Here is a 114,060-nt window from a genome sequence, read left to right as displayed (position 1 = left end):
CGAAAAGTTGATTATGAAAAGAATAATACCACTATCTGTGGATTTTTTCATTTTAGTTAACGAAAAGTTTACTTTTGATATTGACATCCACGTTACGTTGTTTTATTCTGGTTATACAAATCAACTTAACGTTAACTAAATCGTTATTATTTACAAATAATGCATAAAAAATACACAAATAGTTGATTTTTATGTTGACGTACACGAATAGTTGATTTATAATAAAATTAACCACGAAAAGTTGATTAAGGAAGGAGAAAATATATGAAACAGTTTTTAACTGCTAAGGATATTCAAGATATTCTAGGAGTTAAACAAGCAAAATCATATGAAATTATTCGTCAACTGAATGCTGAAATGTTAAGAGAAGGTTATAAAGTCATTAGGGGAAGAGTTAATAAACAGATATTTGAGAAACGTTACTTTTATGAAAGTAAAACGGGTTGATAATATGAGTTTAAGGCAAACAAATTCATTCATGAAGGATGCTGTACCGTTGGCTAGGCAGATGGAAGGTCATTGGTCGGTGAGAATGAAGCTGGCGCTTAATCAAGTTATTATAAAGCATCTTTTGAATAAGCCGCTTTCATCGAACAATATTCAGGTGCTGCTTAAAAAGGGCGTTTCATATCGCCGGATTTGTAAAAATTACGGTATCGGCAGAAAAGACCTTTCTGCACTTCAACAAAAACGTATAGTGTGAAGTCATATACCACTATCGGTATTGTTAGAAAAACTGAAAGGGGGAATGCGATGAAAGTAAAGGTGAATGCAACGATTGTTATGGATATTGAAGCCTTAGAAGCTGACAAGAATTTTGAACATTTTGCTGATTATGCAATTTCTGAATCTTATGTAGTGGAAGCACCAACTTATGATTTAGCCAATGTGGAAGTATCAAAACAGCTTAAAGGGTGGCATTGGTGGTGCATATGGTCGGTTGAACCAACAGGCAAGAAAGATAACCGAGTGTTCGTCTTGTACAATGATGAATTGTACGAAAAATGCCATTAGAAAGGATTGTGTTCTTTGAGAATTACATACAGACAAAGAAAGCGCCTTGATGATTACCATCAAGAACGCCCGTAATAAAACCTCAACAATTTTATTATAGGGCATTTTTGATAAAAAGTCATGCGTGAGTATTTGAGTGATGAACAGCAATCACTTTAAATGCTGTAGCAGGCTAGAATAAGCGTGCGGCATGGCTGTAATCAGCCTGATGGCTATAAATAGCCTACTAGGTCGCCATGAGGGGGATTTTCCGTTAGCGACTGACAAGCGCCACGATGGAGACAGTACCGGAGCGAATCTTTGAATATAAAATTGAAATTTAAATAACCGAATAAAAATAACGGAATGGAGATGTAAAAAAATGAACTTTAACTTTATTGTACCTGACGAAAAAATGACTTTTGGTGAGCTGAAATTCTTGGGGCTGAACCGTGAGCGTTATGCCTATGTGGATGGGAAAAGAACGGATACCCTTGAGTCACGTATTTATAATTTAGGTTCAAGTGTTCAAGGTGGGCAAATTGAGGTAACTGTACCGTCTTACGTTGAATTAAAGGAATATGACTTCTTCCAAGATGTTGAATTGAAAAATCCTAAAATTTCAGCCGGAGCAAGAGCGAATGGAAATTTCGCAAACGTAAACTGGACAGTTGAGGTTGAGGATATTCTTATAAAAGGCGGCTCTTCTGTAAAACCTGCGGCGGCAACTAGCGGCAATGACAAAAAGTAAAATACTCTCTGTAAACCATATATCGGGTGATGTGTATGAATGATTTCCTACAGAAAAGGATTTGGAAGTATAGAGGAAAACGAATTCGTCCGTATATGAGGAATAATTTAATAATAGCAGGTGCAATTATATTTGTACCTGTTTTTTTGTTATCTATGTTCCTCTTTTGGAAAGATCATTTTTTTCACTTCGATGTATTTCAAGTGATTGACCACTTTGAATGGAATGTACCTTTGATCGTTAAAAGCTTGGTTTGCTCGTTGTCAGTTGGTATTGGATGTGTGTATGTTGCCCGTTTAACTTTTAATGGACTTTTTAAAAGGTTAAAGCACAGGCAGATGCTTGCAAGAATGATTTTCTCAAACAAGTTTTATGAAAAAGATCATGTGAAGGTTAAAAAGCTATTCTCAAGTGATACAGGGACGAAGGAAAAAATCACGTACTTTCCTAGGATGTATTACCAAATTAAAAACAATCACATTTATATTCGTATTGCTATGGATATGAGCCGTTTTCAGAATCGCTTCCTAGACTTAGGAAAGGATTTAGAAAACGGCTTGTTTTGTGACTTGGTTGATAAGCAAATGGAAGAGGGCTTTGTCTGTTTCAAGTTACTGTATGACGTAAGTAAGAATCGTATATCTATAGATGAAGCTGTTGCTAAAGACGGTGTTCTGCCATTAATGAAACACGTCTCATGGAAATTTGATAAATTACCTCATATGCTCATTTCCGGTAGCACAGGCGGAGGGAAAACCTATTTTATGTTGACTGTCATAAAAGCGTGTGTAGGACTTGGGGCAGATGTGAAAATCTTAGACCCGAAAAATGCTGATTTAGCCGACTTGGAAGAGGTGCTCCCGAAAAGAGTCTATTCGCAGAAAAATGGCATCCTTATGTGTCTAAGAAAGTCGGTTGATGGCATGATGGAACGAATGGATGAAATGAAGAAAATGCCCAATTACAAGACTGGTGAAAATTATGCCTATTTAGGACTGAAACCTGTCTTTATCTTCTTTGATGAATATGTGGCATTTATGGATTTGCTGGATATGAAAGAAAGGAATGAAGCCTTATCCTACATGAAACAATTGGTTTTGTTGGGGCGTCAAGCTGGTTATTTTCTTGTTTTAGGGGCACAGCGACCAGACGCAAAATATCTAGCTGATGGGATACGAGATCAATTTAGCTTTCGTGTTGCTCTTGGCAATATGTCTGATACTGGCTATGGGATGATGTTCGGCGACGTTGATAAAACGTTTATGGAAAAAGACGTGAAAGGTCGAGGATATGCCTATGTAGGCACAGGTTCAATATTAGAGTTTTACAGTCCGATTGTACCGAAGGGGTATGATTTCATGTCATCTATTAAGGAATCGCTGGTTGGAGTCGAGGGAGCGCAGGCGACGGCAGTCGCCAGCGGCAGCGTAAGCGACCAGACGGCCAGCGGTGAGCGAAGGAGCGAAGCGAGTGAGTGAACTACAAAAACCCCCCCACGCTAACAGGGGGGTAGTAATGTTAAAAGAAGAAAAAGAGAAGGTCGAAAATCCTTTAGTATCAATGGTTGATTACATTCGTGTGACTTTCAAAACTCATGATGTTGACCACATTATCGAGAACATTCTTCACTTGAACAAAGATTTCATGACAGAAAAGCCCAACGGCTTTTACGGATATGTCGGAACGTTTGAACTGGACTTCATCAAGGTTTTTTACTCTTCGCCCGGAGATAATAGAGGTATTCTGGTCGAGTTATCGGGTCAAGGCTGTCGACAATTTGAGTCGTTCTTAGATTGGCGGAAGAAAACATGGTTTGATTTCTTTCAAGACTGTATACAGCATGGTGGTTCATTTACTCGCCTTGATCTGGCAATTGACGATAAAAAAACATACTTTTCAATCCCGGTATTGTTGAAAAAAGCCCAAAAGGGCGAATGTATTTCACGATTTAGAAAATCAGATTATAACGGTTCTTTTGATCTCTCGGATGGTCAAATGGGTGGAACAACAATATACTTTGGTTCAAAAAAATCAGAAGCTTATCTATGTTTCTATGAAAAAAATCATGAACAGGCTGAAAAATACAATATTCCGTTAGAGGATTTAGGCGACTGGAATCGCTATGAAATTCGTTTGAAGAACGAACGAGCACAAGTAGCCATTAAAGAACTGATTAAACGACAGGATTTGACATATATCGCATTGCAGATTATTAACAACTATGTGAAATTCGTTGATCCGAACGAAAGAGAACGCCGATATTGGGAAACAAGTGATTTTTGGCAAGCTTTTATAGGTGATGTAGGGAAACTGCAACTGTACATGAAGCCGCAAAGAGACTTTTACCAAAAAACAAGGAACTGGCTGAAAAACTCATGTTCCCCCACCATGAAAATGGTGCTGGAAGCTGACCAACACTTGGGACGCAATGATCTTTCGGACATGATTATGGAAGCTGAGCTGTCAGACAAACAAGAAAAGATGCTTGATGTGTTTCTTGCTGAGGTGAAGGACATGGTCGTTTAGATGTTTTAGATAGACTGCTATCGCTCTTAAACACAGGTGATGCGATTAAACGTATGTGTCAACGGTACCGGAACGGAGTGAGGATAAGGAGTTGACATATTCAGCGCAACCAAAACCCTCTTGGCATTGAACAAACAACCGTTTGTTCCTGCCTACCGGCGAGGGAGTCCCCCGATGATTCGGGGGAATAGGGGGATAGATTATTAGCGATCCAACGGGCTTCCGTTGGTGGGTTTGGGTGGAACCCAAGAACTTAATTCAATATAAGGATGGTGAATATGTTACTTGCGATATTTTTTGTAATCGTGAGTTTACTTGGCGGCGGTCTTTTATTCCTTTTGATATATCCTAAGCTTCAAAGTTTGGCTGACCGTTATAGTTGGACAGAAAATACGATTTTTATTATGGCTGTATCTGTGACAGTGGTAGCTTCAATCTTCGGTCTAATTTCTGAGAGTGTTAATTCTGATGTCATTGCAAAGGTATTTTATTTTACCTTTGTTTTTTTATGGGGTTTTTCATTATGCGTAGGCGCTTTTCTAAGAGAACGTTAAGGGAGGAATAAATATGAATGGCGTTAATCTCCTTAATCCGGCTTTGCTGGAAAGGGAATTAGAGTCAATTGGCCATTTAAATTTGTTTGATGAAATAGTTGAACAGATGAAAGAAGTCGCTTCTCATGAAGAATCATTTATTGTTCAGGTGACTGCTGAGGTGAATGGTTTTTACCAAAAGGTATATGCAGTGTTTTCAATTGTCGAAGAAGATGAATTAGAAGAGCAGCACGAAAAAGATGTTCATTTTGAAGCTATTGGCTATTCAAAACCAGTTGCGCAGTAAAGTGAAGGGGTGTGTTCTTTCGTGATCGTTCATCATCTAAAGATACTTCCGGAAGAGTTTGAAGCTATTTCTAAAGGTGCTACAGAGGTTACAGTCAGTGAAAATATTTATAAGGCCAATGATGTTTTGTGCCTTCATGAATGGAGGGGCGAGTGTACGAAGCGAGTCATAGAAGTGCTTGTTTTGAATAGGCGTCAATCATTGACTCCGGGTCTTATAGTGTTAAGGGTCGAAAAAATGAAGGAAGGAGAAAATAACAGCGATCTATTTAAATAATTCATGCATGAGGGAGGAATAAAGGTGAATAATGTCAATCTTCTCAATCGGGCGGCTTTGGAAAGTGCATTGGAGGCACTTGGATGTGTGCATGATACTGAAAATATAGTGGAGAAAATGCAGGACTACGTCATTTATTACACAAGAGAAGCTGAAAGATTTTTAGTTGAAATCTTAACCGTTGTGGAAAATTACACAAGGAAGCTTTTTGTAATGTTTAACATTTTAGAGGATGAAGATGGTGAAACAGAAGAAAAAAATGTGGAATTTGAAAGTGCTCACTTGGATAAGGGGTGAGCAGTGTGTCTGCTGTTGACGATCAATTCAGGAGCTTGGGGTTTAACGTAGGTATCCCGTCGTTGGTTTTTGTAAGGAGTCTAAGCAGAGATTGTATGTTGGTTGTGGAAGGTCAAAGGGTCAAAGGTTTTTCTGAGTACAGATACACCTTTTATAAAACGAGGTATCTGCCGGATGGACGAATGACAAGTGTAAAAGTGTATATAGAGAATCAAGCTATAAAAAGGGTGTTACTGCGTGTAGCATCCTTTTTATCATTCTTGGAAAGTACAAAGCAAATTGAAAAAGGTACTGCTTAAAGGGGTGAAAAGATGCTTCAAAAGGAAAATGAAAACGAGAAAAAAGAAGAATCATTTTTTAAGGCTGCTTTCCAAAAAGTAAAACAAGTCCGTCGGCCTGAGAAAGCAAATATAAAAGTGCCGCGAGATCGTACCCGATTGGTCGCAGGGACGTTGTGGACGTGTGTAGGAGCGTTACTTCTCTTTTGTTTCCTGTCTGTTTTGTTGTCTGTTAACACTCGATCTGCTGTAAATGATTTAAAGAATCAATCCAGTAAGCCTGCTGAAAGTGAAAAACAGAAAATGTCTACAACGGCGGCTGAAAATTTCCTGTCAGGTTTCATCAATGAATATATCAACGTGAAAAATAATCAAGACGCCATCGACGAACGCAAAAAAAATCTTGAGAGTTACATGGTGAAGCAGACACAAACGAGCTTTGAGGAAGGCGATCGCTTCGATATGGATGGTTTTAAGGGTGATCGTCAGTTAAATGATTACAGTTTGTATAACGTGAAAGAAGGTGATAAAGGGAAGCTTTTTCAGTACAAAGTGACGTATACGAATCTCTTTCCGGTAGAAAAAGAAGTTGAGAAAAAAGTAAAGGATGGGAAAAAGGAGAAGAAAGTGAAAGAGAAAGTCACAGAAAATGAAAAAGCTGAAAAACAAGTGCTGCTCAATATTCCTGTAGTCAATAAAGGTGATGCCTTCGCTGTCTCTGCTGTCCCCTACTTCACTGAGATATACGACTTAAAGGGCAATGTATCATCTTCGGAGAAGGAAGAAACGCGGGACGAATACGCAGGAGATAAAAAAGAAGCGATTGAGTCATTTCTTACTTCTTTCTTTGAAAAATATGCTTCTGAAAAAGAAGAGGAAATGGTGTATATGATGAAAAAGCCGGAAGCGCTTCGAGGTAGTCTTGCATTCGGCGAAGTGAAAAGCGCTAAAATCTTCGGGACGAAAAAAGGTTTCGAGGTTATTTGTGCTGTCCAATTTAAAGAAAAAGAAAATGAGATACCTGTTAATGAAAGCTTTACGCTCGAATTAACAGAAAAAAGCGGTCAATTTTATGTGAATGAATTAAAACACAATTAGAAAGGGGAAAACAAAATGGATTTATTCAACCATTTGGTTATGGGAGCGGGCCTTCCTACTCTTGGAGGGGTTAAAAGCTGGGTGTTGGATATTGTCACACAGTTTATTGTGATTGTTGTCGTGGGTTTGGCTGCTAAACACTTTGTGAAATTGAAAATAGGCGGAATTGTGGCGGTTTGTGTTGTCGGAAGTGCTGTTACATGGATTATTCGTCACTGGTCGCAGTTCTCCGGCTGGGTTGACGCGCTCATGAACAAATTGTAAGGAGTGGTATTGTGGGGCGTCTAGTTTTTAATTATCGGAAGGCAATGCGGGAGCCGAAAAAAATTCAGCAGCTTACCGAGAATTTTTCATTGCCATTTGCTATTGAGTTGATACCTGCACTCAACTACTTTATTTTTGTGGCTCTATGCTTCGGTTTTTGGTATGGCGTGAGGATGATTTTTCCTCACGCTTTTGAAAATACATTCTTTATCGTGATTTTTGGTACCCCGGTATTGTTAACCATGCTTGTAACGAAAATTAAACCGGAAGGAAAAAACATCTATCTATATTTCTTTGACTTTGCAAAATACTATTTTCTGATTAAGCTTCCTGAAAAGAAGTTTTGTAATGACCGCAAGGTGGATTTAAGTAATGAAAAGCAAATTGAGTTCCGAAAATTAGTAGAGGTGGTGGGAAAATCGAATGAAATTAAGAACACCGATGAAAGCCATATACAACAACCTGTTGTTGACAAGAACGGGAGACGTTTGGGCGTATTACCGCATAAAAAGCAGTTCCATCCCAATGCAGAATAAAGAAAAAGTCGAGAATTACAAGCAAAAATGGAAACACTTATTCGAAGAAATTACATCATATGATGACTTTCATTTAATGATGTATCCAAGTGAATATGAGTTGGAAAAACGATTTGAGGATTTAGAATCTGATCTTGCCGAAGATGCTTTGGATGTGGCTCGTTATTACAATGAGGAAACGGTAAGACTTTTGGAACAACGTTTAGGGCGGCTTACCAAGTATGATTTTATCTTCGGCATTAAATTGAAAAACAGCCTTGTTAACATCAGCGTTGAAATGAAAGACAATGTATTGTCATTGTTCAATACGGCGACTGATACAGTCGTCAAAATGTTGGGGTGGGAACAAAATGTTCCGACCTCCTTTTTTTATAAGTATGAAGAGGTTGAAGAGACATTAGCCAATGTAATGGCATCCATTCGCGGCGAACGGTTGACGAAGCAGGAAATGACGTATATGAATCGTTATCACTTTGTGCGTGGCTTAAAGCATCGAATCGAAGAGGAAAGCGAGATTAGAAACGTCAGATCAATCACGAATACACTTATTGACCCTACAAATCCTTCTGTATTACATCTCCATAGTGATCAAGATGAAGGCTTCACTTCTTTTGTTGTCGTTGATGAATTTTTGCACAACATGTCTGAGAGTGATTTGTTTTATGAAGCGCAGGCTCTTCCGTTTCCAGTAGAAGTACAGATCAAGGCACAGACAGAATCGAAGTCTATTACTAAACCAGCCTTAAATATTAAGAAACAACAATTGAAAGAGGAACAGCGTGAACAGCATAGCACAGGTGACCGCAGTGACGTTTCAACTGTGACCAGTGCGACGATGGTTCGGCATCTGCAAGATGAAATTAAGAAAGAAGAAGTGTACTTGATGAACTGGCTGGCCGTCATCGTGGTTCATGGCAAAGACAAAAAGGACTGTACCCAAAAGGCTACGATTGTTAGGCGTCATTTAAAAGGAGCAGGCATCACATGCAGGCTTCCTGTGGCGGATCAATTGAAACTGTTTTATAAGATGCTGCCCGGCGAAAAGTTAGATATGACGGATAAAAACTGGATTCAAAAAACAACACAAGATGGGCTGGCAGAAGGTTTGTTTGCTGTTAACTCTGATATTGGTTCAAAAATAGGATTCTTTCTTGCTTGGGTAGATCGCTTTATAGAGCATACCGATTTGGAAAGCGCCATTTTATCAAGTCGTGATTTTGTCTTGTTTCACCCATTTCTAGCAAACCAACAGTTAAAAGGGTCGAAGACACGTTCACCCCATTGTCTGATTACAGGAGACACAGGGAACGGAAAATCATACCTCGCAAAGTTGATTTTTAACTATATCAGCATGTTGAACATTAAGGCGCTTTATATTGACCCGAAAAAAGAAATGAGGAAATGGATACGCCGGGTTTTAAACGATCAAGAGATCAGAGAAAAGTTCCCTCTGTATATCGCTCATTTAGAAAAATACAACTATATCACGTTAGATCATGAGGATAAAAGAAACTGGGGCGCATTAGACCCGATATCATTTCTCCCGGCTATGAAAGCGAAAGACCTCGTTCAAGTCATCTTTGAGCAAGTGTATGACTTTAAAGGAAAAGACGATGTGAATACGGCGTTTCTACGTGCGACATCAAATGTCATTGAGATGAAGCAAAAAGGGGAACAAGTCGGCTCCCTCCATATTGTGAAAGAAATGCAGAATCATCCGGAAGAAGCCGTGAGAAAAGCAGGCGATTATTTAAATGAAGTTGTGGCGGACTCCATCCTGAAATTATGTATTCATGATGGATCAAACCCGGCTCTATCACTTGAAGAAAGAATCACGATTTTAGAAGTTGAAAATATGGATTTGCCGGAGCACTCTGAACGATTAGAGAACTATACAACCTCACAATTAAAATCAAGTGCGGTCATGTTTGCGCTCGGTAAATTCTGTGAGCTGTTCGGAATGAATCAGGATGAACAGACAGTTGAGTTTATAGATGAAGCATGGATATTTACCACTTCTCAGCAAGGGAAAAAAGTCGAACGTCAAATGCGGCGCATAGGTCGCTCTTATAATAACGCTGAGTATTTTATCTCACAGTCTACAAAAGACGCATTGAAAGAAGAGGACAACGGTAACTTTGGTGTTGCTTTTGCTTTTGATGAACCGAACGAACGTGAAGACGTGTTGAAATGGATGAACATGGAGGTCACAAAAGAGAATCTAAAAATGATGGAATCCATGTTTCAGGGGCAATGTCTCTTTAAAGATTATTATGGCCGCACTGCCAAAATATCAATTGAATGCCTGTTTGAAGAATGGGAAGGCGCATTGAAAACAGTTGAGAAAAAAGCTGTCGCATACGCCGAGGAAAAATATTTATAAAGGGGATGGAGAAATGGAGGTTGCGCTCTTAAATTCTTTGGTATTGACCAACTCTGGCTTTTATAAGGCAGACGAAATCACGATACAGGAAGTGTATGGAGTGTTAGAACGTTGCAGTTGGCGCTATAAAAGCTTTATTGGGCACAGGTCAACGGCTCTATTTATGCAAGCGCTGCTAGGAATCAGGGTGGAGCATAATCGCAAAATGTTCAGGCACATGAGATATCAAAAAGCAATTTGTTTTAAATTGTATGATCGTTTTCCTGAATGGAAGGTGCTGACCGAAAGGGATTTAGCGAACGCAAAATATCAGTTCTATTTACTGACAAGGCTAGATTAGGAGGAACGACATGAAAAAGAAAAAAATTCTTATAGTGTCAGCTGTCATCCTGCTGTTCATCACCATTATTACAGCAGTATCCACCATTGCGGCGGATGGAGACACAACCACACAGCCCAAAATTGAAAAGTCGGGAGGCGTTGAATTAGAGTCGAAACGATTTCCGATTTCCCGGTATCAGGCGAATAATGAAGCATCTGATAAATTTCTTGAAGGACCATTTGTGGGGATGACAAATGTGACATTCTCTTTTGCCGCAAATATCGTTCGTGTGGTCGATGCGGGTATGGATGTCATGTATAACCTTAAGCCGATAGATAAATTTGCGGACAGCATCACGAATGTATCAAAAACGGTATATAAATCGCTGAAAAAGAATTTTGGGGAAGCGCTTTTTATCTTTGTAGGCGGTTATGTTGTGTATCTATTTTTTGTAAGAGGAAGTGTGAAGGATGCTATGAGACGTAGCATTCTTTTTATCGTTGTGCTGGTCATTGGGGGTTTATGGGTATCAAACGCTGGTTATTACATGAAGGGATTGAATGCCCTTTCTGTTGAGATACAAGGGAAGCTGTTAAAAGCAGGAAACGGGCTGATTGGAATAGTAGAAAATGAGGGTGTTTATGCTGATGCTTCAAAAATAGAGAAAGGTAAGGAAATGGAAGGTACGGTCGCTGTAATGCGTAATGTGTACTTTGAGATTGCTTTGAAAAAGCCCTATCTCATTGTGAATTATGACCAAACAAGTGCGGCTAAAATTAATGAGAAAGGAGACAGCAAAGAAGAGTTAAGTCGTATTGATAAGCTGTTGTCCTATAAATTGTCTGATGAAGGACAGAAAGAAAAAATGGAATATATAAAGAAATATGAATCAGACAAATATAAAAATGACGCAATGACAACAGGAAATGTGTTTAATCAATTGGGGGAATCATTTATAGCTGTTGGTGCGGCAATAGCAATTGGAATCCCTTTTCTTGGTTTGGCGTTTCTCAGTTTCTTATTACAGATTATCGCCTTAGCGATTGTATTTTTTATTCCGTTTGCGTTTATTATTGCCTATGTCCCGCAACTTGCTATGTCGGGCTTTGTTGCTTTAGGACGTTTGGGAAGCGTTTATCTCTTAAAAGCAATGTTGGGCATTTTAATACTTTTTGTATACGTCCTCTGTTTCATGGTTGATACACTCATCCCTCCTAACGGTTTTGGAATGTATCTGTTAAATACTGTTGTTTTGGCGGCTATAATGTGGATTGCAATTAAGAAAAGAGATTCGATTGTTCAATTTGTGACTGCCGGAAAAGTTGTATCTGTTGATAATAACATGGTAGACAACATGAGAAAGGAATATGTACAGCCTTCTTGGGAAGCCGCAAAAAAAGGTGCAGGCAGACTATCTGGGGCAATTGGACAAATTGGAAAGGTGTTTGGCAACAGAAAAGGAAAAGGCGGATTCGAAGATCAAGAATCGCCATCTTCTGAGGGAACGAGTGCAGGCGGAAGCAGTCCGGGGATGGTGACTGGATTCAACAAGGGAGCTATTTCGAGGACGCCGCAACAAAATGAAAAAGCATCTGTAGCCCCGCCATCTGATCAAGAGAGAAAGGCACTTGAAAGAAAGTCGCAAAACATGAGAAAAGAACAGCCTAGATTAACGCCGAGTGAATTACAGAAAAAACAACAACTTAACTCTTCTACAAGAGACTGGCGGCGAGAAGGTGTTAAAGCTCCTATGATGGATGATGTTTTAAAAGAAGAGCAGGAAGGCGCTTATAAGCGTGCGCCAATGCTTCAAGAGAAGATGGATGAAAAAGACCGGTCTGACCAAAGGCAATTTGTTGAGAATTACGATGCTGCTTCTCATGAGACGGACGGAAATCTTCATCAGCAGGAAGAAGATAAAATAAAAAGAGCACCTTTACATCAAGAAACGATGGCGGAAGAAGAACGAGCAGATCAACAACAATTTAGTGAAAGAGAGCACCGGGCAAAGGGTTATGACCATCAGGTAGCACAAGTGCAACGGGAAAATGTTTCTCCGGCTTATCAAGAGGTTCAGAAGGAAACACAACATACTCCGTATTCAAGTGTTAAGACAGAACACAAACAACCGAATCAATCAGTTATAAGACCATCTGAGACACCTTCAAAAGTCCGAACAGATGGTTTTTCTATGGAGAAAAAACAGTCTGTTTCTTCCAACAGTGAAAATCGATTCGTAAATCGTGAAGTTCCGAAAAAGGTCACTGAAAAGCCTGTGACGCTGAAACGTAACAGTCCAAAAGTGATGAATAAGGTGGAGACCCTTCCCCTGCATGATATTGTCGGTCGCTCATCAGCAAAAGGCATAGATAGACTAAGAGAGGATGAAAGGACATGACAGTTTTAAGTAAGCCGAAACCAAAAACAAAGCTTTGGATACTCATATGTTCAACTCCTGTTATCCTCTTCTTTCTATTGGGGGTGGCTGCTGTCATGTTGATTTCGAGAGAACATGACATGGGAAACGATGAAATCGGGGGTGGAGATGGAGAGTTTGAAACGATCGGCATTGCCCCGGAAGTTGAACGTTTCCGATTTGCGTTTGAAAGATACGCTCGTCAAGAGGGCGTATATGATCAAGTAAATGTGATTATGGCGCTCACCATGCAGGAAAGTGGTGGGCGTTCTTTAGATATTATGCAAAGTTCAGAAAGCATAGGATTGCCGCCAAATACCATCACAGATCCGGAATATTCTATTGAAGTCGGTATCAAACATTTTAAAAAAGTGTTTAAAGAAGCTGGAGGAGATGTCCGGCTGGCTTTACAATCGTATAACTTTGGCTCTGGCTTTATCGGATATGTAAAGAAGCACGGCGGCAAATACACAAAAAAACTGGCTTTAGATTTCAGTCGTATTCAAGCTATTAAGATGGGCTGGAAAAGCTACGGTGATCCGAGTTATGTAGATCATGTGATGCGTTATCTCAAAGGCTCTAATAAGGATGTGAAGCCTGTTGATGGTGCAATAGATGGCTATGAAAACATTATGAAAGAAGCTCTGAAATATGAAGGACAGCCGTATGTGTGGGGCGGCTCAAACCCAAAAAGCGGCTTCGACTGTTCAGGACTTGTTCAATGGTCATATGCGAAGGCTGGCATCACTCTTCCAAGAACAGCACAGGAACAGCATGGAGCAACGAAAAAGATCAGTGAAAAACAGGCCGTACCGGGTGACCTCGTGTTCTTTGGCGGCACATATGAAGGAAAGGCAATTACTCATGTCGGCATTTATGTTGGTGAAGGTCGGATGTTTAATTCGAATGACAGCGGTATTCAGTATTCTGATCTAAAATCCGGCTACTGGCGCAGTCATCTAGTTTCCTTTGGGAGAATAAAATTTTAAGGAGTGGAAGCATGAAAACACATATTTCATGGATTTGTGTTTGTTTCTTTGTAGGTTTGGTGACAGCATATTGGTTTCACGGGGCACAGAGTTCTAAGATCGACCAACTCAATAAGAAAAATGATGTGTTAATAGAAAAAAACAAAGAATTGAGTCAGATTCAGGATGAAGGCAGCGCAAAAAAGAACAAGGCATTTTTTGAAGCGTTTCTGAATTACAGTGATATTGATAAGCGATACGATTCGGTAAAAAAATACACCACGGAAAAAGGCTTTGATTATGCCTTCCCTTCCCGATCTGACAAAAAGCATTCTATTAGCGTACAAAGCAAGTTACGCTCACTGGAAAGCTATTCAAAGCCGATTGATGATTCGACTGAATTGTTTTTGAACGTTGTAGAGGTATCAACTACTGCAAACTCTGTAACCAGTCATCAAGTGCTGATTGTCCAAACAAAGATGAAGAAGGAAAAGAACAAGTGGCTGGTAGATGACGTACAGGTAAAAGGAAATGGATAAAAAGTGGAAAAACAACTATATTTTGAGTATAATCAATATTGAAAAAATAGGGGGTGCATATTTTGAAGAACCTTTTTATTTTCCTTAATATAATCGCTTTGCTTCTGCTGACTGCGTGTGGCGGTAGTAAATATGATAATGCAATTAATGAAGTAATTAAGCAGGAGAAGAAAACTAGAAAAGAAATGAGAGCTGATTCGGATGAGTACAAGAGAGAGAACGCCGTAATTCGTGTATATGAGGATGGGAAGTATATTCAACTTGCGTTTTACCAACCAGAAGAAAGTTCTCGCAAGCTTACTACTTATTCTTATTATGAGAAGCTTGGAGATTCTTATGAGGAAATGGCACATATGCCGGGTGATGGTGATGGCGACCGACTTGGTCTGTATAAGAAAACACCTGATTATGAAGAAGTTAAAGGGAAGGAAACTAAGGAGTAGACTTTATGTCTGCTCTTTTTCTCTTTGAAATCCTGTCAACTAAGTGAACATGTTTAATTAATGATACATTTATGTATTTTGAATCGAGGAAAGGAACATGGGGATGGCAATTTACACTACTGATTAGAATATCTAATCGTAAATTGTAATACGTTTGCCAATTATATGTGATATTTACTTTAATGATATCTGGTTATTTCTTGGATTGAAGAAAGACAAAAGTCATAGAGAAACATTTTTTATCAACTTTTGTCATATTTGAAAAAATGTTATAATCAAGAAAATTAATGACCAGAAGGAGAAGATGTCTTGATAAAGCCTCTTGTCAAGAAAAAATTTCTTGATCATTTTTATCATGAAGTTAAGGACCATGTACTTGAAGACGATAGATCACGATTAAACTTACATATAATCAGAATTTTAAATAATCAATTTGCTATAAAGCCTTTAATGCAGGAATTACTCAATCATATGATATCGTTTTGTTTATCAAAAAAGGAATATAAAAACCTTATAGAAGAAGAACGTTTTGGTGAACTTGCAGAATTAGCCCAAGAGCGATTTAGAGATTATGAATCAAACGAGGGAGAGTTTGGAGAGTTACTACTTTATTGTTTTTTAGAATCTCATTTAGAGGCTCCTAAGTTGTTAACAAAAATGAACTTGAAAACTTCCCATAATGATTATGTGAAGGGGGCGGATGGGGTTCATCTATTAAAACTAAGTGAAAACAACTATCAAATTGTTTTTGGTGAATCCAAAATGTATAAAACTTTTAAAGAAGGATTAAGAAAAGCGTTTTCATCAATAAATAGTTTTATTAATCACAAAAAAAACAATATACATTTTGAAATAAACTTAGTTAACACCCATTTTGACCAAGAAATAGAAGATGAACAAACCTATGAAGAAATTAAAAAAATAATTTTTCCGAGTGCGCAAGAAGATGAAATAAATACAGATAATGCTTTTGGAATTTTTGTGGGATTTAACTTGGAACTAGATTCTCAAATAAAAAGGCTATCTAATTCTGATTTTCAAAATACTGTGCGTGGTATGGTTAAGGATGTAGTTAAAAAGGAATACAAATACATTGAGTCCCAAATCGATAAGTATGAATTATACGGGTATACATTCTACATTTATTGCATTCCTTTTGTGGATATTGAGAAAGTAAGAAAAGAAGCAATAAAGAAATTAAAAGGTGAAGGCTAATGAAAATATTAGAAAGACTAGCTATGGATGTAGCTAAGGATTCTTATTTTAACCAGCTTTTTAATGAGATCAGTGAAATGTTTTTTAAAAATGTATTTCAGGAAAAACAAGATCTTATTACTAAGAAGAAATTAACGGATATAATGAGGTTTTGTGATATCTTATCAAACTCAACAAGTACTGAACATCGAAATTTATCATATAAAATAATCACCCTTTTATATCCATTTTTCCAAGAGGATTATTCATTCAAATTAGTGGCTAATGCAGTTTTATCAAAACTAGGGAATTTCCCGGCTCTACAGCTATTAAATTATAATGTCAGCTTACCTTTTGATAGAAGGTTAGAGACAAAAGTAAAAAGGATCGTACAACGTACGAATACTTTTGATAATATTTATTTAACTGATACCCAATTTGCATTGTACCAAAAATTGATTAATTCCAACGTGTTTAGCTTTTCCGGTCCTACTTCAATGGGAAAGTCATTTATGATTAAATTAAAAATAGCTGAATTGATGAATGAAGAGAGAAGACCAAACATTGCAGTAATAGTACCTACTAGAGCATTAATTCATCAGTTTGCATCCGAGATTAAAATAGATTTAAAAAAACAGGTTAATGAAAAAAATTATACAGTTCTAACTCATGGGAATCTAGAAGGACTTGACATTGAGAATACAAAATTAATATTGGTTCTAACTCCAGAAAGGTTACTCTCTTATTTATCTGAATTCACTTATCCTAGAATAAATTGCTTGTTTATTGATGAAGCTCATAAATTGGCTAGTGAGCAAGATAAAAGGAGTGTTACTTTATATACTGCTATTGAAAGGGCAATGTTTAGCAACAAGCATATTCAGTTGTTTTTTGCCTCACCAAATGTTTCGAACCCGGAAATATTCTTAAAGCTATTTAATAAAGAAGCGAATTATGTCTACCAATCTAGTGAATCCCCAGTTGCTCAACAACTTTTTTATATAGATTTAATTGAAAGATGTGTGATTCATTATACAGAATTAAAAGATATAATGTATAAACCCAATATTTTAAAAGAACAAACAGACTGTTTAAAAATTATTAATTATTTGTCTAAAGACTATGCTAATCTGGTTTATTGTCCTTCAAGAAGGGAAGCAGTTACTAAAGCTCAAGAGTATAGTGAAAGATTTCCAACAAAAGATATGAGTATAGAAACAAAAAAAAGAATTCAGGAAGCAATTCGAATTATTGAGTCTGTTGTCCATCCTGACTATTATCTTATTGATTGCTTAAAAAAAGGAGTTGCTTATCACTTTAGCAATCTACCCCAGGTTGTGCGTAATAATATAGAAAAACTATTTAAAGATGGTATTATAAAATTTCTATTTTGTACCTCTACTCTGTTAGAAGGAGTTAATTTACCAGCAAAAAACGTTTTTATTCTTAAAAATAAAAATGGGACTAGAAATTTTAAAAAAGTGGACTTTTGGAATTTGGCCGGTAGAGCTGGGCGCTTAAAATATGAATTGTCTGGTAATATTTTTTGCATTAGAAATGAAGATAGAGATTGGAAAAACTCAGATGATTTCCTAAAAGGTAAAGAAAGTATAACTCTGAACCCCACAGTATCTAAGAATTTAAATAACAATATTTCAGAAATAGAGAATGCCATAAACAACAAAGAATTAACTAAGTTAAAGGCAACTGAAAAAGATATAGTTAAATATCTAGCTAATATCATAAGTATTAATACATTAGATCTTGCAGAAGGCTATCAATCGCCAATTATTGAAAAATTAATTGAGATAGATCAGTCATCACTAATAGAGAAAGCAAAAGAAAAAGTAGATTTAATTAAAATTCCCAAGAAAATCTTGAAGATAAATCAATTTATACCTATTGAACAACAAGAATCTGCATACCAATATGTTCTCGAAAATAAATTAAAGGGAAAAGATGTGACTTTTCCTTCTACAATTGACTATGAACACTGTTTAAACATTCTACGATTGTTTTATAAAATATATCAATGGAATGATTATGAACAAAAGAAAAGCCTTGGAAATCTAAATAGTCTAAATTACTATGCTGTTATTATGAATCAATGGATTAACGGAATGAGTCTTAATGAATCTATTAATAGAAGTATATTTTTTCATCAAGACAAAAAGAGAAAAATATATGTCTATAGAAATAAAAAAAATCAGCCAGAGTATTTTGATAGCAAAAATAGAAGTCATATTAACATATTGATTAACAATTTAGTGGAAGATATAGAAAATATACTTCGTTTTTCAATTCAGACCTATGTAAGTCATTATTATTTGATACTCCAAGATATTTATGGTGAAGATAAAGCAGGTGTTAATTGGAGTAACTTTTTAGAATATGGTACTAGGAATCCGATCGGGATTGCACTCCAAAATATGGGGTTATCAAGATATGTATCAAATTATTTAATTAAGAATTATAAATCATTATTTGATATTGAATATGGGATACTAAAAGTGGATAAAGAAACTCTTTTAGATAAATTGGAGTTCGGAAGTATAGAGCAGCAAGAAGTACAAATGTTTTTATAATATTCAGTTAAATATTCAATGAAAAGAGAGGCTCTTGGGTCTTTCTTTTTTATTCACAAAGTTAGACGCCTTGTCTGCGCTGCTAGAAACCCTTGTCAAGAAACAAAAGACTTACAATAACCGCAATAAAGACGAAAAGAATAATTTCTTCAATAGACTATTCGTACCTTTTTGCATTTTAACTTTGTAAAGAAATGTCCGATCTGCCATAATACAATTAATGTAAATATTCCAACAATTTAGTGGAGATGGGGGAGCTTTCTTGCAGCAGGGTTTTTTAAAGAGAAGCAAAATTCCATATGATTTGGTGACAAAAAAACTAAATGCTTGGTACATGGCGATAAAAAGTGATTTGGTTGAAGAAGCAGAACGAATTAAAGTGGAAGCTGAAGCTGAACTAGCTAATATGGAAGAAAATCAAGATGCTCTATTATATTATCAGCTGCTAGAATTCAGACATGAAATCATGTTGAGCTATATGAAGTCAAAGAATATGGATAGCTTGGAAAATGCATATGAGACGCTAAGGGAAATTGAATCCCAAGGTCAATTAACCGGTATGTTGGAGTATTATTTTTATTTCTTTATGGGAATGTATGAATTTAGAAGGAAAGAACTGACTACAGCAATAAGTGCTTATCGAATCGCGGAGAAAAAGTTGTTTGAGGTGGAAGATGAAATTGAAAGGGCGGAGTTCTTCTTCAAAGTCGCCCATGTGTATTACTATATGAAACAAACTTATTTCTCTTTAAATTATGCCAATCGAGCGCTTAAAATTTTTAAACAGTACGATGCGTATGCAGTTCAAACCATAAGATGTCAAAATATAATTGCTGGTAATTTAATTGACTCTTTGGATTATGAAAGAGCACTAGATGTGTTTAGAGACACATTGCGTTTAGCTGAATTAGTTGGAGCGGATTACTTGATTGGTATGTCTCAAATGAATATTGGTATTTGTTATGATTATATAGGTGAATATGATAAAGCAGCTAAGTATTTACAAACGTCATTAGAATTTTTCGAAAAGACTGAACACGTCTTTTTGACAAAAACATTGTTCAATATTGTAAATGTTAAAACGAAACAGAAAGCTCTGGCTGAAGCCTTACTTTATTTAAAAAAGGGGCGATCTATCGCAAAGAAATACGGAGATTCAGAATATGAAGCAAAGTTTAAGATTATAGAAGGACTTTATTTTAGTGATGATGAATATTCTTTAATTGAAGAGGCCTTTTCGTATCTGAATGAAAAAAGAATGTTCGGAGACATTGAAAATTTTGCTATCAGAGTAGCGGATTATTTTTATGAAGAAGGGGATTTATCACGTTCCAATGAGTATTATCGACTGAGTATTGAAGCAAGACGAAAAATAAAAAAAGGGGAGATTATTAATGAAAATCAGCCGGACTTTGTTTACAGTCATTTTATTGGGTAGCATTGCAGGAGTGGTTTTAACAAATGATGTCCCTGTTATCAAAGCTCCTTTTCACGTTGCTGATGACAGAGTAGGTGCTTAATGATTTGGACAAAATATACGCTAAAAAGCTCTAACTAGACCCTTTGTGGACTAGTTAGAGCTTTTTTATTTGACCATGTTACCCAGTGTACTCCTCCATGGTGTGATTTAATACGGTATGATTTAAAAATCCGAAATTACTCGTGAAGCACTAAAATTTCTCCTAAGCGCATTCCAGTCAGATAATCGGTCGTATAAAATAATCATTGTGTTGTTTATTGTTTTATTTTCAAGTCCTTTATCTTTTGAATTTGAAAGTGAGTGAGTGTCCATTTTGTGCCCAAAATTAATATAAAACGGTGTAAATGAATGTAATGAATAGCTTCAAATGCTTGAAATGACGGGGTTTTGTAACTAGTGATAAGCTATCACTTTATTGAGGGCCTAGTGGGTGAATAACCCGTGGAGGTTCAAGTCCTCTCGGCCGCATCCCAATGATACCAAGGGTTTAGATACCCTTGGTATTTTTTGTTTATAGACATTTATCTGTTACTGTCCACTTATTTATAGTAGGTCGTATGATTTGTCAGCTATCTCTTTTTGAAGAACCTTTTTATTTTCCTTAATATATTCGCTTTGCTTCTGCTGACTGCGTGCGGCGGTAGTAAATATGATAATGCAATTAATGAAGTAATTAAGCAGAAGAAGAAAGCCAGAAAAGAAATGAGAGCTGCTTCTGATGAGTACAAGAGAGATAACGCCATAATTCGTGTATATGATGACGGGAAGTATATTCAACTTGCGTTTTATCAGCCAGAAGAAAGTTCTCGCAAGCTTACTACCTATTCTTATTATGAGAAGCTTGGAGATTCTTTTGAGGAAATGGCACATATGCCGGGTGATGGGGATGGCGACCGACTTGATCTGTATAAGAAAACACCTGATTATGAAGAAGTTAAAGGAAAAGAAACAAAGTTGGAAGAGTAGATTTATATGTCTGCTCGAGGCTTTTTTTGTATGATAAATAAGAAGGGAGAAATGGAGATGATCATTTGGATAAACGGGGCTTTCGGTTCTGGAAAAACACAAACCGCCTTCGAACTGCACAGAAGGCTGAAAGCATCTTATGTGTATGATCCTGAGAAGATGGGTTTTGCGCTGCGCTCCATGATACCGCCGGAGATCGCGGAAGACGATTTTCAAAGCTATCCCTTATGGCGGACGTTCAATAACCGCCTGTTAGCCTCTCTGACCGATACATACCGTGGCATCATCATTGTGCCTATGACGATTGTACATCCTGAATACTTTTATGAGATCATCGGCAGACTTAGACATGACGGTCAGACGGTTCACCACTTTACACTAATGGCTTCAAAGGAAGCCTTGTTAAAACGGCTGCGCACAAGAGCAGAAGGAAAAAATTCATGGGCCGCCAAACAAATCGGCCGTTGCATTGAAGGATTGTCATCACCAGTTTTTGCGGATCACCTCCAAACAGACAACATGTCGATTCAGGAGGTGGCAGAAACCATAGCCGCAAGAGCCAATCTTCCATTAGACCCTGATACGAGGGGCAGCCTCCGAAGGTTCACCGACAGATTGATGGTAAAGCTAAATCATATCCGCATTAAATAAAGATTCCGCACAGAAAGCCCGAGTAGACTTTAGTCTGCTCCTTTTTTATGCTTCAATATTTCTTTCCCTATTTTTTGGAGGTTTGAGGGCTATTTGTCTGACTCTAGTGAAAATGATTTAGCCTCTATAGTTTTTTTCATCAGTAAAGCATCTATACTATAGGGTATTTTTTAAATTAATTAATATGAATGCACCTGCAGATGCAGACAGAATAGTCAAGAGGAAGTCTTAAAACCTGTTCCTACTGTTAAACCTAGAGCGAAAATAATCAACATAGCACCACTCATACAGCAGTTATTCTTGTTTTGAAACCAATGATCAAAAGTATTCCTAAGATGGTTTCAAAAATAGTTGCTATCCATCCTGCTATCGGTACAAGAGCATCTGGTATAAAAGGAGTTAAGGCAGCAACATCATCCGTGTAATTTTCAATATTTCCCTATACGACATTAGGCTTGCCAGGTGTCCCCCCATATTCCGAATCGATCGGCAGCAGAAGTTAAAAAGCTAATTCCTCAAGCGAGCCTAAGATACAGTGTCATTCATGCTTTCATTTTACATTTCTCCTTCCTTTTTTGAAATTAGTCCGTTAAATAAGAAGATTGTTATTCTTGTTTAAAGGCATCTTTAAGCACAAAAAAGCTCTGACTCATTAATTTAGTCAGAGCTTTTTTTTATGAAGTATTCCCGAGTATCTATCCTAGTTTTTTTAGGCAATACTACGTCCAATTCTTTATTTAACCATGCGAGCGTTTTATTACGAAGATACTTACGCATGTGTTCTTCTGCTTCAAGCATTACCAAGTTAATTGTACAAGAGGAATTGCTGGATTCACAGGAGTTGCATTTGTCTCGATATAGCAGACCATTGCTTACAATATTTTTACATTGAAAAATGGGTTTTGGCCCTTCCACAGCCTCTATTACATCCCAAAAGGAAATATCTTCTGGGGTTTTTGCTAACCTATATCCTCCCTTTACACCAGGGACAGAATTTACAATACCAGCTTTAGATAATTTACCGAAAACTTTTGAAAGAAATGTTTCTGAAAGTCCTTGGAACTCTGCAAGGTCCCGAATCCCGACACTTTCCTTGGAGGGAACATCTATTAAATAAACCAGGCAATGTAAAGCATATTCAACCCCAACACTATACTGCATATAAACTCACCTGCTTTTGATTTTAAGGGTTATCACATTGTATCTTAGGAGTATTTTTGGTGATAGTCAATCATAAAACCCTTCTTTAGGTATATTATTTGTTCCGTTTGACAAAAAAAAATACAGGGTTTATATTAGAGACCGATTCAATCGTCGATTAACTTAATCTTTAATATGAATTAAAAGGAGAGTTTCAAATGAGCAAAACACTTATCATTAACGCACATCCAAAAGTAGATGATACATCGTCATACAGTTTAGGGGTAATGAACCACTTTTTAGAGGCTTACAAAGAATTAATTCCAGAGAGTGAAGAGCTTGAGCAAATTAACTTATATAGTGATGAAGTGCCTATGATTGATAAAACAGTTTTAAGCGCATGGGAAAAGGCAGGCAAGGGCGAAGAACTGACAAGCAAGGAACAAAAAGTAACAGAACGCATGACAGAAGTATTGGAACAATTCAAAAGTGCAAAAACATATGTCATCGTTTTACCTTTGCATAATTTCAATATTCCATCAAAATTAAAAGACTATATGGACAATATCATGATCGCACGTGAAACATTTAAATATACTGACACTGGCTCAGTGGGTCTGCTTAAAGACGGACGAAGAATGCTTGTCATCCAAGCAAGTGGAGGAATCTATACAAATAATGATTGGTATACAGAAGTTGAATACTCTCATAAATACCTGAAATCAATGTTCAATTTCTTAGGTATTGAGGATTATCAAACTATCCGAGTGCAAGGAACAGATGTACTAAATCCGGAGGGTGTATTACAAAAAGCAAATAAAGAAGTTGAAGAAGCTGCTTCAAGATTAGCAGGTAAATAAGAAATAGTATGAAGATCATTGTTGCTGGGGGACTGGAGTAATTGGTCGAGCCCTCCTTCCTAAATTAATACAAAAAGGAAATTTAATGCTCTCTAATGAATATTATCGTATGAGTATTGAAGCAAGACGAAAAATTAAACAAGGGGAGATTATTAATGAAAATCAGGCGGATTCTTTTGACAGCGGAGATTTTAAGTAGTGTATTTTCAATAACTTATTTGCAAGATGATCAATGTACAGAAGTCAAAGTGGCTGCTGATAGGGTAGGCGCACGAGGGTACTAAAAAGGCTTAATCTTTTTAAAAGGGTAGGCCTTTTTTTGACTATAATTGCTGCCCAATTAGTTGCCCTGAATTTATGAAAAGGGATAAAATAGGTGTAATAAAGTTGCTATTTTAAAATTAGAATCAATTCATTATCGCAAAAGCAATAATAACTAATCGGCGAAGAAAGGATAATCAGTCAAATGAAAACATTGGTTATCGTTATACACCCTAATTTGGAAACGTCCGCTGTCAACAAAACCTGGATGAATCGTTTAAAGCAAGAGAATGACATTACGGTTCATGACCTGTACGGTGAATACCCTAATTTTATCATTGATGTAGAAAAAGAGCAGCAGCTCCTGTTAGATCATGAGCGTATCGTTTTTCAGTTCCCAATGTATTGGTACAGCAGTCCCGCGTTACTCAAACAATGGGAAGATGATGTGTTAACACATGGCTGGGCTTATGGAACTGGAGGAACTAAATTGCATGGAAAAGAACTGCTCTTAGCTATCTCCTTAGGCGCACCGGAATCTGATTATCAAGCAGGCGGAGAATATAATATCACGATCAGCGAGCTTATCAGACCGTTTCAAGTCACTGCTAACTATATAGGAATGCGTTTTCTTCCTGCTTTTACACAATATGGGACACTTCACCTTTCAAAAGAAGATGTTAAGAACAGTGCGGAGAAATTGGTTGACTATCTTAAAGCTGAGCATTGATCCGGTATTCGCGAGGGAAGCTGAAATAAATGATGTGAAACTAATTACAACAGGGCAATGAGTACATATTTCTTGATGAAATGTAGAGTTCCTTGGTCTCTAATCGGTGCCCAATTTGTGCTCAGAATTCATGAAAAATGATGAAAATAAGTATAAATAAAATAAACAGATGCTTTGAATAAAAGTTTTTGTAACTCATGATAGGTTTTTACTAGGTTGAGGGCCCAGCGGGTGAATAACCCGTGAAGGTTCAAGTCCTCTCGGCCGCATCAATGATACCTAGGGTAATAGAGAGATCCTTGGTATTTTTTTGTGCTTATTTTTAAATGATCTACTGCTCACAAACTGCCCACTTAATTAAAGTTCAAAGTGATCAAAATATTCAACGTATCTGGCCAATACTTTGCTTGGTTCTTATTTGTCGATAGTCGCCGTAACGAAAGCGCTAAACAACACATTACAGATTCTTTTGATATGACGGACACATATGACAGTTTGCGATTGTCAAAATTCAATGTTTAATCCTTGTTCAACTTACCAAGTTCAGTTAAAAGTTTGTTAAAATTGTGATAAATATATGAAAAGATTAAATGTTCATAACGAAACATTAGGATTACAGGGAAGGGGAAACAAATACATGTCGATTTACCATAAAGTAATTGGAGAGGGATATCCGATCGTTATGTTGCATGGTTGGACACTTGACCATCAGGTGATGTTACATGCAATGGAACCGTTATTCGAGAAACGAAGCGGTTGGAAGAGAATATACATAGACTTACCGGGTATGGGACATTCTAAGCCACAACCGTCTATTCGGAACTCTGATGATATTTTAGAAGCGATATTGCGTCTTTTGGACGAAATTATTCCTGATCAACAGTTTATTGTTTGTGGTAATTCATATGGAGGGTACATTGCCAGAGGTATCGTTCGTTCACGTCAGGAAACAGTTCGTGGATTACTGCTGATGGCACCATTAACTATACCCGAATTCGATGAAAGGGTAGTACCGCAGAAGACTGTTTTAAAAAGAGACAGCGACTTGATATCACATTTGTCTTCAGAGGAGGCGGATGAATTTTGCTCTATGGGGATTGTGCAAGGTAAAACTGAATGGGAGAGGTTTCGAAATGAAATTTTACTTCCTTCTAAACAAACAAATTATGAATTCATAAACAACATTCGTCAAAATGGATATGGGTTTACCTTCGATATTTCATCTAAACTTGAGTATCCCACGCTAATTATCACAGGGCGTCAGGACAATGTAGTCGGATACCACGATGCATGGCGACTACTCGAAGATTACCCAAGGGCAACTTTTGCAGTACTTGATATGGCTGGTCACAACCTGCAAATCGAACAAACCGATGTATTTAATTCATTGGTTCATAACTGGTTAAACAGACTTGAATTGGAAAATTTTCGGTTGTTATAACTTTTCATAAACATGAGTTTACTGTTACAATTACCAGTTAGTTAAACAATAATTGAGATAATGAATATTGGGGTTTGCTAAAATTTTAGTAATTATTAGTCTTTATTGTCATTGGGGATAATTTAATCATTGAATTTCATGATGGAGAAGTAAAATTAAATGAAGGTGAAATGTTTGTCATACCGAAAAATGTTGAACATAAACCTTATGCAGAATCAGAGTGTGAAATTTTGCTTGCAGAACCTAAAGGTGTTGTGAATACCGGGCAAGAAATAACTGATCAAACAGCTGAAAATGATATCTGGATTTAGCTGTAAGAAATAGCCGATCAAAAATAAAACCATTACCTAAGAAATGTTTCTTTATTTCCAGCTGGATTTAAAAAATAATTTTGTTAGGTGTCATGCAATAAATTCAATTGTCGGTGATTGGCCTGTTTAAATGCATCCATTATTTCATACCCGGTGCTACTTATTTCTGTTGTAGTCTGCATACTGATTAATAGGTAAAGAAAGTCGAAAAGGTATACGAAATTCTTCATACAAATTAAAGTTTTGAATGAAAGAGCAGGATTACTCCTGCTCTTTTTCTTTCTAATTGGGCAAGATTAAACACAGACGGTTATTCCTTGGGAAAAACAAAAAAATTTCTTCTATCCAATGACTAGCTGGGCTTTAGCCGGGTTTCTATCACCCTGTTGGGCTTGTCAGATTTTAAAAAGGTATGCTACGTTTATAGTGTTTTGTTTCACCTGATTGTGGGGTAATAAAGATAGAATCAGTAAATAATTCTTAGGAACGACCTCAATCTTATAATAAACATATTGGAAGCCGTAATGGAAGAACTAATATTAAAGGTTTAGGATACTTTGGAGAAATAAAAGTTTGTTTTCGAATGTGATAATATTCACAATAGAGCTGTATGAAGGGGAATCATTTCTCCAAATAGTCTGCAGAAAATACCAACCACAGCCCAAGGATATATCACTAACCGCTTTGGCTGGTATGATCTGTTGGATGTTTCTCTTTTTGATTAAAAAGCTCATCAAAAGTTCCATTATTCCAACGTGAATATATTTGCGATAAGTGATTAAATCAATATACGATCCACTCAATTATTTGAGTGGATCTGTTTGTTTTTTATTTTTTTTGCAGCGGCCTCTATGTGACGAAACAATGTGAATTAAAACCCTTTACGCAACCAGGCTGTGGCAAGATCAATTGCTCCGCGCGCAGCTTCAGTTTTAGCTAAGGCGTTGAGCATCACGAAATCGTGAATGATACCTTGGAAACGTACGGCAGTGACCGGAACACCAGCTTCACGAAGTTTATTGGCATATGCTTCTCCCTCGTCACGAAGTACATCAGCTTCAGCTGTGATAATCAATGCAGGCGGAAGTCCTTGAAGCTGCTCAGTAGTTGCACGTAGAGGTGATGCTGTAATTTCAGCACGCTCATTCGAATTGGTTGTGTACTGATCCCAAAACCACATCATCGCGTCCTTGCGTAAAAAGTATCCTGTAGCAAACTGGTGATAGGATTCCGTATCGAAAGAAGCGTCTGTTACCGGATAGAAAAGTAATTGTTGTCGGATATTCAAGTCACCTCGTGCTTTGGCCATTAGCGTGACAGCAGCAGTCATATTGCCTCCAACACTATCACCTGCAATTGTTAGACTCTCGGGAATCATGCCGTTCTCACGGCCATTTTCAGCTGCCCACTTCACTACTGCATAGATTTCTTCAATGGCTGTCGGATATTTTGCTTCTGGAGATAAGGTGTAATTTGGAAAGACAATAGCAGCTTGTGCTCCAACTGCCAGCTCACGGATGAGCCGATCATGTGTATGCTCATTACCAAATACCCAGCCGGCCCCATGAATGTACACGATGACAGGAAGGTGCGCAGGCGCATTCTGTGGGCGCATTATTCTTACTGATACCTGTCCGCTCGGTCCTCCTGAAATCATAATATCTTCAATATCAACTGGGAGTTTATCAATTGGGTCAGATTGGACCTCATCTACAGCTTCTCGTCCTTTCTCAGGTCCAAGGTCGAATAGATAGGGTGGGTTCGCGGTTGCTTCTGCAAATTCTTGAGCTGCTTTTTCTAATTGTACTTTCTTTAACATAAATCTCACTCCTTATTTGAAGGTTGGTCACCTATATGTTTTAATCATTATTTTTTATTCCATCTTGGCATCTTTTGTCTTACATTGCTGTTGTAATGATTTGTACATCAATATTTCCGCGAGTAGCTTTAGAATATGGACATACTTGATGAGCTGCATGTGTTAATTCTTCTGCTTGCTCTTGAGATACCCCTTGAATTTCCACCTCCAAAACAACTCCGAGTTTATAACCATTATCACTTTCATCTTTTAATAAACTTACTTTACCAGTAACTGCTGATTCGATTTTTAATCGTTTTCTTTGGGCTGCTAAATGAAGAGCACTGTCATAACAAGCTGAATAGCCTGCCGCAAATAATTGTTCTGGATTTGTCGCCGTGGATACTTGATTTGGTTTTGGCATAGCTAAATCCAAATCAATCATAAGATCATTAGATTTTACATGACCTTCTCTTCCGCCTTTTGTTGTAGCTTCTGCTGTAAAATATACTGTCATCATCAAACACTCCTATAAATTAAATTTAACACAATTGAATTTTAATCAATCTAACTAGCGTTGTCAATTAAATTTTTAAAAATTTAATTGTTCTCAATTTAAATTCGTAATTAAATGGCAGTTTAAAGTTAGTGTACATAATAACCATATTGAGAAAATAGGAGATCATAGTATAAGTTATGATTAATTAAATTGTTAGTCATTCAATTTTACTTAATGTAATTCTTGTGCTATTATGTGTAATAATGAATATAAATATTGTGAGGGATTTAACATGAAGAAGGATGATAAATTACTGTTAAGTAATCATCTGTGTTTTGCGATTTATGCAGCTTCCCGTGAAATGATAAAGTTATACCATCCTCTCTTAAAAGAATTAGGAATTACTTATCCGCAGTATTTGGTTCTTCTTGTTTTATGGGAGAAGGAAAAAATATCTGTTAAAGGTTTAGGCGAAGAATTATATCTAGACTCCGGAACATTAACTCCAGTTTTAAAACGACTTGAGGAGCGAGGTCTTATTATAAGAGAGCGTTCAAAAGAGGATGAACGAAGTGTAATTATTACGTTAACAACTGAAGGGAATGAGTTTAAAGAAAAAGTCACATTGATTCCTAATGCAGTATTTGATAAAACCGGTTGTAATGAAGAAGAAATTAAAAGTTATAACAAGGAAATTCGTAATTTACTTAACATGCTGACAACTGAGCAATAGTTTTATGAATATAGATGGTGGGCCTAGCGGGTGAATAACCCGCGGAGATTCAAGTCCTCTCGGCCGCATCAATGATACCAAGGGTTTTGATACCCTTGGTATTTTTTGTTTATAAAAATTTATCTGTTACTGTCCACTTACTTATAGTAGGTCGTATGATTTGTCAGTCACCTTCATCCTTCTGCTGACTGCGTGCGGCGGTAGTAAATATGATAATGATTAATGAAGTGATGAAGCAGGAGAAGAAAGTCAGAAAAGAAATGCGAGCAGATTCAGATGAGCACAAAAGAGATAACGCCATAATTCGTGTATATGATGACGGGAAATATATTCAACTTGCGTTTTATCAGCCAGAAGAAAGTTCTCGTAGGCTGACTGCTTATTCTTATTATGAGAAGCTTGGAGATTCTTATGAGGAAATGGCACATATGCTGGGTGATGGTGATGGCGACCGCCTTGGTCTTTATAAGAAAACACCTGATTATAAAGAGGTTAAAGGCAAGGAAACAAAAACAATGTGCTTGTTCATTCCTGATAGGGGAACAATTGTTTTACCGTTAAGTTGTTGTGTGAGAGCCAGTATGTTAAAATGCTACGTAGATTTAATAATAAAGTTTAGATTCTAGGAGATTTATTTATGAAGTTGGATGAATTCACCATCGGGCAGGTTTTTCAAACTAAATCTTTTGAATTAACAAAAGAGAATATAATGAATTTTGCAGAAGTGTATGACCCACAATACATGCATTTAAATGAAGAAAAAGCAAAAATGGGCAGATTTAATGGAATTATTGCTTCTGGAATACAAACGTTATCTATTACTTTTAAGCTTTGGATTGAAGAAGGGTGTCATGAAGACGATATTATTGCTGGGACAGGAATGAATAATATAAAATTCCTAGTACCCGTTTACCCTAATGATAAACTGAACACTATTGTTAAGGTTATTGATAAAAAACCAAATAAAAGCCAGACGGGGATACTTACTGTATTGTTATCTACCTATAATCAGAAAGAGGAAAAAGTGTTTGAAGGTGAGTTATCAGTATTAATTAAACGCTAAATGACCTTTGTGGTGGCATATCATCGTCACCTTTCATTTTTTATAGGTGTCTGGATGAATTGAGCAATCATCTTAATTAATTGAGTGGACTCTGAGTCTGCTCTTTTTTTGTTCATGAAAAGCCATTTTTTTAATCAAAAAATCAATATCAATACGGGGCTGGATTCAATATGATCCAGTCCCTTTTTGTTTTATTGATTTTCTTATCCCCAGTCTGATAAAAGATTTTCCAGGAGTTATTTAACAATTATTGGTCAATTTCTCCTTTTCAATAATATCCTTTACCACATCCTCAATTGTTATATGTCCAAGAGCTTTTTCCAAGGCAGATTGGGCGATTTCAAATATTGGACCAATTGTACTTTGAATGTTCCGGCCTACAGGACATTGAGGATTGGGATTTTCATGTATACTAAACAATTCTTTATCTTGAACAACGTTAACTGCTCTATAAACATCAAGTAAGGTGATTTCAGTTAAATCCTTCGCTAATTCGGCTCCTGCAATACCTGGCCGTACATTTACTAAACCTGCTTTTTTCAGCATTCCCATAATTTTTCTTATTAAGGCGGGATTTGTATTTACACTTCCAGCTAAAAATTCAGAAGTGCTAATTCCGTCTGCATTTATTTCAATAAGAGCCAATATATGAATTCCTACAGCAAAACGGCTGCTAATAGACATGATTTCTTCACCATCCTCATTACTTTACACTCTTTATAGTACACTTGTAACCGAATGTATTACAAGTTTATTTTACTCTAATATGCTTCAAGATGATAAAAGTATTGACAAATAAATAAGTTGTAACTAAAATTATTACATGTAATCAATATGATTACATTTTAAATTTCGAATTATTAGGAGGACTGGAAATTGAAAATTGGAATCATTGGTGCAACCGGAAAAGCTGGAAGTCTTATCTTGAAAGAAGCGGTAAGCAGGGGACATGAAGTAACTGCAATTGTAAGAGATGCTGCAAAACTTAAAGAGGAAAAGATCGCAATCATTGAAAAAAATATAATTGATCTTACATCGGATGATCTAAAAAAGTTAGATGTAGCAGTTAATGCCTTCGGTGCTCCATTAGGAGAAGAACAGGCACATGTAGATGCTGGCCGGGCATTAATTAGGGCATTAAAAGGAATGGATACAAGAGCCGTAATTGTAGGCGGAGCAGGGAGTCTTTATGTAGACGAAAATAAAACTGTCAGTGTAATGGATACACCTGATTTCCCGGAGATTTTTATTCCAACAGCTAAAGGGCAAGGTCGTAACTTGCAAGAGCTAAAGGAAACTTCTGATATTAACTGGACATTTATCAGTCCTTCAGCGGTATTTGACCCAGACGGGAAAAGAACTGGATTTTATCAGTCAGGAAAAGATCATCTTCTTGTGAATTCGAAAGGCGAAAGTTATATCAGCTATGCAGACTATGCAATTGCAGTATTGGATGAAATCGAAAATCCAAAACATATAAATGAACGCTTTACAGTTGTTGGAGAAGCTGAATAAGTTATTGAGCAGAAACAAAGACTCTCAGCCGCATCTCAATGATACCAAGGGTTTTGACACCCTTGGTATTTTTTGTTGTAAGTGCATTTGGCATTAAAAAAGTGCTGATCTCTGCACAAAATCTTTGCGCGAGTCTGCACTTTTATTCTGCAAGATACATTGCCCATTATCATCGATTATGGGAGTGTTTTTAATCCGTTCCTAGCCGAGCTGATATATGGCTTTTAGAAGTTTTTTTAAAGTGGTTAAAACCAACAAATTTTTTGCCTTCTCCATCCCATAGGCGGAACTTTAACGACTTAATACTTGTTGCCAGTGTTGTTGCCTTTGAAGTCCCAGCAGTCATACTCCATGTATAATAAGTATCTTTCCTCATCCTATGTAAAATGATTGAAGGTCAGAAAACTGATCTCCATCCCGATTAAATCTTTAGCTGGGATACAAAAAGCGTATGAAGATTATACCCAGCTCTTTATCGGGCCAAACTCTCTCCATGCTCCCCTATGGGGATCGGTTTATTTAGACCGTAAACATTCATTGTTTAAAGAACAAACATTACAGTATACCTGAGTGATCGTTTGGAAACATCTTCAGAAACCAAAGCTATACCAGTGAACAGCCCTGCTTTTAAAAGAATATCTTGCTTGAACAAGAAACAGCTGAGCTTTTTTGAAGACATGGTGATCCATTTTCACGGTGTTTTCAAACCATCGTTGTTAATAGGCATCTTATTTTGCACTGGTATCGACACGTTTAACAAAATGAAACATGATATTAATTTGCAGTTATTTCCGTTTCGTGTTATGATAAAGGAGAATTATTTTTGTTCGTGTAAAGGATAGTATGAATATCGACTTTTCGTCTTGATGATACTTTGGGCAAGGATAGTAATACAATGTGTAACACACTAGGAGGCAACAAAAATGGAACAAGGTACAGTTAAATGGTTTAATGCAGAAAAAGGTTTTGGATTTATCGAACGTGAAAATGGAGACGATGTATTCGTACACTTTTCTGCAATCCAAAGTGACGGATTCAAATCTTTAGACGAAGGTCAAAAAGTAACGTTTGACGTTGAGCAAGGTGCTCGTGGAGCCCAAGCTGCTAACGTTCAAAAAACTGCTTAATCTTCAATCGTTTATACAAACAGGCTCTTTTATAGGGCCTGTTTTTTTATGTTCTCTGTATCATACTGAATAAAAAACCCTACTCAACGTTCGAGTAGGGACAGATGCTACAAGGTAAAAAAAAGGTTTAAAACCTCAAAGGATTGTTTACAGTATAACATACCGGATTGACGATATGTGGAATATATATAAATGATTTGTTTTTATGTTCTCAATATAACTGTATGTTATTCTTTGTTACAATTCGCATATCTCTTTTATGAAAAGAAGATAAACAATTGCTATTCACTGTGGAAGCAGTTGTAAGAAATTCTTAAAGATAAAGAGGAGAGGGGTTGTTTTTTCTTCTGGAAATAATCACTTAGACCTAAAACAATGAAAACCCTTCCTCTCTTCCATCCTTACGGCTCCTTGTCCGTGCCAGTGTGAATCAGGATTACAAAAATCAAGTGACTATTCCATCGAGTTTTTGATAAAAATTCAAATGTTCGTTGAAGAAATTTAAAAATAAAACAGATTAGATTGCAGGAGTAATAAAAGAGGTTAATGTTCTAAAAGTAAGTTGAAGAAGTTAAACGTTTAATCGTAATTTTCTGAAAACTTAAGGGTGTTTTGGAATGCAAAACACATTAGCCTTAACAGAAACTTTTTATTTGATTTTCAGTGATTCCTTTAATGACTTCCAGTTCACTAATCAAAAATTCATATGCATTATCCAACATTTTTTTTTCGCTGGCATTAAGTGCTTTTTCTTTCTTCATACGCATTAAATCACGTACAACTTCAGCACCTTCTTGTATTTTACCCGTTTTTATTTTGTCTGTGTTTACTTTATATCTTTGTTTCCACGGCAGTAACTTATCTGATTCTCCATGCTGAAAAATGTGCATAATGTGTTTTAATGCAAGTATATCAGTAACTGGTCGTATATTTAAACTCAATATTTTACGCGTTGGAATCATAACTGTCATATGACTGATTGACATTTTTATGACATAATAATGTTCTTTTTCCTCTAAGAATTCTTTTTCTTCTATGGCTTCAATTATACCTGCTCCGTGCATTGGATAAACGATGTTATCGCCAATTTGAAACATATCATCCACCTCCATATATGGTAACTCAACTTAAGGTTACCATATATGGAGTGAGATATCAAATTTATAATAATAACATGATATTTTTTTGGTGTCAATAACTTTTTTGAAAAAAACAACACCAAAACAAAAGGGAACCATTGGGTTTCCAAAAAAAAAAGGGAAGGTCGATTGGTCCGTGTATATCTTAGAATCTCGACTAATTATCAGAGTTCAGTTTTTCATTGAAAATGAGTTATTAAATATCCATTAGGAGTTCATGACTTGACATTAATGACATGTTTGCAATCTACATGGGCACAATAGAGAGTGTAATGAAAACAAGCTTTCATAACCAGTGATATGGATTTACTATGTTGAGGGCCTAGTGGGTGAATAACCCGCGGAGGTTCATGTCCTCTCGGCCGCATCTCAATGATACCAAGGGTTGTAGACCCCAGGTATTTTTTTATGCTAATCACTTTTATTAGCGAAAAGAGTACGAGCTGTTTGGATAAAGACATCTGTTGCTTTAGAGATATCTTTCATATCTGGAACAGCTATACCGATTTCTCTAAACGTGTTTGGCTTTAATTCACGAAAAACGACATTTTCCGGTAGTGATAGAATATTTTTTTTCGTTGTGATTGTAATTCCTAATCCTTCTTGTACCATACATAATGCTGTGTCTATATAATCAATGACAAACCGTACATTAGGTTTCAATTTAAAATCTTTGAATAAAGAGTGAATTTGTACCTCATAACCGCCTCTTCCAAGTAATATATCCTCATCTTGTAAGTCGGGAATACCTATTGTTTCTTTCTGATATAAAGGATGACTCGAGTGCATAATGACAATCAATTGATCTTTCATTAAGGGCACGATATCGAAATCTTCTACAGGAGGAATAATCATTCCTACATCAACACATTTAGAACGTAACCATTCTTTGACTTGATCTACACTTCCTTCCGAAATCTTAACTTCAAGACCAGGATACTTATCTTCCATTGTCCGTATAATTTTTGGGATAAACCTTTTGCACGCAGTTGGGTAAGCTCCAATATGAACCTTGCCTATTTCTAATCCTTGTTCAGCTGCAATTAATTCATCTACTTTCTGTAATTCACCCAGGATATTTCTAAATTTAATTAAGACACGCTCTCCTACATCCGTAAAAAACAATCCGTTCTTCTTATTTCTCTTAATTAACTTCGTCCCTAATTCCGATTCAATCGTTGCTACGGCACGACTTACCGCAGGTTGTGTCATGTGTAGTTCTTCACCAGCTTTTGTAAAACTTCCTGTTTCCGATATCTTAACAATCAGTTGAATTTGTGATCTATTCATATCGTTCTTGTTATCTCCCATATGATTAATATGCATTTTATTTATGATGAAATCTAATGTACCATAAAAGAGAATGAAACTTCAAGATAATAACAATAACCGTAGACAAGCGGAAGACATTCAACAAGAGCTGGATAAGAATCACAAGGAATTCTAGAATATGTGATCCTTATTTGAGATGTTCGACCGAAAAGGTTCCTAGTTTTTTGTTATCACTAATCAACTCAACCTTAAAAAGGAGAGAAGTATGATGAATACTAGTGAAAAAAGAAGATCGGGGTTTTGTTCGCAATGCGTTTCAAAATGCGGGGTTATTTCCATTACGGAAAATGATCGGTTAAAAAAGGTGATTCCCGATAAAAGTCATCCGAATGGGGGAATCTGTCCAAAAGGAGCGTCAGCCCCTCAGATAATCAATCATCCTGATCGTATTCTTTTCCCTTTAAAAAGAACGAATCCAAAAGGGGAAGAACCGAAATGGAAAAGAATAAAATGGGAAGAAGCCATACAAACCATTACTGATAAGTTGAAACAGATCAGTTCTGAAACAGGGGCAGAATCGGTATCATACACTTTTCCAACTGTTGGTGCGAGCGGAAGTTTTAACTGGGGGCCATACCTGCATCGCTTGATGAATCTTTACGGCACTCCCAACTATATTTCCCATACAAATGTCTGCCAATGGGCGAGGGATGAGGGATCAAAATACACGTACGGTGTTGGATTGCCTCAACCCGACTTTGAACATGCTAATTTAATATTGATATGGGGACACAATCCAGCTGATACGAATCTTCAGACATGGAAAAGGCTCATGGGAGCGAAAAAAAGAGGGAGCAAACTAGTAGTAATTGACCCGCGCCGAACAACGACAGCTGCAGCGGCAGATTTATGGATTGCTCCGAATCATGGAACTGATAGTGCCTTAATATTAGGCTGTATTCGCTTTTTAATTGAGAATCATTCATTTGATCATAAATTTCTGCTTAATTGGACCAATGCCCCCTTCTTAGTGGATAAGCAAACGGGGAAATTCCTTCGGCCGGAAAATCATCATCCATATGAATTTTTAGCTCTTGATAAGAATGAGAAGCCATATAAAATTGATACCCGGGAAGATCCTCAAACATGGTCAGAAAATATTTTGCTTACAGGTGAATATACAAATGAAAGCGTTTCTTCAGAAACTGTTTTTTCTCAATTAATGAAAAGAGTCTCTTCTTTCACGATAGAAAAGGTGGAAAAAATAACGGGTGTTCCATATGAAAAATTAGTGGAACTTGGGGAATTATTAAGCGATGGAGATCCGATATCTTATTATTCATGGAATGGCTTAGAACAGCATGTAAATAGTTCATCAACCAATCGAGCATTATGTATCCTTTATAGCCTGACCGGTTATTTTGATAAGCAGGGGGGAAATATTATCCTCCCGTCTTTACCAGTTAATCCAATTAAAGATCAAAATTTGATTCCACGTTCACAACAACAGAAGCGTTTAGGAAGAGAGAAGAGGCCCCTAGGTGCTCCGAAAATTTCCGCTACCGGGTATGATTTTGCCGATGCTGTATTGAACGAAACGCCTTATCCTATGAGAGCGTTATTAAGTTTTGGGAGTAATATGGTCACACAAAACCCGGAAAGCGGAAACATGATGGAGGCCTTAAAAAAACTAGAATATCATGTCCATGTCGATATGTTTCATAACCCTATGACAAGGTTTGCAGATATTGTATTACCTGCGGCGCATGCCTGGGAGTCGCCAAGTCTGTTGGCTGGTTTTGATGGGAGTTTACAAACGGCTCAACATATTCAATATAACCCTGCAATGTCAAAGGCTTCTGGGGAAACTCGTCCTGACCTGCAAATTATAATGGATCTGGCATTGGAAATGGGCTATGAAGAAGAGTTTTGGAATGGGGATATTGAAGCGGCGTTTAATTACTATCTGGAACCGTTGAATTTAACATTAGATCAACTTCGTTCTCAGCCTGCAGGGATATCAATCCCCTTACAAGTAAACTATTGTAAATATAGTGAAAAAAAGAATGGAGGAGTCAGTGGCTTTTCCACCCCAACGCGGAAGTTGGAGATTTATTCCGAGTTTTTGTTACAGCATGGATATGATCCGTTGCCCCAATTTGAAAAACCATTAACTGTTCCGTATTATCAGGATAAATCATATAATTTTCCGTTAGTTCTTTCTTCAAATAAATTAAAATCTTTTTGTCATAGTCAGCATCGAAATATTGCTAAACTAAGGAAAATGCATCCTGATCCTTTTATTGAGATTCACCCACAAACAGCTCATATGTATAAATTAAATGATGGTGATTGGATTCAATTGGTATCTCCTCATGGCAGAATGAAGGCAGTCACTCGAATGACACAAAGTATACCCGTGGGTACGGTATATACTCAATCGGGATGGTGGGATAAGTGTGATGAACTAGAGTTATTAGGATTTGATCCATTTTCAGCTGAAGGTGCAAACGTGAATCAATTGATAGGTATAGAGCAGCTGGACCCCATGTCAGGTTCCGAACCCTTAAAATCATATCGTTGCCAGATTTATAAGATGTCATAGATTCATTCTTTGCAAATTAAGTATTAATGATAAGGGATAGAATACATGTAAAGACATAACAATGAAGCTGATGGCTCCTTAGCGTTGGAGAAATCAGCTTTTGTTTTTTCAATAAACGTATTACCTCAGACTTGTGACTTTTTTAAAATCAGCCGTCACTAAGTTGAATTTGCGGTTTTTCATACCATTTTTGTTATCTCCCACATAATTAATATGCATTTTATTCATGTGAAAACTTCATGTACCATTAGAGAGAATTAAACTTTAAGAAATTAATCGGAGGTAACAACTATGATCAATCGTAATAGATTATTTCTATTTGCGCTTATATTAGCTGCATTCAATCTTAGGCCGGGTATCACTTCAGTCAGCCCGGTATTACACGGAATAACGAAGGAACTAGGCATGAGTTCTGCGTCAGCAAGTTTACTCACTTCTATTCCTTTATTATGTTTTGGTTTTTGTTCGTTATTTGCTGGTCGTTTAGCCAATCGCTATCAATCAGAGAAAATTATCACATTCTTTATAGCCTGTATAGGTATTGCAACGTTTCTGCGTTTCTTTTCAAATTCCTCAATATACCTATTAATAACGGCTTTGTTTATAGGTGCAGGAATTGGGATTGTCAGCCCTCTGCTCTCTGGCTTCATTAAAAGTTACTTTCCGGAGAAGGCAGCATCTATGATAGGCATATATTCTACTTCAATGGTCGTTGGTGCATCTATTTCTATTGGGCTGACGACACCGCTTCAACGCTTGCTCAATGATTCATGGAAAAACGGATTAGCATTCTGGAGTATTTTTGCGCTATTCGCTCTTCCACTTTGGTTTATAGTGACAAAATACGCTCATCATCACACAAATAAAGCGTCACAAAAGAGGCGTGCGTCCTTACCTTTAAAAAATAAAGAGGCCTGGTTATTAACTTCTTTTGTAGGTTTGGTAACTCTTTTATTTTATTGTTTTGCAGCTTGGCTGCCGGCAATTGTAGAGGAAAAAGGAGGAACTTCAGCATTTGGAGGTCTTATCGGTACAATATCTATGCTTGCGCAGCTGCCGGCTACGCTTTTATTGCCTAGTCTCTTGAGGGTAATACCAAGCAGAAGATTTTGGATTACATTCTTTACCCTGAGTGTGATGATTGGTTTATCCCTTTTATGTTTTACGAACTTAACACCTGTTGTTTCAAGTATATGTTTAGGGATTGGCGGCGGTGGTCTTGTCTCGCTAACCTTATTATTACCAATAGATAAAACAGCTTCATCTATAGAAGCAAGTACTTGGTCAGCGATGACTCAAGCGATTGGATATATGATTGGTGCAGTGGGTCCGTTTATCATCGGTTTTCTTCATGATTATTTAGGAAGTTTTGTTCCTGCATTATATCTTCTTATCACCTTAGGTTTGATTATTATCTTACTAGGTTGGAAACTCACTAAACCAGCTAATGTTTTAGAAGAGGTGATATCTGTAAAATAAAAACCAGTGAAGCCGTGTATACGATAGGGAAATGAAACGGAAGAAACAAGGCAATGGGTTCTTCTTGGATCGAAGGCGTTTCTGCACTGTCCCTGACGAAAAAAGTATTGCTCCTTGAAGGTAATCAGCGAACAAGCTATTTTCGATATAAGAGGTGAAAAGTCATGACAACAAATGAAAAAATGAGTACACAAAGCAAAGTCATTCTCTTCATTTTAATTTTAGGGAATTTCCTATGCCTAATCAGTGAAACTGTAATGAATGTGGCATTGCCCAGCATCATTTCAACATTGCACGTTACAACAAGCACCGCACAATGGCTGTCAACCGGCTATATGCTTATCATCGGAATATCCGTACCGGTCTCAGCCTTTTTAATTCAACGGTTTACACTAAGGCAGCTGTTTATCACAGCGATGTGTTTATATGTGATCGGTTCATTGATTGGATTTATTACGCCATTTTTCTCTTTACTCTTTATTGGCCGTATGATTCAAGCATTGGGAACAGGTATTGTTTTACCATTAGTCATGAGTACAATGTTAACACTTGTACCGGTAAGTATACGCGGAACTGTGATGGGAATTTTCAACGTAGCGATTTTATTTGCTCCAGCGATCGGACCTGTCATTTCTGGTTTAATTATTCAATATTATTCATGGCGAATCGTTTTCTTGGGGCTTTTGATTGCAGCGGTGCTCATTTTGATAATAGCTGTCTTTAAGCTTCGAAATGTGTCTGAAACATCTAAACCGACGATTCACATTCCATCCGTGATTCTTTCGACAGTTGGGTTTGGCGGAGTTGTTTATGGATTTAGTACAGCTGGCGAAGCATCTGGATGGGGAAACCCAATCGTATGGATTACGCTTGTCGTTGGGGTGCTGGCTCTTGCATTCTTCGTCAGACAGCAAACGAAGCTTTCGTCACCTATGATCAGCATGAAACCATTTACGTCATCCGTTTTTTCAAGAGCGATGTTTCTGATGTTTCTCATTATGATGATTCAGTTCTCGATGATGCTTATTTTACCTCTTTACTTTCAAACAGCTGCCGGCTTGACACCAGTAGAAACTGGATTTCTTATGCTGCCTGGCGGAATCACGCTGGCACTTACAGCGATGATTGGCGGGAGATTGTTTGATAAGGTTGGTTTTAAACCGCTGATCATCATTGGTTTAATTTTTTTAATGATCGTTTTAAGTTTATTCACTCAGATTTCAAACGAAACGACTACGACAACAGCTGCCATTCTTTATGCAGCATTTACAATTGGAGTAGGGTTGAGTATAGGGCCTGTGATGACTCTTGGGATGAATCAAGTTCCTAAACAGCTGCATGCTCATGGATCAGCAATCTCTAATACCATTAACCAAGTATCTGGTGCAATCGGTCCGGCTCTTTATACAAGTATTATGGCTGCGGCTTCGCAGCATTATATTCAACATACAAACGAAGTCAACAAAACGGTGTTGAACATACAAAGTATGACCCAAGGTGTTCATACAGCTTATCGTGCAGCAATTGTCTTTGCGGTGGTCTCTTTCATTTTAGCCCTTACTTTAAAGAAAAAAGACCAGTATCTTGAAACAGATAATGATGATTTATCTTAAGATTAAAACAAAAAAGAAAGGTCGTTTTCTTCTAAAATATGAATCGGATAAGCTGGCATGTTCCAGCACATCGGAGATGCTAATAAGGAAAACGATCTTCATATCAATGAAATCAATCCATTGATCGGCGACATAACTAAATATTTTGTGGGCTTCCAAAAAAATTGGTGAAGGATAGGTAATAAATTGAACGTAATGGGAATAGAAGTTGGAAAGTAAGGGTGGTTTTTGTTAACCAATTGTTATTAACCCAACTTATCCAAACATATAGAAATGATGAATGTGGAGTTAGAAAGTGCAACAAACCTTCATTACAAGTGATATGGATTTACAATTTTGAGTGCCTTTTTGAAACACACCTGAATTTTGGGTGTGTTTTTGAACGAATCCATACGTGTCACCTAAAGGAAATGGATAAGATGTGGAATTTTATAAAAAATTTTTATATACTGGAATTAAATCATCAGGGGATTGAAATAAAAAAGATTTAATCATTTATAAAATGAAGCGAGTTCAAGAAATGGGGGGCAACTTATATGGTGATTGGCTCCTCTTTAAAAGCTCCTCATCATATGAAAAACTTGTTTTGAGGACGCTGTACTCCTTCTGCAGTCAAACGCCTCAAAAACTTACAGAAAGAATCCTAACTAGTTATATGAAAAAAACTCTAGAGGGAATTCCCAGTATATAATTAAAATACAGATAAAGGTTGAATTTTTCAGCTGATAAGTAAAATACTTTTAGTTAAATTCTGAATATTTACATACTTATTTACCATTATGGGGAGGATTTTGTAAGTGGAGGATATTAATTTTTATACACTATTAATAGTAGTATGTTTCGGATTTCTTGCTTCTTTTATTGATTCAGTAGTGGGAGGAGGAGGACTGATCTCTATACCAGCTTTGTTATTTTCAGGTCTCCCGCCTTCAGTTGCTATCGCTACTAATAAGTTAGCCAGTACAATGGGTACATTAACGAGTACGATTTCCTTTATAAGATCAGGAAAAGTTAATTTTCAGTTAGTATCTAAATTGTTTCCGATTGTTTTTATAGGGTCCTTATTGGGTGCTTTAGTTGTCAATTTTATTTCATCTGAATTATTAAAACCATTAATATTAATTCTTTTAGTAGGTGTAGCTATTTACACTATTTTGAAGAAAAACTGGGGTAATGAATCTACTTATAAAAAACTGACTTGGAAAAAAGCCATTCTTTTTTCTTTTGTAATATTGGCTATTGGTTTTTATGATGGATTTTTAGGTGCAGGAACGGGTTCATTTATTTTATTTGCCTTTTTGATAATAGGCTTCGATTTTTTACAATCTGCAGGAAATGCAAAATTTCTTAATTTCGGCAGTAACATTGCAGCTCTAATTATGTTTCTTTTTCTTCATAAAATTAATTTTTTATATGGTATACCAATGGGTATATCAATGATATTAGGAGCACTTGTGGGATCGAACTTCGCAATTAAAAAAGGTGTTACCTATGTGAGAATGTTATTTATTTTAGTTACTGTTATCTTAATAGGAAAAAATATCTTTGATTTTATAATGCATTATTGATGATGGCGGTATGAAAAAAGAAAAAAGTTAATGTATCGAGGTACACGAAATTCATCATACATATTAAAGTTTTGAATGAAAGAGCAGGATGACTCCTGCTCTTTTTCTTTCTAATGGGCTAGATTAAACGCAGACGGTTATTCCTTGGGAAAAACAAAAAAAAATTCTTCTATCCATTGATTAGCTTGGCTTTAGCCGGGTTTTTATCACCCTGTTGGGCTTGTCAGGTTTTAAAAAGGTATGCTACGTTTATAATGTTTTGTTTCACCTGATTGCGGGGTAATAAAGATAGGATCAGTAAATAATACTTAGGAATCACCTCAATCTATCTGCAACACATAATAAACATATTGGAAGACGTAATGGAAGAACTAAAATAAAGGTTTAGGATACTTTGAAGAAATAAAAGTTTTTTTTCGATTGTGATAATATTCACAATAGAGCTGTATGAAGGGGAATCATTTCTCTAAATAGTCTGCAGAAAATACCAACCACAGCCCAAGGATATATCACTAACCACTTTGGCTTGTATGATCTGTTGGTTGTTTCTCTTTTTGTTGCTTTTTGTATTATTTTTAGTCCAATCGGCAAAAATAAGTGAAGGAAACCAGCGAAATAACTGAATTTCATCCTTCTTTCTTGGTTTACAATGATATTTGGCGCTGAGATGGATATTGGTCCAGTCTTTTAAGGTCCAGTTGAACCAATCAGCCACTATGCCATTAGCTCTCCATCAGGTGAAACAGAAACCCCCAGACTTTTAGAGAAGCATTACGCTATACATTCTGGGATTGCACGCTTGGACCGTTTATCCGCTTGTATCATGTGGATTTGATCATTAAGGAGTTGATATTATTAAATGAAGTTCAACAAGAAAAAAATTAACGTTGTAGACATTCAAAAAGCGAAGAAAAGCGTGTTTGCTACAGGGATAGGAAACGCGATGGAATGGTTTGATTTTGCTTTATATTCTTATTTGGCAGTTATTATTAGTAAAAACTTTTTCAGTCCGGTTCAAAACGATGAATTAAAGTTAATATTTACTTTTGCTACATTTGCAATTGCCTTTTTACTTAGACCGGTAGGCGGAATTATTTTTGGTAAAATGGGTGATAAATTTGGCCGGAAAATGGTATTAACAATTACTATTTTAATGATGGCTTTATCTACTTTAATAATTGGTGTACTTCCTACCTATGATCAGATTGGTGTATGGGCCCCTATATTATTACTCTTAGCTCGTATTCTGCAAGGTTTTTCTGTGGGTGGAGAGTACGCTGGTGCAATGGTATATATCGCAGAATCTTCTCCAGATAATAAACGTATAAGGTTAGGCAGTGGTTTAGAAATCGGCACATTATCTGGCTATATAGTAGCTTCTGTTTTAGTTACAGTACTTTTCTGGACTTTATCTGATGTTCAAATGAATAGTTGGGGATGGAGAATTCCTTTCTTCTTAAGTATTCCAATCGGATTATTTGGTTTATATTTGAGAAGTCATTTAGATGAATCACCAATCTTTGAAAGTGACATCTCTGAAAACCAAGAACAACAACCAGGTTTATTAGAAGTAATTAAAACATATAAAAAAGATATCTTTTTATGTATCGTATTTGTGGCGTTTTTCAATATAACCAATTATCTATTGTTAGGTTATATGCCTTCTTATTTAGATGAGAACCTTGGTATGAGTGATAATATAAGTACACCGGTTACAGCAATTGTATTGATTATTATGGTACCGTTCGCTTTAACTTTTGGTAAACTGGGAGATAAAATAGGAAATAAAAAAGTTATAACAATTGGATTAGTATTAGGAATTGTATTTTCGATTATCTCTTTCCAATTTCTTAATATGGGGAGTATAACATTCTTATTTATAGGACTTTTATTGTTAGGTATTGTATTATCTGTATACGAAGGTACTATGCCAGGATCTTTACCTACGTTGTTCCATACTGACATTAGATATCGTACTTTATCCTGGACATTCAACTTATCGGTTTCTATTTTTGGCGGAACAACACCTTTAGTTGCTTCTTGGTTAACCCATGTGACAAGAAACAATTTGGCGCCGGGTTTCTATTTATTGGCAGTTAGTTTAATTGGCTTAATCGTTGTGTTAACCTTATTTAAAGATACTTCCGGTAAATCTTTAAAAGGTTCTTACCCAACAGTTGCTTCTAAAGCTGAGTTTCAAGAAGCTGTTGAAAATCCAAAAGATTCACTGTGGTGGAAAATGGAGCAAACAGAAAAGGAATGAAAAAAACATCCATTTAATTGACCGACTACTCGACATACAGACTCAGAATAATCCGGGATTATCCCAGCAGCAATGACTGCAGCTTCTCGATCGTCATTATTTTATTGGTTGTGTCCTAAAAATAAAACATTGACGCAAGAACGAAGAGAAATTAAAAGGTCCGAGCAATACAGCAAAATAAGAAGCAAGAAGCTTTGTTATGCCAGTTCTTCTCCCGAAGGAGAGCTGGCTTTTTATTTTCTATATGGGGAACTTGTACGCTAATCAATTAAAGGTTTTTTGGATATGAAGAGGGTGAAGTGGTGAAAAAATGGAGTTTGTTGTGGAGTCAGCTTTTCAATTAGGGACATCTCAACAACAAAATAATAACCAGCCCGATTAAAAAGCTGGTATTATACACTTTTACGACTCACAAATACATCATCACTTTATTGAGGGCCCAGCGGGTGAATAAGCGGTGGAGGTTCAAAAGATGTAATATGTGTCCGTTGTAAAGGCAACTGAACCGTGTCCAAGACGTTCCATTATCAATAGGTAACATATTCATAATAAGCCTCGTCACATACTACAAGAACATTTTGGTTAACTGAATTTAGTAAATGTATAAGTTCTTGCTCGCGTACATACTCCCCTGTCGGATTGTTAGGATTACAGATCCAAATAACCCGTGTATTGTCATCAACCGCATCAATCATTTTTTCTATATGATGCCGTCCATTTACATGTGGAACTTCATGAATATCGGCACCTTCCATAACTGCATACCTTTTATATTGAGGAAAAGAAAGGCTTGATAAAACAGCATTTGTCCCTGTCCCTAGAAAGGCTCTGCATATGATACGAATTAATTCATCTGTTCCATTACTAAATACTAGGTTCTCTCGTTGAGAAGTGTAAGAATCTAAAATGGTTTACAGATCTTCATACCTCTTCCCTGGAGCAGCTTACACTTGCAAACTTTATTGAGGATCGTTATCTAGAACACCATATTAGTAAAATGAAAAAAGTGTATAAGAAACGTCGTGAGGCTTTAAAACAAAGTCTGAATCGTGAATTTGGAGATGAGGTCAAGATATTTGGGGATTCGACAGGTCTCCATTTAATAGCCAGTTTTGAAAATGTCATTTTTTCTGAACAGGTGCTGAAAAAGTTAGATCAGCATAAAATTAAAATTTACCCGGTTGAACGCCATACAATCCAGAAAGGGGTTCATAAAAACAAAATTATTTTAGGTTACGGAAATTTAGCTGAGAAAGAAATAGAAGAAGGGATACGAAGATTGAAAGCTGCTTTGTCTGCAAAAGCATTAACATTATAGGCGCTGTACTTGAATGGATATTTTTCTGAAAATTTAAATTGTATCCAGTCTAACATGCAACATTCTATGATATATTTCCAAAAGCCTCGAATGAAAAAAATCCCCGCTAAACAGGGGAGGATCATTTCGGGATGAAACGAATAGAAGAGCTGGTTGCAAGAATGTTTTGCTTCATCTGTTTTAAAAACGTCACTATCTCTGTGAAGGTTTAAGCCGTCTCAGCCGCACCCCAATGATACCAAGGGTTTTAACGCCCTTGGTATTTTTTGTTTTAAATAAGCCGTCTGATCTGTCAGTGAATTCAGGGCGTTAAAGCGCCCGACTGTGGCAGGTACATGATCCTTCATTACTTTTTTGAATGTAACTTCCCCGCATTATTCTTCTTTTAACATTGAATACTTTCGATACGCTTTATAGAAACTGATGCCGAAGATAACAGCCATAAGGGCGGGAAGCGACCTCAAAAGGGCAAATGGAGTTTCAAATAAAAATGCTTTCCAAAACATTGAGCCTTCCATACTCCACAGACCTTCGGCTAAATATAAACCTGAATCCTTGTAAAACATATAAGAAATAAACAAACACAGGAAACCAAAACTTAATGAATAACTCATTAATCTTTTATAATAATTACTCTTTGATTGGCGATCCGAGAAGATTTCATTTTGACCATCATCTTCTTTTTGCCAATATCGAGTTCCAAGCCCCCACGGGCCATTTATATAACTCCAGCCGAAGTCTTCATAAATTCCTTTGTAATCTTTGAACTTTTTCATTGATAAATAATCTTGATAATCCACTCGCATTACATATCTCTTATCGGTTTTTTCGAAGGTGTATATTCCTAATCCGCTAATATTTGTACAACGATAGCCGTTTTGTAATTGCTCGTTCAGCCATTGCTCCTCTTTTTCAATATCAAAAAACATCTTAAATTTCTTCATTCGATTCACTTCCTTCGTACAGGGATAAAATATGCAATAACCTGTTTTGTTCCATTTTTAAAATGGCGCTTCCTTCCGCAGTGATCATATAGACTTTTCTCCGGCCCGACTCTCCGACAGGCTCAATCCAGCCATGCTTATTCAAGTTTTCAATCGCGCCGTATAATGTGCCGGCCGCTAAAATAACAGTACCGTTACTCATCTTTTCTATCTTCTGCATAGCGGCATAGCCATGAAGCGGCTCACGCAGAGCTAATAAAATGTAATGCATGGTTTCAGACAGCGGTAATAATTTATGTTTCATATCCTCACCCTCTATTCAGTTCGACTATATAGTTCAACTTTATAATAATGTAATACAGTTCAACTGAATAGTCAATGAGTTTTTCAAAATTTGTAAAAGGAACTTGAAGTAAAAAAGAATTTATGGCGGTGCGTAACGGTTCTCCGATGAAACAGTGCCGTTGATTTTTGTTTTTTAGAAATCAAAAGTGCTCATTACAAAAAAGGTAGAAGGAATGAAAAATATAGTTGACTTAAGCAACTGATTCGATTACGATGGAAAAAGTTGCTTAAGTCAATCTTTTGGAGGAGGTACATCAATTTGGAAACAAAACGTGTTTTGGCATTCAGACAATTTAATAGATTTTATACAGATATTCTGGGTTTTCTGAATGAACATATTTATGACAGTCCATTCTCTTTAACAGAAACCAGGATTTTATACGAAATTTATAATACGCCCGATTGTACAGCAAAAATCATTCAAGAAAGATTAGACCTGGACAGAGGATATGTAAGCAGAATTATCAGAAAATTCGAAGAGGAAGGATTCATATATAAGCAAAAATGCAAAGAAGACGGACGTAATCATTTCCTTTATGTCACCGAGTCAGGGAAAAGTCTTTATAAAAGTCTGGAGAAAAAAGCCAATCAGCAAGTTGAATATATCCTTGAATGCATAGACAAAGAGGAACAAGAAAAACTTGTAGATTCAATGGAAACCATTCAACACATTTTGCAGCATTCTTTTTATGATAAAGAATCTCCGATTTCAATAAGAGACTATTATACTTCAGAGGATGTCAAAAACATAATTGAAAAACAGCGATTATTTTATGCCAAATCCCATGGGTGGGATGACACATTCTTATCTTATCTTCGCGATACGTTTAAAGCTGATATTGAAAAAATATGGGTGGCGGAAAGCGGGAATACATTTGCGGGTTGTATCGGCTTAGTGAATGACGGTGAAAAAACAGGACAGTTAAGATGGTTTTTAGTCGATCCGTCTTTTCAAAGAAAAGGTGTCGGCAGCCGTCTGATGAAGGCACTTGTTCAATATTGTAAAGAAAATGGATACGAGCGCATATTTCTTTGGACGGTAAAAGACATGTCAACAGCCCGGCCATTGTATAAAAAAACCGGATTCGAAATGACAGAAGTTCATGAAGAGAAACCTTTATGGGGATCAAATTTAATAGAAGAGCGCTGGGATTTGGAATTATAAATAAAAGTGAGGGGGGATAGGATGCGAATAAAATATCACTACGCATGGATCATTGTTTTTGTCAGTTTTTTAACCTTATTAGTGGTTCAAGGGGCACGTCTTTCATTTGGAGCTTTTGTTGAACCGTGGGAAAAAGATTTTTCTATGAACAGAGGAACAATCTCACTTATTTCTACTCTGAGTTTTATCATATATGGCCTATCTCAGCCCATAATAGGGAGGCTGGTTGATAAACTAGGCCCCAAAATGATTTTGTCAGTCAGCACTTTCTTGGTCGGGCTTAGCTTTATTTTAACTTCTTTTGTGAATCATCCATGGCAATTATTTATCCTTTACGGAGTTGTTATCTCCATCGGTGTTGGAGGGGCATCTAATGTAGCCGCAACAGTTGTGGTTACAAATTGGTTTAATGAAAAACGCGGGCTTGCTTTTGGAATTATGGAGGCGGGGTTTGGCGCTGGTCAGATGCTTCTTGTTCCCGGCTCTCTCATTTTGATTCAATGGTTTGACTGGAAGTTAACTGTAGTGATTTTGGGTCTGCTTTTAATGGTTATTGTGTTTCCTGTCATCCTGTTATTTTTACGGAATCATCCCGGCGAGATGGGGTTATCTCCTATGGGCGGCTTTATGAAAGAAGAAGCTGGAAGTGGGCAGCATACGACCGGCTTTTCTGTTTGGGAAGTATTTTGCAAGAAACAATTCTGGTTTTTAATATTACCCTTTGCGATATGCGGTTTTACAACTACAGGCCTGATGGATACTCACTTTATTCCTTTTTCTCATGACCATGGGTTTTCAACAAGTGTAACCAGTGCTGCAGTTAGTGTGTTGGCGGGATTTAATATTTTGGGGATAATCATTTCAGGAATTGCGGCAGACCGCTGGAGCAGTAAAAAGATGCTTATTCTTTTATATGTCATCCGCGCATTATCAATTTGCATCCTGTTATACAGTCATCATCCGGTTATATTACTTATTTTTGCAATTCTGTTTGGGCTGGTTGATTTTGCAACTGTAGCTCCTGCCCAAATGTTAGCCACGCAATATTTTAAACAATATTCAGTTGGTTTTATTTTAGGCTGGTTATTCCTGAGCCATCAGATAGGATCGGCGCTGGGAGCTTATGTACCGGGTTTTCTTTATAGTGAAATGGGTAACTATGATCTTTCTTTTTATTTCTCAATTATTATTTTGTTTGGGGCGGCAATATTTACTTTCTTACTGCCTGAAACAGTGAAAATAAAAAAAGAGCAAAAGCCGGAGACCGATTCAGTTTCATATTAAGCAGTCCTCTCCGCCGCATCTAAAAATACCAAGGGTTTTTCCACCCTTGGTATTTTGTCCGTTCTTATTTGTTGTTCCAGTTTTTCTCTATGAATTCAATCGCAGGCTGTAAGTTGGTTTTGTTCGCAATTTCAATGACAGCGGGAACGACGGCAGGGTCCGTTTTGGAGAAGTTCGGAATCCGCGGATCTAATCGGAAAAAACGATCTCCCAGAAGATTCGCACTGACCATGGATTCATAGTAACCATTTCCGCCAGCAATTATCTGAAGAAATGGCAGTAAAGGTTCATTAGGCGACCTGTCCAAAAGGACTCCCCAATTTGGAGGAAGGTTCTTCAGGTTTTCGGGACGTATGTTATCTGCACTTACCATTCCCCATCCCCTCGTATCTCTTCTTAAACGGGTCGGGGCTTCACCTGTTCCGATGGACAATACCGCAATTTGATCCAATGGCACGTTGGCTTTACCAACTGCAAACGCGATACTGGCTGTACTGGGGTTCGTTGCTACTACATATCCGTCCACATAGTTTTGATAGGCGCGTTGCGTCGCAGGGGCACCGCTGCTCCGCAGTATGACATCACTCACTTTCTCATTTAAATAGGGAGAGCCGGGAAAGTTGTGAAATAATACAGGAGTCCAGCGATCCAGTTTTGGAGAGTATAATTTGAATGAAGGGACAACAATTCGCTTTCTTAAATCTTTGAGGCGAAGATCTGCCGGGAAAAAATTCCGTACCGCTTTAATAAAACCGGAATATGGTAATTGTTGATTGAAAACGGGTCCGCCCGGCCGGGAAACGCTGAATGCGGGCAGGATTTTTTCCTTAAAATAGCGGAATGTCTCATGCGGCGATCTTCCGCTGGCTAATGCAAGGGCAGTGAATGAACCGATTGAATTTCCTGAAAACACGTGGGTCCGGCTTATTAAAGTGGGATTTTGTTTAACCAGTCTGTTCAATAGCTGTAAACTTAAAGCACCTAACGTACCTCCCCCATCAAAGGTCATGATCCGATATTTTGCCAAAGCTGATGTCTCCTTTCTAATGAAAACTATCATTCAGTATATGTTCAGCCAGAGTCTATTGTATGGATGAATGGATATCTCTTTATCTTAAAAATTGTTTGATTTATCAATCCAGCGGGTTGGGAAAAAATATCTTCTTTAATTGAAGAGGTTTTTCCGGGAAGAAGGAGAATGGTTTAAAAATAAGTGAGACGGCGAAGCATCAAGTTTGTGGACAGCTATCCCTAAGGAAAGAATGGACTGGCGCCCGGATTCCGAAGCCATGTCGTGTAAGGAAATGATAAGGCATGTTTTAGAAGCAGAATTTCTTTATCATCAAATGTTACTAAAACATATTTGCAAAACCGTTTTGGACCGAGTTTTTGACATTCATCGAATTTTAAAACGAACCAGATTTAACAAATATAAAGATTAATAGGTCTGATGTTGGATATGTCTGCGAACTGGGGGACATTGATTATCATGAGTCAGTACATACCGGTCAACTTTTAGACTATCTCAGAACTGCTGAAGCGGAGCGGCCTTTCATTTGGGACTAGTTAAAATCAGGAGAAGAACAAAGGCGGAAATATGATGTCTTTAGTTTTACAGGGGAAGGTGAAAGAATGAAATATAATCCGATTAATTTTCAAGAGAAATTAGCTGCATTCCAAGATCAATGGTCTCCAAAAGTAATTGCTGAAATGAATGATTATCAATTTAAACTTGTTAAAGTACAAGGGGACTTTGTTTGGCATAAGCATGAGGAAACAGATGAAGTCTTTATTGTTATTGAGGGGAATTTAATCATTGAATTTCGTGATGGAGAAGTAAAATTAAATGAAGGTGAAATGTTTGTCATTCCGAAAAATGCTGAACATAAACCTTATGCAGAATCAGAGTGTAAAATTTTGCTTGTAGAACCTAAGGGTGTTGTGAATACCGGGCAAGAAATAACTGATCAAACAGCTGAAAATGATGTCTGGGTCTAGCCTGTAATGATAAACCGAAATTAAGAAAGGTTTAAGGTTAAATATTGAAAAATTTTGTTAATATTATAATACATTGTTTGGAAATTTTATCATTTGATAAGGAGTTTTCTAATTGCGTTGGAGTAAATGGTTCAATATTTTTTGTATAGTTGCATTGGGATCAATATATGGTTATAAATTATTGACCAACCAAGAAGTTAACACTGCTCGTTTAATAATAGCTTCAGTAGTTGTCTTGTGGAACATTGTTGGACTTTTTAGCAAAGAACCGGTAAAACAAACACAGCAAGCAAATTAAAAGTCAAAAATGTCGGTACAGAAGAAGGCTGCAGCGTGCAGCATCTCTCAGCCTCACAAAAAACCAAGGGTTCAGCCCCTTGGTTTTTTGTGGTTTTCGCCGCTTATTATTTTTCAAGTTTATTGCAGGCATCCAGAGTTTGTTGTATGGATAAATGAAAATAGCGGCTGAAATGTGTTGGTTAACCAAATGAATAATCCAAGCTGGAGTCTTTTATCTACATAGTATGAAGAGATTAAAAAATATGAGAAGGAGTGGTAGTTCATGTATTATAACCCAGGTGATAAACACGTTCAGAAAAAACCATACGACGAAGCCTGTGACCTTGGCCATGATTTTGATATGGCGGAAGACGAAGCAAGAGCAGAAGCTGCTAGAGAAGAAGAAGCGAGAGCAAGAGCGGAAGAGGCAATAGCAAGAGCGGAAGAAGCAAGAGCCAGAGCAGCAGAAGCAGAAAGAGCAGCAGCAGAAGCAAAGGTAAAAGCGGCAAAAGCAGCAGCAAAAGCGAAATGTAAAAAACATCATAAGAAAGAGAAAAAACATGATTGCAAACGTAAACACAAGAAGAAAAAATAAGAGAAATTCCGGCCCAAGGCTGCAAAAACGATAAAGAAAAAGATTCTTGTTGGAGGATCAAACAGGAAGATTACTCAGCTGGTGCGGCAAAAAGGACGCATAGCAGGGCAAACAAAAACTTTCCTATGAGCTTCCATAGCCAAGGCAGTATATCACGCCAATCATATTAAAAAGATAGGAGAGACAAGAGTTTTGGCAGCCTGCCGCTCTTGTCTTTTTTGTGTTTTTATATCATCTTCGCGTATTTCTGTTTATTTTTAAGTCAGCAGATCATCCGTCTAAGAATTTGTCCACATCCTGCATATACTGGAATCGGAATCAAATGTTTATGGGGAGTGAAACAGATGGGATCAGCACAGTTAACAGGGCGCGTCATCTTCAAAGGGGACCCCGGCTATGCGCAGGCGGTTAAGAATTGGAACCCTTATGTTGATGTCTGTCCGCTCGTCTTTGTTTTTGCACAAAATTCATACGATGTAAGTAATGCGATTAAATGGGCGCGTGAGAATAATGTGCCTTTGCGTGTCAGAAGCGGCCGCCATGCTCTGGATAGAAACCTTTCAGTCGTAAGTGATGGAATAGTTATTGATGTGAGTGACATGAATAAAGTTTTATTAGACGAAAAAAACGCGATTGCAACCGTTCAAACCGGCATTCACGTTGGCCCGCTTGTGAAAGGATTGGCCCGGGATGGTTTTATGGCTCCGTTTGGAGACAGTCCGACAGTGGGGATCGGAGGAATTACGATGGGCGGCGGATTTGGAGTGCTTTCACGATCAATCGGCCTGATAAGTGATAACCTTCTCGCACTGAAAATGGTAGATGCAAAAGGCAGGATCATTCAAGCAAATCAATCTCACAATGAAGATTTACTATGGGCTTCCAGAGGCGGCGGGGGAGGCAACTTCGGATATAATACCCAATACACGTTCAAAGTTCACCGTGCTCCTAAAACCGCAACCGTCTTTAATATTATTTGGCCATGGGAGCAGTTGGAGACGGTCTTTAAAGCTTGGCAAAAGTGGGCGCCGTCTACAGACGAACGATTGGGGTGCTACCTTGAGATTTACAGCAAAGTAAATGGCTTGTGCCATGCGGAAGGATTGTTCCTCGGTTCAAAACCTGAGCTGATTCAATTATTAAATCCTTTATTAAATGCCGGAACCCCGACACGGACAATTATCAAAACATTATACTATCCGGATTGCATAGATTTCCTGGACCCTGATGAACCGATCCCGGGAAGATCTGATCAGAGTGTTAAATTCTCCTCGGCGTGGGCGCTAAATCTTTGGCCGGAAAAACCTATTTCAGTGATGAGACAATTTTTAGAAAAAGCCACCGGAACAGAAACAAATTTCTTTTTTATCAATTGGGGCGGTGCGATAAGCAGAGTTCCCAGCAGCGAAACAGCCTTCTTTTGGCGCCGTCCATTGTTTTATACGGAATGGACGGCCAGTTGGAAAAATAAATCACAAGAAGCCTCGAACCTTGCATCAGTTGAAAGAGTGCGTCAGCTGTTGAAACCATATGTAACTGGTTCATACGTTAATGTTCCGGATCAGAATATTGAAAATTTCGGAAAAGCATATTATGGCTCAAACTTTGCAAGGCTTCGAAAAATAAAGGCGAAATACGATCCCGAAAATGTATTTCGTTTTCCGCAAAGCATACCGCCATCCAATCAATAGTTTATTCGTTTTGTTACACAAAATAAAAACGCTTAGTGCTGAACATCATCCAGTTGGAACACACCAGAACATTCAGGTGTGTTTTTATTTTTAGCCCTGCCGTCAGTGATGTGTCAAGAACGGTCTTGCAGGAAAAACACTGCTCTGGCCTATCTGTTTTTCACTGATGAACATTCCGTTATTCAGTTATATCCCAATGCGGATTCCAAACGATTTCCCATAGGTGCCCGTCGGGGTCTTGGAAGTGACCGGAGTATCCGCCCCAAAAAGTATCATGAGCGGGATCAGTTATCGTCGCTCCTGCCTGTTTTGCCTGTTCCATGACTTTATCGACTTCAGCTTTACTCGTAACATTATGTCCTAATGTAAATTCTGCCGGGCTTGGTGCAGTTAAAGCAATGTTTGTCTCATGTGCGATGTCTTTACGATTCCAAAGGGCGAGTTTCAGTCCTGTTTGTAAGTCAAAAAAGGCAACGGCGCCATGTTCAAACTCTTTTCCGACTATTCCCCCAGTAGGCAGTCCGAGGCCGTCCCGATAGAAGCGAGGTGATCGTTCCAGATGATCTACGCCTAAAGTGATGACTGTAACCCGCGGTTTCATAAAAATATAACCTCCCAAGCTGATGATAAGACAATGATATCAAGTTTCATTATTGCGCTGCAGCATCATATAGAAAAAGATTTTGACATTTCAGTAAAGAACCTATATATTCATATATGAGCACATAATCATATATGATTATTTTTGTGTCCATGTTAGAATGCTTCATAACAGAAAAGAAATAATAAATGCAGTGTATGAGATAAGGAGGAGATTTTTTATGGGTCACAATCACAATCACGCCGGCGGGTCCAATAAGAAGGTTTTATTGATCTCTTTTATCGTAATTACAGGTTATATGATAATAGAAGCGATAGGTGGATTTGTAACCAATAGTTTAGCGCTTTTGTCAGATGCCGGTCATATGCTGAGTGACTCAATCTCATTAATGGTTGCTCTGATTGCTTTTAAATTGGCCGAAAAAAAGGCAAGTCATCATAAGACATTCGGCTATAAACGATTTGAGATTCTCGCAGCTGTGATAAACGGTGTTGCCTTAATATTGATTTCCCTTTATATCATTTATGAAGCAATCAAACGTTTCTCTCATCCGCCAGAAGTGGCAACAACGGGCATGCTTATCATTAGTATCATCGGGTTAGCTGTGAATATATTGGTCGCTTGGATTATGCTGAGCGGCGGAGATACAAAGAATAACCTGAACATAAGGGGAGCTTATTTACATGTAATCAGTGATATGCTCGGCTCTGTAGGTGCCATTCTGGCTGCGGTGCTTATCATCTTCTTCGGGTGGGGCTGGGCAGACCCGTTGGCCAGTGTCATTGTAGCTGTTCTTGTTTTAAGAAGCGGTTACCATGTGACGAAAGATTCCATTCACGTATTAATGGAAGGAACTCCGGAAAATATTGACGTGACTGACATCATCCATACGATTGAAGAGACAGAGGGCATTCAGCATATTCATGATTTACATATATGGTCTATCACAAGCGGGTTGAATGCTCTTTCCTGCCACGCTGTTGTTGACGATCAGCTGACCATTTCAGAAAGCGAACATATTTTACGCAAAATTGAACATGAGCTTGGAGATAAAGGCATTACGCATGTAACGATTCAAATGGAAACAGCAGCTCATAATCACGACAATGCAATCCTTTGTCAGGCAAAAATTGAGCAGACGGACGGCCGCCATCATCATTAAATTTTTATCTGATTTGAATGCAGAGATGGATGAAAGCCTCCTGATGCTCCAAAGCTTTCCGGGATGTATACGCTTGGTAAGTAAATTTACAGAGAATTGTTTAGCTCACGCACATAGAAAAGCTCCTTGTTAAGGGAGCTTTTCTATTGTTTACATATGGTTCATATAAAATGTTTGCTTTCACTTTTTGTTCAGCCTTTCTCCTTTAATCCTTTCGATTACAAGCCGAAATAGTTCAAACAACAAGAAGTTAAAAAACATCCAAACTCCGCCATATACATATCCGCCCACTATGTCGCTTGGAAGAACGCTTGTCCATTTCATATTTACAATCGCGAGACCTATTAATAACAATAATCCAAATAAAGGAGCCGCAATGGTCACATAATGTGTGTTTGAATGACGAACAAGCAAAAATATGCAAGTTCCATAAATGATCATCATCATAGCGGCATTCAGATCCGGAAAATCGGCAGAATGAAATTTCCCCTTAAAACCAATTGTTCGAAGGATAGAGAAGGCCTCCATAATAAATTCACGAAAAGGGGCTCCCCCGAGTATGGAAACCGACAATAATAGATACTCCAGCAGCCTGTTCTGATTCTTCAACCAAATGACTAATAGGGTTAAAATGATGAGGCCGGCAAGGGCAGCCGGTTGTTGAAAAATGAATAATTCTTTCATCCAGTCCATATAAAAGGCAGTATAAACGATATATTCCGCAATTTGATTAAACTGGGCAACGTCATTTGCAAGATAATCCTGAGCTAAGCCAAACATCAGGATCACAAATCCAATTAAAACTGACGTGAGGCAAGTAAGGAATATTTCAGTGGCTCTTATCGTTCTGAATCGATTTGTTAACCTCGTCAGCCATTGGATAAAAAAGTTTTTAATCTGGATTTTATAAAATCTAAAAAGAAGATATCCCGTTAACAAAACAGCCAGAACAAGAAGAAAAATGATTAAATATTTGCTTGCTGCCTGATGTAAGTTTTCCCATTTAGGTCCCAATAATTTCCCTAAAGTAATAAAACAGCTTCCCCACAAAATGGCCCCAATGTAAGCAGGAATAATAAATGTCTGGAATGACATTCTGGAACTTCCTGATACATAACCGGCAAAATGCCTGACCCCGGGAATGAAATAAGCAAACACAAGTAATTTACTTCCTGACCGTTGAAACCAAGCCGCTGTTTTTTGATACCTTTCGGGCCCTAAATGAACATACTTTCCATATCTCTCGATTAATCTATATCCTCCGAGTCGGCCAATCCAGTACGTAATTGTTATTCCTGCGCCCGTGGAAATAAAAGCAGTTAACAGTGCTAAAACATAATTCATTTTCCCTTGATAAACGAAATACCCTGCATAACTCATGATCAATTCAGCTGAAATCGGAATAGCTAAAAGCTCTAAAATAATACCTAAAAATAAAATCAAATAACTATGTTGTTCAAATAATGTGATTAAATGTGACATAAACGCCTCCGGATTCGTCTAACACCGTTACTTGATCCGCAATGTATCATTATTTTTTTAGTGAGTTTAGCATTTTCAGAAACTGTAAGTTTTTAATAGCAACAAGTTTATTGTATAGAGTAAGGATGCCCGATTCCGAAAAAAATATAACATCAGTCCAAGCAATTGCGATGCTTACTAAAAGCGATTTTTTAAGCTTTAACTTTTAATGCAAAGCTGACGGGTTTATCAATTGCTTCGAATTTTTATCGCCCTCTTCTCATTACGTATCAACATATAGCCGGTTTTTGGAACAGAGAACAGTATCATTGAGGGACAATGGGTGAGTGACCTGCGGAAGTTCAAGTTTTCTCAGTCGTACTCATGATAAGGGGAAAATTCCTTAGCGTGGCACATTCTCACTGTAAAAGCATAGGATAACATCATAAAAATTTGAAATTGCGGGGATGAAAAATGTATTATATACCTTTTTCGCATCAATGTTATTATTATGTGAATGTACCGATGTATAACGACGGAAGATCTGTTTATTGGGCTTATCCAAATGACATGGGGTTGCGATCTTCACCCGAAGATAGAAATCTTCTCCTAAAAGATTACGGATCAAAACCATTAGTTGTGAATATCAATAAAGCCGCAAAACAAAATCATACGTTCCGTACTGCCTTATGGACAGGAAAACATTTTCAAATTACTTTGATGAGTATTGGCATTGGGGAAGATATCGGTTTGGAAATCCACCCCCACGTAGATCAATTCTTACGGATTGAGCAAGGCCGGGGAATCGTTAAAATGGGCAGGAGCAAGGAAAATTTAACTTTCCAAAGAAATGTCTATGATGACTTTGCCATTGTTGTACCTGCTGGCACTTGGCACAATGTAATTAATACGGGTAATACGCCGTTAAAGCTATATTCAATTTATGCGCCTCCCAACCATCCATTTGGTACGGTTCATGTGACTAAGGCAGATGCAGAGGCTGCGGAAGGTTAGCATAAAGTATGCTGCGGAGGTTTGACAAACTGGGATTATGCCATCCTGGCTGCCCAAGAGTACGGTAAATAAGGCCGATTTAATATGAATCGGCCTTATTTTTTGTTGGATTTATTTTCCTTGAATCGGTCTTTGATCGCTGCGGGCAATGAATCGGTTTTAACGGCCTCAAATTCTCCGAAATACCACGGCACGATTCCAAATATGGCCTTCTTGATTAGGCTTTTCAGTAAAGAAAGAGACCATCTTTTTTAGCTTCTACGTTCATTTTGCACATGTTATTGATTTATTTGCGAAGTAACATATAATGGAAATGATGAAATGTAATCTCGTTGAGAAGGAGATTGAGATGATCATTAAAATGACTTCGTTTCATATGAAAGACTTCAATAAATCAAATGAACCTCTGGTTGTTTTCGGGAGAATTATACCCGCACTTGAAAACAATGTTTGGACATATACTGAGGAACGATTTTCTAAGCCTTATGTTAAGAAATATGAAGATGACGAAATTGACGTCAGTTATGTTGAGGAAGAGGGGAAAGCAGTTTTTTTTTATTATGATGAAAATAACTGCATCGGCCGGATTAAGATACGTTCTAATTGGAATGGATATGCGCTGATAGAGGACATTGCGGTTGCAAAGGACTATCGAAACAATGGGATTGGAACGGCATTATTAAATAAAGGGATTGAATGGGCAAAGGAGAATGATTTTTGCGGTCTCATGCTTGAAACACAAGATATTAATGTATCAGCTTGTCATTTTTATGCTAAACACGGCTTTGTAATAGGCGCAGTTGATACTATGCTTTATTCCAACTTTTCAACGGCAAATGAGATCGCGATTTTTTGGTATTATCAATTTTAACTGCCGCTCAAGGGTGATGAGAGGTTAATTGTTGGGCTTGATTCTAAATTTATAATCTAAAGGGAATTTGAAATAAATTTAGCTGCAGTTGGAGCAGCCCCTTGCTCAATCTCACTTTAACTGCCAAGTTTCTGTTTTTCTTCTTCAAACCATTTGTGAAGTTGATTGATATGAGCTTGATGGTACCTATTATGATCTGCTATATGCCATATCCCCCACTGAATGGTTGCTTGTTTTCCAGCTTCATAATCTACTGTATGATTCAGTTGATCGTCAGTTAACTGATAACAAACAGACTTAAACATGCTGAATATCTCATCATAATCAGAGAGAATTTGTTTTAATGACACACCGGAAATGAAAGGAATCTCATTGTTTTGATCTAACATTGGTCCATACTTTTCTTCCAGTTCCTTTGGTACAGGCTCACCCTTAAATCTAAATATCCAACAGAGATCAACATATGCTAAATGTCTTATTAGCTGAGCTGTACTATTGTATTTTTGATTTGGTCCTTTATAATCGATCTCCTCCTGTGACATGTCAGATACTATGGTTTTTAAGCGGCTGTAATTTTCATTAACGGCAGAATAGAGCATCCCCACAACATGATCCATGTGTGTTTCACCTTTTAAATCTAAAATCATTATCCCACCAGTACAATTTTTATATTAAGTTTGCCTTATTACTCTTATTTGTCAAGTCATCCGGGGAATGGCACGCTTTATTATGATTCCTTCATCAATTGACTTCGTATTATTTCATTTGATAACATAAAATGGTTATTGTGATTAAAAAAAAGATACCCGTTTTTATAAAAAAGGAGTCATAACGTTGCTGAGAAGGTTTTTTCTTGTTTTTCTTACGCTGATAATGTCTGTATTTGCTGTATTCGCGGCTGCTGAAGAGTCTCCCGGCGATCGTGTCATTTCTTTTGACGAGCCTATGATTTTATTGATCTCACTCGGAATCATCTTATGTTTGTTCATTCCTCCATTCGTCATGTCCTTTTTTGGCAGTTTGGTTGTGAGAATCATATCCGGAGTCTATCAATGTTTTATCGTCCTCACGTTTGCGGGGCTCATTCCGATTGGATTTCTGATTCCCAATGGCTTTTTGACAATTCTTGCTGCTGTCCTGGGAACTTTGGTCAGTTCAGCCAGTGTTGCGGTCACCTTATTCGTTGGCAGGACAGAGAACACAAGTAAACTTTCATAAGCGGTTTTGACAACAATAACTCGCGTTCCAAAAACACCAAGTGTCACAGACCCTTGGTGTTTTTTAATTCCGGCAGAACCATAATGCAAGAGCGGCAGAAAAGAAGGTATAATGGGCGGAGAAGAGGTGTCAGCCAATGAAAATAACCAGAGAGACATTAGAAAATCAGCAAATTTGGATATATGGTGTGTTTCTTGTGATCGGAGGAATAGCGGGGATCGCCGGGAAGGATTCAGGACTCAGCTGGGACTGGACGATATCACCGCTAATCGCTGTTCTCATGTATGCCATGTTTGCTCAGATCCCATTCTTGAAGCTGAGGGAAGCGATCTCGAACCTCAAGTTTATGGCGGCTTTACTGATCGGTAATTTCTTAGCTGTGCCTGTTGTTGTATGGGGTTTGACCGCCATTTTTCCTCAATCTCCTCCTGTATTATTAGGCGTTTGTTTAGTATTGCTTACACCTTGCATTGATTACGTCATCGTCTTTACTCAGCTCGGGAAAGGTAATGAGAAATTAATATTGGCTTCCACGCCGGTTTTGTTCGTCGTTCAGATGGTATTGCTTCCGTTATACTTGTGGCTGTTTATCGGGAAAGAAGTCATAGGGGCTGTTCATGCCGGGCCGTTTCTGGAAGCATTCTTATGTTTAATAGCGGGACCGCTCTTGGCGGCAGTGATGACACAATTGTGGGCTGATAAGAAGCCGGCTGGAGAAAAGATGTTAGAGTGGACGGCGTGGCTGCCTGTTCCTTTTATGGCTCTCGTATTGCTGGCGGTCGTTGCCACACAAATCGGCAAGGTATACAGTGATTTTGAGGTCATTATACGTGTAATTCCGATTTATCTGTTATTCCTGCTCATTATGCCGTTTGTTTCCCGGTTTATCGCATATGCGTTCCGTCTGGATACCGGCGAAGGAAGAGCATTGATCTTCAGCACGGGCACAAGAAATTCTCTCGCAGTCCTTCCGTTAGCGCTGGCCTTGCCGGATGCTTGGGCCTCATTAGCCGCCGCTGTAATCGTCACACAGACGATTGTTGAACTGATAGGCGAATTGGTTTATATAAAAGCGGTGCCCAAATGGCTGTTGAAATAAAAAAAATCTGAACTGAAAAAACATACCAAGGGATATTGGTATGTTTTTTTATGATTATAAAGTTGAAATATCAATGACGAAACGGTAGCGGACATCGCTTCGGAGAACCCGTTCGTACGCTTCGTCGACTTGATTGGCCGGAATCACTTCAATTTTAGGAGCAATGCCGTGCTCGGCGGCGAAATCAAGCATTTCCTGAGTCTGCGGAATACCGCCGACGAGTGAACCCGCAATGCTGCGGCGGCCCGTGATTAAGGAGAACACACTGTATGAGTCCGGATTAGCAGGCGCACCTACATTTACTAATGTACCGTCAATGCGAAGCAGGGATAAGTAGGCATCTACATCAAGGTTCGCGGATACCGTATTTAAAATGATATCAAAATGTCCGGCCAGCTCAGTGAATGTATCCGGATCGCTTGTCGCGAAGTAATGATCGGCTCCAAATTCAAGAGCTTCGTCTTTTTTGTTCATTGAGCGGCTGAGGACGGTGACCTCTGCGCCTAAAGCGTGCGCGAATTGAACGGCTAAGTGTCCGAGCCCTCCCATTCCGACAATCGCCACTTTTTTGCCGGGACCGGCATTCCAGTGTTTCAGCGGAGAATACGTGGTAATGCCCGCGCACAATAGCGGGCTGGCAGCATCCAAATCCAGCTGATCCGGAATCCGGACAACGAATCTGTCAGTGACAACTATTTTCTGGCTGTAGCCGCCGTACGTAGGATTTCCGTCGTAGTCCAGATTATTGTAGGTCTGAACAACGCCTTTTGTGCAATATTGTTCGTCTCCGTTAAGGCAGTATTCACATTCCCCGCAGGAGTCTACAAAACAGCCGACACCCACACGGTCGCCGACGGCAAATGTGGTGACTTCTTCACCCACGGCTTCCACAACTCCGGCAATTTCATGCCCGGGAACCATCGGAAAGATTCCGCCGCCCCATTCATCGAATGCGCTGTGGATGTCTGAGTGACAAATTCCGCTGTACTTAATATCAATCAGAATATCATGCGGCCGTAATGCTCTTCTCTCAATCGTTGTCCGCTCAAATTTAGCTTTTGCATGCGGAGCGCTTAATACACGAGTCGGATGATTATTGCACATGGTTATCTTCCTTTCCAAGATAAAGTGATGAATCCTCTGTTCGGTTTTACTTTAAATGTTAAAGCGGACTTTAAGTCAAGGGGTTTGGTTTATTTTTTTATGAAATGATATTCTATAATGGCACGCTTATGAAAGGGATGAAGGATGGGTGGTAAGAATATGAAGATTGCGCAGGCTGCAAAGCAGGTTGAGTTATCAGCCGCGACGCTTAGGTATTATGAAAGTATAGGACTGATTCCTCCGGTAAAACGGGATGAAAGCGGCATCCGCGATTATGACGAAGATGATGTGAATTGGATTCAATTTATAAAATGCATGAGAAGTGCCGGGCTGTCGATTGAGGCGCTGATTGAATATACCGCTTTATTTATTGAAGGAGCCGATCATACGATTGAACCCCGAAAAAACATCCTTATAAATGAAAGGAAAAGGCTGACGGAGAAACAGAGGGAAATTGATGAAACTATAAAACGATTAAACAGGAAGATTGAGGATTACGAAGACATCCTTGAAAATGAAGCGAAACTTAAAAATAGATTGAAAGCTGAATATATTTCTGAATGAAGAGAAGCTGTCCCGGGCGCCGGGCCGCATGAAATGTACCAAGGGAAACGAACCTTGGTTTTTTTATTTTCTAAAGAGTGGAAACAAAACAGTTTTTCCTATCTTATCAATCTTTACTTATCCTTTTTTCAGCTTGACTTTTTTACTGCAGACTTTTAAAGTGTGAAATGTTGCTTAGACTGTGATTAGCGACTTTAATGCTGAAAAGAGGTGGTTTACCCAGATGAACAATAAAAAGAACCCTTGGGCGTTATTGCCTTTAGTCTTATTCGTAGGGCTTTTTGTCGGCTCTGGTCTGGTGACCGGAGATTTTTATAAATTGCCGATTCTGATTGCCGCGATTATTGCATCAGCTTTTGCGCTGTTATTTAACCGGAAGAAATCGCTCAATCAAAAAATAGAATGGTTTGCTTCCGGCGCGGGACATCCTGATATTATCATTATGGTTATGATTTTTATATTGGCAGGTGCCTTTGCTTCAGCGGCTGAAGCGATGGGAGCGGTGCATTCAACTGTCAATCTTGCTTTGAGCATTATTCCGCAGCAGTTTTTGCTGCCGGGGCTGTTTATCATTGCTTGTTTCATTTCTATATCGATGGGAACATCAATGGGTACGATTGCGGCGGTTGCGCCGATCAGCGCCGGTTTGAGCGGTGAGCTTGGTATCTCCAGCGCGATACCGATTGCGGCTGTGGTCGGCGGAGCTATGTTCGGAGATAATCTTTCTTTTATTTCAGATACGACCATTGCGGCAGTCCGGACGCAAAAAACGCAAATGAGGGATAAATTCAAAACGAACTTTCTGATTGTTTTGCCCGCTGCTATTTTAACCGTTATTATCTTATTTTTTATTCCGGCAGGCCACGCCGGCCATGCGGGTGCTGCATCTTACAGCTGGATAAACGTGCTTCCTTATGTCGCCGTGTTGGTCTTCGCGTTAATCGGTTTTAATGTGATGGCTGTCATATTCGGCGGATTGATTTTGACGGGAATCATAGGGTTAGCGAGCGGCAGCCTGACGTTTGATTCTTATTTTAAGGCGATTACGGATGGAGTTGCCGGAATGAGCGATCTGATCATCCTGTCCATGCTGATCGGCGGAATGGTCGGCGTGATGAAACAAAATGGCGGGATCGACTTTTTACTGGAGTTCATCACGAAACGAATCCGTTCGAAAAAAGGCGCCGAAGCCGGCATTGCCGGACTGGTCAGCGTGACAAATCTGGCTGCTGCCAATAATACGATCTCCATTATCGCAGCCGGTCCGATTGCGAAGAATATCGCTGATCAATTTAAGATCGACAACAGAAAATCGGCAAGTATTCTGGATATCTTTTCGTGCATGGTGCAAGGTTTGATTCCTTACGGCGCGCAGCTGTTATCGGCCGGGAAATTCGGGAATATTTCCCCCGTCAGCATCCTGCCATACTCTTTCTATCCCGTTTTAATCGGAATCTGCGGCATTATCGCCATTATGTTTGGCCTGCCGAAATTCACAAGGAATACAAAATAAAAAAAGGCGCCGTTCGGCGCCTTTTTTCTTTCATCTCAGCCAAGCATGTTTCAAAAGCTGCACGCCTTGTGTGATCTGATCCGTATCAAGGTGGGCGAAACCTAATTTTATGATCGGCGGTTCAGGCTTTCCGGAAACGAAATAAACGGAGGTAGGGTATACTTTCACTCCGTACTGAAGAGCGCGCTCAATTAACGTTTCTTCTGTACAGTTCAAGTGAACTCTTACCAATATATATAATCCGGATTGCTCGCCGATGATCGTCAACTGTTCGCCGAACTGCTGCTTGATATGTGAAGTCAAGTGCTGCATCTTACGCTTGTAGACAGTGCGCATGCGCTTAATATGGCGGGTCCATTCACCGGTCTTCATCAATTCAGCCATGGTCAGCTGGTTAAGCGAAGAAGCGGTGCTTTCGAAATGAATGAAACGTTTTTTATACCGGTGCAGAATGCGCTGCGGCAAAACCAAATAGCTTATGCGGATGCCCGGAAGAAAGGATTTTGAGAAATTCCCTAAATAAATCACCCGGTCTGACTGAATGGAAGCAAGGGCGGGAAACGGCTGCTGCGTATAACGAAATTCACTGTCATAATCATCTTCAAGAATATATCCCTCTCTTTTATTCACCCAATTGATCAGAGTTTGGCGCTGCTGAATGGACATGCTTACGCCGTAAGGGCTGTGGTGGGAAGGAGTCACGTAGATTAATTTTTCTTTCATTGCATGCAATTGAGAAAAATCAGCTCCGTTTTCATAGACGGGCATCGTTTCCAGTGATAGCCCGTGAAATTGAAATGCCTCTCTGGCACCGTCAAATCCCGGGTTTTCTACTATAACTCCGGAAAAATCTTCTTTCAGAATCCGGCTGAGATAAATCAGCATCTGCTGTGTGCTGCTGCCGATGATAACCGAATCCGCATCTGTTTTCACCCCGCGTGATTCCAAGAGATAAACGGCAATTTGTTCACGCAAATTTCTCTCGCCGAACGGTTCACCGTACAGAAAGCTTTTCTCTGATGTCAAAACTTGATTGTGTAATTTTCTCCATGTTTTCAGAGGAAAATGCTTTTGATCGACGGCTCCTGCGCGAAAATCAATCAGGGCCGGCTGAGTTGATTCGGTTTTCTCTGCGTGAACAACATCGTTTTCTTGTTGAAATAAAGAGAGCTCTATTTCATTTGCAAAATATCCTTTGCGCGTTTCACCGCGAATGTATCCCTCCGCGAAAAGCAGATCATAGGCCATCAGTGTCGTATTGCGGCTTACCCGCAGGGAATCTGCCAGCTCCCGAATGGATGGCAGCCGCTCATTTGCCTGAATCGTTCCCTGCTCAATCAATGTCTTAAATTGCTCGTAAATTTGTTTGTATTTCGGGGTGTCGCTTTTGAAAGCAAAAATCATATTTTTCATCAGACGTTCTCCTCTGACATGCGTATTTATCCAAAACTGTACCTTTTTAAATGTCAGTTGATCTTTTATTATAGCGGAAAGCGCTTTATCAATCCAGGTTCAGAGAGGAGAGTTTTTATGTATATTCCCGCTCCATTTCAGCTGAGTGAAGCTGAAGCGTACGATGTTATTAAAGAGTATGGTTTCGCAGCCCTGTTTTCAACGGCAGGAGGCATGCCGTATGCAACCCACCTGCCATTGATGATGAGCAAGGACAACCAATGCTTATACGGTCATTTTGCCTTGCCGAACCCCCAATGGAAAGAGATTGAAGGCCAAAGTGTATTAGCCGTTTTTCAAGGGCCTCATTGTTATATCTCGCCCAAATGGTATGAGACGAATCAGGCTGTTCCTACATGGAATTATGTGGCGGTTCATGTATACGGGGAGGCGGAGCTTTTGGATGAGGAAGAAACCGTGCATTCGATGGGCGATCTCGTATTGAAATACGAAAGCCCCGACAGCCCGTACAAATTAGAAGATGTCGATGCGAAATTCTTGTCAGGCATGAACAAAGGGGTAAAAGGCTTTAAAATCAAAATCAGCAAAATAGAGGGGCAGGCGAAGCTGAGTCAAAATCATTCAGCCGCTAGACAGGAAATGGTCGTACAACAGCTCAAACAGATCCCGCACACAAACGAACAGCTCATTTCCGGCCTGATGGAAGAAAACATCAAGCGGATCACTGCAAAAAACTGATACGCATCTTAAAAACATACCGGCAGCATGGGTATGTTTTTTTCTGATTATGAAGGTTTTCTCGGGATGAAAAACGACTCAAACAGCAAATAAATCAACGGCGCCGATAAAACGAAGAAAGAACGGGAAATAGCATATGTTATGAGTAAGTAAACGATAAGTTTCAATAGAATGGAAGACGTTTTATTCAATGTCCAGCGGTTCCCCAAAACATCAGTCATACATGCTGACAAAAGGCCGACCGTCAAATAACCGGCTGCGATGTACATATAAATAGAAAGGTAAAACAGATCAGACAACGGCGGTGTGTCTTCCTGTGTCATTCTTAAAGCAAAATAAAAGACCAATAAAAAGCAAACGGACGAAATCAGAGCCAGCAAAAGGTGTTTATATAAATACTTCTTCATGTGTTTCACCTGCCTATGGCGCAATTATTTCTTAACATATTATGACATGATTTTACCGCTGCTGAAAGAATCGGCAGCTGAAAAAGACGGCAAATCCCGCCGTCTTTTTTTATATCTTAAGATTTCTTAAGAACTTTCACCGCTTTTTCTTCAGGTTTTGAATGTAAAATTTGATTTATAAATTCGAGACAAATGGAAAAATTAAATTATACCCGTAAATTTAAGGGTGGATGGAGAGATAAAGATGAAACGCCTGTTATTCTTATTTCAATATATCATCAAACCAAGAACTGTCGGCGCCGTTCTGCCCAGCTCACATTTTCTTGCTGAGAAAATGACCGGAAAAATTGATTTTCATAAAGCTGAATACATTGTTGAATACGGGCCGGGCACGGGAGTATTTACAAAAAAGCTGCTTGAAAAACGTCAGCCTGGGACGATGACCTTATTGATAGAACAAAATGAGGAATTTTATGCTTTACTGAAAGAAAAATATAAAGAGGAACAAAACCTATTTATTGTACATGGATCGGCTGAACATATTGAGAGTCATATGAAGGAGCATGGAATTCCTTATGCCGACTATGTCGTCTCCGGACTTCCTTTTGCAAGCCTTCCAAAAAAAGTGTCTGCTGATATTTTGACGAATACGGCTAAAATCTTAAAAGATAACGGAGAATTCATTACGTTCCAATATACTCAATATAAGAAGGCATTGATTGAGCAATTCTTTCCGCAAATAGTAGTAAGGAGAGAAATCAGGAATATACCGCCGGCTTATGTTTTCAGCTGTTCATTGCCGAAAAAAAAGAGGGAGGATTCATATGGGGACAACCATTCTAATCGTAGATGATGACAAAGATATCCGAAACCTGATCTCTGTCTATTTAGAAAATGAAGGAATAGACACACAGAAGGCGGAAGATGCTGCTGAAGCATTAAAATTATTGGAGCAAAAGGAGTTTGACCTGATCATTTTAGATATTATGATGCCCAATATGGATGGGATTGAAGCATGCATGAAGATCAGACAGGAACGAAATCTGCCCATCATCATGCTTTCCGCCAAATCGGAGGATATGGATAAAATTCAAGGACTGGCTTCCGGTGCCGATGATTATTTAACGAAACCGTTTAATCCGTTGGAATTGATCGCCAGAGTGAAATCGCAGCTGAGAAGGTATAAAAAATACAATACAGATACAATCAGCACGAAGAACGTCATTGAAATCGGTGATTTGACCGTGAATACAGATACAAGGCAAGTGCGGGTACGGGGGAAAGAAGTCAGGCTGACTCCGAAAGAGTTTGATATTCTGGAGCTGCTTTCGAGAAACAAAGGAATTGTCATGAGTGTTGAAAAAATATATGAGGCGGTATGGAAGGAAGACTTTTTTAAGTCGGACAATACGGTGATGGTCCACATCACAAAGATCAGAGACAAGATAGAAGAGGATTCTAAACATCCGATTTATATCAAAACGGTATGGGGAACAGGATACAAAATATGAAGAAGTTTGGAAATAAGCTGATTGTCAGGCTTCTGATCGCGATCGCAATTAGTTATCTTGTTGCATTTGGTGTGTTGATTCTTGTTATTTTATCTATCTCATATCTGTACAAAATAAATTATTTAACAGATGTGAGCCAGGGAAACGCTAATTTTAGGATACTGATTCAATTTACTGCAGCTATTTTGACCTTTATTGCGGTTTTTTTGTTATTGGTGCGGAAAAAAATATTATATTTGAAACACATTACTGAGAGTGTTCACCATATTGCCAATGGAAATCTAGGCTTGACCATCAGGACTGAAAGCAGGGATGAATTGACGCAGCTTGCACAACATATCAATTATATGTCCGAAGAATTAGAGAGTAAATTTGAACATGAAAGACAATTAGAACGAGCGAAAAGTGAGCTGATCTCAAGTGTATCCCACGATTTAAGGACCCCGTTAACATCAATTATCGGATATTTGGATCTGCTTAAAAAAGAACAATACAACAGTAAAGCCCAATTTCAGGAGTACCTTGAAACGATTTATTCAAAATCGCAAAGGCTGAAATATTTAATAGATGAACTGTTTGAATATACACATTTATCGAGTCCGGACGTTACTTTGAACCGCAGCAAAACAGACTTGTCTGCCCTATTGGAACAAATCACCGGAGAGTACATTCCCATTTTTGAAAAGGAACAATTAACTGTCCGAAAATCAATTACGGAAGAACATGTTCCCGTCTGTATTGATATAGAAAAGATGGTTCGCGTTTATGATAATCTTTTTATGAATGCGCTGAAGTACAGCATCAAACCATCTGAATTGTTCATAAACCTAGAAATAAAAGATGAAAAAGCAATTTTGCAAGTGTCAAACAAGGCCGAAAATCTCCCTGCTGACGATATCAATCAATTGTTTGAACGGTTTTTCAGAGGGGATAAGGCTAGGACGGGTCATCAAGGTACCGGGCTCGGACTTGCCATTTCAAAGAGAATTGTTGAGCTTCACAGCGGCCGTATTCATGCGGATTACAGCGGCGGATGGCTTCGTTTTTCTGTTGAACACCCGATTGACTAGAGCTTGCGGGACAAACGTTCCGTAAGCTTTTTTCTTAGAATAACTTAAGAATACTTAAGAATTTTACCGGCTGTTTCTTCATTTTTTTTGCTTATGATGTGATGGAAAGCGAGGAGAGCGGAGAAATTGAAAAATAAAATGATTTTATTATGTATATGGTTTTTAGGCGTTTATTGTTTGAAGGAACTGGATGTGCTGTCATTTGATATGAATGATGTAACGGACTTTATATCAGGGCATGTGCAATACGCGATGCTGCTGTTTTTGGCTTTGTGGGTCGTCAGGCTTCTCTTTTTTATTCCCGGCATGACGCTTATGTTTGTAGGTGGAATATGCTTTGATCCGATGGTCAGCATTTTATTATCAATGGCCGGACTGTTTATAAGCGAAACGTTGGTTTATCTTTTTTCAAAGAAATTCGCCAGCGAAAAAACGACTCAATTGCTGGAAGATAAATATCCTGACTTGAAAGTGTTATTGGAGGCGTACAATTATAAGTTTTTGGCATTGGGGATGATTTGTCCGGTAGCTCCTACGGATGTGATTTGTTTTTTATCGGCAGCAATCGGGTTAAGGTATTCTGCCTACATGTTAACTGTATTGATTTCAAATATTCCTATGGTGCTATTGTCCAGCTTTGTCGTTATCAATTTCAGTGAGTCAATGACAGGTATTGTGTTAGTGATCGTTTCGTTTATATTGATTACGATCTTAACGGTGAGAATGTGGAACCGCATGAAGCAAAAGCAGCAGGAGTCTTCATAAAAAAGATATCGGTTTCCCGGTATCTTTTTTGCCGTTGGTGACATGATTTTATTTTGTTACGTCGTTTTCTGAGTGGACTGTATGAGCTGAAAACCGCCGGGCGGCTGCCACGCACGCGATAACGCCGACATTCACCGCCGCAAGTCCCCATCCCACTCTTTCGTAAATCGCTTCTTTATATAAACAGACCTTCTCCTGCCACCGTCAGCTGACGCTTGCCCAATTTATAAGTGACCGGAAAAAAAGAGCGGTATTATTAGAGGCCGTGCGATGCGCGCTGGGATAATACGTAAGGATTCGCGGGGGGTATAAAAAAACTGAGAGCTGCCTGGGCGCTGTAAAGGCAGTTCTCAGTTTGACATACTGAAGCTTGAGCAAGAGGTGCTGTCTCAGCAGCAAAACGATTTATAGGACGGGCAGGCGGAGCGCCGTATCAATATTTTGTAAATTAAACCGGACTTGTTCATCTGTGTTCCACGGATGATACCAGCCTTTTTCCATCATATAGCGTGAGATTTGCTCGTGCATGTCGATCGCTTCTTCTAAGTGACGGGTGAGGATCGCTTTCACTTCAGGCGTTCCGGCTTCCGTCGCCGCCATCGCATAGTTTCTGACTCCGCTTTTTGCCGAATTCAATAAATCCATAGCGACAATTTGGTCTGTCAGTGCATCCATCCCCGTCAGGTATTCCATAATCGGATTCATTCGTTATTCATCTCCTATTCATGCTTTGCATCAGATAAAATCGAGGCAAACTCCTGCAATTGCCTTGTTGATGTATCCGCATCCTGCTGCATGATTTCTTTCAGCTGCGGATCGGATACGAGCGCTTTCATGGTTTTGGACTTCGTCAGACAAAGTGACTTAAAAGAAGCCATCTCCTGAATTTCGAGTAATTCATGTAAGGCGCTGGCCATTTCTGTAGCCTCCGTTCTCTAAGGTTTGAGTACAACTTTTATGCAATCATCTGTTTTCGTGTCAAACATCTCATAGCCGTGCTTCGCTTCACTAAGCGGAATGACATGGCTTACAACATCGCCCGGATCAATTTTGCCGGTTGACACCAGTTCAAACATATACGGCATATAATGGATAACCGGAGCTTGTCCTGATCGGATATTGACGTTTCGCTGCATGATATCGCCAAGAGGAAACCCGTTATATCTGCCGCCGTACACACCCGTAATCTGGATCGTTCCGCCTTTGCGCACCGCTTGGGAGGCAATGACTAAAGCGCTCATCGCCCCGCCTTGAAGTTTTAATCCGCTGGCGAGGAACTCCAGGTCCGTCATTTTTCCGTCCATGCCGACGGCGTCAATCACCACATCAGCGCCGCCTTTGGTGATTTCCTTCAGGTAGCTGCCCGTATTTTTGTGGTCTTCGAAGTTCACGATTTCCACTTTATTCGTCCGTTTCGCGTGCTGGAGACGGTAGTTGACATAGTCTACAGCTATTACGCGTTTCGCTCCCTTTAACCAGCAGAATTTTTGAGCGAACAGACCCACAGGCCCGCAGCCGAGAACGATGACCGTATCGCCTGCTTTTACGCCGGCATTGTCAACGCTCCAAAAGCCGGTTGTCATTGCATCGGCAATAACACTCAGTTTCTCATCCGGTTCTTCGCATGTTTCGGGGACTTTAAAATGAGTAAAGTTCGCAAAAGGGACGCGTAAATATTCGGCCTGGCCGCCCGGATAGCCGCCGGTACTCCCTGAATAGCCGAAATAAGCGCCCATATCGCCGTTATCATTTGATTGATCACATTGGCTTTCCAGGTGATTTTTACAATAAGTGCATTCTCCGCAGGCGATATTAAAAGGAATAATGACACGGTCCCCTTTTTTGACTTTCGTCACGCCGGGGCCGACTTCTTCCACGATGCCCATCGGTTCATGCCCGATGATGTAGTCTTCCTGCAAGTTCGGGATGAGTCCGTGGATTAAATGTAAATCTGACCCGCAAATTGCCGTACTTGTGACTTTTATAATCATGTCATCGTGTTTTTCAATCTTCGGATCAGGCACGTCTTTGACGACGACGTTTTTAACTCCTTGATACGTTACGGCCTTCATGCTGTAATACCTCCAGTGTTAGTGTTCATCAGGTGTGCGGTCAAACATCCCTTTTCTATTCGTTTCAACGGGAAACAGATTCATGTTTCCGACCATGAGGGTATTTTTCGCAGAGAGCTGATCCAGTTTATACTGTTCGCTCAGGTCATGCGGGTGAAACCACTTTTTGCTGACCATCAAGTCTGTAATTTCCTGATGCATCGCGATTCCTTGCATGAGCTGTTTGCGCAGCAAGGCTCTTACATCAGGTGAAGCAGTTTCTGTTAAAGCGACGGCGGTATTTCTGACGCCTTCTTTTGCCCGTAAAAGAAAATCCATTGCGAATGTCGTATCTGCGAGTTCAGGGACGTGTAATGAATTGATTGGATCTAAATAGTCATGATTCAATGATGCTTACCTTCCTTTCAATTGATGATCGAAGTCGGCCGGTTTTGAGGAACAGGAGCCTGAAAAGGTGCACGTTCATAAACCGCCTGTAAATCAGCCAGGTCTTGAGAGGCTTGCTGCACGTCTTTTTCCATTAACGTTTTCAGGTCCTGATCAAACACAAGCCCTTGCATGAGCTTGGATTTCGCTACACAAAGCGTCTTGAAGTTAATCATTTCATGTAAGTCAAGCGACTCGTGAGCCGCTAATTCACGCTTTTCCATAATTATTTTTAAACCTCCTCTTCTCGATTACGTAATTAATTTCCCCTGAGAAAAGGACTTTATTCTTGCACATTTTGTTTATAAAAAAAGCAGAGAAGAAGTCTGGGGGCACATCAAAAAAGAGGAAGCATAATCGCTTCCTCTTGTTCACATGGAATGGCTGTTGGTGTCATGAACGTTTTTCTGATGCGCGGGCTGTTTTGCCGCGCGGGAGACGAGACCGCTGAGCACGATGCCGATCAGAACGATCGTCAGTGCTTGAACAAGGCCGAATTCTTCACCGAGCAGTCCGAGAACGGGAGGGCCGACTAAGAAGGCGCAGTAGCCGACGAAGGAGATTGCTCCGACCCGTTTAACTGCTCCTTTTGGATCATCGCCGGCTGCGGAAAGGCCGACCGGGAAGCCGAGGGAGGCGCCGATCCCCCAAAGAAAGACGCCGATTACGGCTGCTGTGAGGTTCCCGCTGAAAATCACAAGGGAAAGTCCGATGACACTGACGGCGGTGCAGAGATGAAGAACGGGCACGCGTCCGTATCGGTCTAAAAATGCCCCGCCAAAGATGCGGGCGATCAGCATAGCGGTGAGGAAGACGCCGTAAACCGCCGTGCCTTGCGCGTGCGTCACATGAAAACCATCCGTCATGGTGAGCGGAAGCCAGTCATTGGCCGATCCTTCTGCGAAAGCCATTCCGAGCACGATGAGCCCGATCAGCAGCGTGCGCGGCTCCGTCCAGACGTTTACCGGCTTTTCGCTTGAGACTTCCTGCCGCCTTGAGACGGCATCTTCTTTCCCGGTGTCCTCCGGCAGAAACCGGAAGAAAGTAAAAATCAGGATAAACTCAATTCCGGCAATGAGCAGCAGGTGAACGAGCACGGGAACCTTGAATAAAATAGCCGCGGAGGCAAGGCCTGCGCCTATCAGTGTGCCGGCGGTGAACGAAGCGTGCAATGCGGGCATCATGGTTTTCCCGGCGGCGCGTTCAAGGGCGGAACCATCTGCATTAAGGGCCACTTCCGCAAGTCCGTAACCGAGCCCGAAGATGATCAGTCCGGCAAATACGATGCTTTTGAAGGCGGAAAAAACACCTGCGCTGATGACGAATATCCCGATAATGACAATCAGAACACTGATCAGAGCTACGAATCTGGTTCCCTTCCGTGAGATGATCCGGCTGGCGCTTAACAGGCCGATCAATGAGCCGCAGGCAAGCCCGAAAATAATCAACCCCATCACTGAAGTCGAGGCTTTCAGCGTTTCTCTGACCTCAGGCGTGCGGGAAATCCAGGACGAGAAAGCAAGTCCGGGCAGCGAAAAAATAATAAAAAGGGAAAGTTTCCATTTTTGAATGCCCTGTTTACTCATAAAATCAGTTCCCTCTCAGCCAAATGAAGCGGAAAACGCAGAGATTTTAATGTGATGGCAATCAATCCTTTTTGGTAATAGGGCTGAATGTCATCTATGAGAATCAGCTCGGGCATGTGTTCTTTCGGGACAAAAGCGGAGCATGCTTCATAAACCTGTTCCATATCCAAGCCTTTTGATAATTCTCCGATAAACGCAATGGCCTGCGGGTTGATGATTGAAATGATGGCGCTTGTCATCTTTACAGCCATTTCCGGAAAAGAATCCGGTGAATAGAGCTTTTCAAGCTGCTGCTGGCGTGTCGTTTCAAACGGAATATAAGAAATTTCTCCGGCGAATTGCGTATTGCCTTTGACTAAGCGCCCGTCTATGACGAAGCGCGCTCCCGGAGGATTGTCTTTGACAAATGAGGCCATGGCGATTGTTTTCGGGACGGAATACTGCTGGTCGCGATAAAAGCCGTATAAAGCGTAATGCATCTCATTTTCTACATTGACTTTGACAGAATGTCTGGCTTCAAGTCTTTCCTGCATCGGGATATCACACAGCTCTTCAGTGTCACAAATGCCGATGACGCCGTGGCTGACCACACCCTGAACACCGATGCCGATCGCCTTTATATTGGGAAACCGCCTTATCCATTCGTCAGTAAGCCGTTCGATGATTTCATAATTGATGATCTCATAATAACAGCTGTCTTTTTCAACATAGTCACCGTGCCAATCTGCCAGTGCAATGTCAATCGAATGGATGCCGCCTTCTGTTTTAACGGATATGCCGAGAACCAAATGGCTGTCCGCATTTAACGTAAACTGCCTTGCTTTTCTTCCGCCGGTTGAGGCACTCGGCCCCGATTCCATTACTTCGCCTCGCTCTTTTAATTCATGTAAAATGTTTCCGCACGTGGCCGCACTGAGCCCTGTTTGTTTAGAGAGAAAGGAAATAGTAGCCGCATCTGTTTTTTGCAGCGCTGCAATGATGGTTTCTTCATTTGTTTTCTTTACGATGGAAGTATTATTGATGTTGTTCGCCATGCTCGGCACCCCTTTATTAAACACTTTTTATAAGACTTATTAAAAGTAGTTTAAAATATGATTCCCATATCAGTCAAGTCGATGAAAGAGATGAATGGAAGGTTTTCAATCGCCGGGCAGATAGGGTATCCTTACAATACGGTGATTAAAGAATGGAGGCGCGAAAAATGAGTTCTGATAACAAAATCTATTATGAACGCGGAACGGAAGAGTTGAGGAAGAAAAACATCCGGGCGCATAAGCTTGTCCGGGAATTAAACGATACCGATCCGGAAGCGTATGAAAAAAAAGAAGCGATTATCAAAGAATTGTTCGGGACAGCAGGGGAGAAACCGAGTATCGAGCATAACTTTCATTGTGATATCGGAACCAATATTCATGTCGGCGATCATTTTTATGCCGGCTATAATTGCACCATTTTAGATATGGCTGAAGTGCGGATAGGCGATAACTGCATGATAGGGCCGAATGTCGGGATCTACACAGCCGGACATTCTCTGCAGCCGGAAGGAAGAAATAAAAGCGGGTATGGCATACCGATTACGATCGGCAGTAATGTATGGATCGGAGGCAGCTGTGTCATCTTAGCAGGTGTCACCATCGGCGATCATTCCGTGATTGCGGCCGGAGCAGTTGTTACGAAAGACGTCCCGCCAAATTCTGTAATGGCCGGAAACCCGGGGAAAGTCATAAAAAAGATATGAACAAAAGCAGCTTGCGAACAATCCCGCAAGCTGTTTTTCTTTCACCCATCATGCAGGACAGAAGGGGAAGGTGAGAAGCAGGGACTTATGGTATGATGACAAATAGAATAAAATCTCGTGAGGCCGTCGGCTAAAAGGAAGTGGACAGAGATTGTTTGGTACAAAACATCAAGAAGACTATTTCTCCCGTGACAGACGCTCATTGCATATGCTCGCGTTTCGGGTGCCCGGTCTGGCGTTTATTTTTATGGTATATGCCGCATCAGTCTCTTTGCAGTACATTTATGAAAGCTGGACGGTTTTTTTGCTGCTGTTATTTACGATATTGATCGTCACTTTTGCCGTGCTGCACTGGCATTCCTATCGCTGGGTCAAGAGAAAAACGTTTCTTTATTTCATCATACAGGGATTCATCATATATACAGCGGCTAACTTGATGGCCGGCGGCTATATCGCGGTGGTCGTCGGTCTCTATGCCTTTTTAATCGGGCAGATTATCGGAATGACGGATAAGGGCAAAACGCTGCTCATACTCTATCTTTTCATTTTAATGTCCATAACAGCCTTGCACGAGGAGCATCCGCATCATCTGCTTCGTTTCATCGTTATCGCCGCTCCCATTATGATTGTGATTATCACGTATGCGGCAACGTTTTTCGCGCAAGTTGATGAAAAAATAAAAACACAGATGACGCTTGAAAAATTAGAGCTCGCTCACCGGCAAGTGAAACAGCTGACGCTTCAAAACGAAAGGCAGCGGATGGCGAGGGACTTGCACGATACGCTTGCCCAAGGATTGGTCAGCTTGCATATGCAGCTTGAAGCGGTGCAAGTTCATCTTTCGAAAGATAACACTGAAAGAGCGAAAGACATCATCAGCCAGTCAATGAAAAGAGTGAAGGGCACATTGGCTGATGCGCGCTCGGCCATTGATAACCTTCGCAGCAAATCAGAAGAGATCGGATTTTTAGAAGAAAGCATCACTGAACAAATCAACCATTTTACAGAAGCCTCCGGACTGTCTTGTTTTTTAGAGTACAGCGTGCATCATGTGCTTGACGTTCATATGGCGGAGAACTGTCATTATATGATCGGAGAAGGCCTGACAAACGCCGCCAAGCATGCGGAAGCAGATAACGTTTGGGTATCCGTTCGGGAAGAAGAGGGACAGATCCGCATAACCGTCAAAGATGACGGGAAAGGCTTTGATGCCGGAACAGAAATGAGAAAAAGCGGACATTACGGGCTGCTTGGGATACAAGAACGTGTCAATATGATGAACGGCACCTGCCGTATAACAAGCGCCAGATCAGCGGGAACTCAAATTGAGATCATCTTACCAATTCAAGGAGAGGCGGAACATGTATAAAGTGTTAATAGCTGATGACCATCTTGTCGTCAGAGAAGGTCTGAAGCTTTTGATTGAAACAAATGATCATTACACCATAACGGGAGAAGCAGAAAACGGGAAAACCGCCGTCCGCCTCGCAACGGAACTAAAGCCCGATGTCATTCTCATGGATCTGTACATGCCGGAAATGAGCGGGCTGGAAGCCATTAAACAGATAAAAGAGCATTCTGATGTGCCGATCATTATTTTGACAACCTATAATGAAGATCATCTGATGATAGAAGGCATCGAATCAGGCGCAAACGGTTATCTGCTGAAAGACACAAGCTCAGAAACCTTATTTCATACGATGGATGCGGCAGTCAGGGGAGAAGTGCTTCTGCAGCCGGACATCTTGCAGCGTTTCCGGAAAATGAAAATGGAACGGGCAAATGCCAATGAAACACAGCTGACGGAAAAGGAAATCACAGTTCTGGAAGCCGTTGCGAAAGGACATAAAAGCAAAGCGATCGCCTTCGATTTAGGAATCTCAGAACGGACGGTAAAAGCGAGATTAACATCGATTTATAACAAATTAGGGGCGGATTCGCGGACTGAAGCCGTAACCATTGCCATGCAAAAAGGCATTTTGAAACTGAACATATAATGAAAAACTGCCCAAACGTACATGCCCCTATGTACGTTTTTTTTATGTGAATGTGAACTACAATTAGGCAGAAAGTAATGATTGGAGAGGAGTATTCGATGTCTGGATTTTTATATAAATTAGGGGGATGGTCTGCCCGCAACCGATTAAAAATGATCAGTGCGTGGCTTGTGATACTGATCGCTTCGGCTGTGATCGCCATCTCGTTAAAACCTGCTTTTTCTGAGGATATGTCAATACCCGACACACCTTCTGAAAAGGCAATGGATATCATTCAAAAAGAATTTTCAAAAGGTCCTGATAAAGGAAGCATACGGGTTATTTTCGGTGCTGAAGATGGGAAAAAACTGACTTCAAAATCGGAAAAACAAGCGATCGAAGATACTTTAAAGAAGATCAAAACAGATCATTCAGTCGCTTCAATTGCAAGTCCTTTTGAGACAGGAACCATTTCTAAAGACGGGTCAGTGGCATATGCCGATATTACGTACAAAAAAGCGGCGGATGACATTTCGGCCGCGTCTGTTTCACATATTAAACACAGTCTGTCTGCCGCAGGAGACAAGGGCCTGCAGACGGAGCTCAGCGGTGATGTGCCGGGGGCCGGTGTTGAAGTCGGCGGTGTATCAGAAATTATCGGCATTGTGCTGGCATTCGTCGTACTGGCTATTACGTTTGGTTCATTAGTCATAGCGGGGCTGCCGATTGTCACGGCCCTGATTGGGTTAGGCGTAAGCGTCGTGCTGACGTTAATTGGGACACAGTTCTTTACGATCGCCTCAGTCAGTCTTTCATTATCCGGAATGATCGGACTGGCCGTCGGGATTGATTATGCGCTGTTTATCTTTACGAAGCATCGTCAGTTTTTGGGCGAAGGTGTACAAAAAAATGAATCGATCGCTAAAGCTGCGGGAACGGCTGGCAGCGCCGTCGTTTTTGCCGGACTGACTGTGATCGTGGCGCTTTGCGGATTAACTGTTGTCGGCATTCCGTTCATGTCTGCAATGGGGCTGACTGCGGCACTCAGTGTGCTGATGGCTGTATTGGCTTCTGTTACGCTGGTGCCCGCAGTGTTATCGGTCGCAGGAAAACGGATGATTCCGAAATCAAATAAGAAGAAAGAAAAGAAAAGCGCCGACACGAATGCCTGGGGGCGCTTCGTGACAAAGAGGCCTATTCTGTTAAGCATTTTCAGCATTATTCTCTTAGCCGTCATCAGTCTGCCGGCCATGCATTTAGAGCTAGGGCTGCCTGATGCGGGAATGAAAGCGAAAGACAGTCCGGATCGCCGCGCCTATGATCTTTTGTCTAAAGGATTCGGCGAAGGCTTTAACGGCAAGCTGACAATTGTTGCCGATGCAAAAGATGTCAAGGGCAATAAAAATGAAGCATTCCAAGACGCCGTGAATGAAATGAAGGACTTGCATAATGTGGCGAGCGTCACCCCTGCCATGCCGAACGAAAAAGGGGACTATGCCATTATTACGGCAGTGCCTGAAACCGGGCCGAATGATAAGGCAACGAAAGAGTTAGTGCAGGATATACGAAAACTATCAGACAAAAACGGTATCCGCCTGCTCGTCACCGGATCAACCGCGGTGAACATTGATATTTCAGACCGGTTAAACGATGCGATTCCGGAATTCGCCATTCTCATTGTCGGATTTGCGTTTGTATTGCTGACCGTTGTTTTCCGTTCTCTTCTCGTGCCGCTGGTTGCCGTTCTTGGCTTTTTGCTGACGATGACTGCTACACTCGGATTATCGGTATTCGTCCTGCAGGATGGGAATTTCACCGGCTTGCTCAGCATTCCGGAAAAAGGCCCGATTCTCGCCTTCCTGCCTATTTTGGCGATCGGTATTCTTTTCGGGCTTGCGATGGATTATCAAGTATTCCTTGTCAGCAGAATGAGAGAAGAATATGTCAAAACAAAACATCCGGTACAAGCCATCCATGCCGGATTGAAGCATAGCGGGCCTGTCGTGACAGCGGCGGGACTGATCATGATTTTCGTCTTTGCGGGATTCATCTTCGCAGGGGACTCTACGATCAAATCCATGGGATTAGCAATGACATTCGGAGTTCTTTTCGATGCGTTCATTGTTAGAATGACCATCATTCCGAGCGTCATGAAGCTGATGGGACATGCGGCCTGGTACTTGCCGAAGCGGCTGGATAAGATCATTCCGAACGTGGATATCGAAGGCCATAAGCTGACACAAAGCAAAACGCCGGAGAAACCGGAAGAATAAAATGAAAAAGCAGATCATAATGATCTGCTTTTTTTATGTGCTGACCGCATCCATAAAAAGAGAAAAAAGCTTTTTCATGTCTTCATGTTTTTTTGTCAGCATTTCAGGATGCCATTGCACACCGACGACAAATAATTCACCCGTCCGTTCAATCGCTTCAATGGCCCCGTCTTTTGCATAAGCCGCGGCCTTAAACGATGGCGCTGTCTCTTTTATGATTTGGTGATGGAACGAGTTCACAAGCGTTGAATCGCCAAACAAGGAATGAAGCCGGGTTCCTTTTTCAAAAGAAACATGATGGGTTCTTAACGGGGGATCTTTTTCTTGATCGTGCTTGATTTCAGCAAACGAAGCATGTGTAAGATCCTGGTATAAAGTCCCCCCGAAAGTGACGTTTAACATATGCATCCCCCGGCAGATTGCCAGTATCGGCTTCTCTAAAGCAACCGCCGTTTGGATCAGCTCCTTCTCATAGGCGTCCCGGTCAGGAAAGGTCTTTCTTAAAGCCTGTAAAGGTTCTTCACCGTACATCAGCGGGTCTATATCCTGGCCGCCGGACAGAATAATGCCGTCAACATGAGAGACCTGTTCCTTTAAAAGCTCAGTTTCTTGAATCACCGGCAATATAAACGGCACACCGCCGGCCTCAGAAACAGACTGAATATAATCATTATTGACATATGCCCGATTATAACCCGGAAAAGGACCGGATTGATCAGCCATAATATTTCCCGTAATACCAATGCGTTTGGCCATTCTTCGTTCACCTGAACCTTTCTTTCTGTGCCTGTTCATAACAAATCTGAACGTAGGTTGTACAAATCAGATTGAAATTATTCTCTTTATACGTAAGCTTTCTAAAACAAAACCCGTGACAATCACGGGTTTTTACACTCATTTCAATTTTTTGATCTCTTCCGTCAGCTCTTTGAATGTTTGGTCAAGCTCACGATATTGTTTATCAGCTGGAGTCATGAAGCTGAGCTTTCCGAGGACTTCCTGCCGTTCGGTTTCAAGCTTTAACCGCAGCTCTTCAATATCATCTCTGGCGGCGGGGGATTCTTTCCATTGTTTTTGGATGCTGCCGTTCGTGATATCAAGCCGGATGTCTGTCGTCTTTTCGAGAAAGTAGCGATCATGCGATACGATGATGAGCGTACCGTCGTATTGAGCCAATGTGTCTTCAAGCTGCTCGCGTGACGGCAGGTCAAGGTGGTTTGTCGGTTCATCCAGAATCAGCACATCTTTCTCCTCCAGAATAAACGCCATCAGCTTGCATTTGACCCGCTCTCCCATGCTCATCTTGCCGATGGGTTCCGTCCATTGCGCTGCGGTAAATCCTAAATGCTTCATGAGAGATTGAACATTTCCCCTTGCTTCGAACGTTTCTTTGTAAAATAGCTGTTCGGGGGTTTTATCAAGCGGGAGGTCGAATACTTCCTGCGTTAAATATCCGAAGTTTGCAGACGGAGATATCCATATGCTTCCCTGCGCTTTTTCCTCACCGAGGATGACCTTCAATAATGTTGTTTTCCCGCTCCCGTTCGGGCCTGTAATGGCAATCTTTTCGCCGTGCATCACAGTGAAATTCACGTTTTTGAACAGCGTTCGGCCGTCATACGATTTTGTGATATCACTCACTTCTAAAAAACGCTTTCCAGCTTTTTTGCGGTGCTCAATGGAAAAACGGACTTCATACTCCGCTTCAACCGGTTCTGCTTTCGCTTTTTCAAGCTCTTTTTCAAGACGCTTCCGTTTTGATTTAATCTGGGCGTCCGTACGCTTTGCTTTTACGCGATGGTATTCTTTAAAGCCTTCTATTTTCGTTGACTGGGCATGGGCTTTTGCTGACCAGGCGCTCAGCTCGTTCATTTGAGCTTCAATCCGTCTGATCATATTCTGCTGATTTTCATATTCCCGCTGCTGTGTCAGTCTTCTCTGTTTGCGGACCTCCATATAGCTTGAATAATTCCCTTTATGTTCAATGAGTTTCTTTCCTTCGATCGACCAGATTTTTGTCGCCGCCGCATCCAAAAATGCACGGTCATGTGAGACGAAAATAATGGTGCCTTTATAGTTCTTGATCTGTTTTTGCAATAGGTCTAAACTTTGCTGATCGAGGTGGTTCGTCGGTTCATCTAATAACAAAAGACCGCTCGAAAAAGAGAATCCTTTGGCAAGCCGGGCTTTCAGTTTTTCTCCGCCGCTTAATTGTGAAAAGGCGCGGGCGGGCACGTTCCATTTTTCTAACAGGGCTGCTTCCGCAGGCTCCGGGTGGCCGGAATCATAAGCTTCCGTTTCTTGTTCCACCATATATATGTTCATATCTTGCAGCATCTGAATCTGTCCTTGTGACGGCGCTGTTTTATTACAGATCAATTGCAGCAATAAAGATTTACCGGCACCGTTTTTGCCGATAACGCCGATGATGTCGCCCTGCTGAACGCTTGCGCTGATCTGTTCAAAAAGGGGCACACTATTGATTTCATAACTGACGCCGCTTAATTTTAATATTTCTTTCATATGTCAATCCCTCGCTTTAAAGGGAGGACAAAAAAATCCTCCCAATTGATTTGGAAGGATTAGCCGTACCTGTACATGATCAAATAAGCTATTTTCACATAGCTTTCGTATCGTATAGAAAATGGGCAGACTAATCCTATTTTTTCTGATTTGAAATATCTGATTTCAAACGGTCAAAATAAGATTAGTTAATCATTGTCCACCCATCGTCCCTTCGTATTTGTTACAAACAGTGTAGCACACACTTACTTGTAAGAGCAAAGGGTATTCGCCTTTTTATTCCAGATTCGAGGCTTCCCGCTCTTCTTCTAACACGGCGTAATAATATTCATCCCACCAGTCATTTTCATGGGGGATGCATTTTTTAAAAAAGCCTTCCCGTCTCATTCCGATCTTTTCCATCACCCGGTGCGAAGCCGTATTTTCCGGCTGGCATGTCGCAATGATCCGATGCAATTTCATCTCGTTAAACCCGAATGCCAGCACGGCGCGTGCAGCCTCTGAAGCATATCCTTTGCCCTGATATTCCGGGTGAAACACCCATCCGATTTCATACGTATGGTCGCCAAAATACTGAAAAAAAGCAATGTGGCCAATGACCGTTTTTTCATCCTTCAATAAAACGGGATACTTTTCAGCACGTTCACCGCTGTTTTCAATAACGAATTTCTGGGCGTCTTCTTCGGAAAAGACGCCCTCCGGTATATACTTCATGACCTCCGGATTTGACGTGTACTCATAAACGTCTTGCCAATCTTCCCGTTCAAATGTCCGGATCACGAGCCTGTCGGTTTTGATCTTCATTTTACATTCTCCCATCAAAAAGGTTTCATCCTATACTTCGATCGAAAAGATGCAAAAACCTTTGAGCGGGGAAGGGCGATATAAAAAGCCTGCAGCTGTACACTGCAGGCGGTTATTTCTCATTCGCGGCGGCAGGCAGGTTAGTAAAGCCGAATTGCCCTCCGACAGCTTCTTTTACTTCATGAATAACGATAAATGATTTCGGATCAATTTTTTGAACATGTTTTTTGATTTTCAGCAATTCGTTCTTTTTAATGACGACATAGATAATACGCTTGTCTTTGCTTCCGTAATACCCGTATCCGTAAAAAATCGTCGCCGCGTTGCCGTATTCGGACGTGATGACTTTGGCGATTTCTTCGTATTGGTCAGACATAATGGTGAGAGCTTTTTTATTATGGAAACCTTCAATGACAATATCGACGATTTTGGCACACAGATAAACGAATATAAACGTATACAGCATATGATTGATGCCGATCGCTAGAACGGACGCGAAAATAATGACGCAATCCATATAAAACATGCTTTTGGAGATGTTAAAGCCCTTTGTGTAGTTCAATAAATACGCCAAAAGCGTGGTTCCGCCGGTAGATCCGTCAGCGATAAAGATCAATGCCAGCCCCGCTCCCATCAGCAGAGCGCCGAATACAATCCCGAGCACCATGTCGTGCACGCCGAATGGAATAAAGCTGACGATACTGAGAAAAGCAGAAGTCATTCCCGTGCCGAGTATCGTATATAAAATTGTCTTTTTCGTTAAAAATTTATAAGCCAGCCCGATAAAAATCAAATTTACAACCAGAGTTGTAATGCTTGCAGGTATATGGAAAAGATAATATAAAACGAGAGCGATTCCCACGGTGCTGCCGTCCCCCAGATGATTCGGGATGACGAAAAATTCCACGGATGCCGCGATAAGAAAGGCTCCGGCCATAATCATCAGTATATCCTTGCAAATATTCTTCATGTGCAAACCTCCTCCGCAGTCAAAATATATACAAAACAAAAACGCCTCAAAAATTATCCAGCAGAACTAAATAATTTTTAAGACGAATCATTCGCAATCTCGTTTGTTCATCCAATAAAGAATGATCAGCTTCAATATCGAAGATTATATAGACACCTTCACATCTTGTCAATGATGTAAAAATTGAATTTTCTATTGTATTTATGAGGTTTGAATGAAATAAAAACAAGGAATTATATCAGAAGAGCTTTTATTTCTAAACTATTGATTAGAGAAATAGAATAAAGCAACAAAGAAGGGATGAGAACATTGGAACGAATTTTTATCAGTCCGGCTAAATATGTGCAGGGAAAAAACGCAATTGAAACGATCGGCGGACACCTTGAGGGCGTTGGTGAAAAAGCCATCGTCATTGCGGACAAAACCGTATGGGATATCGCGGGTCACAAAGTGACGGCTGAATTAAAGAAAAGCAGTATTTCGGCTGAAGAGGCGGTTTTCAACGGGGAAGCCTCCCAGGAAGAAATGAAAAGAATTGCGGGCATCGCAGAGAAAGCGGGCGCGTCCATTGTAATCGGAGTCGGCGGCGGTAAAACGCTTGATACGGCCAAAGCGGTATCAGATGAAATAAACGGCTACACCGTTATCGTGCCGACGGCCGCTTCGACGGATGCCCCGACAAGCGGGCTGTCTGTCGTGTATTCTGAACAAGGCGCGTTTGAAAATTATCGTTTCTATCATAAAAATCCCGATCTGGTTCTGGTCGATACGAAAATCGTCGCAGAAGCTCCGCCGCGCTTTTTAGCATCAGGGATTGCCGATGCGATGGCGACGTGGATAGAGGCGCGCAGTGTCATCGCCAGCGGCGGAAAAACGATGGCAGGCGGAATTCCCACAATTGCCGGGGAAGCTATCGCGGAAAAATGTGAGGAAGTTCTGTTCAAATACGGCCGTCTCGCCTATGAGTCTGTGAAAGCGAAAGTCGTCACTCCTCCATTAGAAGCGGTAGTTGAAGCGAATACACTTCTGAGCGGACTGGGATTTGAAAGCGGCGGCTTGGCTGCGGCGCATGCCATTCACAACGGCTTCACGGCGCTTGAAGGAGAAATCCATCACTTAACCCATGGTGAAAAAGTGGCATTCGGCACGCTCGTTCAGTTGGCGCTGGAAAAACGTTCGCTTGAAGAAATTGAGCGGTATATCGCGTTTTATATCAGCTTGGGACTGCCTGTCACACTTGAAGACATCAAATTAAAAGACGCTTCGAAAGAGGATATTATGAAAGTGGCAGAAGCCGCGACGATTGAGGAAGAAACGATTCATGCCGCTTTTGATGTGACGGCTGACGACGTGGCGGATGCTATCATAGCGGCCGACCAATACGCAAAAGCGTTTAAAGAAAAGCATGCGTAAACATTTTCATCGCGCGATTTGAAACCAGGGGCTGTGACGGCTCTTGGTTTTTTTATGTCTTCTTGCCCCGCTTGAAAACTTTTAAAAATAAAGAAAAAATTATGATACAATATACAAATGTTTTGAGAGACTAACAAAGGAAAGGTGGGAACGATATGCTGCATAATCCGACCGGCAAGGAGCGGCTTGCGCTGGCTTTTCTTCTTGGCATGCTTGCGATACTGGGGCCGCTGAATATAGATATGTATCTGCCGAGTTTCCCTGAAATCGCTGAAGATTTAAGCGCCCGCGCATCGCTTGTCCAGCTGAGTTTAACCGCATGTCTGATCGGACTGACAATCGGACAGGTTGTTGTCGGCCCGTTAAGTGACGCGAAGGGAAGAAGAAAACCGTTATTACTATGTATTTTTTTATTTGCTTTGTTTTCTCTGTTTTGCGCGCTTGCACCGAACATTACTACATTAGTGATTGCCCGTTTTCTTCAAGGCTTCACCGCCTCGGCGGGGCTTGTTCTGTCCCGTGCGATCGTCAGAGATGTGTTTACGGGAAGAGAGCTTTCTAAATTTTTCTCGCTGCTGATGGTCATTACCGCCGTCGCGCCGATGGTGGCGCCGATGACGGGAGGCGCGATTTTACTGCTCCCGTTTGCATCATGGCATACGATTTTTCTCTTTTTAACCTTTATCGGGTTTTTGCTTGTTCTCATTATTGCGCTCAAGCTGACAGAAACCCTGCCGCCGGAAAAGCGGATTCCGAGTTCCGTCGGAAATTCCGTGCGGACAATGGGAAGCCTGCTGAAAGACCGGTCATTTATCGGCTATGCGCTGACGGTCGGCTTTATTCACGGCGGGAGCTTTGCGTATGTTTCCGGGACGCCTTTTGTGTATCAGGATATTTACGGAGTATCGCCGCAGGTATTCAGTATTTTATTCGGCATTAACGGTCTGGCGATCATTTCCGGAAGTTTTATCATCGGGCGTTTCGGAGGAATCATTCATGAAAAAAGCCTGCTGAGAATCGGCGTGATTACAGCGATGACGGCGACTGCCGTTCTGCTCGTCATGACGATCATTCACGGGCCGCTGGCGGCACTGGTGATTTCAATTTTTATTTATATGATTACGATCGGCATGACGCTGACAAGCACCTTTACATTGGCGATGGAAAAGCAGGGACACCGCGCGGGAAGCGCAAGCGCACTGCTCGGCATGCTCCCGCTTCTTCTCGGTTCCATCGTGTCGCCGCTTGTGGGAATGAATGAAGCGACGGCCGTCCCGATGGGGGCGATTATGTTTACGACATCCGTTATCGGTTCCATCGCTTTTTTCACCTTAACAACTAAACCGGAGAAAGCAAAAAAGGAGTGAAATGATTCACTCCTTTTTTTGTTCCCGTTACTCATATGTCTTGAGCACGATCGCTGAATTATGCCCGCCAAAGCCGAATGAGTTGGAAAGACCGATCGTTAACGATTGATGTCGCGGACCGTCTGATACATAGTCCAAATCACACGCCGAATCAGGGTTTTGCAGATTGATCGTCGGCGGGATGATGCCGTGTCTCAAGCTTTCTGTCAAAGCGATGGCTTCAACTCCGCCTGCCGCGCCAAGCATGTGGCCGAGCATTGATTTGTTTGCCGTGACCGGAATGTCATAGGCAAGCTCCCCGAATAATGTCTTGATGGCCAGCGTTTCAGAGAGATCTCCGGCTTTTGTGCTTGTCGCATGAGCGCTTACGACATCAATGTCTTCCGCTGAAACGTTCGCTTTCTTCAAAGCGTTTTTCATCGCCAGGTAAGCGCCCGTTCCTTCCGGATGAGAGGCTACCATATGATAGGCATCCGAGCTCGCGCCGTAGCCGAGCACCTCACAGAGGATCGGGGCGTTTCGGCTGATTGCGCTATCCAATGATTCTAATACTAAGATGCCTGCGCCTTCACTCATGACGAATCCATCACGATCCGCATCAAACGGCCGGCTTGCCGCTTCGGGATCTTCGTTTCTTGCTGAAAGGGCGTGGGCATTGCCGAAGCTGGCCAGTGACAGATTGGTAATCGCCGCCTCCGCGCCCCCGGCAAACATGATATCCGCATCATCATTCCGAATGGCGTTGAATGCTTCCCCGATCGACGTATTGCCGATGGAACACGCGGTCACCGGAGAAAGTGAGGGGCCGAGCGCGCCTAATCTGATGCTGATTTGAGCGGCGGCCGCATTTGAGATCATCATGGGGACAAGGCTCGGGCTTACTTTTCGCGCTCCCCGTTCATTTAAAGTATGGACATTGTCAATCAAAGTCGTGATGCCGCCGATTCCGGAGCCGACGTACACGCCGAGGCGTTCACGGTCAATCTGATCGAGCTGAATTCCGGAGCTTTCCAGCGCCTGTTCCGCTGCCGCTAAAGCAAACTGGCTGAAACGGTCAAGCCGTCTCGCTTCTTTTCTGCCCCATCTTTCTTCTGCGTCAAAATCGCGGACGGTGCCGGCTATTTTTGTCTTCGAGCTGGAGACATCAAAAGAATCTATGAGAGAAATTCCCGATTTTCCTTCCGTCAGGTGTTTCCAAAATGTATTTACATCATTGCCGAGAGGTGAAATCACTCCCATTCCGGTGATGACAACTCTTTTCATGGTCATTCCTCCTTCGGTATGTATTTATTGTAACTCGCAATTATCCTATTACAAGTTGTTGTTTATCCTAGTATAATAAATACCAGGGTAGGAGAGGAGAGATTCGGTATGATACCAGAAGGAAGATTGCAGGCTCTTTCAGAGTTTTTAAAAATGCAGCGGGCCAAAATTTCTCCGCAGATGGCCGGCCTGCCGACGGGCACGCGGAGAAGAACGCCGGGACTCAGAAGAGAAGAGGTCGCGCAATTAGCCGGCGTAAGCACCACGTGGTATACGTGGCTGGAGCAGGGCAGAGACATTAAAGTGTCGGCAGGTGTATTGGACGCCGTTTCCGATGCGCTGCAGCTGAATAAAGATGAAAGAAATTATTTGTACGCACTTGCCATTGATGAGGGCGTGAAACAGCCGTTTACCGCGGAGGAAGAAGCGGTTATCAGCCCGTCCCTTTCAAAAATTCTGCAAGAGCTCCGTTATTGTCCCACCATCATCTCGGACAGGCGGTGTCATATCGTAGGGTGGAACCAGGCGGCGGCTCACGTGTTTTTAGATTTTGAACAAATTCCCCCCGAAAAACGGAATCTCATTGAGCTATTGTTTTCAAGAAAAGAATTAAGAAGTCTAGCCGTGAACTGGGAGCATTTTGTGAAAGGCTTCATTGCCATTTTCAGAACGTATTACGGCCAGTATGTAGCGGATACGTGGTATTCTCAGTTTATAGAGGAAATGGAGAAGACATATTCAGAGTTTCATACGCTGTGGAATGAGAGCGAAGTCAGCTCGGCTCCCGAAGTATTAATTGAGTTCCGCCACGCGAAGGCGGGAAAAATGGTCTTTAATCTGACTTCTTTTCAGGTTCAGGGCAATAGTGACCTGCGCTGCAGTGTGTATACACCGGTAGATCATACCGAAACGGAAGCAAAGCTGAAAAAGCTTTTCGAAAACAGGTGAAAACAGAAAAAAACGGGAGGCCGCCGCCTTCCGTTTCAGTTTAAAATAAAAGCATCAGCCCGGCGATGGCCGGTGTTAAAAAGATGGCTGATTTCAGAATGACTTTCGGCACGAGATTGGTGAATTTCGCTCCGACATATGCGCCGCACATCGTTCCGATCAGCACTTTGACCAACAGCATATAATCGACAAACCCTTCCGTCACATAACCGAGACCTCCGCCGACTGCAAGCGGGATTATGACTAGCATGGTGGTGCCGACCGACTGGCGGATGGATAAGCGCAAAAGAATCATTAAGCCGATTTGGATGAAAGGGGCAGAGCCGATGCCGAATGTTCCGGACAAGATTCCTGCGATAATACCGAGAACAACGGCTTTCACCCATATGTTCAGATGGCTTTGCGGTCCGGTGTCCTCTTGTGTTTCTTTTAAAATAAATAACCGGACTAAAATCAATAGAGCAGATAAAAACAGCATGCCCGCCGTCAAGTAATGCAGCAAATCTGCGGGGATAAGAGAAGTAAGTCTGGCCCCGAAAAATGAACCGAATGCCGCAAAAACGCCGACGATGAGACCGATTTTCATCTGAATATTGCCTTCACGGTAGTGGCTGAAAGCTCCAGACAAACTTGTGAAAGCCATTCCGGCAAGGGAAGTGCCCAAAGCCGTGTGAATCGGTACGTGAAAAAGTATAGTTAAAAGTGCAATGACAAAACCGGCTCCCCCCGCGCCGATAAACCCGAGAATAATCCCGAGCAGAAACATAACGAGTATAATAAGCACAATCTTCTCCTCCATTTAGATGCCTGATGACAATGTTTCGATCCGCTGTACCAGATGTTTAACGATCGACCGTTGTCCGTCGACCGTCGTTCAATAACTTTATGTTACCTCAAATTTAAAGTATTGGCAAGAAGCCGGAATGCTTTTATACAGCGCTCAGCAGCTCTTTGACCATCACTTTTTCCCCGTTTGAGTCCAGCTCTCCATTGAATCTAAAGCCGAATTTTTGATAAAGGCGCAGTGCGTGCACGTTATCTTCAAACAGGCTTAAATAAATCCGTCTGCAATCATATAATTGAGCGAGATGATGGATAAGGGCATCAAGCATCAGTCTGCCCAATCCCCGTCCCTGGTATCGTTCATCAATGAAAAAACGGTCAAGCCACACTCTGCCGTTTTTATTTTCTTCATCATATTCCGGAAACCAGCCGTACATGGCAAAGCCGACCAACTCCCCGTCAACATAAAGGCCGGCCGGCTGATAATGCCGGCAATCCTCAGCATCTTGTAAACACTCTTCCGCAGTTTCAATAAATGAAGCCTGTCTTTCACTTACATGAAGCGCCAGTATATCGGCACGGTTTTCTTCCGTGACTGCTCTGATTTCAATTGTCATCCTTCATACTCCTCTTCCCTTTTTCTGAAGATCATCCAATGATCATCATAAAGGATATGGTTGCCATATCGTCAAGGAGGTATTATGAGCGAAGACGTCAAAAAATACTTCATAACCGTTGAATTCATGTAAAAAAACAAATCCTGTTTCATCTGCTTTCTCCGCCAGGGGGAGAACCGGCCCCAGTCCCATTGGCGGAAAAACTGGGGTTTAATGAACCGGCAGCATTTTCTGTATTCATGAAAACATAAAGATCGGCGGGTGATTGAAAATGGAGCCAAAATGGCTTGAATGGGCAAAACAGCTTCAATCCGCGGCGCAAGCGGGGCTGGCTTATTCCAAAGACATATATGATATTGAGAGATTTGAAGAAATAAGAAAAATAAGCGTGGATATCATGGCGCATCATACCGGGGCCGGCAAAGAGATCATACAAGACGTCTTCGCAGGGGACAGCGGGTACCCCACTCCGAAAGTTGATGTCAGAGCGGCAGTTTTTAAAGATCAGAGCATATTAATGGTGCAAGAGAAAAGCGATGGCAGATGGGCGCTGCCGGGCGGGTGGGCCGATATCGGGATCTCTCCGGGCGAAGCAGCTGTCAAAGAAGTAAAAGAGGAATCGGGCATCGACGTAAAGCCGGTCAAACTGTTAGCTGTAATGGATAAGAAATGCCATTCCCATCCGCCGTCCGCCGCCCACGTTTACAAAGTGTTTATCAAATGTGAGATCATCGGCGGACAGCTCAGGGAGGGAACGGAAACAAGCGCGGCCGCTTTTTTTGCAGAAACGGAGCTGCCGCCGCTGTCAGAAGCCCGCAATACGGAAAGTCAGATTGAAAGGATGTTTGCATATCTCAAACATCCGGACGAACCCGTTTATTTTGATTAAGGCAGCAAGCAGGAAAAAGAGAGGAACTGATTCAGAACCATTTCACTTATGAATGATCCGGCCTGTGATAGAGATGGTAAATCATCAGGCCGGGTTTTAAGAGTCTGCCTGTTTCGGTGTGGTGCGCCCCTTAAAAAACCGTTTTTGAAAAATCGATAATTCTGCGGGCAGCTTCTGTCGGTTTTTCCTCGGGGACGTAATGGCCGCAGCCTTTTACCTCAAATCCGCTGACTTCACGAATTGATTCTCTCCATGTGTCAAGCACGGGAAGGCCGGCTAAGTTCCCTTTTTCTCCCCACAGCAAAAGCGTGGGAACATCCAGTTTTTTCTGTGATTCCTTTTCTGAACGATATCTCGGTAAATCAATGTGATAAGCGGCTCTGTAGTCATTAAGCGCAGCTTGGACAGCGCCGGGCTGCTTCCAGGCGGCTAAGTACCGGTCCCAGGCGCCGTCTGATGTCAGCAGGTCAAAAAGCCCGTCACCTCTGCTTAATAAAAATCTAAGATATTCCTCTTCTTTTCCTCTTATTAATTCTTCCGGCAGATGGGGAACGACTTGAAATGTCCAGTGCCAGTATTTTTTTGCCGCTTCCGCTGCCGTCAGAGAATCATAGACGTATTCAGTCGGCATAATGTCAATGAGCACAAGGCCTGCCGCCAGCTCCGGAGCATCTAAAGCGAGCCGCCTTGCGACCCTGGCGCCTCTGTCATGCCCGGCAATTAACGCTTTTTGTATATGCAGGCGGCGCATCAGACCTTGTATATCGCTTGCCATTGTTTTGTTATCATAGCCGTTTATGCCGCCCGGCTTTTCAGAATCGCCGTAGCCCCTCAGATCAATAGCGATGACTCTATGAGAAGCGGCAAGCGTCGGAATCACATAACGCCACGTCACCCAGCTTTGCGGAAAGCCGTGCAGGAGAATGACGGGGGGAGCATCCTCCTTTCCCGCAAAGACGTAATGAAGGCGGATGCCATTTACCTCAATTGAATCATGGGTCACATGCTTTTCAAATTGTTCACGAAAAGAATCCATTTTCTCTCTCCTTATAAAATGTTAATTTTTTATTTGAGAAATAATAGCGGAAGTGACGTCTTCCGTTGAATGTTTTCCGCCGACATCCGGGGTCAGGACGCCGCTGTTTGTGACCGTTTCAATTGATTGCAGGAGGAGATTGCCCAGCTCCTCTTCTCCGAATGAATCGAGCATTAATTTTGCCGTCCATATTTGGCCGATAGGGTTGGCAATCCCTTTTCCGACAATATCCGGAGCAGAGCCGTGAACAGGCTCAAACATGGAAGGGTATTTGCCGTTTACATTGATGTTGGCGGCGGGAGCGATTCCGATGCTTCCCATAATCGCCGCTCCGATATCTGTCAGCACATCTCCGAACAGGTTTGAAGCGACAATGACATCGAAGCGCTCCGGGTGAGTGACAAAAAAGGCCGCCAGTGCGTCAATATGCTGCGAGTCCGTTTCAATCCCGGCATACTCCCGGCTGACCTCTTTAAAGATGTCATCCCAAAACGGCATCGAGTGAACAATACCGTTGGATTTCGTCGCGCTTGTGACGTGTTTTTTTCGATTTGCCGCCAGTTCAAAGGCATACCGCATCACTCTTTCCGTTCCTCTGCGGGAAAAGACCGCGTTTTGAATGGCGATTTCGTCTTCGCCCTGATACATTCTGCCTCCGACAGAGCTGTACTCGCCCTCACTGTTTTCCCGGACGACCAGCAGATCAAAATCCTTCGGGTTAACGAGAGGGGAAGTGATCCCCGGCAGCAGCTTCGCCGGCCGCACATTGATCACCTGTTCAAATTCCCGGCGTATCTTGATGAGCAGCCCCCACAGCGAAACATGATCGGGGACGAGCTTTTGATTCCCCACCGCTCCTAAAAACAAAGCATCAAAGTGCTGTAACGTTTCTAATCCATCATCCGGCATCATGGTTCCGTGCTCCAAGTAATACTCGCAGCTCCACGGAAAAGAAGTAAAATCGAATGCCATGCCCCCATGTAATTCGGCGATTGCGTTCAACACCCGCTCCGCTTGCGGAACGACTTCTTTTCCCACGCCGTCCCCCGGTATGCTGGCAATCTTGTATGTTTTCATGTTCCATCCCCCCTGAATGAATTGTTTCGGTTTACGGCAGACCGTCGACCGTCGTTTGTTATAATTCCATATTACGCCATACTCGCTATGCTGACAAGCTCGGGAATGTTGCTTCCATAGATAAACTGTTATATGATCTTGGTAACAATAAGGCCTAAATTGTATGAAGAGGTAGGAAAGATGGATAACTTTAAATTAGATAAGCCAACCCCGTATTATCTGCAATTTTATTCCCAATTGAAAAAAATGATATTTGACGGGATTTTTAAACCGGGAGAACGGCTGAATGAAACACAGCTGGCCAAGGATTTCGGAGTCAGCCGGTCGCCGGTCAGAGAAGCGATGCGGCTCCTTGAAAAGGATGGGCTTCTGACGGCAGACGATCGAAACGGCTTTGTCATCTATTCTTTATCCGTAAAGGATGTTGAAGAGATTTATCAAATCAGAATGTCACTTGAATCACTGGCGGTCGAACTCGTCATTGATGAAGCGGCTGAGAGTGAAATTGAACTCATCGAAAAACAGCTGCGGGAGACGGAAGAAGCCATCCATAAAGGCGTCAAAGAGACGGAGATTATTTCCTTGAATGAAACGTTTCATCAGCTCCTTGTGGAGTTCAGCCATAACAGTCAGCTGGCCAAGCTGCTTGAGCATGTCAATGTGCTGATTCATTTTTGCAGAGTCCTTAATTTTAAAGGGGATGACCGTGCGGAAGTGATCTTACATGAGCACCGTAAAGTCTTTGAAGAAATAAAAAAAGGCGACAAAACAAAAGCCGTGCACTATATGACAGAGCATCTCAAGCACGATGCAGAACATCTGAAAGGCGTGCTGAAAGCACAAGAAACAGACGAATCATCACGATAGACAAGGCGAAAAGCCTTGTCTTTTTTTTGCCGGTGTCATCAAACCGCTATAAAGACCTGACGGATGTTTCTTGCATAATTTTTCCCGCATCATTTATGATGGATATGGAAAAGGCGCAAAAAAGGCAAAGGAGTTTGAAAAATGGCAAAACATATTCTCATGGTCAATTTTCCCGCAGAAGGACACGTAAACCCGACCCTCGGTATGACAAAGGCCTTCAGTGAACGGGGCGATCACGTTCATTATATCTCAACGGAAAAGTACAAAAGCAGGCTGGAAGGAGTAGGGGCGGAGGTTCACCTTCACCGCGATCTGCTCAGAATGACACCCATTGATCCTGACAGCCCGTCCGGCATACTGCCATTCTTAAAAATTCATATCAAAACGTCACTGGAGATTTTACATATTGTGCAGCGTCTGGCTGAGGACATTCAATTCGACGCCGTCTATTATGATAAATTCGGTGCGGGAGAGCTGGTGAGGGATTATCTCAACATTCCCGGCATCTCTTCTTCAGCATCCTTCCTGCTCAATGAAGACGGCCTGAAAACCCTCCCGCTCCATCCGGAATCGGGCGTGCCGTTTAAGCCGGACAGGGAATGTGAAGAGCTGTTGGCTGAGATGAAAGACAAATACGGCGTTGCTCCTGACAGCCTGATTCAATTTATGAACAACACGGGTGAACTGAACGTCGTCTATACAAGCAGATATTTTCAGCCCGAAAGCGAGACGTTCGGAGATGAGTATTTATTTATCAGTCCGAGTTTTCCGAAGAGAAAGGGGCACACCGACTTCCCGATTGATTCTTTAAAGGATGAAAAAGTCATTTATATTTCAATGGGGACGGTGCTCTGGGACACGGAAGCGTTTTTCAATCTGTGCATAGACGCGTTCTCAGATTTTGAAGGCAAGGTTGTCATCGCCGCCGGAGAAATAGCCGATCTGTCGAAAATCAAACAGGCGCCGGAAAACTTTATCATCGCTCCATACGTGCCGCAGCTTGAGGTGCTGGAGCAGGCTGACCTATTTGTTACACATGGCGGAATGAACAGTGTAAATGAAGGCATTCATTATCAAGTGCCGCTGGTCGTCATCCCGCATGATAAAGATCAGCCGATGATTGCACGCCGCCTGACTGAACTGAATGCCGGCTATACCGTGCAAAAAGATGAATTAAGCGCTGAAAAGTTAAAGCTTGCCGCAGAAGAAGTGCTGCATAACGGAAAATATAAACAAGGCATTCAAGCCATTAACGAAAGCTTTAAAGAATGCATGGACATGAAAGATGTCTTGGCCCGGATCGACCGGTTTATTGAACAAAAAAAATAATACACGAAAAAAGCCTGTTTCCGCTGTAAAAAGGGAAACAGGCTTTTTATAAAGACTCTTAGATGATGTGATGCTCTTCATTTGCGAGTTTGATAAGAGTCAGAAGAGATTCTGCCTCACGTGCGCCGAGTGTTTTTTCCAGACGGTCTTTTTCAAAGATCTGCTGGCCGAAAACATTCACGGACGCCTGATCTACTGTCGCGTGCCAGTCCTTTTGTGAATGATTCTCAGAAAAAGAGAAGACAAACACAGCAAAGACCGCTATAAGCATCGCCTTGATCCAAAATTTTTGCCGGTTTCCTGCTGTTGACATAGGCCGCCTCCTAAACGATCATTTTACAGTATTAGATCATATATGAGCTGTTTTTAATAGAGTAAAGAAGTAATATTTTCAGGTAGTTCAAATGGTATGGAGAACAGCCGGATGCACGCGGGTCAGGCAGATGCTCCAATTCATAGTTTGTTCATATTTTATTAAAAGTTTATCCAACCCTGTCCTTTACAGTAGGTATAACCACAAACACACTGCTGAAAGGGGCCTGAAAATGCATATTCATATGATGAACAAAAACCAGTTTGAGAGTGATTTGGAGGCGGCAGGATTCAGCCGTCAGGCAGATGATATTATCGGCAAAATGAAAGAGTACGTAACGGAATGCGCGGCTTCATCCGAACGGTTCCTGATTGAAATTCAAACCGTCATGAACGAATACAAAGCTGTCGTCTGCGCGATGTTTTCAACTATGGAAATTGCCGGGGCCAAAAAAGATGAGAAGCATGTTGAATTCGAAGCCTGTACTGTATTGTGTGAATAAAAGATCGTCATAAAAACTCCGCGGCTTCTGATTATCATCGTATATATACCGACTTGTTCCGGTTAAGGAAGAATATTGAAACTCATATGAAAGCCATTCGTATAAAAGAGAGATACAGTTTTTATATGGAGGGATCATAATGATGGATAAGAAAAAACAAGCTTTTGAACAGCTTTTCAGCACTTTAGACGGAAGGCATGAAATAAACGGAGCTGTTTTAGCGGCAGAAAACGGCCGCATTTTATATCAGGGTTCATTCGGCACTGCAGAACTGGAAACAAACAGGATGCTGAATGACCGCTCTGTCTTTGAATTGGCCTCAGTATCGAAGCCGTTTACTGCTCTCGGGATTATGAAGTTAGAGCAGCAGGGGGAGCTGCGGTATGACGATATGATAGAGCAGTGGCTTCCTGATTTTCCTTATCCGGGCATTACCATTCGGCATTTACTTCATCATACGTCAGGATTGCCGGATTATATGGAGCTGTTCTTAACACATTGGGACCGGGACAGAATTGCCGTTAATCAAGATGTGATCGATATGCTTAAGCAGCATAAACCAGATGCTTATTTCCCGCCGGGTAAGGGGTGGCTTTACAGTAATACGGGGTATGTTGTGTTAGCGGTTATGATTGAAATTGTATCAGGCATGAGTTTTGCTGAATTTATGCAGCAAGCTGTATTTCATCCGCTCCGTATGAACGATACGCGGGTTTATAACAGAAGGCTGAGTAAAGAAAACATCCCGAACTATGCATATGGCTATGTCTATGATGTGCATTCCGGAGAGTATGTCCTGCCTGATGAACTTGAGGAAACCAATTATGTCGTCTTCCTTGACGGCATTCAAGGTGACGGAACCGTTAACTCCACTATAGGAGATTTATATCTGTTTGATCAGGCTCTCTATACGGAAGAAATCATCAGCAAAGAGACGAAAGACCAAGCTTTTACACCTGGCTATTGGAATGAAGAAGAGCACTTCGGGTATGGATTTGGCTGGATGATTCAAAACAGCTCCCAAAAAGGGAAGGTTGTCAGTCACGACGGAGGCTGGCCGGGCTATTCAACTCTGATGATCCGTTACATTGACCACAATAAAACATTGATCTATCTCAGCAATATGGAACAACCGTATCAATTTGAACAAGCTGTGATTGCCGCGGCTGTAAACATCTTATTTGATCAGCCGTATGAGATTCCGAAACGTCCGGCGGATCAGAAAAAAGCAGACATCGATCCTGCGATTTACAGCAGATTTATCGGTGATTACTCATTTCAGGATGATACTCATGCATCGGTGGCGGTAAAAGAAAACCGATTGTATCTTACTATAGACGGGCAGACACCATTCGAATTATTCCCAATGACGGAAACCCGTTATTTTGTCCGGGCGCTGCCGCTTGAAATTGAATTTGCCGGTGATAAAGCCCAAGCGGCCTCACATTTCGTTTTATATCAAGACGGCACAGAAGAAACCGCTCTGCGAATAGACTGAGTGACATACAAAAAAAAAACCGCCGTCCTGAGAAGACGGCGGTAATAGAAAAGTCAAACCCCTTTGATGACGCGAAATTTTCTTTTCGGCTCTGACATAAAGATAGAAGAGAAAATCATGGCTCCGAGCATGGTGATGTATTCCATATAAAGTGAAACCTCTGCCAAAATCAAACCTGCAACCATTAAAACAGCACCCAATACCACCGCAAAAACCTTTGTTTTCATGATGAGTTCCCCCTATTATCTGATAATGGAATTATACTGCATTTCCATTAATGTGTACATTTTGTGAACAATTTCACCTGACGAAAGGCAATGAAGAGAGATTTGAAGAATTAGGAGAGATGACCGGCTGCAATTCATCTTCTGTTTTACTGACGAACCGAAACGGAAAAGTAAAAAATCAAAAAGGCAAAGGAGTTCTTGAAATGAAAGCAAGATTATTTTTATTCAGCATGTTTCTCCTCATTCCCGTCCTGGCGCTTGCCGGATGCAACAGCCAATCTTCAGGAGGAAGCGAAAAAGCGAAAGACAAAGAAACGCACGCTCACGAAGACATGAATCACTCAGGTTCATCCGAGGTGCCGAAAGGTTTAAAGAAGGCCGAAAATCCGACTTATAAAGTCGGCAGTGACGTCATGATTTTAGCTTCTCATATGAAGGGCATGAAAAATGCGCAAGGAACCGTAACAGGTGCTTATGATACAACGGTTTACAGTGTATCTTACACGCCGACAACGGGAGGAAAGCGCGTTAAAGATCATAAATGGGTCATTCAGGAAGAATTAAAGGGCGCCGGTGATAAGACGTTAAAGCCGGGTGACAAGGCCGTCATCGAGGCATCCCATATGAAAGGCATGAAGGGCGCTGAAGCCGTCATTGATTCAGCCAAAAAGACAACCGTTTATATGGTCGACTATACATCGACGGACGGCGGCCAAAAAGTAACCAACCATAAATGGGTCACAGAAGACGAACTTTCCGCCGCAAAATAAAAAAAGACCGCAAAAGCCGAAGGAACTCCTTTGGCTTTTTTGCGGTTTCACACTTATGCGGATTTTCTTTTCAAAGCAGGTCTCGTTAAAGAAAACACGGCTAACGCGACAGCGATAATGACAATCAAACCGCCGCACCAGGCGGTAGCTGTGACAGAACCCGTTTGTCTGATCACGCCGCCGCCGATGGCTGACCCGAGCGCAATGCCGATTTGCAAAGCGGATGTATTGAAGCTTTGCTGAATATCGGAAGACTCAGGCGCAATTTTGATCAAATAACTTTGCTGCGCCGGCGCAAGGCTCCAGCTGAGCAATCCCCAGATCACCATCGCAGGCAGGAAAATGATTAAAGAAACCGTTGACAGCGGAAGGATAAACAGGATCAAAGCGAAAGAAACAGTCACAAGCATGATGCTTTTAAATGATCCCAAACGGTCATACAGCCAGCCGCCGAACGGTCCGCCGCATACCGCTGACAGGCCGAACAAAAAGTAGCATACACTGACCCAAACGGAACTCAAATGAAGCGTTGTTTCCAAAAAAGGCGCAAAGTAGGCATAGAGTGTGTAATGCCCAGCCAGTGTAAACAAGGTGACAAGATGTGCGCTGGCAATTTTGGCGTTCCAGACCGTCTTGATCTGCTCACGAAACGGAATCATTTTTTCAGCAGGTATTTTTTCGAAAAAGACGCTGATAATCAGCATGGAAACAAGCGATAATACGCCGATTCCTAAAAACAGAACGCGCCATCCGAAAGCATTGCTGATGATAATGCCGACAGGCACGCCTAAAGCGATTGCGGAGCTGAAGCCCATGAAAATGATGCCGATCGCCCGCGCTCTGTATTCCGGCGCAACGATTTTAGGGGCAATCGTTAAAGATAGGACGACAATCAGTCCCGTACTCATGGAAGCGAGCACCCGTGACACCATAAGCACGGTGAAATTGGGACTGAAATAAGCGACCAGATTACTCAGGAAGAAAACAAAAAGTGCGATTAAATAAAGCCGCTTTCGTTCAGCTTTTGCCGTCACTGCCAAAAGCAGCGGGCCGGATACCGCGTAACCGAGCGCAAATACGCTGATCAGCTGCCCTGCGCTGACGATGGATATATTTAAGTCGGAAGCGATTTGCGGGAGAATACCGCCCACAATTAATTCAACCAATCCGACTGCAATAGTAGATGCTGCAAGCAGAAATACTTTGAAATTCATGTACAGATACTCCTTTTTTTATTTTTTAGAAAATAAAAAATCCTGATTACAAAAAGTGTGCGGGACAATTTTTTGTAATCAGGATTTTACGGTTCCTGGTAGACACCCTCAAACCATATCATTGAGGTTATACAATGTATACAATATTCGTTTGTGTCCGTTTCTGCAAAGAATTCTACCATAATAGTGAGAGAGATTCCATAGAAAATTCGAGGAAATCCTTTCAATTTCAATAGCGGCGGCTGTAACGTCATTGATGAAGCAGAAAAAAATTTATGATAACCGTAAGGAGTCTATACAGATCAAATATTACAAAGCCTGAGGAAACCGATGAATAAGTACGAAAAAATCGCCAACAAAATGAGAACGAGGATTAAAAGCAGTGTTTATGACATAGATCAGCCGCTCCATGATGAAAAGACGCTCGCACTGGAGTTCGAGTGCAGCCGGATGACTCGATATTAGAAGTCGAAATATGCAGGCTTTTTGGACAACGGCACTTCATTTTCCCGCTGCCGCCATGACAAGTTTGTCGTGACCTCAGTCCATATAAAACGTCCATAAAAGCGACGAAGGGTGAGAGAAAAACTCACTCTTTTTTTGTTGCAGCTGATTTACATCGTCACTTCTTTTATGTTATATTACCCAATGATAGAATCATCCTACAAATTACAGAGGTGTTCTGATGGAAATATCCAAAACAAGCAGACTGTCGCTCGTAGAACAAGTGGTGGCGCAAATTGAATCGTTAATACAATCGGATAAATGGCCGGTCGGGACGCGCATTCCTCCTGAGCTGGATTTAATGAAGCAATTTGATGTGAGCCGGAACACATTGCGTGAGGCCATTCGGGCGCTCGTACATGCCGGCCTTCTTCAGACTAGGCAGGGGAGCGGTACGTATGTCAGCTCATCCAGTGTCCTCGGCGCTGCATTTTACCGCCATATAAAAAAATCAAATTTGCTTGAAACATTAGAAGTCAGATACGCACTTGAGAGAGAAGCCGCACGATTGGCGGCCCAAAGGCGTAATGACGAAGACCTTAAAGCACTGAAGGCATGCCTGGATGAATGTGAGGCGGCCTTGCAAAATGAAGATCGAAAACGGTATGCCGAAGCTGACATTAATCTGCACAAAACAATTGTACAGGCGGCCCATAACAACATGCTTTCTGATCTATACGAGCATATGACGGAGGCGCTTTGTGCGTCAGTCCATAATCTCTTGGAAATTACGCCTGCTATCCGGATACACACCCAGCTTGCCGCTGCGATTGCCGGACAGAAACCGGATGAGGCCATGGAGGCCGTCAACCAATACATCACAGTATTTAAAGATACAATACACATGGAGGATGGACATGAAAATTGAAGACGAACATCAAGTGCTGCAAGCAAGTCAGCGTAAAAAACTGATATTGCTGGTTATCGGAGTCATATTGATAGGGGCTAACCTCAGAGCGCCTCTGACATCGGTCGGGCCGCTCGTTTCCTCAATTCGGGACAGCCTCGGCATGACCAATGCGGCTGCCGGCACCATTACGACAGTGCCCCTTTTGGCCTTTGCATGTCTGTCGCCGTTTGTTCCTTTATTGTCCCGGCGCTTCGGGACCGAGATTGTTTTACTGTCATCATTAATTGTCCTGACAGCCGGAACTCTGCTGCGCTCCATCGCCGGAATCGGCACTCTCTTTTTCGGAACGATCCTGTTGGGATTGTCGATCGCCGTATGCAACGTCCTGCTGCCGGGTCTCATTAAACATAAGTTTCCCGGAAATTTAGGCGTCATGACCGGCGTCTACTCGGTTTCTATGAATCTGTGCGGTGCGATTGCATCCGGCATCAGCGTGCCGATCGCCTCTTCAGCGGGGTTAGGCTGGAAAGGCGCGCTCGGCTGCTGGGCGATCCTTTCTTTCATTGCGTTCGTCATGTGGATTCCGCAAATGCGAGGACGCGAACTGCCCGTCCGCACGACTGGGACAAACGGAGAGAAGAAAAGCAGTCTGCTTCGGTCTCCGCTGGCTTGGAAGGTGACGTTGTTCATGGGGCTGCAATCCCTTATTTTTTACACCATCATCGCTTGGCTGCCGGAAATTCTTCAGCAGAATGGACTCAGCTCAAGTAAGGCGGGATGGATGCTTTCATTAATGCAATTCTCAGTCCTGCCGATTACTTTTATCGTGCCGATCGCTGCCGCTAAAATGAAAAACCAGCGCGCACTCGCCGGACTGACGGCTTTATTTTTCCTTATCGGGATTGCCGGCGTTCTTTTCGGAAGCCCGGCTCTCACTCCGGTATGGGTCATTTTGATCGGAATTGCGGGAGGCTGTGCGTTCAGTCTGGCGATGATGTTCTTCAGCCTGCGGACCCGCCATGTCCATGAAGCCGCGGCGCTTTCGGGAATGGCCCAGTCATTCGGATATTTGCTTGCCGCGTTCGGGCCGCTCGTATTCGGCCTGCTGCATGATATCACGCACGGCTGGACGGTTCCGTTATTCATGCTGATCGCGGTCTCCGTTCTGATTTTCATTTTCGGTGTCGGAGCCGGAAAAGCGGAACAGATCAAAACAGCATAAAAAAACAAAGGGCCCGCTTAGGGTCCTTTGTTTTTTATTTAAAAAGCTGTCTCAGGCCGTCACGTTGTCAGTTTTAAGCCGATGACACCGATGAGGATAAGCCCCAGAGACACCAATTGTGACAGATTGAATTTTTCTTTAAACCAAAGTATGCCCACGGCCGAAACGCCGATGCTTCCCATGCCGGTCCAAGCCGCATACGCGACACCTGTGGGAAGAACCTGCATCGCTCCGGAAAGGCAAAAGAATGAAAGCATAAAGCCTGTTACCATGACAATCAGCGGCCACTTTTTTTTAAAACCGTCAATATGTTTCATGGCAGCGGCTGCTACAACTTCCTCCGCTCCGGCAATAAATAACAGCAGCCATGCCATTAATGTTCACCCCTTGTTTTGTTTTCTTTCGTAAATACCTTCATTCCTAAAATGCCGGACAACAGCAGAGCCAAAAAGAAGATTTGCCCGATTGAAAAAGGTTCTCCTAAAATGACGCCCGTTACATATGTGCCGACGGTGCCTATTCCGACAAAAACGGTATATGCGGCAGCCATCGGTATTTTTTTATAAGAACGGATCAACATCAGGAAGCTGACGGCAATCAGCAGGAAAATACCGATCCAATCAACGAGCGAGTCCGCATGTTTCAGAGCGGACGCCCAAACCACTTCTAACAGTCCGGCTATCAGTACAAGCAGCCAATACATTTACAGTCACCTCAATTATGAATGAATGTCAGTCATTTTTATGGCGGTCAAAAATGATCGGTCTTCCGCCAATCATTTCTGCAAGCTTCTTTTGAGAAAGCTGAATATTTCTTTTTTATATACTTCGAGATCGACATCCTGTTCACAGCCGATATAAAACCGTTCAGCTGCGTTCTCGACAACATTGATAATCGTTCTGGCCGTCCATCTGACATGAATGCCGCTGTTGACTTCACCCTGCTCAATGGCCGTATTGATGACGCCTTCCAGCCAGGAATAATAAGGCTGATAAATGGCCTCCCATTTTTCCATTGAGTGATCGATGGCAAGACCGGAATAACAGAGAACGATAATATCTTTATGAAGCCGGGTGATGTGAAATGTTTCATCTACCAAAATGTCCAGCAACGTCCAAAAATCTTCAGAACCGTCCGTTTTCCCTTTTATTCTGTCCAGCGTAGTGTCGAGCAGGTTTTCTGCAATCGCGGATATCAGCGCGTTTTTAGAAGAAAAATATAAGTAAAACGTCCCTTGGGCCGTTCCGGCTTTTTTGACGATTTCTGAAATGGATGCTTTGTCTAATCCTTTTTCAGAAATGACTTCAATCGCGGCTTGCAGGATCTTTTCATATTTTCCCGAGCTTTGTTTTGCCAATAGAGGGGTTCCTCCTTTTATGAATGACTGTCATTCATTTTATCGCACATTCGCTTTTTTGTCATCCCTTAAAATAAAAATACCGGAAAGAAGACCATACTTCTTTCCGGCGTTCATCATTTATCACTGTCGATCATAGCCTTCGGCAGTCCCGTATATTTTGCCCAGTAATAAATACCGAGCGAACCGATGGCGATCAGAATCAGGTCAAGCGGATTGCTGATAATGCCCAATCCGTGGCCGAACGAGCCGAGATAGGAGAAAATCAGCATCATGACGTAGAAGCCGACGATCCACCAGGCTGATTTCAGCTGCTGCCGTATACTGACATCATCTTTAGGAGCATATTTACTGAAACAGAGGTAGATCAGAAACATGACAATTTGAGAACCGAGAAGCCAGGATACGGTGCGCCATCCGGACCAATATACAATATAAGAAGTGAAAATAAACGACAGCGGCCCGATGATGCTCATCCCTTTTAAATAAAACGGTCTGTTAATATCCTTCGCGTTCACCCTCAGCGCCGCTGAAGAAATCGGCGCAATGGCATAAGACAGAATCAATGCGACGGAGCACACGTTCACAAGAGCGTTCCAAGAAGGGAACGGCAGCGTCCAAAAAACAGCCAGACCGAACGAAAGCCAAAGGGAGGCACGCGGTGTCCCGGTTTCTTTATTGACTTTAGAAAAGATGCTGAATAAAGTTCCGTTTCTGGCCCAGGCGTAGACGAGACGTGAAGTCGTATTCATAAAGATATTACCGTTACCGCCCGGTGATAAGATCGCATCTAAAATAACCAATGTCGCCAGCCACCCTAATCCGAGCAAAACGGCGATATCTTTGAACGGAAGAGAGAATTCAGTCCCGATAGCCGGCCATCCGTGCTTCAGGGTATCCGCCGGAATCGCCCCGATAAAAGTGAGCTGCAGCACGGTGTAAATAATAGTAGAAACGATAATACAGACAATCAATGCGATCGGAATGTTCCGCTTCGGATTCTGCACTTCACTTGCGACAGCCACAATCGGGTGCAGCCCAAGATAGGCGAACATGACGCCGCCGGTGGAAATCGCAGCCTGAATTCCGGTGAAACCAAAAGGCGCGAATCCGTGAACGGTCATATTGCCCGGGTGAAAATGGAAAATCAGTACTATAATAACCGTAATCGGAACGACATATTTAAAAATCGAAATAATGAAGTTTGCTTTCGCAAAGGTTTTGACACTCCAATAATTGAGGAGGAAGAACAGGCAGAGCAGCGCAAATTGCAATATCCATCCGGCAATTGTCGGCGAGTCAGAACCTTTCACGGTCAGCCCGGGAAACCAGTATGCCACGTATTGGCGGACTGCCGTGACTTCTATAGAAATAAGGCTCGTGTAGGCCACAATGGTGACAAAGGAAATTAAATATCCGACCAGGTGTCCGTGTGAATATACGGGATACCGGATAATTCCCCCGGTCCGCGGCAGCGCGGCGCCCAGTTCCGCATAAACTAAGCCGATCAATAAGATGATTCCCCCGCCGATCAGCCAGGAAAAAACGCCTGATGGGCCCGCTTTAGAGGCGACGTTACTGACGGCAAACAGCCATGCTGAACCGAATATGGCTCCCATGCCGATTAAAATAAGATCAAAAAGTGACATAGATTTCTGGAAGTTTCCCTGCTTAGACATTCGCTGCCTCCTTATAAGACATGTTCTATTTACATAATTCCCATTATCATTCGAACATACCCAGCCGGCCGGCTGGAAAATTAGGACAGCTTTCGATGCTGAAGTATGTACAGCAGTATGCTCAAATCATAATGGAGTGACTTGATACGGCCGCATGTCAAGATCTCCCCGCTTATATTCCCCGTTTTGCTCACGTTCAAACCTTACATCTATAAAAATAAAAAAACGCCCGAAGCAGGCGTTTTTTTATTACAAGTTCATATCTTTCAGTCCGGGGCTGTGCTCATTCGGAAGCTCAGGAAGTTCCGGCACAGGGAACCCTTTAGGCGGCTCAGACACACTTAATTCGCCGCCGTTTCGGCTCGGCGTCTGTCCTTGCAGAATTTCTCCGATCCGTGTCGGATCCAGTCTGAAATTAAATTGGGTATTATGATATCCCATCTCAACGAATTTACGGCACTCCGGATATTTCTCAATGTCATAATTCGGCACGGGGAATAATTTGCCCCATTCAACACCCAGTGTTTCCAGCGCTTTTGTAAAAGCATTTTGATGAGCATTGTCACGGACAATCAGGAAACCGAGTGTTTCTCTGAACGTCTGATTAGAACTCATTTCATAAATGCGCGTTTTCTGCAGCACGCCGGTTGATTCCAGCACGACATTGTCCAATAAGTCGGCAATCAGATTACCGTGATTGTAGACCCAAGAGCCATTCCATGGATTGCCGCTTGCATCTGCAGGCAGAGAACTTTGCGCCCCGATAATATAATGGTGCGGATTGGCATGCTTCACCGCTTCGTCAATCGGCGCCTGATCTGAAGCCTGATTTCCGGGGCCCTCAGCTCCGCTTTCATCGAGCAGCGCATTAATCGTATGCTGGACGAGTTCAACGTGTGCGATTTCTTCTAAGAATACGCCGCGAAGCAGGTCGCGGAACTGCTTTTCTTTTCCCCTGAAATTAGAGCTTTGGAAAAAGTATTGCATCATCGTCCGCATTTCTCCGTAGTGCCCGCCTAAAATTTCCTGAAGCACCTTGGCGGCGGCTGGATCCGGCTTGTCCGGCTTAATGATATTGATCAGTTCTTCTTTGTAATAATACATGAACAGCGCCCCCTGAAATCAGTTTTCGGTTCTTCTGTTAGTGTCTTAGCAAAGTCGGTTTTTATGTATTGGCAGCAAAAAAGGACGGAAAGTGTATCCCGTCCTTTTGCGTTAAGCCTCGACCGCCCCGCGGAGCTTCGTGTTGACAAGCCCGTTCCATCCTTGGTCCATCGTACTGTGAATCTCCGAGCTTTTCCGATTGACTTTATTGATGACAGCATCCGGCTCTTTCCATCCGCCGTGAATGAGAGTGAATTCCGTATCTCCGCTTTCCGTTTCTTTCAAGACAAAAGAAACGATCCAGCCCTCCGTATCCCATGAAAAAGAAAGACGGTACGGCGCTTCGATATCCAGCACCTTGCACGGAGACGGACCGAATGGAGATTCCAGCTGAAACTCACTGTCTTCTTGAGGAGTGAAATCATTCGGCATAAACCAGAGAGACAGTCCGTCCGCAGTGGAGACCGTATCCCAGACCACTTGCAGCGGCGCCTTGAAAACGGCGGTATGAATAATGTCCGGTAATATTTGATTACTGCTGTTGTTATTTTTGTTATCATTGTTTTGTTTATCAGACATGCTGCTAACCACTCTTTCGCTGTTTTTTCTTTTGATCATACTACACGGGGCAGGACATTTGAAAACAAATCAAACTTATTTTATGCTTTTTCAAAGCCATTCAATACATTTTAAGGAGACGTAGTGATGACAGATCAATTTAAAGCGTTAGTAGTCGATCAACGTGAAGACCGGTTTTCAGTCAGCGTACAGGAGCTCGCAGTTCAGGACCTTCCCGAGGGTGAAGTGCTGATTAAGGTTTGCTATTCAGGCGTGAATTACAAAGACAGCTTGGCTGCCATTCCTGACGGCAAGATCGTAACCTCGTATCCTTTCGTGCCGGGAATTGATTTAGCGGGAATCGTCGTTTCCTCAGATGACGCCCGTTTTAAAGAAGGGGACAAAGTCATTGCGACAAGCTATGGCATAGGTGTTTCCCGCTTTGGCGGCTATAGCGGGATGGCCCGCATTCCGGCAGATTGGATCGTGCCGCTGCCTGAAGGTCTGACTCTTAAAGAAGCCATGACGATCGGAACCGCCGGCTTTACGGCCGCATTGTCCGTTCAGCGGCTTGAGGAAAACCATGCCGCCCCTGAAAAAGGGAAAGTGCTGGTGACGGGAGCAACAGGAGGCGTCGGAAGCTTTGCAGTTTCCATTCTTTCTTCATTAGGCTATGACGTAGAGGCCAGTACGGGAAAAGAAGAAGAAAGCGGCTATCTGAAGAGTCTCGGTGCGAAATCGGTTATTCACCGTGACGAAGTTTACAACGGCACGTTAAAACCGATGCAAAAACAAAAATGGGCTGCGGCCGTCGATCCGGTCGGAGGTGAGCCGCTTGCTTCAGTTCTCAGCCAGATTCAGTACGGCGGAACAGTTGCAGTGAGCGGACTGACAGCGGGAACGAAACTCCCGGCTACGGTCTTCCCGTTTATATTGCGCGGCGTCAGCCTCCTGGGAATTGATTCCGTATTCTGTCCCATGGAGACAAGAAAGAAAACATGGCAGCGTCTGGCTGAAGATTTCAAGCCAGCGGATCTCGAGACCTTTATTCAAAAGGAAATTACACTTGAGGAACTGCCGGACACGCTTCCTGCTCTCTTAAAAGGAAAAGCGAGAGGGAGAACGATCGTTAAACTGAACGAAGAATAAACAAAAACCCCCGATCAGCAGTTGGGGGTTTTTTCATTATATAATCATTTGTTGATTAAAACTGAGATGATTATTGAGTATATTATGAACGTGAGCTTATTTTAAACAAATATTGATTATATGTAGATCATATTAAGAAAATCTTTGAAATTATCTGAAATATTTATTGACTGAAAGCGCTTTTAAAATTAAGATAATAACATAAGTGCTAATAATATCATTACAACTTAACTAAAAAATAACTATAAAGTAACAATTCGACGAAAGGAGAGAGCGAATATAAATGATAAATGATGACGCTTTCGAGTGATTTTTTATATAGAAGCTGTTTTGAATTGTCGAAACGTGGGTAAGACATTATAGGCGTAAATACAGATAACTGAATATTTGGTTTATATCTCTGTATAAAAACTGGGAGGATTTGAAGATGAATAAAAATAGCAGCCAGTATTCATTTTTGAGAACCATCATTTTAGTATCGACGTTCGGGGGGCTTCTTTTCGGTTACGATACAGGTGTAATTAATGGAGCGCTTCCTTTTATGGCGAAAGCTGACCAGCTTAATCTTACGGCGCTGACTGAAGGCATGGTGGCAAGTTCCCTTCTCTTGGGGGCTGCGATCGGCGCAGTTTTCGGAGGGCGGCTGTCGGACTATAACGGCAGACGTAAAAATATCCTTTTCCTTGCCGTTTTGTTCTTTGTGGCGACGCTGGGATGTACACTGGCGCCTAACGTGTCGGTTATGATTATCTCTCGTTTTCTGCTGGGGCTTGCTGTCGGGGGAGCTTCCGTAACAGTTCCGGCATACTTGGCTGAAATGTCGCCGGCGGAAAGCCGGGGGAGAATGGTTACCCAAAATGAACTGATGATTGTAACGGGCCAGCTGCTTGCCTTCACGTGTAATGCCATCATCGGCAATGTGCTCGGTGATACGTCTCACGCTTGGCGTTACATGCTCGTTATCGCGGCTCTTCCGGCGGTATTCTTGTTTTTCGGTATGCTGAAAGTTCCTGAAAGTCCGCGCTGGTTGGTTTCTAAAGGAAGAAAAGAAGATGCTCTGCGTGTTCTCCGGAGAATACGGAATGACGAGAAAGCAAAGTCAGAACTCGCCGAGATTGAATCTGCTTTTCACAAGGAAGCGGAGATGGAGCGGGCGACATTTAAGGACCTTGCCGTTCCATGGGTGCGCCGCATTGTGTTTATCGGAATCGGAATTGCGGTAGTGCAGCAGCTCACCGGCGTAAACTCAATTATGTACTATGGAACTCAAATACTAAAAGATGCCGGCTTCGAAACAAAAGCTGCATTGATCGGCAATATCGCTAACGGTGTGATTTCCGTGCTTGCGACTTTTGTGGGCATATGGCTTCTCGGCAGAGTCGGCCGGCGTCCGATGCTGATGACGGGGCTGATCGGAACGACTGCCGTGCTGCTGCTGATCGGCATTTTATCTGTCGTGCTGAAAGGATCCCCTTCACTTCCTTATGCAGTTCTTGGGTTAACCGTCACTTTCCTTGCGTTTCAGCAGGGAGCGGTTTCTCCTGTGACCTGGCTGATGCTGTCGGAGATATTCCCGCTTCGATTGCGGGGGCTTGGTATGGGAGTCACTGTCTTCTGTCTTTGGATCGCGAACTTCCTTGTCGGTTTAACTTTCCCGGTTCTGCTCGCAAACATCGGACTCTCTGCAACCTTCTTTATTTTTGTTCTGTTAGGAATAGCGTCCGTCATATTCGTGAAAAGGTTCCTGCCGGAAACAAAAGGTCTGTCGCTTGAACAGCTTGAACAAAACTTCCGTACTTATGAAAAACCAGAGCGAAAAAGTGCAGAGGTCAAGGTGAGCGGGTAATCAAGAGAGATGCAGGGTTCTTAGGAATCCTGTTTTTTATTTTCTATATATAGAAGGAAGTAATAAGCGAGAAAAAACTTTTGTAAAAGTGTTGACGCGATTTAAGGGGCATGGTATATTAGTAAACGTCGCTGATGAACAAAGCGATCACGTTAAAAGAGAAAATGAGCTTTTGAAAAAAGACTTTACAAATTCTCAGAAACGTGTATAATAAATGAGGTTGAGAAAACAACTTCAAAAAGAAATAAAAAACACTTGACATCATCACTGATTGATAGTATGATAGTTAAGTCGCCTGATAAGCGCCCGTAGCTCAATTGGATAGAGCGTTTGACTACGGATCAAAAGGTTAGGGGTTCGACTCCTCTCGGGCGCGCCAATTTAAAATGCGGGTGTAGTTTAGTGGTAAAACCTCAGCCTTCCAAGCTGATGTCGTGAGTTCGATTCTCATCACCCGCTCCATTATAATGATCTTTGAAAACTAAACAAGACAAAACGTACCTGTTAATTCAAAGTTTTAAATAAATCGCACAGCGATGTGCGTAGTCAGTCAAACTAAGGTCTGCACGATGCAGATCACACAGACGTTACTGCAGGATGCAGTGAACTTAGTCTGTGATCCATTTATCGGAGAGTTTGATCCTGGCTCAGGACGAACGCTGGCGGCGTGCCTAATACATGCAAGTCGAGCGGACAGATGGGAGCTTGCTCCCTGATGTTAGCGGCGGACGGGTGAGTAACACGTGGGTAACCTGCCTGTAAGACTGGGATAACTCCGGGAAACCGGGGCTAATACCGGATGGTTGTTTGAACCGCATGGTTCAGACATAAAAGGTGGCTTCGGCTACCACTTACAGATGGACCCGCGGCGCATTAGCTAGTTGGTGAGGTAACGGCTCACCAAGGCGACGATGCGTAGCCGACCTGAGAGGGTGATCGGCCACACTGGGACTGAGACACGGCCCAGACTCCTACGGGAGGCAGCAGTAGGGAATCTTCCGCAATGGACGAAAGTCTGACGGAGCAACGCCGCGTGAGTGATGAAGGTTTTCGGATCGTAAAGCTCTGTTGTTAGGGAAGAACAAGTGCCGTTCAAATAGGGCGGCACCTTGACGGTACCTAACCAGAAAGCCACGGCTAACTACGTGCCAGCAGCCGCGGTAATACGTAGGTGGCAAGCGTTGTCCGGAATTATTGGGCGTAAAGGGCTCGCAGGCGGTTTCTTAAGTCTGATGTGAAAGCCCCCGGCTCAACCGGGGAGGGTCATTGGAAACTGGGGAACTTGAGTGCAGAAGAGGAGAGTGGAATTCCACGTGTAGCGGTGAAATGCGTAGAGATGTGGAGGAACACCAGTGGCGAAGGCGACTCTCTGGTCTGTAACTGACGCTGAGGAGCGAAAGCGTGGGGAGCGAACAGGATTAGATACCCTGGTAGTCCACGCCGTAAACGATGAGTGCTAAGTGTTAGGGGGTTTCCGCCCCTTAGTGCTGCAGCTAACGCATTAAGCACTCCGCCTGGGGAGTACGGTCGCAAGACTGAAACTCAAAGGAATTGACGGGGGCCCGCACAAGCGGTGGAGCATGTGGTTTAATTCGAAGCAACGCGAAGAACCTTACCAGGTCTTGACATCCTCTGACAATCCTAGAGATAGGACGTCCCCTTCGGGGGCAGAGTGACAGGTGGTGCATGGTTGTCGTCAGCTCGTGTCGTGAGATGTTGGGTTAAGTCCCGCAACGAGCGCAACCCTTGATCTTAGTTGCCAGCATTCAGTTGGGCACTCTAAGGTGACTGCCGGTGACAAACCGGAGGAAGGTGGGGATGACGTCAAATCATCATGCCCCTTATGACCTGGGCTACACACGTGCTACAATGGACAGAACAAAGGGCAGCGAAACCGCGAGGTTAAGCCAATCCCACAAATCTGTTCTCAGTTCGGATCGCAGTCTGCAACTCGACT

Annotated in this window: 117 protein-coding genes, 2 tRNA genes, 1 rRNA gene, 9 pseudogenes and 1 riboswitch (1 of these 130 only partly in view); of the genes and pseudogenes, 86 read left to right on the top strand and 43 right to left on the bottom strand. The window is 41.4% G+C overall.

Going from position 1 to position 114,060, the window contains the following annotated elements:
- The first annotated feature begins 264 nt into the window (after positions 1-264).
- The 25 genes from xis to tmrB all read left to right on the top strand — a co-directional run bounded on the left by xis (position 265) and on the right by tmrB (position 21,806).
- The gene (xis, locus tag AUL54_RS08260) at positions 265-447 is read left to right on the top strand and encodes an ICEBs1 excisionase (protein ID WP_025649959.1); all 183 of its coding nucleotides are present in this window, start codon (positions 265-267) and stop codon (positions 445-447) included.
- 4 nt (positions 448-451) lie between these two features.
- Positions 452-703 (top strand): hypothetical protein, encoded by a 252-nt coding sequence (locus tag AUL54_RS08255; RefSeq protein ID WP_235588417.1) that lies wholly within the window; start codon positions 452-454, stop codon positions 701-703.
- Between the two features lie 50 nt (positions 704-753).
- The gene (locus AUL54_RS08250; RefSeq protein ID WP_045927024.1) at positions 754-1,014 is read left to right on the top strand and encodes a hypothetical protein; all 261 of its coding nucleotides are present in this window, start codon (positions 754-756) and stop codon (positions 1,012-1,014) included.
- 361 nt (positions 1,015-1,375) lie between these two features.
- Entirely contained in the window at positions 1,376-1,744 is a 369-nt protein-coding gene (locus AUL54_RS08245) for a YdcP family protein (RefSeq protein ID WP_060963537.1), read from the top strand.
- Between the two features lie 35 nt (positions 1,745-1,779).
- Positions 1,780-3,222 (top strand): DNA translocase FtsK, encoded by a 1,443-nt coding sequence (locus tag AUL54_RS08240; RefSeq protein ID WP_060963536.1) that lies wholly within the window; start codon positions 1,780-1,782, stop codon positions 3,220-3,222.
- Complete coding sequence (locus AUL54_RS08235) at positions 3,215-4,270, top strand: replication initiation factor domain-containing protein (RefSeq protein WP_060963535.1); 1,056 nt, start codon at positions 3,215-3,217, stop codon at positions 4,268-4,270. Before AUL54_RS08240 ends, AUL54_RS08235 begins: the two co-directional genes overlap by 8 nt.
- A 278-nt stretch (positions 4,271-4,548) precedes the next feature.
- Positions 4,549-4,824: a hypothetical protein gene (locus AUL54_RS08230; RefSeq protein ID WP_060963534.1), complete on the top strand. Its 276-nt coding sequence runs from the start codon at positions 4,549-4,551 to the stop codon at positions 4,822-4,824.
- 13 nt (positions 4,825-4,837) lie between these two features.
- The gene (locus AUL54_RS08225) at positions 4,838-5,110 is read left to right on the top strand and encodes a hypothetical protein (protein WP_060963533.1); all 273 of its coding nucleotides are present in this window, start codon (positions 4,838-4,840) and stop codon (positions 5,108-5,110) included.
- Positions 5,111-5,131: 21 nt separating this feature from the next.
- The gene (locus tag AUL54_RS08220; protein ID WP_060963532.1) at positions 5,132-5,386 is read left to right on the top strand and encodes a DUF3850 domain-containing protein; all 255 of its coding nucleotides are present in this window, start codon (positions 5,132-5,134) and stop codon (positions 5,384-5,386) included.
- A gap of 24 nt (positions 5,387-5,410) precedes the next feature.
- The gene (locus tag AUL54_RS08215) at positions 5,411-5,683 is read left to right on the top strand and encodes a hypothetical protein (RefSeq protein ID WP_060963531.1); all 273 of its coding nucleotides are present in this window, start codon (positions 5,411-5,413) and stop codon (positions 5,681-5,683) included.
- Positions 5,684-5,688: 5 nt separating this feature from the next.
- Entirely contained in the window at positions 5,689-5,982 is a 294-nt protein-coding gene (locus tag AUL54_RS08210) for a hypothetical protein (RefSeq protein ID WP_047935284.1), read from the top strand.
- 12 nt (positions 5,983-5,994) lie between these two features.
- Positions 5,995-7,059, top strand: a complete 1,065-nt coding sequence (locus tag AUL54_RS08205; protein WP_060963530.1) for a conjugal transfer protein — start codon at positions 5,995-5,997, stop codon at positions 7,057-7,059.
- A 15-nt stretch (positions 7,060-7,074) separates the two neighbouring features.
- Positions 7,075-7,323, top strand: a complete 249-nt coding sequence (locus AUL54_RS08200) for a hypothetical protein (protein ID WP_060963529.1) — start codon at positions 7,075-7,077, stop codon at positions 7,321-7,323.
- 11 nt (positions 7,324-7,334) lie between these two features.
- Positions 7,335-7,859, top strand: coding sequence for a conjugal transfer protein (locus AUL54_RS08195; RefSeq protein WP_017418464.1), 525 nt, complete (start codon positions 7,335-7,337; stop codon positions 7,857-7,859).
- Entirely contained in the window at positions 7,747-10,242 is a 2,496-nt protein-coding gene (locus AUL54_RS08190; RefSeq protein ID WP_145930753.1) for an ATP-binding protein, read from the top strand. The genes AUL54_RS08195 and AUL54_RS08190 overlap by 113 nt, the downstream gene beginning before the upstream one ends.
- Before the next feature lie 13 nt (positions 10,243-10,255).
- Positions 10,256-10,582 carry a YddF family protein gene (locus AUL54_RS08185; protein WP_060963527.1) on the top strand — a complete coding sequence of 109 codons (327 nt, stop codon included), beginning with the start codon at positions 10,256-10,258 and terminating at the stop codon, positions 10,580-10,582.
- 10 nt (positions 10,583-10,592) lie between these two features.
- A complete protein-coding gene (locus AUL54_RS08180) occupies positions 10,593-12,962 on the top strand; it encodes a CD3337/EF1877 family mobilome membrane protein (protein ID WP_060963526.1) in 2,370 nt (789 codons plus the stop codon).
- Positions 12,959-13,969 (top strand): bifunctional lytic transglycosylase/C40 family peptidase, encoded by a 1,011-nt coding sequence (locus AUL54_RS08175; RefSeq protein WP_060963525.1) that lies wholly within the window; start codon positions 12,959-12,961, stop codon positions 13,967-13,969. The genes AUL54_RS08180 and AUL54_RS08175 overlap by 4 nt, the downstream gene beginning before the upstream one ends.
- An 11-nt stretch (positions 13,970-13,980) precedes the next feature.
- Positions 13,981-14,487 (top strand): hypothetical protein, encoded by a 507-nt coding sequence (locus AUL54_RS08170; protein WP_060963524.1) that lies wholly within the window; start codon positions 13,981-13,983, stop codon positions 14,485-14,487.
- Between the two features lie 62 nt (positions 14,488-14,549).
- On the top strand, positions 14,550-14,930 hold the full coding sequence (locus AUL54_RS08165; RefSeq protein WP_060963523.1) for a cystatin-like fold lipoprotein: 381 nt from the start codon (positions 14,550-14,552) through the stop codon (positions 14,928-14,930).
- A 309-nt stretch (positions 14,931-15,239) separates the two neighbouring features.
- A complete protein-coding gene (locus tag AUL54_RS08160) occupies positions 15,240-16,145 on the top strand; it encodes a HamA C-terminal domain-containing protein (protein ID WP_060963522.1) in 906 nt (301 codons plus the stop codon).
- On the top strand, positions 16,145-18,709 hold the full coding sequence (locus AUL54_RS08155) for a DEAD/DEAH box helicase (RefSeq protein ID WP_060963521.1): 2,565 nt from the start codon (positions 16,145-16,147) through the stop codon (positions 18,707-18,709). Before AUL54_RS08160 ends, AUL54_RS08155 begins: the two co-directional genes overlap by 1 nt.
- Positions 18,710-18,971: 262 nt before the next feature.
- Positions 18,972-20,147, top strand: a complete 1,176-nt coding sequence (locus AUL54_RS08150; RefSeq protein WP_060963520.1) for a Rap family tetratricopeptide repeat protein — start codon at positions 18,972-18,974, stop codon at positions 20,145-20,147.
- Between the two features lie 621 nt (positions 20,148-20,768).
- A complete protein-coding gene (locus AUL54_RS08145; RefSeq protein WP_060963519.1) occupies positions 20,769-21,155 on the top strand; it encodes a cystatin-like fold lipoprotein in 387 nt (128 codons plus the stop codon).
- 57 nt (positions 21,156-21,212) lie between these two features.
- Complete coding sequence (tmrB, locus tag AUL54_RS08140) at positions 21,213-21,806, top strand: tunicamycin resistance ATP-binding TmrB (RefSeq protein WP_060963518.1); 594 nt, start codon at positions 21,213-21,215, stop codon at positions 21,804-21,806.
- A 283-nt stretch (positions 21,807-22,089) separates the two neighbouring features.
- Here tmrB and AUL54_RS21945 read toward each other — a convergent pair whose 3' ends face one another.
- Together AUL54_RS21945 and AUL54_RS08135 are read right to left on the bottom strand one after the other, a co-directional pair.
- Complete coding sequence (locus AUL54_RS21945) at positions 22,090-22,143, bottom strand: hypothetical protein (RefSeq protein ID WP_420913155.1); 54 nt, start codon at positions 22,141-22,143, stop codon at positions 22,090-22,092.
- A 320-nt stretch (positions 22,144-22,463) separates the two neighbouring features.
- The gene (locus AUL54_RS08135) at positions 22,464-22,967 is read right to left on the bottom strand and encodes an RrF2 family transcriptional regulator (protein WP_045925214.1); all 504 of its coding nucleotides are present in this window, start codon (positions 22,965-22,967) and stop codon (positions 22,464-22,466) included.
- A 197-nt stretch (positions 22,968-23,164) separates the two neighbouring features.
- Between AUL54_RS08135 and AUL54_RS08130 the strand changes: the two genes are divergently transcribed.
- The 7 genes and pseudogenes from AUL54_RS08130 to AUL54_RS21685 all read left to right on the top strand — a co-directional run.
- Entirely contained in the window at positions 23,165-23,806 is a 642-nt protein-coding gene (locus tag AUL54_RS08130; RefSeq protein ID WP_060963517.1) for an FMN-dependent NADH-azoreductase, read from the top strand.
- Between the two features lie 70 nt (positions 23,807-23,876).
- Positions 23,877-24,005, top strand: a pseudogene (locus AUL54_RS21155) (tetratricopeptide repeat protein); the annotation flags it as partial.
- Positions 23,962-24,090, top strand: coding sequence for a phosphatase (locus tag AUL54_RS20650; protein ID WP_082761625.1), 129 nt, complete (start codon positions 23,962-23,964; stop codon positions 24,088-24,090). The pseudogene AUL54_RS21155 and the gene AUL54_RS20650, both read left to right, overlap by 44 nt.
- A gap of 182 nt (positions 24,091-24,272) precedes the next feature.
- Positions 24,273-24,797, top strand: a complete 525-nt coding sequence (locus AUL54_RS08125) for an NAD(P)H-dependent oxidoreductase (protein WP_016937151.1) — start codon at positions 24,273-24,275, stop codon at positions 24,795-24,797.
- A 399-nt stretch (positions 24,798-25,196) separates the two neighbouring features.
- Positions 25,197-25,319, top strand: a pseudogene (locus AUL54_RS21150) (IS1595 family transposase); the annotation flags it as partial.
- 115 nt (positions 25,320-25,434) lie between these two features.
- Positions 25,435-26,238, top strand: a complete 804-nt coding sequence (locus tag AUL54_RS08120; RefSeq protein WP_060963516.1) for an alpha/beta fold hydrolase — start codon at positions 25,435-25,437, stop codon at positions 26,236-26,238.
- 98 nt (positions 26,239-26,336) lie between these two features.
- Positions 26,337-26,549: pseudogene (locus AUL54_RS21685) on the top strand (cupin domain-containing protein); the annotation flags it as partial.
- Positions 26,550-27,420: 871 nt separating this feature from the next.
- On the opposite strand, the gene AUL54_RS08105 reads toward AUL54_RS21685, so the two are convergent.
- Both AUL54_RS08105 and AUL54_RS08100 read right to left on the bottom strand, forming a co-directional pair.
- Positions 27,421-28,368: an alpha/beta hydrolase gene (locus tag AUL54_RS08105; RefSeq protein WP_060963514.1), complete on the bottom strand. Its 948-nt coding sequence runs from the start codon at positions 28,366-28,368 to the stop codon at positions 27,421-27,423.
- A gap of 79 nt (positions 28,369-28,447) precedes the next feature.
- On the bottom strand, positions 28,448-28,867 hold the full coding sequence (locus AUL54_RS08100) for an organic hydroperoxide resistance protein (protein ID WP_060963513.1): 420 nt from the start codon (positions 28,865-28,867) through the stop codon (positions 28,448-28,450).
- A 271-nt stretch (positions 28,868-29,138) separates the two neighbouring features.
- On the opposite strand from AUL54_RS08100, the gene AUL54_RS08095 reads away from it, so the two are divergent.
- From AUL54_RS08095 to AUL54_RS08085, 3 genes and pseudogenes are all read left to right on the top strand, one after another.
- Positions 29,139-29,579: a MarR family winged helix-turn-helix transcriptional regulator gene (locus tag AUL54_RS08095; RefSeq protein ID WP_060963512.1), complete on the top strand. Its 441-nt coding sequence runs from the start codon at positions 29,139-29,141 to the stop codon at positions 29,577-29,579.
- A gap of 160 nt (positions 29,580-29,739) precedes the next feature.
- Positions 29,740-30,091 (top strand): annotated as a pseudogene (locus tag AUL54_RS08090) (cystatin-like fold lipoprotein); the annotation flags it as partial.
- Positions 30,092-30,216: 125 nt separating this feature from the next.
- On the top strand, positions 30,217-30,642 hold the full coding sequence (locus AUL54_RS08085) for a MaoC family dehydratase (protein WP_060963510.1): 426 nt from the start codon (positions 30,217-30,219) through the stop codon (positions 30,640-30,642).
- 240 nt (positions 30,643-30,882) lie between these two features.
- On the opposite strand, the gene AUL54_RS08080 is transcribed toward AUL54_RS08085, so the two are convergent.
- Positions 30,883-31,326 (bottom strand): Rrf2 family transcriptional regulator, encoded by a 444-nt coding sequence (locus AUL54_RS08080; RefSeq protein ID WP_060963509.1) that lies wholly within the window; start codon positions 31,324-31,326, stop codon positions 30,883-30,885.
- Positions 31,327-31,518: 192 nt separating this feature from the next.
- Here AUL54_RS08080 and AUL54_RS08075 point away from each other — a divergent pair, with 192 nt between their 5' ends.
- On the top strand, positions 31,519-32,157 hold the full coding sequence (locus AUL54_RS08075; protein WP_060963508.1) for an NAD(P)-dependent oxidoreductase: 639 nt from the start codon (positions 31,519-31,521) through the stop codon (positions 32,155-32,157).
- A gap of 190 nt (positions 32,158-32,347) precedes the next feature.
- Here AUL54_RS08075 and AUL54_RS21680 read toward each other — a convergent pair.
- A pseudogene (locus AUL54_RS21680) lies at positions 32,348-32,476 on the bottom strand (fatty acid desaturase); the annotation flags it as partial.
- Positions 32,477-32,547: 71 nt separating this feature from the next.
- Between AUL54_RS21680 and AUL54_RS21940 the strand changes: the two are divergent.
- Both AUL54_RS21940 and cspC read left to right on the top strand, forming a co-directional pair.
- Positions 32,548-32,727 (top strand): molecular chaperone TorD family protein, encoded by a 180-nt coding sequence (locus tag AUL54_RS21940; protein WP_082761623.1) that lies wholly within the window; start codon positions 32,548-32,550, stop codon positions 32,725-32,727.
- Between the two features lie 353 nt (positions 32,728-33,080).
- Entirely contained in the window at positions 33,081-33,284 is a 204-nt protein-coding gene (gene cspC, locus AUL54_RS08070; RefSeq protein WP_003156143.1) for a cold shock protein CspC, read from the top strand.
- A 635-nt stretch (positions 33,285-33,919) separates the two neighbouring features.
- On the opposite strand, the gene AUL54_RS08065 is transcribed toward cspC, so the two are convergent.
- On the bottom strand, positions 33,920-34,381 hold the full coding sequence (locus AUL54_RS08065) for a CarD family transcriptional regulator (protein WP_060963507.1): 462 nt from the start codon (positions 34,379-34,381) through the stop codon (positions 33,920-33,922).
- Positions 34,382-34,834: 453 nt separating this feature from the next.
- Positions 34,835-35,713, bottom strand: a complete 879-nt coding sequence (locus AUL54_RS08060; protein ID WP_060963506.1) for a LysR family transcriptional regulator — start codon at positions 35,711-35,713, stop codon at positions 34,835-34,837.
- Between the two features lie 250 nt (positions 35,714-35,963).
- Between AUL54_RS08060 and AUL54_RS08055 the strand changes: the two genes are divergently transcribed.
- The 6 genes and pseudogenes from AUL54_RS08055 to AUL54_RS08025 all read left to right on the top strand — a co-directional run bounded on the left by AUL54_RS08055 (position 35,964) and on the right by AUL54_RS08025 (position 45,223).
- Positions 35,964-38,300: a molybdopterin-containing oxidoreductase family protein gene (locus AUL54_RS08055; protein WP_060963505.1), complete on the top strand. Its 2,337-nt coding sequence runs from the start codon at positions 35,964-35,966 to the stop codon at positions 38,298-38,300.
- A 291-nt stretch (positions 38,301-38,591) separates the two neighbouring features.
- Positions 38,592-39,779, top strand: coding sequence for an MFS transporter (locus AUL54_RS08050; RefSeq protein ID WP_060963504.1), 1,188 nt, complete (start codon positions 38,592-38,594; stop codon positions 39,777-39,779).
- Positions 39,780-39,943: 164 nt separating this feature from the next.
- Positions 39,944-41,392, top strand: a complete 1,449-nt coding sequence (locus AUL54_RS08045) for a DHA2 family efflux MFS transporter permease subunit (protein WP_060963503.1) — start codon at positions 39,944-39,946, stop codon at positions 41,390-41,392.
- Positions 41,393-42,189: 797 nt separating this feature from the next.
- Positions 42,190-42,960: a TSUP family transporter gene (locus AUL54_RS08035; RefSeq protein WP_060963501.1), complete on the top strand. Its 771-nt coding sequence runs from the start codon at positions 42,190-42,192 to the stop codon at positions 42,958-42,960.
- Positions 42,961-43,414: 454 nt separating this feature from the next.
- Positions 43,415-43,784: pseudogene (locus AUL54_RS21670) on the top strand (BCCT family transporter); the annotation flags it as partial.
- Positions 43,785-43,819: 35 nt separating this feature from the next.
- The gene (locus AUL54_RS08025) at positions 43,820-45,223 is read left to right on the top strand and encodes an MFS transporter (RefSeq protein WP_060963499.1); all 1,404 of its coding nucleotides are present in this window, start codon (positions 43,820-43,822) and stop codon (positions 45,221-45,223) included.
- Between the two features lie 527 nt (positions 45,224-45,750).
- Here AUL54_RS08025 and AUL54_RS20630 read toward each other — a convergent pair.
- On the bottom strand, positions 45,751-46,059 hold the full coding sequence (locus tag AUL54_RS20630) for an aminotransferase class I/II-fold pyridoxal phosphate-dependent enzyme (RefSeq protein WP_235588416.1): 309 nt from the start codon (positions 46,057-46,059) through the stop codon (positions 45,751-45,753).
- 170 nt (positions 46,060-46,229) lie between these two features.
- Here AUL54_RS20630 and AUL54_RS08015 point away from each other — a divergent pair, with 170 nt between their 5' ends.
- Positions 46,230-46,541 (top strand): aminotransferase-like domain-containing protein, encoded by a 312-nt coding sequence (locus AUL54_RS08015; RefSeq protein WP_201025260.1) that lies wholly within the window; start codon positions 46,230-46,232, stop codon positions 46,539-46,541.
- A gap of 374 nt (positions 46,542-46,915) precedes the next feature.
- Here the strand turns inward: AUL54_RS08015 and AUL54_RS08010 are convergent, their stop codons facing one another.
- Both AUL54_RS08010 and AUL54_RS08005 read right to left on the bottom strand, forming a co-directional pair.
- Positions 46,916-47,485 (bottom strand): DUF2812 domain-containing protein, encoded by a 570-nt coding sequence (locus tag AUL54_RS08010; RefSeq protein WP_060963496.1) that lies wholly within the window; start codon positions 47,483-47,485, stop codon positions 46,916-46,918.
- Positions 47,472-47,789, bottom strand: a complete 318-nt coding sequence (locus AUL54_RS08005) for a PadR family transcriptional regulator (RefSeq protein WP_015416893.1) — start codon at positions 47,787-47,789, stop codon at positions 47,472-47,474. Before AUL54_RS08005 ends, AUL54_RS08010 begins: the two co-directional genes overlap by 14 nt.
- Positions 47,790-48,089: 300 nt before the next feature.
- On the opposite strand from AUL54_RS08005, the gene AUL54_RS08000 reads away from it, so the two are divergent.
- A complete protein-coding gene (locus AUL54_RS08000) occupies positions 48,090-48,995 on the top strand; it encodes a bifunctional helix-turn-helix transcriptional regulator/GNAT family N-acetyltransferase (RefSeq protein ID WP_060963495.1) in 906 nt (301 codons plus the stop codon).
- A gap of 21 nt (positions 48,996-49,016) precedes the next feature.
- Positions 49,017-50,279, top strand: coding sequence for an MFS transporter (locus tag AUL54_RS07995; RefSeq protein WP_060963494.1), 1,263 nt, complete (start codon positions 49,017-49,019; stop codon positions 50,277-50,279).
- Positions 50,280-50,343: 64 nt separating this feature from the next.
- Here the strand turns inward: AUL54_RS07995 and cotR are convergent, their stop codons facing one another.
- The gene (cotR, locus tag AUL54_RS07990) at positions 50,344-51,306 is read right to left on the bottom strand and encodes a sporulation hydrolase CotR (RefSeq protein ID WP_016937134.1); all 963 of its coding nucleotides are present in this window, start codon (positions 51,304-51,306) and stop codon (positions 50,344-50,346) included.
- A 186-nt stretch (positions 51,307-51,492) separates the two neighbouring features.
- Here cotR and AUL54_RS21665 point away from each other — a divergent pair.
- The 5 genes and pseudogenes from AUL54_RS21665 to AUL54_RS07970 all read left to right on the top strand — a co-directional run bounded on the left by AUL54_RS21665 (position 51,493) and on the right by AUL54_RS07970 (position 54,842).
- Positions 51,493-51,845, top strand: a pseudogene (locus tag AUL54_RS21665) (DinB family protein).
- 66 nt (positions 51,846-51,911) lie between these two features.
- Positions 51,912-52,277, top strand: a complete 366-nt coding sequence (locus tag AUL54_RS07985; protein ID WP_060963493.1) for a cupin domain-containing protein — start codon at positions 51,912-51,914, stop codon at positions 52,275-52,277.
- Between the two features lie 112 nt (positions 52,278-52,389).
- On the top strand, positions 52,390-52,575 hold the full coding sequence (locus tag AUL54_RS07980) for a hypothetical protein (protein WP_060963492.1): 186 nt from the start codon (positions 52,390-52,392) through the stop codon (positions 52,573-52,575).
- Between the two features lie 264 nt (positions 52,576-52,839).
- Complete coding sequence (locus AUL54_RS07975; RefSeq protein ID WP_060963491.1) at positions 52,840-53,151, top strand: hypothetical protein; 312 nt, start codon at positions 52,840-52,842, stop codon at positions 53,149-53,151.
- Positions 53,152-53,495: 344 nt separating this feature from the next.
- A complete protein-coding gene (locus tag AUL54_RS07970) occupies positions 53,496-54,842 on the top strand; it encodes an FAD-binding oxidoreductase (protein WP_060963490.1) in 1,347 nt (448 codons plus the stop codon).
- 178 nt (positions 54,843-55,020) lie between these two features.
- Here the strand turns inward: AUL54_RS07970 and AUL54_RS07965 are convergent, their stop codons facing one another.
- Entirely contained in the window at positions 55,021-55,443 is a 423-nt protein-coding gene (locus AUL54_RS07965; protein ID WP_060963489.1) for a VOC family protein, read from the bottom strand.
- 220 nt (positions 55,444-55,663) lie between these two features.
- Here AUL54_RS07965 and AUL54_RS07960 point away from each other — a divergent pair, with 220 nt between their 5' ends.
- Positions 55,664-56,605 carry a cation diffusion facilitator family transporter gene (locus AUL54_RS07960; RefSeq protein ID WP_060963488.1) on the top strand — a complete coding sequence of 314 codons (942 nt, stop codon included), beginning with the start codon at positions 55,664-55,666 and terminating at the stop codon, positions 56,603-56,605.
- A gap of 180 nt (positions 56,606-56,785) precedes the next feature.
- Here AUL54_RS07960 and AUL54_RS07955 read toward each other — a convergent pair whose 3' ends face one another.
- Positions 56,786-58,087 (bottom strand): VTT domain-containing protein, encoded by a 1,302-nt coding sequence (locus AUL54_RS07955; RefSeq protein ID WP_060963487.1) that lies wholly within the window; start codon positions 58,085-58,087, stop codon positions 56,786-56,788.
- A 453-nt stretch (positions 58,088-58,540) separates the two neighbouring features.
- Between AUL54_RS07955 and AUL54_RS07950 the strand changes: the two genes are divergently transcribed.
- Entirely contained in the window at positions 58,541-59,080 is a 540-nt protein-coding gene (locus AUL54_RS07950; RefSeq protein ID WP_060963486.1) for a cupin domain-containing protein, read from the top strand.
- 349 nt (positions 59,081-59,429) lie between these two features.
- A complete protein-coding gene (gene satA / locus AUL54_RS07945) occupies positions 59,430-59,951 on the top strand; it encodes a streptothricin N-acetyltransferase SatA (protein ID WP_060963485.1) in 522 nt (173 codons plus the stop codon).
- A 116-nt stretch (positions 59,952-60,067) separates the two neighbouring features.
- On the opposite strand, the gene AUL54_RS07940 is transcribed toward satA, so the two are convergent.
- Entirely contained in the window at positions 60,068-60,568 is a 501-nt protein-coding gene (locus AUL54_RS07940) for a DinB family protein (protein WP_060963484.1), read from the bottom strand.
- 217 nt (positions 60,569-60,785) lie between these two features.
- On the opposite strand from AUL54_RS07940, the gene AUL54_RS07935 reads away from it, so the two are divergent.
- Both AUL54_RS07935 and AUL54_RS07930 read left to right on the top strand, forming a co-directional pair.
- Positions 60,786-61,169 (top strand): hypothetical protein, encoded by a 384-nt coding sequence (locus AUL54_RS07935; protein ID WP_060963483.1) that lies wholly within the window; start codon positions 60,786-60,788, stop codon positions 61,167-61,169.
- 136 nt (positions 61,170-61,305) lie between these two features.
- A complete protein-coding gene (locus tag AUL54_RS07930; protein ID WP_060963482.1) occupies positions 61,306-62,268 on the top strand; it encodes an arsenic resistance protein in 963 nt (320 codons plus the stop codon).
- Positions 62,269-62,322: 54 nt separating this feature from the next.
- On the opposite strand, the gene AUL54_RS07925 is transcribed toward AUL54_RS07930, so the two are convergent.
- Positions 62,323-63,372: an NAD(P)-dependent alcohol dehydrogenase gene (locus AUL54_RS07925; RefSeq protein WP_060963481.1), complete on the bottom strand. Its 1,050-nt coding sequence runs from the start codon at positions 63,370-63,372 to the stop codon at positions 62,323-62,325.
- Between the two features lie 159 nt (positions 63,373-63,531).
- Here AUL54_RS07925 and AUL54_RS07920 point away from each other — a divergent pair, with 159 nt between their 5' ends.
- Positions 63,532-63,936: a MerR family transcriptional regulator gene (locus tag AUL54_RS07920; RefSeq protein ID WP_045926964.1), complete on the top strand. Its 405-nt coding sequence runs from the start codon at positions 63,532-63,534 to the stop codon at positions 63,934-63,936.
- Between the two features lie 223 nt (positions 63,937-64,159).
- Positions 64,160-65,449 carry a Na+/H+ antiporter NhaC family protein gene (locus AUL54_RS07915; RefSeq protein WP_060963480.1) on the top strand — a complete coding sequence of 430 codons (1,290 nt, stop codon included), beginning with the start codon at positions 64,160-64,162 and terminating at the stop codon, positions 65,447-65,449.
- A gap of 30 nt (positions 65,450-65,479) precedes the next feature.
- Here AUL54_RS07915 and pdxR read toward each other — a convergent pair whose 3' ends face one another.
- The gene (gene pdxR / locus AUL54_RS07910; protein ID WP_060963479.1) at positions 65,480-66,862 is read right to left on the bottom strand and encodes a MocR-like pyridoxine biosynthesis transcription factor PdxR; all 1,383 of its coding nucleotides are present in this window, start codon (positions 66,860-66,862) and stop codon (positions 65,480-65,482) included.
- Between the two features lie 117 nt (positions 66,863-66,979).
- Between pdxR and AUL54_RS07905 the strand changes: the two genes are divergently transcribed.
- A complete protein-coding gene (locus tag AUL54_RS07905) occupies positions 66,980-67,600 on the top strand; it encodes an FMN-binding negative transcriptional regulator (RefSeq protein WP_060963478.1) in 621 nt (206 codons plus the stop codon).
- 47 nt (positions 67,601-67,647) lie between these two features.
- Here the strand turns inward: AUL54_RS07905 and AUL54_RS07900 are convergent, their stop codons facing one another.
- Positions 67,648-68,007 carry a hypothetical protein gene (locus AUL54_RS07900; protein WP_060963477.1) on the bottom strand — a complete coding sequence of 120 codons (360 nt, stop codon included), beginning with the start codon at positions 68,005-68,007 and terminating at the stop codon, positions 67,648-67,650.
- Positions 68,008-68,251: 244 nt separating this feature from the next.
- On the opposite strand from AUL54_RS07900, the gene AUL54_RS07895 reads away from it, so the two are divergent.
- The 4 genes from AUL54_RS07895 to AUL54_RS07880 all read left to right on the top strand — a co-directional run bounded on the left by AUL54_RS07895 (position 68,252) and on the right by AUL54_RS07880 (position 71,353).
- The gene (locus AUL54_RS07895; protein ID WP_060963476.1) at positions 68,252-68,860 is read left to right on the top strand and encodes a class I SAM-dependent methyltransferase; all 609 of its coding nucleotides are present in this window, start codon (positions 68,252-68,254) and stop codon (positions 68,858-68,860) included.
- Positions 68,832-69,518: a response regulator transcription factor gene (locus AUL54_RS07890; RefSeq protein ID WP_060963475.1), complete on the top strand. Its 687-nt coding sequence runs from the start codon at positions 68,832-68,834 to the stop codon at positions 69,516-69,518. Before AUL54_RS07895 ends, AUL54_RS07890 begins: the two co-directional genes overlap by 29 nt.
- A complete protein-coding gene (locus AUL54_RS07885; protein ID WP_025284318.1) occupies positions 69,515-70,588 on the top strand; it encodes a sensor histidine kinase in 1,074 nt (357 codons plus the stop codon). The genes AUL54_RS07890 and AUL54_RS07885 overlap by 4 nt, the downstream gene beginning before the upstream one ends.
- A gap of 126 nt (positions 70,589-70,714) precedes the next feature.
- Positions 70,715-71,353: a TVP38/TMEM64 family protein gene (locus AUL54_RS07880; RefSeq protein WP_060963474.1), complete on the top strand. Its 639-nt coding sequence runs from the start codon at positions 70,715-70,717 to the stop codon at positions 71,351-71,353.
- A gap of 405 nt (positions 71,354-71,758) precedes the next feature.
- Here the strand turns inward: AUL54_RS07880 and AUL54_RS07875 are convergent, their stop codons facing one another.
- The 7 genes from AUL54_RS07875 to AUL54_RS07845 all read right to left on the bottom strand — a co-directional run bounded on the left by AUL54_RS07875 (position 71,759) and on the right by AUL54_RS07845 (position 76,471).
- Complete coding sequence (locus AUL54_RS07875) at positions 71,759-72,058, bottom strand: spore coat protein (protein WP_016937108.1); 300 nt, start codon at positions 72,056-72,058, stop codon at positions 71,759-71,761.
- 14 nt (positions 72,059-72,072) lie between these two features.
- A complete protein-coding gene (locus tag AUL54_RS07870; protein WP_003156073.1) occupies positions 72,073-72,270 on the bottom strand; it encodes a hypothetical protein in 198 nt (65 codons plus the stop codon).
- An 18-nt stretch (positions 72,271-72,288) separates the two neighbouring features.
- The gene (locus AUL54_RS07865; RefSeq protein WP_016937106.1) at positions 72,289-73,425 is read right to left on the bottom strand and encodes a zinc-dependent alcohol dehydrogenase; all 1,137 of its coding nucleotides are present in this window, start codon (positions 73,423-73,425) and stop codon (positions 72,289-72,291) included.
- Positions 73,426-73,443: 18 nt separating this feature from the next.
- On the bottom strand, positions 73,444-73,812 hold the full coding sequence (locus AUL54_RS07860) for a spore coat protein (protein WP_016937105.1): 369 nt from the start codon (positions 73,810-73,812) through the stop codon (positions 73,444-73,446).
- 17 nt (positions 73,813-73,829) lie between these two features.
- A complete protein-coding gene (locus tag AUL54_RS07855; RefSeq protein ID WP_060963473.1) occupies positions 73,830-74,075 on the bottom strand; it encodes a hypothetical protein in 246 nt (81 codons plus the stop codon).
- Positions 74,076-74,222: 147 nt separating this feature from the next.
- Positions 74,223-75,437, bottom strand: a complete 1,215-nt coding sequence (locus tag AUL54_RS07850) for an MFS transporter (RefSeq protein ID WP_060963472.1) — start codon at positions 75,435-75,437, stop codon at positions 74,223-74,225.
- Positions 75,434-76,471: an ROK family protein gene (locus AUL54_RS07845; protein ID WP_060963471.1), complete on the bottom strand. Its 1,038-nt coding sequence runs from the start codon at positions 76,469-76,471 to the stop codon at positions 75,434-75,436. The genes AUL54_RS07850 and AUL54_RS07845 overlap by 4 nt, the downstream gene beginning before the upstream one ends.
- 167 nt (positions 76,472-76,638) lie before the next feature.
- Between AUL54_RS07845 and AUL54_RS07840 the strand changes: the two genes are divergently transcribed.
- The 4 genes from AUL54_RS07840 to AUL54_RS07825 all read left to right on the top strand — a co-directional run bounded on the left by AUL54_RS07840 (position 76,639) and on the right by AUL54_RS07825 (position 81,424).
- Positions 76,639-77,175: a sugar O-acetyltransferase gene (locus AUL54_RS07840; RefSeq protein WP_060963470.1), complete on the top strand. Its 537-nt coding sequence runs from the start codon at positions 76,639-76,641 to the stop codon at positions 77,173-77,175.
- A 151-nt stretch (positions 77,176-77,326) separates the two neighbouring features.
- The gene (locus AUL54_RS07835; RefSeq protein WP_082761619.1) at positions 77,327-78,544 is read left to right on the top strand and encodes a sensor histidine kinase; all 1,218 of its coding nucleotides are present in this window, start codon (positions 77,327-77,329) and stop codon (positions 78,542-78,544) included.
- Positions 78,537-79,172, top strand: coding sequence for a two-component system response regulator YdfI (locus AUL54_RS07830; RefSeq protein WP_060963469.1), 636 nt, complete (start codon positions 78,537-78,539; stop codon positions 79,170-79,172). The genes AUL54_RS07835 and AUL54_RS07830 overlap by 8 nt, the downstream gene beginning before the upstream one ends.
- Before the next feature lie 98 nt (positions 79,173-79,270).
- Positions 79,271-81,424, top strand: a complete 2,154-nt coding sequence (locus AUL54_RS07825) for an MMPL family transporter (protein WP_060963468.1) — start codon at positions 79,271-79,273, stop codon at positions 81,422-81,424.
- Positions 81,425-81,457: 33 nt separating this feature from the next.
- Here the strand turns inward: AUL54_RS07825 and AUL54_RS07820 are convergent, their stop codons facing one another.
- From AUL54_RS07820 to AUL54_RS07805, 4 genes are all read right to left on the bottom strand, one after another.
- The gene (locus tag AUL54_RS07820) at positions 81,458-82,180 is read right to left on the bottom strand and encodes a gamma-glutamyl-gamma-aminobutyrate hydrolase family protein (protein WP_060963467.1); all 723 of its coding nucleotides are present in this window, start codon (positions 82,178-82,180) and stop codon (positions 81,458-81,460) included.
- 138 nt (positions 82,181-82,318) lie between these two features.
- Entirely contained in the window at positions 82,319-83,947 is a 1,629-nt protein-coding gene (abc-f, locus tag AUL54_RS07815; protein WP_060963466.1) for a ribosomal protection-like ABC-F family protein, read from the bottom strand.
- Between the two features lie 276 nt (positions 83,948-84,223).
- Entirely contained in the window at positions 84,224-84,751 is a 528-nt protein-coding gene (locus AUL54_RS07810; protein ID WP_060963465.1) for a GNAT family N-acetyltransferase, read from the bottom strand.
- A 112-nt stretch (positions 84,752-84,863) separates the two neighbouring features.
- The gene (locus AUL54_RS07805; protein ID WP_060963464.1) at positions 84,864-85,721 is read right to left on the bottom strand and encodes a YitT family protein; all 858 of its coding nucleotides are present in this window, start codon (positions 85,719-85,721) and stop codon (positions 84,864-84,866) included.
- Between the two features lie 300 nt (positions 85,722-86,021).
- Here AUL54_RS07805 and AUL54_RS07800 point away from each other — a divergent pair, with 300 nt between their 5' ends.
- A complete protein-coding gene (locus AUL54_RS07800) occupies positions 86,022-87,134 on the top strand; it encodes a glycerol dehydrogenase (RefSeq protein ID WP_060963463.1) in 1,113 nt (370 codons plus the stop codon).
- A gap of 155 nt (positions 87,135-87,289) precedes the next feature.
- Complete coding sequence (locus AUL54_RS07795; RefSeq protein WP_060963462.1) at positions 87,290-88,501, top strand: Bcr/CflA family efflux MFS transporter; 1,212 nt, start codon at positions 87,290-87,292, stop codon at positions 88,499-88,501.
- A gap of 27 nt (positions 88,502-88,528) precedes the next feature.
- On the opposite strand, the gene fabF is transcribed toward AUL54_RS07795, so the two are convergent.
- A complete protein-coding gene (fabF, locus tag AUL54_RS07790; RefSeq protein ID WP_060963461.1) occupies positions 88,529-89,764 on the bottom strand; it encodes a beta-ketoacyl-ACP synthase II in 1,236 nt (411 codons plus the stop codon).
- Positions 89,765-89,872: 108 nt separating this feature from the next.
- Between fabF and AUL54_RS07785 the strand changes: the two genes are divergently transcribed.
- Positions 89,873-90,712, top strand: a complete 840-nt coding sequence (locus AUL54_RS07785; protein ID WP_060963460.1) for a helix-turn-helix transcriptional regulator — start codon at positions 89,873-89,875, stop codon at positions 90,710-90,712.
- Between the two features lie 40 nt (positions 90,713-90,752).
- Here AUL54_RS07785 and AUL54_RS07780 read toward each other — a convergent pair whose 3' ends face one another.
- Both AUL54_RS07780 and AUL54_RS07775 read right to left on the bottom strand, forming a co-directional pair.
- On the bottom strand, positions 90,753-91,496 hold the full coding sequence (locus tag AUL54_RS07780) for a sulfite exporter TauE/SafE family protein (protein WP_060963459.1): 744 nt from the start codon (positions 91,494-91,496) through the stop codon (positions 90,753-90,755).
- A 145-nt stretch (positions 91,497-91,641) separates the two neighbouring features.
- Positions 91,642-92,112 (bottom strand): spermine/spermidine acetyltransferase, encoded by a 471-nt coding sequence (locus AUL54_RS07775; RefSeq protein ID WP_060963458.1) that lies wholly within the window; start codon positions 92,110-92,112, stop codon positions 91,642-91,644.
- 271 nt (positions 92,113-92,383) lie between these two features.
- Between AUL54_RS07775 and AUL54_RS07770 the strand changes: the two genes are divergently transcribed.
- On the top strand, positions 92,384-93,001 hold the full coding sequence (locus AUL54_RS07770) for an NUDIX hydrolase (RefSeq protein ID WP_060963457.1): 618 nt from the start codon (positions 92,384-92,386) through the stop codon (positions 92,999-93,001).
- A 130-nt stretch (positions 93,002-93,131) separates the two neighbouring features.
- Here AUL54_RS07770 and AUL54_RS07765 read toward each other — a convergent pair whose 3' ends face one another.
- The gene (locus tag AUL54_RS07765) at positions 93,132-94,037 is read right to left on the bottom strand and encodes an alpha/beta fold hydrolase (protein ID WP_060963456.1); all 906 of its coding nucleotides are present in this window, start codon (positions 94,035-94,037) and stop codon (positions 93,132-93,134) included.
- 21 nt (positions 94,038-94,058) lie between these two features.
- A complete protein-coding gene (locus AUL54_RS07760) occupies positions 94,059-95,114 on the bottom strand; it encodes a tartrate dehydrogenase (RefSeq protein ID WP_060963455.1) in 1,056 nt (351 codons plus the stop codon).
- 180 nt (positions 95,115-95,294) lie between these two features.
- Between AUL54_RS07760 and AUL54_RS07755 the strand changes: the two genes are divergently transcribed.
- The gene (locus AUL54_RS07755) at positions 95,295-95,981 is read left to right on the top strand and encodes a GntR family transcriptional regulator (RefSeq protein WP_029575258.1); all 687 of its coding nucleotides are present in this window, start codon (positions 95,295-95,297) and stop codon (positions 95,979-95,981) included.
- 141 nt (positions 95,982-96,122) lie between these two features.
- Positions 96,123-97,310, top strand: a complete 1,188-nt coding sequence (locus AUL54_RS07750) for a macrolide family glycosyltransferase (RefSeq protein WP_060963454.1) — start codon at positions 96,123-96,125, stop codon at positions 97,308-97,310.
- Between the two features lie 58 nt (positions 97,311-97,368).
- Here AUL54_RS07750 and AUL54_RS07745 read toward each other — a convergent pair whose 3' ends face one another.
- Positions 97,369-97,623, bottom strand: coding sequence for a hypothetical protein (locus AUL54_RS07745; protein ID WP_060963453.1), 255 nt, complete (start codon positions 97,621-97,623; stop codon positions 97,369-97,371).
- 232 nt (positions 97,624-97,855) lie between these two features.
- Between AUL54_RS07745 and AUL54_RS07740 the strand changes: the two genes are divergently transcribed.
- Together AUL54_RS07740 and AUL54_RS07735 are read left to right on the top strand one after the other, a co-directional pair.
- Complete coding sequence (locus AUL54_RS07740; protein ID WP_047478256.1) at positions 97,856-98,125, top strand: hypothetical protein; 270 nt, start codon at positions 97,856-97,858, stop codon at positions 98,123-98,125.
- A gap of 139 nt (positions 98,126-98,264) precedes the next feature.
- The gene (locus AUL54_RS07735) at positions 98,265-99,623 is read left to right on the top strand and encodes a serine hydrolase domain-containing protein (RefSeq protein WP_060963452.1); all 1,359 of its coding nucleotides are present in this window, start codon (positions 98,265-98,267) and stop codon (positions 99,621-99,623) included.
- A 53-nt stretch (positions 99,624-99,676) separates the two neighbouring features.
- On the opposite strand, the gene AUL54_RS21495 is transcribed toward AUL54_RS07735, so the two are convergent.
- A complete protein-coding gene (locus AUL54_RS21495) occupies positions 99,677-99,850 on the bottom strand; it encodes a hypothetical protein (RefSeq protein ID WP_016937085.1) in 174 nt (57 codons plus the stop codon).
- A gap of 203 nt (positions 99,851-100,053) precedes the next feature.
- Here AUL54_RS21495 and AUL54_RS07730 point away from each other — a divergent pair, with 203 nt between their 5' ends.
- Positions 100,054-100,620, top strand: coding sequence for a YdhK family protein (locus tag AUL54_RS07730; RefSeq protein ID WP_045926971.1), 567 nt, complete (start codon positions 100,054-100,056; stop codon positions 100,618-100,620).
- Between the two features lie 53 nt (positions 100,621-100,673).
- On the opposite strand, the gene AUL54_RS07725 is transcribed toward AUL54_RS07730, so the two are convergent.
- Positions 100,674-101,834, bottom strand: coding sequence for an MFS transporter (locus tag AUL54_RS07725; RefSeq protein WP_060963451.1), 1,161 nt, complete (start codon positions 101,832-101,834; stop codon positions 100,674-100,676).
- Positions 101,835-101,889: 55 nt separating this feature from the next.
- A riboswitch (purine riboswitch) is annotated at positions 101,890-101,989 on the bottom strand.
- A 175-nt stretch (positions 101,990-102,164) separates the two neighbouring features.
- Here AUL54_RS07725 and AUL54_RS20620 point away from each other — a divergent pair.
- The 4 genes and pseudogenes from AUL54_RS20620 to AUL54_RS07715 form a co-directional block, all read left to right on the top strand.
- Positions 102,165-102,290 (top strand): annotated as a pseudogene (locus AUL54_RS20620) (GntR family transcriptional regulator); the annotation flags it as partial.
- Positions 102,284-102,398 (top strand): annotated as a pseudogene (locus AUL54_RS21935) (GntR family transcriptional regulator); the annotation flags it as partial. The pseudogenes AUL54_RS20620 and AUL54_RS21935, both read left to right, overlap by 7 nt.
- A 121-nt stretch (positions 102,399-102,519) precedes the next feature.
- On the top strand, positions 102,520-103,206 hold the full coding sequence (locus tag AUL54_RS07720) for a FadR/GntR family transcriptional regulator (RefSeq protein ID WP_060963450.1): 687 nt from the start codon (positions 102,520-102,522) through the stop codon (positions 103,204-103,206).
- Positions 103,196-104,410: a CynX/NimT family MFS transporter gene (locus AUL54_RS07715; RefSeq protein WP_060963449.1), complete on the top strand. Its 1,215-nt coding sequence runs from the start codon at positions 103,196-103,198 to the stop codon at positions 104,408-104,410. Before AUL54_RS07720 ends, AUL54_RS07715 begins: the two co-directional genes overlap by 11 nt.
- Before the next feature lie 59 nt (positions 104,411-104,469).
- Here the strand turns inward: AUL54_RS07715 and AUL54_RS07710 are convergent, their stop codons facing one another.
- The 6 genes from AUL54_RS07710 to AUL54_RS07685 all read right to left on the bottom strand — a co-directional run bounded on the left by AUL54_RS07710 (position 104,470) and on the right by AUL54_RS07685 (position 109,129).
- The gene (locus AUL54_RS07710; protein ID WP_060963448.1) at positions 104,470-104,784 is read right to left on the bottom strand and encodes a DMT family transporter; all 315 of its coding nucleotides are present in this window, start codon (positions 104,782-104,784) and stop codon (positions 104,470-104,472) included.
- Complete coding sequence (locus tag AUL54_RS07705; protein ID WP_060963447.1) at positions 104,784-105,113, bottom strand: DMT family transporter; 330 nt, start codon at positions 105,111-105,113, stop codon at positions 104,784-104,786. Before AUL54_RS07705 ends, AUL54_RS07710 begins: the two co-directional genes overlap by 1 nt.
- Positions 105,114-105,185: 72 nt before the next feature.
- Positions 105,186-105,767 (bottom strand): TetR/AcrR family transcriptional regulator, encoded by a 582-nt coding sequence (locus AUL54_RS07700; RefSeq protein WP_060963446.1) that lies wholly within the window; start codon positions 105,765-105,767, stop codon positions 105,186-105,188.
- A 116-nt stretch (positions 105,768-105,883) separates the two neighbouring features.
- Entirely contained in the window at positions 105,884-107,446 is a 1,563-nt protein-coding gene (locus tag AUL54_RS07695; RefSeq protein ID WP_060963445.1) for an APC family permease, read from the bottom strand.
- A 249-nt stretch (positions 107,447-107,695) separates the two neighbouring features.
- Positions 107,696-108,550 (bottom strand): manganese catalase family protein, encoded by an 855-nt coding sequence (locus tag AUL54_RS07690; RefSeq protein ID WP_060963444.1) that lies wholly within the window; start codon positions 108,548-108,550, stop codon positions 107,696-107,698.
- 111 nt (positions 108,551-108,661) lie between these two features.
- A complete protein-coding gene (locus AUL54_RS07685; RefSeq protein ID WP_060963443.1) occupies positions 108,662-109,129 on the bottom strand; it encodes an SRPBCC family protein in 468 nt (155 codons plus the stop codon).
- A 126-nt stretch (positions 109,130-109,255) separates the two neighbouring features.
- Here AUL54_RS07685 and AUL54_RS07680 point away from each other — a divergent pair, with 126 nt between their 5' ends.
- The 5 genes from AUL54_RS07680 to AUL54_RS07660 all read left to right on the top strand — a co-directional run.
- Complete coding sequence (locus AUL54_RS07680) at positions 109,256-110,257, top strand: NADPH:quinone oxidoreductase family protein (protein ID WP_060963442.1); 1,002 nt, start codon at positions 109,256-109,258, stop codon at positions 110,255-110,257.
- Between the two features lie 427 nt (positions 110,258-110,684).
- On the top strand, positions 110,685-112,103 hold the full coding sequence (locus AUL54_RS07675; RefSeq protein ID WP_060963441.1) for a sugar porter family MFS transporter: 1,419 nt from the start codon (positions 110,685-110,687) through the stop codon (positions 112,101-112,103).
- Between the two features lie 302 nt (positions 112,104-112,405).
- A tRNA-Arg gene (locus AUL54_RS07670) sits at positions 112,406-112,482 on the top strand.
- Between the two features lie 9 nt (positions 112,483-112,491).
- A tRNA-Gly gene (locus tag AUL54_RS07665) sits at positions 112,492-112,565 on the top strand.
- A 162-nt stretch (positions 112,566-112,727) separates the two neighbouring features.
- Positions 112,728-114,060 (top strand): 16S ribosomal RNA (locus AUL54_RS07660) (it continues 217 nt past the right edge of the window).

This window comes from Bacillus sp. SDLI1, assembly GCF_001553895.1.
Taxonomy (GTDB): domain Bacteria; phylum Bacillota; class Bacilli; order Bacillales; family Bacillaceae; genus Bacillus; species Bacillus siamensis.
Note: the sequence above shows the minus strand (reverse complement) of the source record. Positions and strands in the feature narration are given on the sequence as shown.

What these genes read in the sequence shown, in the direction of transcription:
- xis (WP_025649959.1), top strand. Translation starts at nt 265, where the DNA reads ATGAAACAGTTTTTAACTGCTAAGGATATTCAAGATATTCTAGGAGTT.
- AUL54_RS08255 (WP_235588417.1), top strand. Translation starts at nt 452, where the DNA reads ATGAGTTTAAGGCAAACAAATTCATTCATGAAGGATGCTGTACCGTTG.
- AUL54_RS08250 (WP_045927024.1), top strand. Translation starts at nt 754, where the DNA reads ATGAAAGTAAAGGTGAATGCAACGATTGTTATGGATATTGAAGCCTTA.
- AUL54_RS08245 (WP_060963537.1), top strand. Translation starts at nt 1,376, where the DNA reads ATGAACTTTAACTTTATTGTACCTGACGAAAAAATGACTTTTGGTGAG.
- AUL54_RS08240 (WP_060963536.1), top strand. Translation starts at nt 1,780, where the DNA reads ATGAATGATTTCCTACAGAAAAGGATTTGGAAGTATAGAGGAAAACGA.
- AUL54_RS08230 (WP_060963534.1), top strand. Translation starts at nt 4,549, where the DNA reads ATGTTACTTGCGATATTTTTTGTAATCGTGAGTTTACTTGGCGGCGGT.
- AUL54_RS08225 (WP_060963533.1), top strand. Translation starts at nt 4,838, where the DNA reads ATGAATGGCGTTAATCTCCTTAATCCGGCTTTGCTGGAAAGGGAATTA.
- AUL54_RS08205 (WP_060963530.1), top strand. Translation starts at nt 5,995, where the DNA reads ATGCTTCAAAAGGAAAATGAAAACGAGAAAAAAGAAGAATCATTTTTT.
- AUL54_RS08200 (WP_060963529.1), top strand. Translation starts at nt 7,075, where the DNA reads ATGGATTTATTCAACCATTTGGTTATGGGAGCGGGCCTTCCTACTCTT.
- AUL54_RS08190 (WP_145930753.1), top strand. Translation starts at nt 7,747, where the DNA reads ATGAAATTAAGAACACCGATGAAAGCCATATACAACAACCTGTTGTTG.
- AUL54_RS08185 (WP_060963527.1), top strand. Translation starts at nt 10,256, where the DNA reads ATGGAGGTTGCGCTCTTAAATTCTTTGGTATTGACCAACTCTGGCTTT.
- AUL54_RS08180 (WP_060963526.1), top strand. Translation starts at nt 10,593, where the DNA reads ATGAAAAAGAAAAAAATTCTTATAGTGTCAGCTGTCATCCTGCTGTTC.
- AUL54_RS08175 (WP_060963525.1), top strand. Translation starts at nt 12,959, where the DNA reads ATGACAGTTTTAAGTAAGCCGAAACCAAAAACAAAGCTTTGGATACTC.
- AUL54_RS08170 (WP_060963524.1), top strand. Translation starts at nt 13,981, where the DNA reads ATGAAAACACATATTTCATGGATTTGTGTTTGTTTCTTTGTAGGTTTG.
- AUL54_RS08155 (WP_060963521.1), top strand. Translation starts at nt 16,145, where the DNA reads ATGAAAATATTAGAAAGACTAGCTATGGATGTAGCTAAGGATTCTTAT.
- tmrB (WP_060963518.1), top strand. Translation starts at nt 21,213, where the DNA reads ATGATCATTTGGATAAACGGGGCTTTCGGTTCTGGAAAAACACAAACC.
- AUL54_RS08135 (WP_045925214.1), bottom strand. Translation starts at nt 22,967, where the DNA reads ATGCAGTATAGTGTTGGGGTTGAATATGCTTTACATTGCCTGGTTTAT.
- AUL54_RS08130 (WP_060963517.1), top strand. Translation starts at nt 23,165, where the DNA reads ATGAGCAAAACACTTATCATTAACGCACATCCAAAAGTAGATGATACA.
- AUL54_RS20650 (WP_082761625.1), top strand. Translation starts at nt 23,962, where the DNA reads ATGAAAATCAGGCGGATTCTTTTGACAGCGGAGATTTTAAGTAGTGTA.
- AUL54_RS08125 (WP_016937151.1), top strand. Translation starts at nt 24,273, where the DNA reads ATGAAAACATTGGTTATCGTTATACACCCTAATTTGGAAACGTCCGCT.
- AUL54_RS08120 (WP_060963516.1), top strand. Translation starts at nt 25,435, where the DNA reads ATGTCGATTTACCATAAAGTAATTGGAGAGGGATATCCGATCGTTATG.
- AUL54_RS08105 (WP_060963514.1), bottom strand. Translation starts at nt 28,368, where the DNA reads ATGTTAAAGAAAGTACAATTAGAAAAAGCAGCTCAAGAATTTGCAGAA.
- AUL54_RS08100 (WP_060963513.1), bottom strand. Translation starts at nt 28,867, where the DNA reads ATGATGACAGTATATTTTACAGCAGAAGCTACAACAAAAGGCGGAAGA.
- AUL54_RS08095 (WP_060963512.1), top strand. Translation starts at nt 29,139, where the DNA reads ATGAAGAAGGATGATAAATTACTGTTAAGTAATCATCTGTGTTTTGCG.
- AUL54_RS08085 (WP_060963510.1), top strand. Translation starts at nt 30,217, where the DNA reads ATGAAGTTGGATGAATTCACCATCGGGCAGGTTTTTCAAACTAAATCT.
- AUL54_RS08080 (WP_060963509.1), bottom strand. Translation starts at nt 31,326, where the DNA reads ATGTCTATTAGCAGCCGTTTTGCTGTAGGAATTCATATATTGGCTCTT.
- cspC (WP_003156143.1), top strand. Translation starts at nt 33,081, where the DNA reads ATGGAACAAGGTACAGTTAAATGGTTTAATGCAGAAAAAGGTTTTGGA.
- AUL54_RS08065 (WP_060963507.1), bottom strand. Translation starts at nt 34,381, where the DNA reads ATGTTTCAAATTGGCGATAACATCGTTTATCCAATGCACGGAGCAGGT.
- AUL54_RS08060 (WP_060963506.1), bottom strand. Translation starts at nt 35,713, where the DNA reads ATGAATAGATCACAAATTCAACTGATTGTTAAGATATCGGAAACAGGA.
- AUL54_RS08055 (WP_060963505.1), top strand. Translation starts at nt 35,964, where the DNA reads ATGAATACTAGTGAAAAAAGAAGATCGGGGTTTTGTTCGCAATGCGTT.
- AUL54_RS08050 (WP_060963504.1), top strand. Translation starts at nt 38,592, where the DNA reads ATGATCAATCGTAATAGATTATTTCTATTTGCGCTTATATTAGCTGCA.
- AUL54_RS08045 (WP_060963503.1), top strand. Translation starts at nt 39,944, where the DNA reads ATGACAACAAATGAAAAAATGAGTACACAAAGCAAAGTCATTCTCTTC.
- AUL54_RS08025 (WP_060963499.1), top strand. Translation starts at nt 43,820, where the DNA reads ATGAAGTTCAACAAGAAAAAAATTAACGTTGTAGACATTCAAAAAGCG.
- AUL54_RS08010 (WP_060963496.1), bottom strand. Translation starts at nt 47,485, where the DNA reads ATGAAGAAATTTAAGATGTTTTTTGATATTGAAAAAGAGGAGCAATGG.
- AUL54_RS08005 (WP_015416893.1), bottom strand. Translation starts at nt 47,789, where the DNA reads ATGAAACATAAATTATTACCGCTGTCTGAAACCATGCATTACATTTTA.
- AUL54_RS07995 (WP_060963494.1), top strand. Translation starts at nt 49,017, where the DNA reads ATGCGAATAAAATATCACTACGCATGGATCATTGTTTTTGTCAGTTTT.
- AUL54_RS07985 (WP_060963493.1), top strand. Translation starts at nt 51,912, where the DNA reads ATGAAATATAATCCGATTAATTTTCAAGAGAAATTAGCTGCATTCCAA.
- AUL54_RS07975 (WP_060963491.1), top strand. Translation starts at nt 52,840, where the DNA reads ATGTATTATAACCCAGGTGATAAACACGTTCAGAAAAAACCATACGAC.
- AUL54_RS07970 (WP_060963490.1), top strand. Translation starts at nt 53,496, where the DNA reads ATGGGATCAGCACAGTTAACAGGGCGCGTCATCTTCAAAGGGGACCCC.
- AUL54_RS07965 (WP_060963489.1), bottom strand. Translation starts at nt 55,443, where the DNA reads ATGAAACCGCGGGTTACAGTCATCACTTTAGGCGTAGATCATCTGGAA.
- AUL54_RS07960 (WP_060963488.1), top strand. Translation starts at nt 55,664, where the DNA reads ATGGGTCACAATCACAATCACGCCGGCGGGTCCAATAAGAAGGTTTTA.
- AUL54_RS07955 (WP_060963487.1), bottom strand. Translation starts at nt 58,087, where the DNA reads ATGTCACATTTAATCACATTATTTGAACAACATAGTTATTTGATTTTA.
- AUL54_RS07950 (WP_060963486.1), top strand. Translation starts at nt 58,541, where the DNA reads ATGTATTATATACCTTTTTCGCATCAATGTTATTATTATGTGAATGTA.
- satA (WP_060963485.1), top strand. Translation starts at nt 59,430, where the DNA reads ATGATCATTAAAATGACTTCGTTTCATATGAAAGACTTCAATAAATCA.
- AUL54_RS07940 (WP_060963484.1), bottom strand. Translation starts at nt 60,568, where the DNA reads ATGGATCATGTTGTGGGGATGCTCTATTCTGCCGTTAATGAAAATTAC.
- AUL54_RS07930 (WP_060963482.1), top strand. Translation starts at nt 61,306, where the DNA reads ATGAAAATAACCAGAGAGACATTAGAAAATCAGCAAATTTGGATATAT.
- AUL54_RS07925 (WP_060963481.1), bottom strand. Translation starts at nt 63,372, where the DNA reads ATGTGCAATAATCATCCGACTCGTGTATTAAGCGCTCCGCATGCAAAA.
- AUL54_RS07920 (WP_045926964.1), top strand. Translation starts at nt 63,532, where the DNA reads ATGAAGATTGCGCAGGCTGCAAAGCAGGTTGAGTTATCAGCCGCGACG.
- AUL54_RS07915 (WP_060963480.1), top strand. Translation starts at nt 64,160, where the DNA reads ATGAACAATAAAAAGAACCCTTGGGCGTTATTGCCTTTAGTCTTATTC.
- pdxR (WP_060963479.1), bottom strand. Translation starts at nt 66,862, where the DNA reads ATGAAAAATATGATTTTTGCTTTCAAAAGCGACACCCCGAAATACAAA.
- AUL54_RS07905 (WP_060963478.1), top strand. Translation starts at nt 66,980, where the DNA reads ATGTATATTCCCGCTCCATTTCAGCTGAGTGAAGCTGAAGCGTACGAT.
- AUL54_RS07900 (WP_060963477.1), bottom strand. Translation starts at nt 68,007, where the DNA reads ATGAAGAAGTATTTATATAAACACCTTTTGCTGGCTCTGATTTCGTCC.
- AUL54_RS07895 (WP_060963476.1), top strand. Translation starts at nt 68,252, where the DNA reads ATGAAACGCCTGTTATTCTTATTTCAATATATCATCAAACCAAGAACT.
- AUL54_RS07890 (WP_060963475.1), top strand. Translation starts at nt 68,832, where the DNA reads ATGGGGACAACCATTCTAATCGTAGATGATGACAAAGATATCCGAAAC.
- AUL54_RS07885 (WP_025284318.1), top strand. Translation starts at nt 69,515, where the DNA reads ATGAAGAAGTTTGGAAATAAGCTGATTGTCAGGCTTCTGATCGCGATC.
- AUL54_RS07875 (WP_016937108.1), bottom strand. Translation starts at nt 72,058, where the DNA reads ATGAATCCGATTATGGAATACCTGACGGGGATGGATGCACTGACAGAC.
- AUL54_RS07870 (WP_003156073.1), bottom strand. Translation starts at nt 72,270, where the DNA reads ATGGCCAGCGCCTTACATGAATTACTCGAAATTCAGGAGATGGCTTCT.
- AUL54_RS07865 (WP_016937106.1), bottom strand. Translation starts at nt 73,425, where the DNA reads ATGAAGGCCGTAACGTATCAAGGAGTTAAAAACGTCGTCGTCAAAGAC.
- AUL54_RS07855 (WP_060963473.1), bottom strand. Translation starts at nt 74,075, where the DNA reads ATGGAAAAGCGTGAATTAGCGGCTCACGAGTCGCTTGACTTACATGAA.
- AUL54_RS07850 (WP_060963472.1), bottom strand. Translation starts at nt 75,437, where the DNA reads ATGAGTAAACAGGGCATTCAAAAATGGAAACTTTCCCTTTTTATTATT.
- AUL54_RS07845 (WP_060963471.1), bottom strand. Translation starts at nt 76,471, where the DNA reads ATGGCGAACAACATCAATAATACTTCCATCGTAAAGAAAACAAATGAA.
- AUL54_RS07840 (WP_060963470.1), top strand. Translation starts at nt 76,639, where the DNA reads ATGAGTTCTGATAACAAAATCTATTATGAACGCGGAACGGAAGAGTTG.
- AUL54_RS07830 (WP_060963469.1), top strand. Translation starts at nt 78,537, where the DNA reads ATGTATAAAGTGTTAATAGCTGATGACCATCTTGTCGTCAGAGAAGGT.
- AUL54_RS07825 (WP_060963468.1), top strand. Translation starts at nt 79,271, where the DNA reads ATGTCTGGATTTTTATATAAATTAGGGGGATGGTCTGCCCGCAACCGA.
- AUL54_RS07820 (WP_060963467.1), bottom strand. Translation starts at nt 82,180, where the DNA reads ATGGCCAAACGCATTGGTATTACGGGAAATATTATGGCTGATCAATCC.
- abc-f (WP_060963466.1), bottom strand. Translation starts at nt 83,947, where the DNA reads ATGAAAGAAATATTAAAATTAAGCGGCGTCAGTTATGAAATCAATAGT.
- AUL54_RS07810 (WP_060963465.1), bottom strand. Translation starts at nt 84,751, where the DNA reads ATGAAGATCAAAACCGACAGGCTCGTGATCCGGACATTTGAACGGGAA.
- AUL54_RS07805 (WP_060963464.1), bottom strand. Translation starts at nt 85,721, where the DNA reads ATGAAGAATATTTGCAAGGATATACTGATGATTATGGCCGGAGCCTTT.
- AUL54_RS07800 (WP_060963463.1), top strand. Translation starts at nt 86,022, where the DNA reads ATGAGAACATTGGAACGAATTTTTATCAGTCCGGCTAAATATGTGCAG.
- AUL54_RS07795 (WP_060963462.1), top strand. Translation starts at nt 87,290, where the DNA reads ATGCTGCATAATCCGACCGGCAAGGAGCGGCTTGCGCTGGCTTTTCTT.
- fabF (WP_060963461.1), bottom strand. Translation starts at nt 89,764, where the DNA reads ATGAAAAGAGTTGTCATCACCGGAATGGGAGTGATTTCACCTCTCGGC.
- AUL54_RS07785 (WP_060963460.1), top strand. Translation starts at nt 89,873, where the DNA reads ATGATACCAGAAGGAAGATTGCAGGCTCTTTCAGAGTTTTTAAAAATG.
- AUL54_RS07775 (WP_060963458.1), bottom strand. Translation starts at nt 92,112, where the DNA reads ATGACAATTGAAATCAGAGCAGTCACGGAAGAAAACCGTGCCGATATA.
- AUL54_RS07770 (WP_060963457.1), top strand. Translation starts at nt 92,384, where the DNA reads ATGGAGCCAAAATGGCTTGAATGGGCAAAACAGCTTCAATCCGCGGCG.
- AUL54_RS07765 (WP_060963456.1), bottom strand. Translation starts at nt 94,037, where the DNA reads ATGGATTCTTTTCGTGAACAATTTGAAAAGCATGTGACCCATGATTCA.
- AUL54_RS07760 (WP_060963455.1), bottom strand. Translation starts at nt 95,114, where the DNA reads ATGAAAACATACAAGATTGCCAGCATACCGGGGGACGGCGTGGGAAAA.
- AUL54_RS07755 (WP_029575258.1), top strand. Translation starts at nt 95,295, where the DNA reads ATGGATAACTTTAAATTAGATAAGCCAACCCCGTATTATCTGCAATTT.
- AUL54_RS07750 (WP_060963454.1), top strand. Translation starts at nt 96,123, where the DNA reads ATGGCAAAACATATTCTCATGGTCAATTTTCCCGCAGAAGGACACGTA.
- AUL54_RS07745 (WP_060963453.1), bottom strand. Translation starts at nt 97,623, where the DNA reads ATGTCAACAGCAGGAAACCGGCAAAAATTTTGGATCAAGGCGATGCTT.
- AUL54_RS07740 (WP_047478256.1), top strand. Translation starts at nt 97,856, where the DNA reads ATGCATATTCATATGATGAACAAAAACCAGTTTGAGAGTGATTTGGAG.
- AUL54_RS07735 (WP_060963452.1), top strand. Translation starts at nt 98,265, where the DNA reads ATGATGGATAAGAAAAAACAAGCTTTTGAACAGCTTTTCAGCACTTTA.
- AUL54_RS21495 (WP_016937085.1), bottom strand. Translation starts at nt 99,850, where the DNA reads ATGAAAACAAAGGTTTTTGCGGTGGTATTGGGTGCTGTTTTAATGGTT.
- AUL54_RS07730 (WP_045926971.1), top strand. Translation starts at nt 100,054, where the DNA reads ATGAAAGCAAGATTATTTTTATTCAGCATGTTTCTCCTCATTCCCGTC.
- AUL54_RS07725 (WP_060963451.1), bottom strand. Translation starts at nt 101,834, where the DNA reads ATGAATTTCAAAGTATTTCTGCTTGCAGCATCTACTATTGCAGTCGGA.
- AUL54_RS07720 (WP_060963450.1), top strand. Translation starts at nt 102,520, where the DNA reads ATGGAAATATCCAAAACAAGCAGACTGTCGCTCGTAGAACAAGTGGTG.
- AUL54_RS07715 (WP_060963449.1), top strand. Translation starts at nt 103,196, where the DNA reads ATGAAAATTGAAGACGAACATCAAGTGCTGCAAGCAAGTCAGCGTAAA.
- AUL54_RS07710 (WP_060963448.1), bottom strand. Translation starts at nt 104,784, where the DNA reads ATGGCATGGCTGCTGTTATTTATTGCCGGAGCGGAGGAAGTTGTAGCA.
- AUL54_RS07705 (WP_060963447.1), bottom strand. Translation starts at nt 105,113, where the DNA reads ATGTATTGGCTGCTTGTACTGATAGCCGGACTGTTAGAAGTGGTTTGG.
- AUL54_RS07695 (WP_060963445.1), bottom strand. Translation starts at nt 107,446, where the DNA reads ATGTCTAAGCAGGGAAACTTCCAGAAATCTATGTCACTTTTTGATCTT.
- AUL54_RS07690 (WP_060963444.1), bottom strand. Translation starts at nt 108,550, where the DNA reads ATGTATTATTACAAAGAAGAACTGATCAATATCATTAAGCCGGACAAG.
- AUL54_RS07685 (WP_060963443.1), bottom strand. Translation starts at nt 109,129, where the DNA reads ATGTCTGATAAACAAAACAATGATAACAAAAATAACAACAGCAGTAAT.
- AUL54_RS07680 (WP_060963442.1), top strand. Translation starts at nt 109,256, where the DNA reads ATGACAGATCAATTTAAAGCGTTAGTAGTCGATCAACGTGAAGACCGG.
- AUL54_RS07675 (WP_060963441.1), top strand. Translation starts at nt 110,685, where the DNA reads ATGAATAAAAATAGCAGCCAGTATTCATTTTTGAGAACCATCATTTTA.